This is a genomic window from Aeromonas sp. R5-4 (assembly GCF_040908215.1).
Lineage (GTDB): Bacteria > Pseudomonadota > Gammaproteobacteria > Enterobacterales > Aeromonadaceae > Aeromonas > Aeromonas veronii.
On record NZ_JBFODG010000033.1, the window covers coordinates 114,521 to 227,860 of the forward strand.

Sequence of the window (113,340 nt, forward strand, 5' to 3'; positions counted from 1 at the left end):
TGGGTCTGAGTGTGTTTGAAGGTGAACTGACGGGTCAGGCTTACTTGGGAACGGCTCTTGAGAGTAGAGCGCTTGGGGCGGAACAGGACATCCTTGAAACCGAGCTTCAAGTCTTCTTCGATACGCATTACAAATTCCTTATTGAGCCTTGTTGAAAGTCACTTTTGCAGTGGCAAATTTTCGGCAGGCGCAAAAAAACCGGTGGTTTTCAGGCCCTCCGGTTTACAACAGTGTAGGCAAAAATCCCTTCAGAACAAGACTGATAATTTGTAAATCCTTGTGGTAGCCTTTGGCGTCACAACCTGAGGTTAACCACCAGTTTCATCCAGCACCGTTCGGTGCCTTGCTCTCCTACGATATTCCCGCCCGCTTGGGCCGCCGTTCGGCCACTCTTTGTCGTCTCTCTCCTGACCCGCCAGATATTATCCAAGTAGCTGAAATAAATCGGATTGACCCACAATGGGACTGTGGTAGATCTGGGCGCAGGATTGACAAGGCAGGGCAGTAAAATGGGCAAGATGATGGTGGGGATCACCCTGATGCTGGCACTGTGTGGCAGTGCGCTGGCAGAGACCCCGACCAGCTATGGCTGGATCGAGAAGGGGCTTATTTTGCCTACCGGCGTGGCGGTGAAGATGAAACTCGACACCGGTGCGCTCACCTCTTCCCTCGATGCACGCGCCATCACCAGATTCAAACGGGATGGCAAGCCCTGGGTGCGCTTCATGCTGGTGGTGACCGATGCCGACAGCGGCAAGCTGGTCAAACAGCAGTTCGAGCGGCGGGTCGAGCGCAGCGTGACGGTGCGCGGGGCGGGCGGCATGGAGCAGCGGCCAACGGTGACCATGTCCATCTGTCTGGGGGACAAGGTGTATGAGGAGTGGTTCACCCTGCGGGATCGCAGCAAGATGATCTATCCGGTGCTGCTGGGCAGACGTCTGCTGGCGGAGCTGGGCCCGGTGGATTCCAGTCGAACCTTTACCGTGCAGCCCGCCTGCCGTTAGGGGCAATTTCGGCGTGAATCTAAAAAACGCCGTTTCACAGCTAAATCCCCGCCCCTCTGCCAGAGGTAGCATCTCCACCATACCCTGAAGCGTGCGAGCTCGTTCGCCAGCAAGGGCTTGAGCGTGGAGTGCATCATAGTGAAACCCTATCAACAAATCGTATCTGAATGGCTATTGCTCGCGGGCGAACAGCAGGGCGTCGCCTTGAGTCTGGGCAGCGATGGCCACTGCCGTGTGCCATTCGGTCTGGATGGCGAGTGCCTGGTCGAAGTGCCCGATAACGATGATCTGCAGGCATGCTACCTCTATATCCCCTTGCTGCGTCTGCCTGACGATGCGGTCGGTCAGTTGCAGCTGACCCGCTCGGCCCTTGAGCTGAACATGTTTGGTTTGACCACGGGGGGAAGCCAGATCAGTCTGGACAGTCGCAGCAACCATCTGGTGCTGACCTTTTCCTCTCTTATCGAAATGCTCGATAAAACTCTGTTTATGCAGACCTTGGGCGAATTTCTTGATCTCGGCGTCACCTTGCAGACGCAATTGCAGGCGTTGAACGCCCAGCAGGAGACAGCTGCCATTCCCTCCCCGTTATCTGGCGTCATGATCCCGTGTTGATGGATCGTCATTGGTATTAATCAGGAGTAGAAGATGTCTATTCAAAGTATTGGACAACCCCAGCGTGCTAGCGCTGTGGCCTCTCATGAGCATGGCGAGGTGCAATCCTCATCTCGCCAGCACTCGGTTCATCACAATCTGGCCTCTCACTATACCAGTCTCGGCTTCGGCTCCCGGGTTCAGCCGGGCAAGGTCTTGAATACCTCGCTCAAGTGGTTGACCCTCAGTGCCCCGGCTCGCAAGATTGGCATCGCCATCCAGGGCGGCCATGATTCCCATGCCCAGAGTGCCAAGGGCAAGGCCCGTTACTGGACGGGCGCCATCATCAAAGGGCTGGCCAATATCACCGGTGGTGTCAGCAGCGTGGCCAGCGGTGCGGTGACGGCCGGGGTGGCCGGGGTGAAAAACCTTGGCGAGTCAGCGGCGCGTCTGGTGGCCTCCTCCTCTCTGGGGTTGGCGGGTAGCGTGATGAAGGGGGCCTCCCATCTGCCGCTCGGTATGTCAGAGCGGTTGCAACAAGGCTCACAGCAGGCCTTGAGTGCCGCCAAGGGGATCATCAAACCGGCCTTCGTGGCGAAGGCGCAGCAGGAACCGCTGACTGCCGAGGGGGCGAGAGCGGTGATGGATGCGGCCCAGCTGGCGCGGGTCAGCTGCTCCAGCAGTTATCGGGAGATGCCGGCAGGCTACAGTCACGCCACGCTGGCAGATATTCCCCCTTCGATATTGGCCCGCCGTGAAGATGGTTCCGGTGGCACCGGGAGTGCCCTGACACTTCATGTCACCCCGGGCAAGAACGAGAATGACCCCTTTATCCTGACAGGTGATGCCTGGTCTGCGCTCAAGGTCGCCGTTTACAAGCGTGGCGATACCATGGTGCTCTCGTTCGTGGGTACTCAACCTGCCAAACGTCCCGGCACCCTGAAGAGCGATGCTGGCGCGGCCCTAGGCATCAAGGACAGCGCGTTTCAAGATGCCGACCGGCTGGTCAAGGCCTTTGCCCAGCAGTATGGCGGCAAGGTCGAGGTGCTGGGCCACTCGCTGGGGGGGGGGCTGGCGCAATATGCCGGCATCAAGCACGGGCTCAAGGTCACGGCGTTCAACAGCATGGGGCTGCATGTCGGATTGCGGGATCGCCTCGCTCACAAGCTGGACGATGCCAATGTAACCCACGTCAACACCAGCGGGGATCCGCTGAGCCAGAAGGTGGAGCACGGTGTGTTCGGGCTGGATGCCTCTTCCCAGGTGGGCAAGCGTTATGTGATTGAACACTCTGGCGGGCATCGCATGGAGGCGGTGACGGCAGGTCTGGATGCGCTGCTTGCCTGATCTGCCGGTGATGGCGCGGCGACAAGTCGCGTAGCGTTAGCGTGCTAACTATCCATGAACAACGCCTCCCTTGGGAGGCGTTGTCATTTTCGGATCAGGGCTGGGAGTGGGTGTGGGTCGGTAGCCAGACGCTCACCTCCAGCCCCCCTTCCGGTCGGTTGTGGACATCGAGGTCGGCGCCGTGCAGCTGGGCGATGCGCGAAACAATGGCCATGCCGAGACCCACGCCATCCCCCTGCTGGGGATTGACCCGAAAGAAGCGTTCATACAGCCGGGGCAAGGCGTTGGCGGGAATGCCGGGGCCATTGTCGCTCACATCTACCCTCACCCGGTTGCCCTCTCGCAGTACCCGCACCCTGATCTCGCCCTCCGGCTGGGTATAGCGCAGCGCATTGTCGATCAGGTTGCTGAACAGCAGTTCGAGCAGGGTGGCCTGCCCCATCACCAGTTGCGGCACTTCACATTCCAGCGACAGCTGCTGATCCTTCTTGAGCGCGATGGGAGCCAGCGTTGCCAGGGTGCCTTGCAGCAGGTGGCCTACCTCCAGCTCGGTTAGTACCAGTCCCTGTTGGTTGTCGATACGGGCCTGGGTCAGCAGTTGGCGGATCAGCCGATCGCTGCGGTCGAGGGCCTGCAGCATCTTGTGCAGGGATTGCTGGCGGCTCACTTCATCTTCGGCCGCAAGGGTATTTTCACTGTGGATCCGCAGCACCGCCAGCGGGGTGCGCAGCTCGTGGGCCGCCTCGTTGGTGAACTGCTTCTCCCGCTCTATGGTCTCCGCCAGCGCCTGCATTAGCCGGTTGATCTCGTTGGTGAGGGGGGTCAGCTCCTGAGCGCTTATCTTGAGGCTGAGTGGGCTCAGGTTGGCGGGGTGACGTTCGCTGATGGCCTGGGCCAGCTGACGCAGGGGGGCCAGCCCGCGGGTGATGAGCCACCAGAGCAGGGCCAGCAGGAAGGGCAGGGTGATCAGCAGCGGCAGCATGGTGAGGGTGGCCATCTTGCTGGCCAGTTCGCTGCGCTCGTCGTCCCGCTCGGCTACCACCAGCCAGGTCTGCTCCTGCTGGTTGTAGAGAGTGAAGGTGCGCCACTGGTGATTATCTTTTTCGACCGTGTCAAAGCCGATGGCCAGGGTGACCAGCGGCTGCTCCGGGGCGCTGGGGGCGCGCAGCAGCAAGCCGCCCTTTTCATCGAGCAGCTGGAAGTAGAGATTGCGTTCGAACTCGTGGCCGTAGGGGGTGATCTCCCGATCTTCGCCGGTCAGGTTGAGGCTGGGGTCTTTTTGCCACTCATCGGGATTTTGCGCTTCCCACTCCTGATAGACGGTGCCGTTGGCGGGCAGTTGCCCCTGCTGGGCCATATAGCGAGCCAGCAGCTGGTTGGTGATGCGGGCCGACTGGGCGAGGCGGGCATCAAACAGCTCCTCCATTTCGTGGCTCGCCTCCATGTAGCCGATAAAGGCGCTGATGGTAAGGCTCAGGCTCACCAGCGTCAGGATACCGGTGAGCAGAAAGCGGCGAATGGAGCGGGGACGTTTCATCGTGCGGGTGTCCGGCTTGGCTGTTCGAGCTGGGGAATGATGTAGCCGACCCCGCGAATATTGCGGATGAGGTCGCTGTAGAACTTCTTGCGCAGATGGTGGATATGCACCTCTACCGCGTTGCTCTCGGCCCCTTCATCCCAGCCGTAGAGGCTCTGTTGCAGCTGATCCTTGCTCAGCACCCGGCCGCTCTGGCTGATCAGCTCCTGCAGCAACTTGTATTCGTGGGGGGTGAGTTTGACCGCCTCCCCCTGATAGGTGACCTGCTGGGATTCGGGATAGATAAGGATATCGCCATACTCCAGCACCGCCTGAGCCTGCCCCTTGCTGCGGCGAACGAGGGCGCGCAGGCGGGCGTTGAGCTCCTGCAGGGCGAAGGGCTTGACCATGTAGTCGTCGGAGCCGGCATCGAGGCCGACCACCCGATCGTCCAGCGCATCGCGGGCGGTGAGGATCAGCACCGGCAACTGGTGTCCTTCACGCCGCAACTTGCGCAGCAGGCTGAGGCCATCGATGTCGGGCAGGTTGAGATCGAGGATCAGGGCGGCGAACTCGTCGCTCTTGAGGGCTGCCAGAGCGGGCAACCCCTGTTGCAGCCAGTCCACCGTGTAGCCGCTATGGCGCAGTGCATCCTGCATACCATCACCCAGCATCACATCATCTTCTACCAGCAGGATCCGCATTCTTTTCTCCCTGTTTGTTGGGGGTCGCGATCTGGCTCAGCGCCAGGGCGTGCCGTGGCATAAACAACCCTGCCCACCAGTATGCAAGCTGGTGGGCAGAGTTTAAATAGTTCTTTGATCCATCAGGGTTTTATAGCTTGGCCAGCCGATCGCGGATCTCCATTCTGCGCCCTTCGTCGGCCACTTCGCGGCCCGGGCGGGCCGGGGCGGCCAGCGCCTTGTCGAGATAGGTTTTGGCCTCGGCCTTGCGACCCTGATCCAGCAGGAAGTCGCCATAGAAGAAGTTGGGGTCGATGCCATCGGGATTGATGGCCAGCGCCTGCTTGAGCAGTTGCTCCGCCTTCTCGTCATCGCCAAAGCCGACCGGCCAGCCGGGCACCTGATAGTAGAGGGAGCCCAGACTGGTGTAGGCAGAGCCGTCCAGCGCCTTGGGATCCTGCTTGAGCGCCAGCTCCAGCTTGGCTTTGGCCTCTTTCACCAGCCCCAGCGCTCCCAGCCCGCCCTTGGCGCCAGCCCAGGTGCTCTTGACGATGGCCGACCAGATCAGCAGATCGGCGCGAAAAGGCTCCTTGGCGCTGGCCGCTTCCGCCTGAGTGCTCAGGGTTTCGAGGCAGCTCTCTTTCGCCTTGCCGGTCTGTTGATACTGGCAGACGGCCCACTGTTGCTGGATGGGCGCGAGGGCATCATCCGCGGCCATACCTGCGGTGGATCCCAACAGGATGGCGATGGCACAAGAGGTAACTGATTGACGGACAACGTTCATATTAATGTTCCTTCTTGGTCGGGATCGGGCGGGACAAGTCTGGTTGTGGCGCACTGTTGGCGCTGGTATCAGTCGTCCTTGGCTGAAGATGACGGGCATAACGTTTGATAATTGGCAGCTGTCTGGCCAGCGCTTTGTCGACGATGCCGGGCAGCAGGGCATTGAGCCGCACGAACAGTTTTTCCGGCCAGCCGAGCCAGCTGCGGCGGGTTTCGTTGCACAGGGCGATGACCGCCTCTTCCGCTACTTCCTGCGGGCTGTCGGTCTGGGTGCCAAGCGCTGCATTCATCTCGTAGGCAGCCTCAGAATTGAGTTTGGTGCGGGTGGCGCGGGGGGCGAAGTGCAGCACCTTGATGCCGCTGCCCTCCAGTTCCCGCCCCAGCGCTTCGCTAAAGCCGCGCATGGCAAATTTGCTGGCGCAGTAGACGCTGTAACCGGGGTAGCCGATGCTGCCCAGGCTCGAACCCATGTTCATGATGATCCCCGGTTTGCGCATGGTTGGCAGCAGGGTGCGGGTGAGCTGGATCGGCGCCTCGATATTGAGCAGCAACTGGCGCTCTACCTGCTCCGCACTCTGATCTTCCAGCCAAGCAAACTGGTTGCAACCGGCGTTGTTGATCAGAATATCGATCCCGTGCTCCAGCGCCGGGTGTTGCAACAGTTTGGCCCGCTCCTGGGCAGAGCCGAGGTCGGCGAGCACCACCTGATGGCGCTCGGGATAAGGCAGTGACTTGCACAGTCGCTCCAGCGCCGGGCCGCGACGTCCGTGCAGCAGCAGGTGGGCCCCCTGGGCCGCCAGCTCCTGTGCCAGCGCCTCACCTATGCCACCGCTGGCGCCGGTGAGCAGCACGAGTTTCCCTTCAAGCTTCATGGTGTGGGTTCCCTTTTTGCTGTCTGCTGCCGATTTACACAGTGGCGGTGAGGTTGTAGAGCATCTCGCCATAGAGGCGGTAGACCACCTTGGCCCCGTGGATGATGGCGGCCTGATCTGCCGGGCTCTCGACCTGATCCATCAGGGATTCGAAGAACTTGAGGTGCTCCTGATCCAGAGTACCGTGGGAGCTCAGGTAGCTCATCGCTTGTGGAGGCAGTCCGAGGCCGCTCTTCAGCTGGTCGGCGACGGTGAGGGCGATGGCCACGCTGGTGCCTTCCAGTACCTGTACCATGCCGAAGAAGCCCATGGGGTTGCCGCGCTGGATCTGGTCGTAGAGGAAGGCCACCATCAGCTCGATGGGCAGCCCCGGCTGGCCGTGGCGCACCGCCTCGGCATCGCCGCCACAGGCGCGGATATCATTGAGGATCCACTCCTGATGGCCATACTCCTCGTCGATGTACTCGGCAAGGGCACCGCGTACCCACTCGTACTCCTGACCCAGCTTGCCGCCGGTTGCCATCAAGAGCGGAACCGTCTGGCGCACGTGGTAGTAAGCCTGCGCCAGAAAGGCGAGATAGGTGTCACGGCTGATGTCGCCACGGCGACAGGCTTCGATGATAGGGGCGTTGAACAGATGCTCGCGCTCACTGGCAGTAGCTTGTTGCAGAGTCTGGTAGAAGCTCATGAGGATTCTCCTGTAAGGCATTGGCTAATTTGCTGGGAAAAGTGTTGGTAAATCTCGTTGCGGCGGGGGCGCCCGTTGGCGGTCAGCAGTCCGGGATGTTGATCCAGCGCGACCGGCAACCAGTGGTGCAGCCGGGCATAATCGGGCAGCCGCTGGTTCAGACCTGCGATCTGGCGTGGCAGATCCGCTTCTTTGCCCGGCAGGGGCTGGATCAGCGCCACGTTGGCGGGCTGACCATCGCCAAAGACCACGATGCGGGCGATGGCGGGGCAGAGCTGGGCCTCGGCTTCCACCCACTCCGGTGAGAAGTTGCGGCCAAAGGCGGTGATCTGGACATTCTTCTTGCGCCCGGTGATATGGAGGTAGCCCTCATCATCCAGATGACCCAGATCGCCGGTGGCGATCTGCTCCGGCTTGTGCTCATCGTCTCCCAGATACCCCAGCATGGCACTGCCGCTCACCATAATTTCGCCGTCGCTGGCGATGGTGACCTGACAGTGGGGCAGGGGGCGGCCTACGCTGCCGGGCTTGTCAGCATCCGGGCTGTTGAGCGCCACCACGGAGCCGCACTCCGAGAGGCCATATCCCTCATACACCGGCAGGCCGAGCTGGCGGGCATGTTTGATCAGGTCGGGGGCTACCTTGCCGCCACCGACGGCAATAAAGCGCAGGCTCTTGAGCTGTTGGGCCAGCGTCGGGGTGCTGGTGCAGAGCGCCAGCAGCAGGCGCAGCAGTTCGGGCACCAGCACCAGACTGTGGGTCGGCCAGCGCAGCAGGGCTTCCCCCAGCATGGCTGGATTGAGCGAACTGGATCCGGTGAAACCGAGCTCCCCGAGGGACGGAATGCGGCTGCAGGCGCCGGTCAGCAGCGGCACATAGAGGCCGGTGATGTTCTCAAGCAGGGTCGCCAGCGGTAGCAGGGTGAGGTGTTTTTCCACCTTGGCTGGCGCGACTCGCTCGGCCAGCGCATGGCTCACCGCCATCATCTGGGTCAGTGACAGGCAGACACCCTTGGGCTGGCCCGTGGTACCGGAGGTGTAGGTGATCTTGGCGGTGCCCTTGGGCAGCGCCAGTCGATTGGCCGGGGTATGGCGCCAGAGCGGCAGCTCGCCGGTGATCAGCGAGAGCTGCTCGGCGGCATGCCACCCCTGATGATATGGGCCGACCAATGCATCGGCACCGCTGCTCTCCAGTAGCCACTCTTGCTGCTCAAGGCTGAAAAAGTGGGGCACCGGTATGACCACGATCCCGGCTTTGGTGCAGGCCAGATCCAGCAGCGCCCAGGGCAGGCCGTTGTCAAGTTGCAGGGCCAGACGGCTGATGTCGAGCTGTTGCAGCTGGCTGGCCAGACGCTGGATCTGTTGCCACAGGGTCTGGTAATCGAGGCGCTGCTGGCTGCTCAGCAGCGCTGGGGATTGCGGATCCTCGTGGGCATGTTTGGCGATGGCGTCGAACAGGCTCATTGGGCGCACCTTTTTTGATGGGTCTGGTTATCACTGCACTTGCCTGCATCCTCAAACAGGGTCGGCATGGGGGCTAGCAGATTGAGCAGCAGGCTGCGCTGGGCCAGCACCTCGCGCCCCTGATTGATGTCGCCCACCATCACCTTGGGTTGGCAGCGGTAGTACTCACCCCAGGCGTCGGCGTCGGCCCCCACCTGATGGGCCTGGGCGGGGGCCAGCTCCACCGGATTGAGTTGCAGGCGGGCAAAGCTGTTGCGCAGCTTGGCAGTGCCGGTAAAGACCACGTAGTCGAGGGCGTTTTCACACAGCAGACGACACAGGGCTGCGAACATCAGTCGGGCATTGCCCGGTTCGCTGCAGGCCAGATTGCCCACTTCGATAATGCGGTTGCGTGCCGGATAGACCCCGAGGCGGGTGTTGATGGCGGCCTCGATGGGTTGCTCCAGATACTGTTCCAGATAGAGAGGCCCCTCACTGGCATGATTGAGACCACAGGCACCGACCAGCGTCCCGTCTGCCCGATAGAGCCCCAGCAGACAGGGGAGGAAATGGGGGATGCGGGCGTTGAACTCGAAGGTGTAGGCGGCCTGGATATAGGTTTGCAGCGCCATGACCTGCTGCGGGGACTTGGCTAGCCGCAATCGGTAGGGGGCCTGGATCTCGATGGTCATGGGTGACTCCTTCTCTTGCGATGGTTTGAGAGTAAAAGGGCAAACTTAAGAAACCCTTAAGGAGCAAAAAAAGTTGTCAGCGAGGCAGCGGGCAGGCAATCTGCGCCGCTGTTATCCAACAGGAAGCCCCCAAGAGGAACCGCCATGTCATCCACCGTCAGCTGCCCCCTGTGTGCCAGCCATCGCAGTTATCCCCTGCCGGTGGCGGGCAAGCGCTATCATCGCTGCCTCGCGTGCGAGCTGGTCTGGCTGGATGAGGCGGATCATCTGGATGAGGCTGCGGAGAAGGCGGTCTATGACGGTCATGACAATCGGGTGGATGATCCCCGTTATCGCAGCTTTCTGATGCGGGCATTTGGTGAGGTACTAGCGCGAGTGCCGCTACCTGCCAGTGGCCTCGATTTTGGCTGTGGCCCGGGGCCGGCGCTGGTGGCGATGGGGCGTGAGGCGGGTTACGACATGGTTGGATATGACAAGTTCTATGCCGACTTTCCCGAGTTGCTGACGCGTCAGTATGACTTCATCACCAGTACCGAGGTGATCGAGCATATCGCCGAGCCGCGCACGGTGCTGGCGCAGTTGTGGGATTGCCTCAAGCCCGGTGGCATACTGGTGCTGCAAACCCAGCGGGTGCTCGGTGACGAGCGGTTTAAAAACTGGCGCTATCGCCACGACCCGACCCACATTGTCTTCTTTGCCGAGGCATCGTTTCAGGTGTTGGCCGCTCGCTGGCAGGCCGAACTCAGTTTCCCCTACGCCGATGTGGCGGTATTGCAGAAAGGCACGCCCTGAGGCGTGCCTTCGTCTGTTACTCGTCGGATTCTTGCCCGGCGCTACTCCTTGTAGCCCTTGTCCTGCCACTGGTAGTACATCAGGGCAGATTTGACGCCGATTGACTTGAACGGCTCTGGTGGCAGCCACATCGGCAGACTCTGCTCGGCGTGGTTGAACCAGGGATGCTCCTTGCCTTGATAGAGGCTGGCCACGATGTCGCCAAACAGGAAGGAGAGGTTGATGCCGTGGCCGTTGTAGCCGAGGGCGTAGTAGATGTTCTTGTGATCCCCCATTACCCCCACTGCTTCGGTGCTGTCGCCGGTCATGCCGAGTACCCCGTCCCATACCTGTTCAAACTTGATCCCCTTGAGGGCCGGATAGAGGGTCACCAGCTCGGTCATCATCATCTCGCTGACCCGGTTAAGATCGCCTTTGTAGTTGAGGCCGTCGTTGAAGACGTACTCGGCATTGCCGCCACCGATGACGATGCGGTTATCCGGGGTCAATACCAGATGGAACAGGATGTTGCGGGTGTCGTAGTAGGGCACCCGACTCTGCCACTGGATGGCGGCCAGCTGCTTTTTGCTGAGCTGCTCGGTGACGGCGCTCTGGGCGTGTACCGGAAAGACCCGCCCGCTGAAGTAGCCAAGTTTTGAGGTATAGCCGTTGGTCGCCAGCACTATGCTGTCGGCGGTCACCTTGTACTTGTCGGCTACATTCAGCTCGATCTGCTTGCCCTCCTTGATACCCAGCACCGGGCTCTGCTCGTAGATGGTAACGCCCGACTGCTCCACCGCCTTGCGCAGGGCATTGACCAGCTTCATGGCGTGTACCTGACCGCCATTGGGGTCGTAGACCGCCCCCACGTAGCGGTCGGTGCCCAGTTTCTCTTCGGTGGTATCGGCGTTCCAGTACTGGAGCGGGATGCCGAGGCGATTGGCGGTTTTCACATAGTCGCGGTACTCGGCGATATCCTCCTCATCGAGGATCGCCTCCACATAGCCATTGAGCTTGAGGTCGGCCTCGACGCCGGTTGAGGCCACCAGCGCCTGCAGCTTGCGCATGCTGGCGACGGTGAGATCGTAGTGGCGCTTGCTCGCTTCCCCCTCTTCGTAGAGATCCATTACCTCGGAGCCCGGCAGCACCATGCCGCCATTGCGGCCCGAGGCGCCGCTGCCCACCTGCTTGGCTTCGTAGATGGCGATCTTGAGCGACGGGTTAGCCTTGGCCAGATGCCAGGCACTGGAGAGGCCGCTGTAGCCGCCACCTATGATGGCGATATCCACCTTCATGTCTTGCGCCAGCGGGGCACTCTCCTCTGCCGGTTTCTCCTTGAACCAGTAGCTGGTGTTGGGCTCAAAGTCGCTCATCTTGGGGCCGCAGGCGGCGAGGAAAAAACAGCTGATGCACATGGTCAACGCTCGTTGGTAAAGGGGGGTCGGATTCATCTTCTACTCCGGTTACAGATACAAAATGTCAAATCAGTTCATCGGGTTGGGCGGTGTTGACCCGGCGGCCTATGTCTCGCAGCCGGGCCAGCTGATCGGCAAGACCAGGCCCCTCATCCAGGCTGGTGACAAAGTTCCAGAGGTAGGTCATCACAGCATAGACATGGCCTGCCGAGACCTGGGGCTGGGCCATCAGCATGGTGATGGCCAGCAGGAACAGCAGGGAGGCGCTGATGCCGACCGCCAGAAAAGCGAGCGCCTCCCGATCCGAAATCCTGATGCGCAGCCAGGCCAGCGCGCGGTAGTGGCGGGCGAGGCTGGCTGACTGGGCATGAGTGACCAGCTTGACCTCGTGTTCCAGCCGATCGTTGAGCCGCTCGTGCAGCAGCTGGTTCTTGCGCGAAAAGCCGGGCAGTAGCAGGCCGAACAGCAGCAATACCCCCATGCAGGCGATGCCGACCCAGAACTCGATCACCATCAGCATCACGGCCGCCCCGACGATGGAGATCAGGCTGGTGGCCAGGATCGGGATATGTTTCTCGAAGAAGTCGACAAACTCCCGCGCCAGGGTAACCCGCGCCACTATGGTGGATTGCCCCTCCTGCTGCTGGCGCTGGGTCAGGATCACCGGCACCGCCAGTGCCGCATAGATATGGGTAAAGGTACGGGTATCTACCGCCCGGCGCAGGGCGCCGATCAGCCAGAACAGCTGCACGATCAGAGCGTAGCTTGAAGCCTGCCACCACTGGCCCTTGACGATGGCGTCGATGGCAAAGCCGGCGAACAGGGGATAGACCACCAGCAGGATGTTTTCGAGGGCCACCAGCGAGAAGGTGCCCGCCAGCTTGAGGGGATTGGCCCGCGCAATCGCCCCCAGCGAACGACCGGCCGAGTGTGGCAACGGCGTGGCCTGCTCGTCGCAACTGGCTGCCGAAGTGGTTGGTGTTGTCATGGGTTATCTCCTAAGATGTCGGAAACGCTAAGTTTGAGCGAGTGCTCAAAGTTTGTTTGAGCGACTGCTCAAAGTCAAGCAGTTCGATTGATATCGCAGGAGGTCAGATGGCACGCCCATCAGCAGAACAGCGCAAAGAGATGATCATCGAGGCCGTACTGGCCCTGTTTCGAGAGAAGGGGATGGCGGCATCGTCAACCCGTGATATTGCCGAGCGCACCGGTCTGGCGCGCAGTCACGTCTACCACTACTTCAAGGATTGGAAGGAGCTCTGCCTCTGCGCCGTGGAGCGTTTCACCAGTCAGGAGATCGCCGAGCAGCGGGAGTGGTTGCTGCCGCTACCCGCCCGCGAAGCGTTGCCGCTGTTTGTGCGGGACAACCTGCCGACCAGTCAGGATGCCTCCTGGGCCATCTATCTCGATGCCTGGAACGAGTCACTGCGCGACCCTGTGTTTGCCGAGAGCTACCGCAAAATCATTCTGGCGTGGCGCGAGGTGTTGGAGCTGATCCTGCAAAAGGGGATCGACAGCGGCGAGTTTGTGGCGGGCGATGCCCGGCGACTGGCGCGTCAGATCACCTCCCTCATCAACGGCTATGCCGATGACCTGATTCTGGAGCCGACCCCCGAGACGGTCGAGGCTACTTATCAAGAGATCATGCTGGTGGTCAATCAGCTGGTCTTGCCCCCGGCCCATTCATAGCGTCGCTGGCACACAGGAAGGGGAGGCATACCAGCGTGGTGCCTCCCCCGGTTTTGTTGGCTATCCGCCGGGCGCGCGATGGCCAGATAACAGGGAGCGGTTGTTGATGTCGATTACCCATTTGTCACTGCAAGATGCCCGTCATCTGCAACTGGCGGCGCAGGGGCTGCTTGCCCCCCGTCGCAGCAAGGCGATCCCGGCCGATCTGCTGGCCACCATTCGCCGCATGGCGCTGCTGCAGATCGATACCATCTCGGTGGTAGCGCGCAGCCCCTATCTGGTGCTCTTTAGCCGCCTTGGCCAGTACGAACCGCGTTGGCTGGAGCAACTGCTGGCTGACGGCGAGATCTTCGAATATTGGGCCCATGAGGCCTGCTTTGTGCCCCGCGAGGATTACCGGTTGTTGCGCCACCGGATGCTCGACCCCGCCGCCATGGGCTGGAAGTTTTCGGCCAACTGGCTCGCTACCCATCAGCAGGAGATCGGTCAGCTGATCGAGCGTATTCGTCAGCACGGCCCGGTGCGGGCGGCTGACTTTGAACGCACAACCGGCAAGGGCAATGGCTGGTGGGACTGGAAACCGGAGAAGCGCCATCTGGAGGTGTTGTTTACCACCGGTCAGCTGATGGTACGGGAGCGGCGCAACTTTCAGCGAGTCTATGATCTCGCCGAGCGGGTTATCCCCGAGTGGAGCGACCAGCGGGATCTGCCAAGCGTCGAGCAGGCGCAGCGGGATATGGTGCGCGCCAGCTGCCGGGCGCTGGGGCTGGTCAAAACCGGCTGGGTGGCGGACTACTATCGGCTGCGGCGCGGCAAATATGACGCCCTGCTCCATCAGTTGGCGGACGAGGGTGAGCTGTTGCCGGTACGGGTGGAGGGATGGCAGCACGGCGCTTTTGTGCACGTATCTCTGGCCGATGAGCTGGCAAGGGCACAGGCGGGCACCCTCAAGGCGACCCATACCACCGCCTTGTCGCCGTTCGATCCGCTGGTATGGGAGCGCAAGCGGGCCAGTGAACTGTTCAATTTTGACTATCGCATCGAGTGCTACACCCCGGCCCCCAAGCGTCAATACGGCTACTTCGTGTTGCCCTTGCTTCATCGCGGCAAGCTGGTGGGCAGGATGGATGCCAAGGCTCATCGTCAGCAGGGGATCTTCGAGATCAAGAGCCTCTATCTGGAGGCCGGGGTGAGAGTGACCCGCACGCTTGCACAGGATCTGGCGAAAGCCCTGCAAAAGCTGGCTGACTGGCACCAGACACCGCAGCTCCGTTATGGTGCCATTCCGGCCAATTTGCTGACGTTGTGGCATGACAGCGCCCCTGCAAAGTGAGCAAAATCCCTTCTGGGCTAAGCTGCAAGAGGGATAAACAGTTCGGGAGCGGGAGATGAGACGAGCAGGAACATGGTGGGCGGGATTGGCGATGGCCATCTTGTCCACCGCGCTATGGGGGCAAGAGCCACCAGTGAAGATCTGTCTGGGGGAGGGCAACGAGTGGGCCCCCTTTACCTACTGGGAGCGCAAGGACGGTGTGCCCGATACCAGCCGCCTGACCGGTTCGGCGACGACGCTGGTGCTCGATGCCCTGCAACAGAGCGGGCTCTCGCACCAGATCCGCTATCTGCCCTGGGCGCGGGTGCAGCAGGAGCTGGCGGATTATCGCCAGAATGGCCTGTGCGAGCTGACCTGGGATGCCAGCTACAAGCCGGAGCGTGCCGAGTTTGCCTTCTACAGCGTTCCCCTCTATTACACCCACCTCGGTTTCTTCTATCTCAAGCGCCGCTACCCCGAACCGCCGGATCTGCAGACGGTCAATCGTTCCCGGGTGTGCGGGGTGATTGGCTACAACTACACACCCTACGGGCTTGCGCAGGAGCCACGCCGGGTCAAGCAGTTGCAGCAGGCGCTCGATATGCTGGAGCGGGATCGCTGCGACTTTCTGCCAAGCGAAATCGAACCTCTGGTGGCAGGCATCAGCCTTGGCATCTACCGCAGCGAGAGCGGGTTGCTCAATCTCGCCCTGCCCAGTCGCAAGGGATTCTATCTGCTGGTGAGCAAGGGCTCCCCCCGCGGCCACCAGCTGGTGAACATCCTCAATCAGTCGCTGGTGGCATTTCAGGAAGGGGGGCATACGGATGAGGTGATGCGCCGCTTCTTGCCGCCAATGGAGTAATAGCGAAGGGGGGCTGTCATTCTGGGGAGCAGATAAACAGAGGGCCAGCCGGTGCAAACCGGCTGGCCCTTTTTTACGTGAGAGGCTGTCAGGCCGCCAGACGGGTCAGTACCTTCACCAGCAGCTCGATGCGCGGGGCAATGCTGGCCAGATCCAGATACTCCTCGTCACTGTGGAAACCGGCACCGATAGGGCCCAGACCATCCAGAGTGGGGATGCCGAGGGCGGCGGTCAGGTTGGCATCAGAGCCGCCCCCCACCTCCTGCCAGCTGATCGGCAGCCCCAGTTCGGCGCCACACTCCTCCACCAGTTGCATCAGTGCCTGGGTGCCCTCGGACGGCACCATGGCCGGTTTGTGGGCCTCGCGGGTCAGCTGGATGGTGACGCCGTCCAGATGCGGCCGCTCGGCCAGGGTCAGCAGATGATCGTTGATCTGGTGGTACTCCTGATTGTCCCAGAAGCGGACGTCTACCACGGCGCTGGCATGTGCCGGCACTATGTTGGCGCCATTGCCCCCCTCGACAATGCCGATGTTGAGGGTGGTGCCGCTATCGAAGTTGGTCAGGGCGTTGATGGCCAGGATCCAGTGGCCCAACTCGGTGATGGCGCTGCGCCCCTTCTGCGGTTCGTTGCCCGCGTGGGCTGCCTTGCCGGTGAAGTCGATGCGATAACGGGCCATCCCCTTGCGCGCCTTGACCAGCGAGCCATCGGCGCGGGCCGCTTCGGCCACCAGCACCTGTTTTGCCTGTTTGGCCACCGTTGCCAGCCAGTCACTGGAGTGGAGGGAACCAATCTCCTCGTCCGGGTTCATGCAGACGCAGATGCTCAGGCGATCGCGCACCTCGCGGGGCAGTTCACGCAGGGCATAGACGATGTTGAGCAGGCCGGATTTCATGTCGGAGACACCGGGGCCGTAAGCGCGCTCACCATCTACGCTCATCGGGCGGGCGGCGGCGGTGCCGAGGGGAAAGACGGTATCCATATGGCCGATCAGCATTACATCGATCTGCGTCGCATCAGGCTGGTTGCGGATCTCCAGTCCCACACCGGCTGCGCCACAGTCGACCCGCTTGATCTGCCAGCCGCCCATCGCCTCATATTTGGCCGCCATCAGGTCGGCCACTGCCGCAATGCCCGGTTGGTGCAGGGATCCGCAATCCAGATTGATCAGCGGGGCCAGTTCGGTCAGGTATTGATCCAGAGAAAAAGTCATTGTTTGTTCCACTATCAGGTTCGGGTCAGAGAAGGATGTTCATCACCAGCATGGCGCCGAAGGCGTTGAGTACCGAGATGGCGACCATGATGGGGATATAACGCCCTTCGGTGCCGATACAGCCGAGGATGCGGCCCATGTACTGTACCTGGGAGCCCATCAGGTAGATGGCTGGCGCCAGAATGGCGATGTGGGTGCCGTTGAGGATCCCCTGATCGAACAGGGTGATGACCACACCGACTGCACCGCCCATCGACATCCAGGCGCCGATCAGCACGGCTGCCGCCTCACCGGGCAACCCGAAGATGGCCATGACGGGGGAGAAGATGGCGCCCATGGCATCCAGCGCGCCGGTGATCTGCAGCGCCTTGATGATGACGAAGGCCATCAGTACGTTGGGTACGGTGGAGGTGGTGGCGATGACCCAGCCCTTCTTGGCCCCTTCGACGAAGATATCGGTGACGATGGGTTTCTTGATGTTGGCCTGGCTCATTTGGCTTGCTCCTGAGTGTTGAGGGTCTGCTGGGTGTTGTTATCGGTCTGCTTGCCTTCGCTCATATTGAGGTAGACCCGGAACAGGTTGGCCCCGACAAATTTGAAGGCGAACATCACGATGACAGCCAGACCGATGGAGGAGCTGACCGCCGGGCTGCCATCTGCCAGCGTCAGGGTGAACAGCACGGCGCCGGAGGAGAAGAAGTTGACTATGGTGGCACCAGCGGAGAACTGGAACATGGTGAACACATCGGTTTCACGCTTGGTGATGAGCCCTTCATCCTTGAGCTGACGAGTCATGGCGGCACCGGCATCGGTACTCTGCAGGGAGGCGATCAGCGCCAGACCGGTATTACCGGGGATCCCCATCAGCGGACGCAGCAGCGGGGTCAGCAACTTGCGGGCCGCTTCCAGCGCGCCGTAGTGTTCCAGCACATTGATCATACCGAGGGCAAACATCACGGTGGGGATCAGGGTCAGGGCAAACAAAAAGCCATCGCGAGCGCCGTTGCCCCCCTTGCCGCGCATGTCGGTCATGGCGGTCTTGATGCCGTCACCATTCTCGCTGACGCTCTGGACCATGGTACCGAACGAACCGTTCAGCGTGGTGAAATCGAATACCCCGTACCACTCGCCGGATTGCAACAGTCCGGAGAAGAAGACCACGGCGAAGGCCAGTGCCAGGTAACTGCCTATGCTCACCGAGCGTGTTTTGTCTGTCATTAGCTAGCTCCATATGAATAATTATTTAATCTGAATAATTATAATTGATATGGATGTCACTAAATTGATGGTGGTCAAAATGGTTTGCTACAAATGACGAATGTATTGGGGTTATGTGACTGTGATCGCCATATGATTGGACGATAATCTGGTTTTTATCGAATTCTTTGAGTGAATAAAAAGCAGGGGCGGGATAGCGGGGCAAAAAAAAACCGGGCACAAGGCCCGGTTTGGTCAATCAGTCAGATGTGATTACTGGAGTACCAGCACCATCAGCAGGCCGACGGTAATGGCAGATACCAGGAAGGCAAAGCCATAGAACACATAGTGGTGCAGCTTGGTGGTGTGGATCCCCAGATCGTGCAGACCGTGGTAGATACGGTGCATACCGTGCCAGACTGGCAGGGCGATGATCACCAGCAGGATGCAGGCACCCCACCAGGAGCTGGCGAACGCGTGCACGCGGTCATAGCTCATGGTTTCCACGTCCATGATGCCCATGGGCACCAGCAGACCGGTGATGAGGACAATGACCGGCAGCAGCATGGCAACGACCATGCCACCCGCACCAAACAGACCCCAGTAAATTGGTTCGTCAGAACGTCTCATTGTTTTCTCCTCAGGCCACGATGATCAGGACAAGTAGGGACACCACCGCCAGCGCCACATACTGGGCGAGAACGATCGGCTTCTCCGGTACCAGGTCTTCACCACGGAAGATACGCATGGCTTTCGGCGCCAGGGCGAACCAGGTTTTGGCATGGAACAGGCACGCCGCCAGAGCGACGACATGGAACAGGATGGCGATCGGGCTTTGCAGGGATTCCAGCCAGCCGTTGAACGCTTCCTGACCCTGAACCAGGCGCATCAGGCCCCACATCAGCACAACGGCGTAGATGGAGACGAAGATACTGGTGCCTTCACGGATCATGTAACCGGTGTAGAAGGCGTTCTTCAGCCACCAGTCTTTCTTCATTTCGCGGACGTAAGGTTTACGTTTGCTATCAGTGTTGTTCATGGTCTCAATCCTGCTCTCAATCTGGCTTGAACATGGCGATCATGTAGTCCTTGGCGCTTTCGACCTTGCCAAGCTGGATGGCCGCCGCCGGATCGACGCCCTTCGGGCACACTTCGGAGCAGTAGCCCACGAAGGTACAGCCCCAGACGCCTTCGTCCTGGCTGATGATGCGCATACGCTCTTTGGCGCCGGCATCACGGTTGTCGACGTTGTAGCGATAGGCCAGAGCCAGTGCCGCCGGACCGGTGAACTTCTTGTTGATGCCGTACTGTGGGCAGGCCGCGTAGCAGAGACCACAGTTGATGCACTGGGAGAACTGCTTGTACTGCGCCATCTGGGCCGGAGTCTGGATGTACTCGCCATCACACAGGCTGCGCGGCTCGCTCGGGATGATGTACGGCTTGATGCTCTCCAGCTTCTCGATGAAGTCGGACATGTCGACCACCAGATCGCGCTCGATCGGGAAGTTATTGAGCGGCTCGACGGTCATCTTGCCCGGCAGGTAGTCGCGCAGGAACGCCTTGCAACCCAGCTTGGGCACACCGTTGACCATCATGCCGCAGGAGCCGCAGATCGCCATCCGGCAGGACCAGCGGAAGCTCAGGGTAGAGTCCAGGTGATCCTTGATGTACTGCAGGGCGTCCAGCAGAGACATCTCTCTCTGGTATGGCACCTGGAAGGTTTGCATCCAGGGCTCGTTATCCTGTTCCGGACGGTAGCGCAGGATCTCAATTTCAATCATCTCAGCCATTCTTCTTAGCCTCGTCTTGTTTCTCACCCTCGGAGCCGTACACGCGTTTTGCCGGCTGGGACTTAGTGATCTTCACATCGGAGTAATCGATGGAGGGCGTTTCGCCATTTTGGTAGAACGAGAGCGTGTGCTTGAGGAAGTTCACGTCATCACGCTCTTCGTAACCATCCAGACGCTGGTGGGAACCGCGGGACTCTTTACGATTGATGGCGGAGTGCGCCATGGCTTCAGCCACGTCCAGCATGTAGCCCAGTTCGATGGCGTACAGCAGGTCGGTGTTGAAGACAGAGGACTTGTCGTTGATCTTGACCTTTTTGTAACGGGCTTTCAGCTCGTTGATCTTGTCGATGGTGCCCTGCATCAGCTCTTCGGTACGGTAGATACCGACACCGGCTTCCATGGACATGCCCAGTTCGTTGCGGATATCGGCCGGGTTTTCGGTACCGTCTACGTCCATCAGGGAGAGGTGCTGCTTGATGAGCGCCTCGGCCTTGGCGGCCAGCGCTTCGGTATTGCCATGCTTCTGAGTCTTGGCAAATTCACCTGCCTGCTCACCGGCCAGCTTGCCGAATACCACGATCTCGGACAGGGAGTTGGAACCCAGACGGTTGGCACCGTGCAGACCGACGGAGGCACATTCGCCCGCGGCGTAGAGGCCGGGCAGACGGGTGGCACACTTGTTGTCAGTCTCGATACCACCCATGGTGTAGTGGGCAGTCGGACGTACCGGGATAGGCTCTTTGGCCGGATCCACGTTGACGTAGGCTTTGGCCAGTTCGCAGATGAACGGCAGACGCTCTTTCAGGTACTTCTCGCCAAGGTGACGCAGGTCGAGGTGAACCACATCGCCCATCGGGCCCTGAATGACGCGGCCTTTCTGCTGCTCTTGCCAGAATGCCTGGGAAACGCGGTCGCGCGGACCCAGTTCCATGTATTTGCTCTTCGGCTGGCCAATCGGAGTTTCCGGGCCCAAGCCGTAGTCTTGCAGGTAGCGGTAGCCATCCTTGTTGAGCAGGACGCCACCCTCACCACGACAACCTTCGGTCATCAGGATGCCGGTGCCCGGCAGACCGGTCGGGTGATACTGGACGAACTCCATATCACGCAGCGGTACGCCGTGACGGTAGGCCAGTGCCATGCCGTCGCCGGTGACGATGCCACCGTTGGTGTTGTAGCGATAGACACGGCCAGCACCGCCGGTTGCCACGATCACGGATTTGGCCTGGATGAAGCGGGTGATACCGTTCTGGATGTCGAAGGTCAGTACGCCCTGGACACGGCCGTCGTCCACGATCAGATCAAGGCAGAAATGCTCGTCGAAGCGCTTGATGCTCGGGTATTTGACGGAGGTCTGGAACAGGGTGTGCAGAATATGGAAACCGGACTTGTCTGCGGCGAACCAGGTACGCGGAACCTTCATGCCACCAAACGGACGCACGTTGGCTTTACCATCCGGCTTGCGGCTCCAGGGGCAACCCCAGTGCTCCAGCTGGATCATCTCTTTGGTCGCGTTGTTGACGAAGTATTCCACTACGTCCTGCTCGCACAGCCAGTCACCACCGGAGACGGTGTCGTTGAAGTGGTTTTCGAGGGAGTCGTCATCACGGACGACACCGGCGGCGCCGCCTTCGGCAGCAACCGTGTGGCTGCGCATCGGGTAAACCTTGGAAATCAGGGCGATGTCCAGGTCTGGCTGTGATTCGGCTATAGCGATAGCGGCGCGTAAGCCGGTACCGCCAGCACCGATGATGGCCACATCGGTCTTGATAATATCCACATCTGCCTCCTTAGGGATAGATTTGCTGGGCACGATTTTGCTCTATGAAAAAAATTCAGGCTTGATGCAAGTCAAACTGCTAGGTTTTATTCCCTTTTTATTGGTTATTTTTCTATAAAACACCCAAATCCCTGGATGAAAATGTCGTTATTATCGTCATTTTTTGGTGTTACTGAGCAGTTGAACACCTAGCTACGAGTACTTTAACTTCTGGATTGTACGTAGTTTTCTTTCAATAAAATGCGAATCACCTCTCTTTTTAGGTACTCGCAAAAAAAATTTTAAGTTTTTTATTGTGATTTTTTAATGAGAATTATTGGCATTTATCTATTCGGATAGAAATAGGTAATCCGAAATGCTGCGGTGACCACGGCGGTGATCTGATAATTCCAGACGAATTACAAGGATTTCAAGGCGGGTTATTTGGCGGGTAATGTGAGATTACTCACTGAAAATTAAGCGCTATTTAGAAAAATAAAAGGGGCCTGTACGGCCCCTTTTGCTCATGCTCAAATGCGGAACATGCCGACCTGATTGCTCAGTTCACCCGAAATATTTTTAAGTTGTTCAGAGAGATGGCGTGAGCTGTCTGCATCCACTGCCAGTTCGTCCGAGACATCTTTCACCGCCTGAATGTTACGGCTTACCTCGTCGGTGACGGCCCGCTGCTCTTCAGCCGCGCTGGAGATCTGGGTCGCCATGTCGGAGATCTGGTTGATCGAGGTGGTGATCTGCTCCAGCGCGTGGGTGGCGTTGTTGGCGTCATCCACGCTGTTCTGGGCCAGCAGCTGGCCTTCGTGCATGGTGCTGACCGCCCCCTGGGTATTGCGTTGCAGGGTTTCGATCATATTGCGGATTTCAACGGTGGAGCTGTGGGTACGCTGTGACAAGACGCGCACCTCGTCGGCTACCACCGCAAAGCCGCGACCCTGTTCACCGGCACGGGCCGCTTCGATGGCGGCGTTGAGTGCCAGCAGGTTGGTCTGCTCGGCGATGCCCTGAATGGTGGAGAGGATAGTGTTGATCTCCTGAGCGTTTTTCTCCAGTTCCTGAATTATGTTGGAGGCCTGTTCCACCTGGGTGGCCAGATCGGTGATGGAGCGCTGGTTGCGGGCGATCACCTGCTTGCCATGCTCGCAACTGCTGGAGGAGCTGCGGGCCGCTTCGGCGGTCTGCTCGGCGTTGCTGGCAACCTCGACCGCGGTGGCCGACATCTCGTGTACCGCAGTGGCGATCTGGGAGATCTCGTTTTGCTGGCGTGCCAGCCCCTGATTGGCCTTCTCCGCCATGCTGTGAGAGGACTTGGCCTGCTGGTTGAGCTGGCCGGAGGAGTTGGAGATATCCTGCACCATCACATGGATCCGCTCGATGAAGGTGTTGACGTGTTTGGCAACCGCGCCTACTTCATCCTCACGTTCAATCTTGATGCGGCGGGTCAGATCGCCGTTGCCACGGGAGAGATCGGCAATCGCTTCGCCCAGGGTTTTCAGAGGGGCCAGCGAGCTGTTGATGGCGACATAGGAGAAGCCTGCCACGATCAGTATGGTGATAAGCCCCTGAATGAGGGAGGAGGTAACCATGCGGCGTACCGACTGGTAGGCGATCTCTTCATCCACCATCATGCCGTAATACCAGTTGGTATTGGGAATGGCATTAAAGTCGTAGACCTCTTTCTTGCCGCTGATCACCAGCTCGTTGATCATGCCGTCATGGGCGACCTGATTGATGTAGGCGGCAGTCAGCTCCGGTGCCAGAGCGGTAGCGGATTTCAGGCTCAGGGAGGCATCGGGGTGCGCGATGATGGTGCCATTGCTGTCCACCAGCATGGCGTAGGTGCCCTCGGTGGTGACAGCCAGAATGTCCGAGATCAGTGAGCTGATGGAGACGTCACCGGCGATGACCCCCTGGGTATTGCCACGCTGGAACGGCTCGGCAATGGTGACAATCAGCTGGCCGGTGGAGATGTCGGCATAAGGGGAGGTGATGGTCATCTTGCCAGCAGCCATTGCGTCTTTGTACCAGGGGCGTTGACGGGGGTCATAACCGGCGGGCAAGTCGGTTGGTTTGCTCTGGATCATTTTGCCGTCTGCGGTACCGGCATAGACCAGGTCGAAGCCACCGGCATTCATGGACTGGGCCAGATGACTGATGGGCTCATCTTCTTTGGCGAATGCTTCCTTGGTGGTGCTGACCATGCTGATCCGGGCGTCGACCCAGCGGGAGATCCCCTTGACGTTGGCCATGGAGCTTTCGTCGATGATGTTCCAGACCAGTCGCTGGGTCTCGCTGCGCAGTTGCGAGGTGTTGTACCAGACCTGCAGGCCGGTGATCACCAGAATGATGACCCCGATAGCCAGAACAAGCTTGTTTTTAATGGATAAGTTCATAGTTACATCCTTGATGAGCGTCAGTCTGAAGTGTGTGGCATCTGATTATTGTTATAGCCTTGTTACTATCGGCCGTAGTCGAACTTTTTTTACCCCGGTCAACAAATTAAAGTTAGTGCCTAAATGGGGGCTTATCCATACGCGTATCGTCCCATCATGGTGAGATAAAGCGATCCGGTCGATTGGTGAAGATTCCATCGACCCCCATGCTAGAGAGCGTTTCATAATCTTCTGGATAATCAACGGTATAAACCAGAACTTTGAGCCCCCGGCGATGTGCATCATCGACCAGCGCGGTGTCGATAAAATCAACATCGCAATTGATGGACCAGGCTCCCAGCTTGTCGGCAACCTGCGCCAGGTTGAGCGGCAGGTTGGCGGTCAGGGCACCGAGCCGGATATCGGGCCGCAAGGCGGCAAATCGGGCCAGCTCCGGGTGATGGAAGGAGGAGACCACCCACTGGCCGGGAGTAAAGCCCAGCTCGGCTTCTGCCCGTCGGGTCAGGGCTGCCACCGCATCGGCGGTATGAGCCCCCTTGAGCTCGATGTGCAACTCGCAGCGTCCGGCTATGATCTCCATCACCTGCCACAGGGTCGGGATCACCTCTCCTTCACCGGCATCAAGCTGCTCCAGATAGGAGCGCGATTGCTCGGTCAGTACCCCCTTGCCATTGGTGCAGCGCTCCAGCCGCCGGTCGTGGAAGACCCACAACTCGCCATCGGCCGCCTGCACGTCGATCTCGATGGCTGATGCTCCCAGCTCCAGCGCTTTGGCCATCGCCTTGAGAGTGTTTTCGGGGGCCAGACCGCTGGCGCCACGATGGGCAATAATCTGCATGTTCTGCTCCTTTTACCTCGCGGATCAGCCGCGGCTCAGGTGAATGTCGATCTGTTGATGGGGCAGAGTAAGTCCCTGCTGCTGCATCTTCTCCAGCACCAGCGAGTGAACCTCGTGAGTGATGGGCATCCGGTGATCCATGTTGTTGACGTAGAGGCGGATCTCGTAGATCAGTGCCGAGTCGGTGAATTCGATCAGGAAGACCTCTGGCGTCGGCGTCTCCAATACCAGGGTCGATGCCTGGATGGACTCTTCCAGAATGCGCTGCACCAGTTTCGGATCCCGGGTCAGGCCGATCCGGATCCGCAGTTTGACCCGGGTGATGGCATCGGAGAGCGACCAGTTGATGAACTGCTCGGTGATGAAGGCCTTATTAGGCACGATGATCTCCTTGCGATCCCAATCCACTATGGTGGTGGCCCGGGTCTTGATCTTGGTGACGGTGCCGGTGAGATCGCGGATGGTGACGGTGTCACCGAGCCGGATCGGCTTCTCAAACAGGATGATGAGGCCGGAGACAAAGTTGGCGAAGATCTCCTGCAGACCGAAACCCAACCCCACCGAGAGGGCGGCGACCAGCCACTGGGTCTTCGACCAGTCGATGCCGAGCATGGAGAAGCCGGTGAGGGCGCCGATCAGGATCACCAGATACTTGCTGGTGGTGGTGAGAGCAAAGCCGGTACCCGGGGAGAGGCTGAGGTGCTGCAACAGGGTCAGCTCCATCAGCCCCGGCAGGTTGCGGGCTGTCACCACGGTCAGAATGAAGACGAAGGCGGTCAGCATCAGATCCTGCAAGGTGATGGCCGAGAGCTGCTCGATGCCGCCAATCTTGCTGCTCACCTGCCACACCTCGATATTGCTGAGGAAGCTGAAGGCGGAGTTGAGATCCGACCATTGCACCACCACCAGCATGGTGAAGCCCAGCATCAGCAGGGTGCGCACCAGCCCCAGCGACTGTGCGCTGATGGTATCGAGATCCAGCTCAGTCTCTTCCACCACGTCCGGGGTCTCGGAGCTGAGCTCGTCATGCCCCTCTTCCCGGCCGCGCTGGGCCAGGATCTCGGCCCGCTTGCTCTTGGCGCGCTCGAAGGCGAGGCGGCGGCGCTGGATCAGCATCCAGCGTCTGGCCAGATAGTAGACCAGCAGGCAACCCAGCCCCATCAGCAGGCTAAGCTCCAGCTGGCGCAGCAGGGTGCGCGAGGTATAGAAGTAGCCAAACAGGGCGCCAATCACCGCCAGCAGCGGCGCCAGCATCAGGCTGTTCCAGATGAAGTGGTGCAGCAGATGGGGCTTGGTCATGTCGGTCTGGCCCCAGGTGAGTGGCAGCCGCTCCCGGTTGAGGCGGGCAAAGAAGAGCAGCAGCCAGAGTGCACCGATCATGAAGGCCATCCGGCCGAGGGAGTCGTAGAAGGCGTGTTCCTGATAGCTGTTGGCCATCCCCTGCACGAAGAAACTCGGGATCAGCACCAGCAGCAGGGTGCGAAACTGCCCCCATACCTTTTGCACCTGTTCCCGGGGCCAGCGGAAGTGGTGGATCAAAATCCCCCGCTCCAGCGTCAGGTGGCGGGCCATCACCAGTGCCAGCAGCAGAAACCAGATCTCGCCAAGACCGCGTGCTACCGCCACCGCAAACGGGTATTGCCAGGCCCCTTCGAGCAGGCCGCGCACCATCAGCACCATGGCGGGCAAGGGGAGGGCGGCAAGCAGGGAGCGCAGCAGCAAGCGGCTGGTGAGGCTGAATTTGTCCTGGGTCACCTTGCCGATCCGCGGCGCAATATGGTCGCAATAGAGGCTCAGATGACGGGCCAGCTTGAACCAGCTCCAGGCCAGCACCAGCAGACCAATACCGGCCAGCGTGAGGCTCAGCGGGCTGTTCTCGGCGATGGCGTAGGGCAGTTGCAGCCAGTTGTCCGGGTTGAAGGCCAGGGTCAGCGCGGCAGGAATGCCGAGCATGACTTGTGGGGTAAAGGGGCGCACATCCGGCATCCAGAACAGGTGGCTTGCGCTGATCTCACGGATCTCGTCGATCTTGCTGTTCTGGCGGCTGTAGAGCAGCTTGAGACGAGTCTGCTCCTGAATGAGGGTGTCGGAGGCGTCGTTGAGCCGGGTCAGCAGCTGGCGCCGGGCCTTGAGCAGATTGTCGAGCACCGCTTGCTGTGGCCGATCCAGCGTTACCTCCTCTTCGGCCATCAACTTGTCGCGCAGCTGGCGGGTATCCTTGAGCCCATCCTGCTCGCTCTCGTACTGGTACTTGGCCATGCGGGCGCTGACGATGGCGGACTCCAGCTTGTCGAGGGGGAACTGGGGGGGCAGATCGGAGAGTTTGCTGCGCAGGTTCTCGCCGTAGGCATTACTGATCTGCAGCCACTCCAGCTGTTCGCGTACCGAGTTGACCAGCTCATTCAGTTCAAACAGATTCTTGTCGACGCTGCGCTGCTCGTCCTGCACCCGCTCAATCTGATCTTCCAGTGTGCCGAGCTGGATGGAGAGCGCCTGATTCTGCTGTTGCTGCTCCAGCAGCAGCGGCATGTCGGTGGTGAGTTGTTTGCGCAGCCGCTCGCTCTCCTCCAGCGCCTGCTCGGTCTTCTCCCGCCGCAGCTGGTTCTGCTGGGTCAGCAGGCTGGCTTGCCACTCATCCTCGTCGGCGATGGCCAGATTGAGCTCCTGCAGTTTCAGCTTGCCGAGATCGTTGCGCTGCTGGGCCGAAAGCTGCTCCAGCTCCAGCATCTGGATCCGGTCGGAGAGGCTCTGCTCCTTCATTCTGGTCAGCAGCAGCTGTGCCTCCTGCTGGCGATCCGATTCGCTGCTGAAGCTCAGTCGCTCCAGCTGGCTGCGGGTCAGTTGCAGCTGTTTGCGCAGATCATCCACCCGCAGGTGATACTCCTGCCCGGTGCTCTCCAGCTGGTTGAGGCTGTCCATCACCCCCTGCCGCTCCTTGCGCAGGTTGAGCTGGCGGTTGCTGCTCAGGCCAATGGCCTGGCGCAGCGCCTCCTCCTTGAGGCTCGCCAGCGGCGGGCGAGTGGCGGGCTGATAGTTGTGCAGGCTCTCCTTGAGGCGCGCCGACTCCTTGGGGTAATCGATAAGGATCTGCTGATAGGCTTTACTCTGCTCCCGGTAGCGCTCGGCCTCTCTGGCAAATTGCAGCGCCTGCTGGTAGCTCTCCCGCAGCTTCTGGTTTTCCGGGGTATCGCTCTTGGGCACGCTCTGCAACAGGGATTCGGCCTGGGCAATGGCATCGTCGGCGCGCACGGTTGGCGGCAACAAGAGAAGGGAGAGCAGCAAGAGGGTGAGCAGGCGTTGCAACATGAGGCTCGTTTCCGTTCAGAAGAGGTGGCCCTAGCCTAAAACAGGGCAGGGAGGCGGGTAAAGCAGTCTATATTAATGATTCATAACACAAATGACAGGAAGTCGTGCTGCTGTTTCGCTATGATCCCGGCCGCTTTCTCTCCACCGAGTCGAATATGTCAGCTGTTGATCTGGGCACAGCCCCGCTATCTCGCCTTTTCTGGCGTTACGTAACCCCGACCGTGGCGGCCATGCTGATCACCGGCATCTATGTCACCATCGATGGCATCTTCGTTGGCCATGTGCTGGGTCAGGATGGGATGGCCGGTCTGATGCTGGCTTATCCCATCTGCGCCGTGCTCTATGCGGTGGGGGCGCTGATCGGCATGGGGGCCTCGTCGCTGGTCTCCTTCTATCTGGGGCAGGGCAACTCGGCCAAAGCCCGCCATATCGTCGGCAATGCGCTGATGATGGTGTTGCTGGCCTCGGCACTGCTCAGTTTTATCGGGATCCGTTATGGCGAGCCCATGCTGGCCTGGATGGGGGCGGAGGGGGAGATCTTCACCGCTGGGCTCTCCTACCTGCAGGCCTACGCCTGGCTCGGCGTCTTTGCGGTGCTGTCGATGGCGTTCAGCTCGCTGCTGCGCAACGATGGCCGCCCCGGGTTTGTCACTATCATCATGGTGGTCGGGGGCCTTCTCAACGTGCTGCTCGACTATTTGCTGATGGTGGTGTTTCCGTTCGGACTTGCCGGGGTGGCGACGGCCACTATGCTTTCCCAGGCGGTGACGGGCCTCGCCTGCCTGTGGCACTTCTTCACGCCGCGCAGCCAACTGCGGATAAGCTGGGACACCTTGCGTCCCGATCTGCGGCTGATGGGCGAGACGGTGCGCCTCGGGGTCTCCAGTTTTCTGATGTACCTCTATCTCTCTGTGGTGTTGGCACTGCACAACAAGGCGTTGCTGGCGGTGGGTACTTCGCTGCATGTGGCGGCCTACGGGGTGATCAGTTACACCGAGGCCTTCTTCTATCTGGTGTTTGAGGGGATCGCCATGGGTATCCAGCCCATCGCCAGCTTTAACGCGGGCGCCGGTCACTGGCGGCGGGTGCTGCGGATCCGCAATCTGGCACTCGGAGTGACGTTGGGGATCGCCCTATCCGCGATGATCCCGCTCTATCTGTGGCCGGAGGCGGCGGTCTATCTGTTTGCCGGCGATAACGCCACCTTGCTGCCGGTGGCGAGCCTCGGGATCTGGCTCTACTTCTGGGGGTTGCCGATGGAGGGCTTGCTGCTGGTGGGGGCCACCTACTTCCAGGCCATCAATCGGGCCCGCATCGCCTCCCTGCTCACCGGTGGCAAGCTGGTGCTGATCGGCGGTTTCTTGTGGGGATTCTCGACCCTGTGGGGCGTGCCCGGGGTCTGGCTGGCATTGCCAACGTGCAGCTCATTGCTGGTATTGGTGATGTGGCGGGCGATGCGTCGGGAGTCCGGCGCCCACGCGCTGGCCGGATAGGTAATCAGGTTCGACGTGCAGATAGCAGACAGGCAGCCATGGGCTGCCTGTTTTGTTAGAGGATGTTTTGTTAAAGGGCTCTGCCGATTCAGGGCTTGAAGGCGCCGATAAAGATGGCGGGATCGACCCGGGTGTCGTTGAGGCTGACGTTCCAGTGCATATGGGGGCCGGTAGCGCGGCCGGTAGAACCGACTCGCCCGACGATGCCGCCACGCGGCAGGCTCTGGCCGAGCTTCACATCGATCTTCGACATGTGGCAGAACATGCTGATGAGCCCCTGACCGTGGTCGACAAAGACGGTATTGCCGTTGAAGAAGTAGTTGCCGATCAGGATCACCTTGCCTGCGGCGGGGGACTTGATCGGGGTGCGGGCGCCCACTGCGAAGTCGAGGCCGGAGTGGGGATTGCGCTCCTCGCCATTGAAGAAACGACGCAGGCCAAACGGGCTGGAGAGGGGGCCGTTGACCGGCTTGTCGAACATCAGGTTGCTCGGCTGGTTGGGGCTGAAGGTCTGGTAAGCCCGGGTCTGCTCCGCCAGCTCGCGGTTGATACGGGTCATATCCTCGGCGAGCGGATTGACCTGACGGCTGTTCTTGAGCTTGATGTGCTGTTCGCGGTAGTGCTTGGGGGTCACGGTGAAGCCGAGAGTACGGCCATCACCTGTGCTCAGTTGCTGGGCGCCGGGCGTGCTTTTCAGAGAGATGCCGACGATGGCGATCCACTGGTTGTCTTCGCGCACTACCAGCACGGGTTTGTCATGAAAGCGGGCCGTGGGGGTAGTGGGTGACGTGCCAAGAGGGATCACCGCAACGCCACCCGGCACCGGATGGTTGAGCAGGCGACTGATAAAACCCTCGGCCAGGGCCGACTGGCTGGCCAGTAACAACAACAGACAACACACAACTCTCATGACGATACCACTCGATGTTAAAACGCCCGGGATGGCGGGATGACAACCCCCTGTCCGGCATTCGCCGATCACTAAAGGGTGATCACGACATGCTGGCCACGACAGGCGCGGCTGGGGAAGGGGGCAGATTGTGCCTCGTTATAGTCGGGGCAGCCAGAGGCGAGGCATGACTGACGCCCCTTTTGTGCATAGCTGCGTCAGGTTTTATGTCGTGGTCGGGCCGCTTCGCCATTGAGTCGCCCCCGCCCTGGCTCTAGAATCGGCTTCCGGCACTGATGCTACCGACACTCCGAGGAGACGATATGAACGGATTACCCCCTTTGCGCACCACTCCGGCCCGGTACACGACAGGTCGTGGCTGGCTCTGGGTTCGCAGCGGGTTCGATATCTTCAACAAGGGGATGGGGATCAGCGTGGCCATGGTGCTGGTCTGGTTTATGGTGGGCATGCTGCTGGAGCAACTGCCGGCGGGTGGCCTTATCTCCCAGCTGCTCTACATGGTGTGGGGCGCGGGTTGGGTGGCGGTCGCCGCTCGGGGTTATCGGGGGGAGCCGCTGCAGTTCGCCGATCTCTTCGCCGGTTTTCGCCACAAGTTGACCCCGCTGATGCTAGGCGGTCTGCTGGTGTTGCTGCTGTTCAGCCTGGTTGGCCTCGTCTGTCTCGGTCTGCTCTCCATGTGGGGGCTGCTCCCGCTGTTGACGCAGGATCCCGAGAGCATGGTGGTCTCAGCCAGCCAGTTGCAACAACTGCTGCTGGTATTGCTGGTGGGGATGCTGCTTATCATTCCCGTGCTGATGGGGGTCACCTTTGCTCCGGCGCTGATCTACCACCACGATATCGGCATCATCCAGGCGGTACGGCTGAGCTTCTTCGGCTGCTGGCGCAATATTTTTCCCTTCTTCTGGTGGGGGATGCTCTCAGCCATTTTGTTGCTGTTTGGCGCTGTGCTGTTGCTGGTAGGTCTGCTGGTGGTGATCCCGGCGCTCAACTACTCCATCTATGTGGCTTATCGGGATATTTTCCTGGACGAGAGTGCGCAGCCAGAATCGCCGCACTCAGAACCATTCGGATTTGAAGCCTGATCAAGGGATCAGAGTGAAGAAGGGGCCCGCAGCGGCCCCTTCTTCATGGTCGGGTTTGAGGTGTGCTCACTCCTGCCAGATGGGATCCGCCGCCATGCGGGCCAGCAGAAAATCGAGGAAGCTGCGCAACAGTGGCGACATCTGTTTGCGGGTGGCATACACCCCGTAGACCCCGAGGCGCTTGGGTTGCCAGTCGGTCAGCAGGGGCACCAGTTCCCCGCGCTCCAGATAGGGTTGTGCCGAGTAGCGGGGTTGCAGGCTGATCCCGGTACCTTCCAGCGTTGCTTCCAGCAGCAGGTTGGAGATATTGGCGCTCAGGTTACCGCTGACCGGCACTGACTCGGGACCGTCCGGTCCATTGAACTCCCACAGGCTCTTGCCGAAGTAGGTGTAGGTGAGGCAGTTGTGCAGCGCCAAATCCTGCACCTTGTGTGGCATCGGATGACGGGCCAGATAGGCCGGGCTGGCACAGACTACCGAGTGGCAGGTGCCGAGACGGCGTGCCACCAGATTGGGGTCGAGGTCGTTGGTGATGCGCACCGCCAGATCGATCCGCTCCTCCACCAGATTAACGGTTCTGTCGAGCAGCAGAATATCGATGGCCGTTCCCGGGTATTGCGCCAGATAGTCGTTGGCAGCTCCGACCAGCAAGGCTTCTGACAGGGAGTAGCTGCTGGTGATCCGCAGTTGTCCCTTGGGGGCGTCATCGCCCTTCACGGCGATCTGCTCCATCTCTTCGCCGAGTGCCAGCATGGCGCAGGCCCGGTTCAGCGCCTCCTCTCCCGGCCCTGTCAGACTCAGACGACGGGTAGTACGGTGCAGCAGGCGGGCGCCCATCCAGCTCTCCAGCTCGGCCAGATAGCGCGACACCATGGCGCGTGACATATCCAGTTTCTCTCCGGCGCCGCTCAGGCTCCCTTGTTCGACTACGCTGACAAAGACCCGCAATGCGGTCAGTCGATCCATGTATGGCTCTCTATATGTTCGATATGTGCAACAGTGATGCGCTTTTTATGCTGTATTTGCACCTTAAGTGATCCAATACACTGTGTCCATCAAATGAACCCCCGAATACTTAATGAGGAATAGATGATGAACAACACCCTGATCCGCAACCTGACTCTGGCTACCACCCTGTTGAGTGGCGCCGTACTGGCCGCCCCCCTGAGCGTGACCGTCTACAACCCTGGCGAGAAGGCGATCTTCCCGGTCTCCTCCTCACTGGTGACCGGTGACAAAGAGGCCATCCTGATCGATGCCCAGTTTGACGTGCAGAATGGCCAGGCGCTGGTCGACATGATCAAGAAGAGTGGCAAGAAGCTGACCACTGTCTATATCAGTGCCGGTGATCCCGACTTCTACTTCGGTCTTGAGCCGGTCATGGCGGCGTTCCCGGATGTCAAAGTGCTGGCCGACCAGCATGTGGTTGACCATATCAACCAGACCAAGGATGCCAAGCTGAGCTACTGGAGCCCGATCCTCGGCAAGGGGGCACCGAAGAGCCTGACCGTGCCGCAAGTGATGACCGCAAGCCACCTGACGCTGGATGGCGAGAAGATTGAAATCAAAGAGATGAATACCCCGAATGCCTACCTCTGGGCCCCTTCCATCAAGACTGCTTTTGGTGGTGTGCCGGTTTACCACGGGGTGCATGTCTGGATGGCGGACAGCCAGACTAAGGCGGCTCGCAGCAACTGGGTCAAGGCGCTGGATAACCTGCTGGCCCTGAAACCCGAGCGCGTGGTACCGGGCCACTTCCTGGGCACGGCTCCCAAAGGCACTGCCGCTGTGACCTTTACCCGTGACTATGTAGAGCGTTTCGAACAGGAGCTGGCCAAGGCGAAAAACTCCGGTGAGCTGATTGAGGCTCTGAAGAAAGCCTATCCGGCACTGCCGGTTGACGATGGTCTGGCCATCGGTGCCAAGGTCAATACCGGCGAGATGAAGTGGTAAGCCACTGAGCCTGCTTTCCCTGTGTTTTTTACCGGGCCTAAGGGCCCGGTTTTTTATCCGAGATTGAAGTGAGAATGAAGATGAGCGAACAACAAACCACCCTCCATTATGTCTATGACCCGCTCTGTGGCTGGTGCTACGGTGCCGCCCCCCTGTTGCAGGCGGCAGCCACCATGGCCGGACTCAAGATCGAGCTGCATGCGGGCGGTCTCTGGATGGGTAGTCGCCGTCAGCCGATGGGCGAGGCATTGCGTGATTATGTGCGCCCCCATGATCAGCGGATCGAAGCGCTGACCGGCCAGCATTTTGGCGAGCGCTACTTTAACGAACTGCTGCTGCGGGAAGGGTGTCTGCTGGACTCCGAGCCGCCGATCCGTGCGGTTTTGGCCGTCACTGCGTTGGGGGGCGATGGGCTGGTCATGTTGCACCGGATCCAGCAATCCCACTATCGGGACGGGATCTGGATTGGTGAGCCAGCGTTTCTCGCCACGCTGGCGGCAGAGCAGGGGATTGCAGCCGAGGCATTCCAGCAAGCTTATCTGCAGGCCCCCTTGCTGCAACATCTGGCAGATAGCCAGGGCTGGATGAAACGGCTGGGCGGTCAGGGTTATCCTACTTTGGGTATAGCGCGAGGGGGAAAACTCGAAAGGATAGAGGTCAACCAGTATCTGGGGGAGCCGGAGTTGCTGATCCCACGACTGTTGCGTGCAATAGAGTAAACCGTTAATAGTCTGCGGTAGTTAAAGTGCCCCTCTCAGCGTGTCGATAGCGATATATGGTGTTTATGCAAACTACAAAAGCACAGCTCTACGGCTATGCTCAATTACAAAAACATGAACCCATAGCTCCTATCAAAACCGACATTAAACGATGACACGCAGTTAAGGATGAATCTATGCTCCAGAATATGTCCATAGGCCAGAAGTTGAGTACTGGCTTTGCAGTGCTGGCACTGTGCGTATGCCTGCTTGCCGGGTATGGCGTCTCACGACTGTCGTATCTCAATCAACAAAACACTGTATTGGCAGAGAATCTTATCCCTTCTGTTCGCTATGCAAGTCAGATGCATATCGCACTGCTTGATGCTCGGCGTTTCCAATTATCTATGGTGATTGCGATGGCCCACAACGACAGCGCGGATATTGAACGAACTCAACAAGGTGTGATGGAGGCCAAGATCCGGTTCGATAAAGCTGCGGCTGACTATGGTGGCTTGAATTTTAATGCGGCTGATGAAGAGCAAACTTTTAACGCGTTGAGAACTGCAGGGGATGCCTATTTTGCAGCCCATGATCCGTTATATCAGGCAGTAAAACAGGGTAGCGACAAGATAAGAGATATTCTGCAAGGGAATATCAGAACCACGCTGGAACAAGCCACAAAGTTAACCGTGGATTTACGAGAGATTAATGAACGCATTGGCAAGGAGTTGGATGCTCAAGGGGAGGAGGCATACACCAGCTCCAAATTCCTCAGTATCTTGACTGGCACCGCGACCCTTATCTTTGTGATGTTGATTGCATGGTATTTGAGTCAACAAATCAAAAGACCCGTTAATCGTTTACTCGAAGTTGTTGGTAGTGTCGCCGCTGGTGACTTGACCCATGGTTTGGAGTTGAAGGCGTTCAATCAGGATGAATTAGGACAACTGGCGAAAGGGTTTGCGCAGATGCAAGAAAATTTGCGCAAACTGGTTGGGGAGGTATCCGGTTCTGTTGTACAGATGAGCTCTGCGGTAGAAGAGATCAGTGCCGTAGCAAGGCAGTCGGCAGACAATATGAACTCCCAGCAACATGAGCTGAATCAGCTGGCAACGGCGATGAACGAGATGCAGGCTACGGTGCAGGAGGTCTCTCGCAACACCAGCGATGCGGCCAGTGCTGCCACCTCGGCCAGTGAGACGGCCGAACTTGGTGCGCAAACGGTGAATGACTCCATTCAACGTATTGAACGGGTCGCCGGTGCCATTGAGAGTACTGCGGTGGTGATCCGCCAACTGGGCGATGACAGCCGCAATATCGGCATGGTGCTGGAGGTGATCCGCGGTATTGCCGAACAGACCAACCTGCTGGCATTGAATGCGGCGATTGAAGCGGCCCGTGCCGGTGAGCAAGGACGGGGGTTTGCTGTGGTGGCGGATGAGGTGCGTACTCTGGCCAAGCGCACTCAGGACTCCACCTCCCAGATCAATACCATCATTGCCGAGTTGCAGCAGCGTGCCGAACAGGCGGGCAGTACCATGCAACAGAGTCAGGAGCTGATGAACACCACGGTTGCTACCGCGCGGGAAGCGGGCGAGTCTATCTCCCAGATCAGTGGCTCGGTCAGCAGCATCTCCCACATGAACATCCAGATTGCAACGGCCACGGAAGAGCAGGGCGCGGTGAGCGAGGAGCTCAACCGTAACGTGGTCAATATCAGTCATGCTTCCGAAGAGGTGGCCGCCGGTGCCACCCAGATGGCTCAGGCGTGCAACGAGCTGAACCATCTGGCTACCCAGTTGCAAGATATGGTGCGCCGTTTCAGGGTGTAATCCCTCGGCGAGTCAAACAGCCCGATTACCGCAAGGTGATCGGGCTTTTCTGTTTTGGAGGGGCAGCCAGAGAGGCTCACTGCAAGTGGATGACTTGTCCCGCCGGACGATATTGTGCATGCTGATGGCCCATTTTCCAGGCAGGACTCTTGCTGTATGAATCTTCGCGATCTCGAATATCTGGTGGCGCTGGATGAGGAAAAACATTTTCGCAAAGCTGCTGAACGCTGCTTTGTCAGTCAACCCACCCTGAGCGGCCAGCTGCGCAAGCTGGAAGATGAACTCGGGGTCATTCTGATCGAACGTACCTCGCGCAAGGTGCTGTTTACTCCGGCTGGCGATGCCATGGCCCATCAGGCGCGTCGGGTGCTCAAGGAGGTGCGCGAGCTCAAGAGCATCGGTCAGCACTTCTCCGAACCGATGTCAGGGGAGATCCATATCGGTTTTATTCCGACCGTGGGCCCCTACCTGTTGCCCCGCATTATCCAGACCCTGCGTGAGCGTTTTCCCCAGCTGGAGTTCTACCTCTACGAGGAGCAGACCCAAACCCTGCTCAAACGGCTGGAAGAGGGGGAGCTGGATTGTGTCATTCTGGCCGAGATGCCGGGGATGGAGGGGTTTGGTTCAATCCAGCTCTACCACGAGCCGATGTGGCTGGCGGTGCCTTGCCATCACCCCGAAGCACAGGCCAGACAGGTACCGCTTGGCAATCTCAAGGGCAAGAAATTGCTGATGCTGGCTGATGGCCACTGTTTGCGGGATCAGGCGATGGGATTCTGTTTCGCTGGCGGGATAGGTGAGGATCAACGCTTCAAGGGGACCAGTCTCGAGACGCTGCGTAACATGGTGGCCGCCGGTAGTGGCATGACTTTGGTGCCAAAGTTGGCCGTACCTGCCGATCATGATGAGGGAGGGGTGAGCTATCGACCTGTGGTTGACCCTGTGCCGGGGCGTACCATCTCGCTGCTCTATCGCCACTACTCGGTGCGTCGCCCCTGTTTCAACGAGCTGGCCGCCTCGATCGCCACGCTGATGACCAAGCAGTTGGCCCAATAAAAAAACCGGCAGCCAAGGCTGCCGGTTTTGCTTCTGCCGCGAGAGCAGCTTAGAAGATATCGTCGGTTGAGACAGGCCCTTCTACATCGGGGTTGTCACCACCGTAGACCTGATTGCCATCCGAGCTCGGTGCTGCGTAGCGGGTCGGCTCGGTCCCTTCCTTGAAGTATTCGTCGGTTCCGCCACTGGTTGCCAGCAGGCCGGTTTCGCTATCAATCTTCACCGTCATGATCCCCTCGGGAACCGGCATCTTGTGCTCAGGCAGCTTTTTGAGGGCGACTTTCATGAAGTCGATCCAGATAGGCTGCGCGGCGCCACCGCCAAACTCGGCACGGCCAAGGCCACGCTGGTGGTTGTCAAAACCGATCCAGGAAGTAGCAACGATCTCCGGGGTGTAGCCGGAGAACCAGGCATCCCGCGATTCGTTGGTGGTACCGGTTTTACCGGAGATGTCGTGACGTTTCAGGTCGCGGGCTGCACGCCAGCCGGTACCACGCCAGCCGTTGCCACCCCAGATGGCTGTGCTCAGGGTGTCGGTGATCAGGAATGCGCTCTGGGCACTGATGGTATGAGGTGCGATGGTTGGCGCGAGAGGGGTCTGTGTGCCATCTTGTGCGGCTCCAACAACAGTTGTCTGCGGCAGTGTGCTCTGCTCGGGTGCTGCCTGCTGTTCGCAGGTGGTGCAAGCAATAGCAGGGTTGGCCTGATAGAGGGTGTTCTCCAGACTGTCGGTCACTTTGTCGATGAAGTATGGGGTCACCAGGAAGCCACCGTTGGCCAGAACCGAGTAACCACGCACTACCTCGAGGGGGGTGAATTCGGCAGCACCCAGCGCCAGCGACTCATGGGGAGAGATGAAGTCGCGGGGGAAGCCAAAGCGGGTTAAACCGTCGATATAGGTATCCAGACCGATGGCGCGCATCAGTCGAACCGACATCACATTCTTGGACTTGGCCAGTCCCAGACGCAGCGGAGTGGGACCATCATAAACGGCCGGGGAGTTCTTGGGCTGCCACATGGGCCCTTTTGACGGATCCCACTGGTTGATCGGCGCATCGTTGATGAGCGACGCCAGGGTATAGCCATGCTCCAGCGCGGTCGCATAGAGGAAAGGCTTGATATTGGAACCGATCTGGCGACGCGCCTGATCGACCCGGTTGAATTTGGAGAGTTCGAAGCTGAAACCACCGACCAGTGCTTCCAGTGCCCCATTTTTCGGGTTCATGGCAACCAGCGCGGCGTTGACGTCCGGGATTTGGGCCAGCAGCAACTCTTCGCCCTCTTCCCGCACCCAGATCTGGGCGCCGACTTTCAGCACATCGCGCGCCGATTTCGGGGCATAGCTCTGACGGTCGTCGGTAATAAAGGAGCGAGCCCATTTGATGCCATTCCAGCCGAGCTCTGCTTCCTTGCCATTCTTCAGTACCAGCGTGGCGCTGCGATCACCAAGCTTGGTCACGACTGCCGCCATCAGCGGGTCGTAAGTGGGCTGTTTGCCAAGGTGAGCGACGATCTGCTCGTAATCCCAGGCTGTCTCGCCAGCCTTCCACAACTGAGCCGTCGGGCCGCGATAGCCGTGGCGCATATCATAGGCAAAAACGCCATCCAGTAGCGCCTGTCTGGCTGCCCGTTGACGTTCGGCAGAGACGGTAGTGTAGACGTGCAGGCCCATGGTGTAGGCATCTTCACCGAACTGCTCGACCATCTTCTGGCGCACCATTTCCCCCAGATAGGGGGCGTGCAGGGTCACTTCGGCGCCGTGAAAACGGGCCTTGATCGGCATCTTGGACGCTTCGTCAAACTGGGCCTGGGTGATCTTGCCAGTTTCCAGCATCCGGCCCAGCACCACGTTGCGGCGCGCAAAGGCGCGCTCGGGGGAGCGGATGGGGTTGAGCATGGAGGGAGCTTTCGGCAGACCGGCAATGATGGCGATCTCGTCCAGTCCCAGATCCTTGACCTCTTTACCAAAGTAAACCTGTGCCGCAGCACCAATCCCGAAGGAGCGATAACCGAGGGGGATCTTGTTGAGGTAGAGTTCGAGGATCTCATCTTTTGAGAGATTCTGCTCGATCCGCCAGGCCAGGAAGACCTCCTTGATCTTGCGGATGATGGTCTTCTCATTGCTCAGGAAGAAGTTGCGGGCAACCTGCTGGGTGATGGTACTGGCACCCTGACGGGCATGGCCGGAAACAGCCCAGACAGATGCGGCTCGAATGATACCTATCGGGTCAATGCCCGGGTGCTCATAGAAACGTGCATCTTCGGTCGCCAGTACGGCATCGATCATGGGTTGCGGAATTTCGTCCAGACGCAGCGGAATGCGACGAATTTCGCCATATTGGGCGATCAACTCTCCATCCCGGCTGTAAACCCGCATCGGGGTTGCCAGCTTGACGTCACGCAGTGCGGTGACATCGGGCAGTTGGGGTTTGATATAGAAGTAGATACCGATGAGGCTGGCAACACCCAGCACTGCACCCAGCATCATGACAATAAACAGGCGAACGAGCCATTTCAGCATGGAAGAACTACCAATCGTCTTAAAATTAGCCAACGGGCGCAGAGTATAGCCCTTTTGCCATCGGGAATTCGAGGTTTTCCTGTGGCGAGCCACCCACCTCAAAAGGATGCGAGAGGTTAGCACTACGGGGAGCAATAACCAAGGAGGGCCACTTGCCATGAAGAAAGCGAGATGGGTCACTTTTCGGCATAAACTTTATGACATTGATAGTTAGAGCATTTAGGATGAGTGAAGCACTCCTCTGATCGGGTGTCCTACACTCTGTTCAGGAATAAAACCAAATAACGCATGGATGTGTATATGTTTGGGCTTTTTAACAAGGGATCCCTCCTCCCTCTGGTGGGCATTGATTTTGGCAGCCAGACCATCAAGGCCGTTACCCTCAGTGGCCGACCCGGCAAGCTTCATCTCGAATCTGTCGCCGATATTGCCACCCCGAAAGGGACGCTGGTTGACTATCAATTGCAGGATATCGAGCGCGTCAGCCAATCTCTCAAGACCCTCAAGCGTCTTATTCCAACTCACAGCGACTATGCCGCCACTGCGGTGACCGGTTCCAACGTGATTACCAAGGTGATCCAGATTGATGCCCGCCTCAGCGACAAGGAGCTGGAGAATCAGGTGCAGCTGGAGGCCGAGCAGATCATTCCCTTCCCTCTCGATGAAGTGAGTCTCGATTTTGAGGTGCTGAGCACCAACAACAGTGAAGATCGTCAAGATGTGCTGCTGAGCGCAGCCCGCACCGAGAGTGTCAACGGTCGGGTCAGCGCCCTTGCCGAAGCCGGTATTGCCGTCAAAGTGGTGGATGTGGGCGCCCATGCGCTGGGCCGTGCCGTGGTGGCCTGTCTGCCCGAATTGCAGGAGAGTGAACGGCCGATCGGGGTGATAGATATCGGTGCCAGTGCCATGACCTTTGCGGCGCTGGTCAAGGGAGAGGTGATCTACTCCCGCTTGCAAAACTTCGGCGGCGATCAGTACAGCCAGGCGCTCTCCTCCTTTTATGGCATGACGCTGGATGAGGCTGAGCAGGCTAAAACCAAAGGGACCTTGCCTGTTGACCATGAGCTGGATGTGCTGATGCCCCACATCAACTCGCTGTTGCAGCAAGTGCGGCGCAATATCCAGCTGTTTTGCAGTTCATCCGGTTATCGCGACATCGCAAAACTGGTGCTGACGGGGGGAGGCAGTCTGCTACCCGGTTTGTTGGTACAGGTAAAAGAAGAGGTCAATTGCGAGGTGTTGCACCCGGATCTGTTCGCCCTGTTTGGCAAGCCGAAAGGGGAGGCCGAGCTGGTACATGGTGCTAAATATATGACGGCATTCGGGTTGGCTCTGAGGAGTTTCACACCATGTCAAATATAAACCTTCTGCCCTGGCGTGAAGCCCGTGCCCAGCGCCAAAAGAAACAGTTTGGGGCTTTGCTTGGGATTTTTGTGCTGGCCACGGTCGCGCTGGGATTTTTTGCCAACTGGCTGGTTGATCGCCAGATCGTCGCCCAGCAGCAGCGCAACCAGAGGCTGGTTCAGGAGATGACTATTCTGGATGCCCAACTGGGGGAGATCCGTCTGCTCAAAGAGCGTCGCAAGGAACTGATCGATCGGATGCAGCTCATCGAGCAGTTGCAGATGCGACGCAATGTGCCCGTCCGCCTCTTCAATCAGCTGCCTTCACTGGTGCCCAACGGGGTTTACCTCAACACCCTCTCGATGCAGAACAATATTATTGATGTTAATGGCAAGACCGAAGCCTATGGCCGGGTGGCCAGCATGATGCGGCGGATTGATGGTTCCGGTTGGTTGGGTCAGGCAAAGATAAGCACTATTTTTGCGGCTGATGTTGCGCCAGTGTCATTGAGCCAGTTTTCCATGATGTTCCTGATCGCCAACAATGCTGCGGCTGCAGGGAATGTGGCCAAGGAGCAACAATGAATCTTCAGCAACTCAACGAGCTGGATATCAATGACATAGCAAGCTGGCCAAAATGGGCAAAAGGGGTCTTCATCTTTTTCTGCTGCGTGTTGACCGGTGGCGCCATCTACTACTACGTGATTGCCAACTCACTGACCAGTTTGACTCAGGAAGCGGGGAAAGAGACCGAACTGAAAGCCCAGTTTGAAAGCAAGGCGATGCTGGCTGCCAACCTGGGGGCATACAAGGCGCAAATGGTTCAGCTTGAGCAACTGGTCGATACCCAGCTCAAGCAGTTGCCCAATACCCATGAGGTCGCCGGTCTGCTGGACGATATCAGCTTTATTGCTACCGACAACGGCTTGAAATTGAACCGGATCAACTGGGAATCCGAGGTAAAGCACGAGTTTTCAACCGAGCTACCAATGCGTATCGAAGTCGTGGGCACTTACCATGAAATTGGCAAGTTTACCGCTGACATGGCCGCTTTGCCCCGTATCGTCATCCTTGACTCCTTCACTCTGGGTCAGAGCAAGGATGAAGGGGAGCTGATTTCGATGTCGATGCTGGCCAAGACCTACAAGTACAACGGTAAAACAGTGGAGCCGAAACAATGAGACGCATCTGCTGGTTATTGCCTGCCCTCTTGCTGGCGGCCTGTGGTGGTCAGGAGGACATGGATAGCTATGTCGCCCAGACCAAAGCAAGGCCACCCATACCTATCGAGCCCTTGCCCGAGCTGAAGCCTTTTGCCCCTATGCACTACCAGCAACGCGAGTTGCGCAGCCCCTTCATGGTTCCCCAGCCTGAGGCGACGGTCGGAAGTACAAGTACTGCCAAGGCCCAGCCGGATTGTGCACAGACCCTGATGGATCGTGAGAAAGAGGTGCTGGAAAATTATTCGCTGGCCAGTCTGTCGATGCATGGTTCTTTGGGCAAGGCAGGCCAGTTGTGGGCCTTGATCAGCACCCCGGATGGCAAATCGATGCGGGTCGGACTCAACCAGTATATGGGGCTTGATCAGGGCCGGGTCATCAAGATCACTGACACTGCCGTGGATTTGCTGGAAACCATTCCGGACGGGAAGGGGTGCTGGGTAACAAGAGAAACCCAGTTGGCAATGGCCAATGTGCAAGAAAAACAATAATCAGGGACGAACAGCAATGAGAACAACAATAGAGAGTGTATCCAAAGTGGCTTTGCTGTTTTGCGCCAGCGCCCTCAGTCAGGCGTGGGCAGTGGCAACCCTGCAGGAGATCAAGGTCAATCCGCTGCTTGCCGATCAATTGCTGGTGGAGCTCAGTTTCAGTGAGCCGGTCACGGGCTTTACAGATCGTCTCTCTTACCAACCCAATCAGCTGTTGTTGCATGTTCCCGGTGCGGTAGGGGCGCTGAAAGTGAACCCGCTGCCGATCCAGCGCCTAGGGGTTGATAATATCAAGGTTGAGGGTAAGGGCGCAGGTCTGGATATCAAGATCGCACTCGATCAGCTTGCTCCCTATCAGGTGCAGCAACAGGGGAACAAATTACTGGTGTCATTGGGCGAGGGTGCCTCTTCCGGGCTCATCAATGGTGAGAGCGCGCTGATTGCACCCGCAACCTCGGCGACTCCTGTGCCAGCGCCCTCTGCGATGGTGGCCACACCCTCTCCTTCGGCACTGCTCAACCCTCAGGTCGTCGCCCGGTCGATGCCTGTTGCACCCGTGACAACGCCGGTAGCCACACAGCCTGCCAGCAAGCCGGTGCTTAACAACTATCAGAGCAGTGGGGGCGGCGCCTATTTCAACTCGGTTACCGGTGTGGATTTTCGTCGTGGCAAAGATGGCCAGGGGGAGTTTCTGGTCACGCTGGATAACAGCTCGGCCGCCGTCGATGTGAGCAGCCGCGGCCAGACCGTACTGGCCAAGTTTCATGGTACTCGGGTGCCGGATGGTTTGCTTAATCTGATCAATGTGCAGGATTTTGCAACGCCGGTCTCTCAGGTTGAAGTCTCCCGGCAGGGCAGTGATACCCTGTTTGAATTGTCGATCAATGGTCAGTTTGATTACCGTTACGATCAGGCAGACAAGCTCTTCATTATCGAGGTGAAAAAGCGGACGACGGCCACGGCATCCAAGCAGTATCAGGGAAAGCCCATCTCATTGAACTTTCAGGATATTCCAGTCCGTACCGTATTGCAGCTTATTGCCGATTTCAACAACCTTAACTTGGTAACCACAGATTCGGTATCAGGCAATATTACCCTGCGTCTGGATGGGGTGCCGTGGGAGCAGGCGCTCGACATTATTTTGAAGGTGCGGGGTCTGGATAAGCGGTTGGATAACAACATCTTGCTGGTAGCGCCTGCAGAAGAGATCGCAACACGCGAGAAGCAACAGCTGGAGAGCCGAAATCAGGTTGCCGATTTGGCTCCGCTCTATACCGAATATCTGCAGATAAACTATGCCAAGGCCTCGGAAGTGGCTGCCCTGCTCTCTTCCGAAAGTACCAAGTTGCTGTCACCCCGTGGTGCGGTCAGCGTGGACGAGCGAACCAACGTGCTGGTGGTCAAGGATACCGCCGATGTCATCAGCAGCATCAAACGGATGCTCGATATTCTCGATATTCCGGTCAAGCAGGTGGTTATCGAGGCGCGGATGGTGACCATTGATGACGGTTTTGATGAAGCGCTCGGGGTGCGGTGGGGGGTGACCAAGAATGATGGTCATGGCAACAGTACGTCCGGCTCCATCGAGGGGAATGATGGCTCTGGTAACAACAATGGTGGTTCGACAATTACCAGACCGACAGCAGACGATCGGTTGAACGTCAATCTGCCGGTGACCAATGCGGCCGGTACTTTGGCCTTCCAGGTTGCCCGTTTGGCTGATGGCACCTTGCTGGATCTCGAGTTGTCGGCGCTGGAAAAAGAGAGCAAAGCCGAGATTATCGCCAGTCCGCGCGTGACCACGGCGAACCAGAAACCGGCGCTGATCGAGCAGGGTACCGAGATCCCCTATGTGGAGTCCTCTTCCAGTGGTGCTACCTCGGTTACCTTCAAGAAGGCGGTATTGAGCCTGAAGGTTACCCCGCAGATCACCCCTGACAATCGGGTGATTCTCGACCTGACCGTGACCCAGGATACCAAGGGTGAAACGGTACCGACCGGTACCGGTGATGCGGTTTCCATCAACGCCCAGTCCATCACCACTCAGGTGCTGGTGAACAATGGCGAGACCTTGGTGTTGGGCGGCATTTATCAGCAGACCATCAAGAGCGATGTGACCAAGGTGCCGCTGCTGGGTGATATTCCCGGATTGGGGGCCCTGTTCCGCAAGACCACCAGCGAGAACAAAAAGCGGGAGTTGCTGATTTTCGTGACGCCCAAGATAGTCACCGACGCCTTCTGAATGCTTTACATGTGAGGGTAAAACACATATAACCTTACGCCCCAATGAGGCTGGGGCGTAAGGGCTGCGGTTGCCAGTCCCGATATCTATTGAGATAATCCCCCTCCTGATCCATCGCAAGATAAGGTTCATAGGTACCCCGATCCAGTATTCATCGGGGTCGTACAGTTTGTAATTACTAACGAAAAGACATGGCTGAGAAACGCAATATTTTCCTGATAGGTCCCATGGGTGCGGGCAAGAGCACCATAGGTAGACATCTGGCAGAACAACTGCATATGGAGTTTTTCGACTCAGATCATGAGATTGAGCGCCGCAGTGGTGCTGATATCGGCTGGGTGTTCGATGTTGAAGGCGAAGAAGGTTTCCGGATTCGCGAAGAGAAGGTGATCGGCGAATTGTCAGAGCAGCAGGGTATCGTGCTGGCGACGGGTGGCGGTGCCATCAAGAGTCGCGAAACCCGCAACAAGTTGTCTGCTCGCGGCATCGTGGTCTACCTCGAAACCACTATCGAAAAGCAGCTGGCGCGCACACAGCGAGACAAACGCCGCCCTCTGCTACAGACCGAAGAACCGGCACGCGAAGTGCTGGAACGTCTGGCACAAGAGCGCAATGCCCTGTATGAAGAGGTTGCCGACTTTGTTGTGCACACCGATGACCAGAGCGCAAAAATCGTTGCCAATCAAATTGTAAAGCTGATCGGTATGTAATCTAGAGGACGTCCATGGAACGGTTGAAGGTCGAACTGGGTGAACGCAGCTATCCCATCGAGATAGCTGCCGGGTTGTTGCAGCGCCCCGAGGCGCTGGTATCGACCATCAAGGGCAAGCGGGTGATGATAGTGACCAACACGGTCGTTGCTCCGCTTTATCTTGAACGGGTAACCGCTCTGCTGTCGGGTTTTCAGGTTGAACACCTGATCCTGCCTGACGGCGAGGCGTACAAGAACCTGGCGACCTTTGAGCAGATCATGTCTGCTCTGCTTGAAACCAACCATGGGCGCGATACGACACTGATCGCTCTGGGGGGCGGCGTGATCGGGGATGTGGTGGGCTTTGCGGCAGCAAGCTATCAACGTGGCATTCCTTTTATCCAGATCCCGACCACTCTGCTCTCCCAGGTTGACTCCTCTGTTGGCGGTAAAACCGCTGTCAACCACCCCCTCGGAAAGAACATGATTGGGGCTTTTTATCAGCCCAAACAAGTTGTTATCGATACCGAATGTCTGAGTACCTTGCCAGCCCGCGAATTTGCCGCAGGGATGGCCGAGGTGATCAAGTACGGCATCATTTGGGATGCTGATTTCTTCAGCTGGCTGGAGCAGAACATGGTGCGTCTGCAACAGCTGGAACCTGCCGCGCTGGCCTACGCCATCAAACGTTGCTGCGAGATCAAAGCCGATGTGGTCGGTCAGGATGAGACCGAGCACGGCGTCCGTGCGCTGCTCAATCTGGGCCACACCTTTGGTCATGCCATCGAGGCCGAGCAGGGGTATGGCAACTGGCTGCATGGTGAAGCAGTATCCGCCGGCACCATGCTGGCAGCCTGGACTGCGCAGGCCCGTGGCGATATGAGCGAAGCGGACGTTGCGCGAGTGCGCGCTCTGCTGCTGGCCGCTAATTTGCCCATTCATGCGCCTGCCGAGATGGATTTCGCCGCCTTTATTCGCCATATGCGCCGTGACAAGAAGGTGCTGGAAGGCAAGCTGCGTCTGGTGTTGCCGGTTGGCATCGGCCATGCGCAGGTGGTGGGGGATGTGTCCGATGCCGAGTTGCTGGCGGTGATCGAGTCTGGTCGTGACGAATAAACTGCTAAAACTTCCTTCCCAGCGGCAGCTGGTTGACCGGCTGCTGCATCTGATTGAATTCAATCACCCTTTCATTTTTCTCTCCGGTAAACCCGGTTGTGGTCGCGGTACCCTGTGCGAATCCCTGCTCGGCGTGTTGCCGGAAAAAGTGCGGGTGGTAAGCCTGATTGGTACGTCTGCCATGAAGATGGTGGATGTGCGCCAGCTGTTGCTGCCACAGGTGGTGGCACGCCCGCTGTTTAATCCACAGGATGCGCTAGCGGAGAGCTTCTTTCGCATGCTGGAGGGGAGCAAGCCAGCCACCCTGTTGCTGCTGATAGAGCGGGCCGACCAGTTGCCAGCCGAATTGCTGGGAGAGTTGTGGGCGATCATCCGTCATAACGATACTCTGGCGGCGCCCCATCAGCTGGCCATTATCGTCTCGGGCAGTGACGTCTGGTGTCGTACGCAACGGCCGCAGCTCAAAGGGCGTGCCATGCCAGCCCTTGAGCTGGAAGTGCCGCCACTGAGCCCGCCCGAGCAGCGCATCTTCTTGTATGAAAAAGCCAAAGAGCTCAAGATCCCGGCGACCCTCTTGCCCAAGCCGCAAGTGGAGGAGATCCTGAAAACGGCGAACGGACATCCGTCCACCATCATGCAGTTACTGGAGGATATCATGACCGACAGAAGGCCCAAGAAGCGTCAGGCGGAGTTGCCTGTCAAGAAGATTGCCACCGCTATCGCGCTGGTCGCTGGCGGCCTGCTGGCGCTGAGCTACCTGCTGCCTGCGCTGTTTGACAATGAAAGCAAACCGGCACTGCAGGATCTTTCGCAGAACACGGCATTGCCGATCCCGGTAGCGGGAGGCGATCCCCTCACCGCTGGCGGTTCGAATACCGATGCCGCTGCACAAGGCGCGCAAAACAGCGATGCAGCCAGCAATCCAAACGGGGTTGTGAAAGATTGGCAGCCGGAGGCGAAAGTGCTGCCCAAATCGGTGGAGAGCGAAACCGTGACCACCGAATCAACCAATTATGAAGGGCGTCGGGTAGTGATCTCTGACGAGGTCGTGCAAAAGCTGATGACCGAACCCAAGGTGAGCGGCGCACTGCCTACTGACGTGGTGGACGAGCTGACCGGCAAGAACCCGAGTGGCACAGCCCCCAGTGGTGCAGTCGCAACCACGGCGCCAGCCAGTACCGCCAAGGCACTGAATCCGGCGACAACCACAACGCCTGCGGCCACCACCAAAACCGCCAGCAACGAGCCGGTTGCCGCGCCTGCACCCAAGGTGGCCCTGACACCGGTCGCCACCTTGAACAAGAAGCCGCGTAACCACTACAGCGTTCAGCTGATGGGGGCGAGCAACACCAAGGCGGTGGATCAGTTTGTCGCCGAGCATGGTCTGGCGGGCAAGGTATGGGTCTATCAGACCAAATTCCGTGGTAGCCCCTGGTATGTGGTGCTGCAAGGGGATTATGCCGGTCTGACCCAGGCCAAGAGTGCCATTCGCAAGCTTCCGCCAGCCTTGCTGAAAGGCCAGCCCTGGCCCAAGTCGTTTGCACAGGTACAAAAAGAGCTGAAGCAATAGCCTTGATACCGGATAAGGGGGTAGAATCGTCCCCCTTTTTGGGTCTTGCCTTCTTACACACCGGATTTCCATGAAAAAAACACGCGCTTTTTTAAAATGGGCCGGGGGAAAATACTCCCTGGTTGAAGAGATTGCCGAGCGCCTGCCGGCCGGGCGTGTGTTGCTGGAGCCCTTCGTCGGGGCCGGGTCTGTGTTTCTCAACACCGACTACGACGCGTATGTGCTCAACGACATCAATCCGGATCTGATCTGCCTGTACAACCACCTCAAGCTGACGCCGGACAGTTTCATTGCCGAGGCGCGCAAGCTGTTTGTGGCAGAGCACAACCACAAGGCGGCCTATTATCGGCTGCGTACCCAGTTCAATCAGACCGAGACCACCTTCGAGCGGGCACTCTTGTTCCTGTTTCTCAACCGTCACGGTTTCAACGGACTGTGCCGCTACAACAAGAAGGGCGGCTTCAACGTGCCGTTCGGTTCCTACAAGAAACCCTATTTCCCGGAAAAAGAGCTGTGGACCTTTGCCGAAAAGGCACAGAAGGCGACCTTTATCTGCGAGAGCTACGCCGATGCCATTAAGCGTGCCGAAGAGGATTGGGTTATCTACTGTGATCCACCCTATGCGCCGCTCTCCACTACGGCGAGCTTCACCACCTATGCCTCCGGTGGGTTTACCCTGGATGATCAGGCGATCCTGGCGCGACTGGCCCGTCACACAGCCGCTCATAAAGGGGTGCCGGTGCTGATCAGTAACCACGATATCGAGCTGACTCGTGAGCTTTATCGCGGTGCCCGCCTCGACGAGATCTTGGTCAAGCGCACCATCAGCCGCAACGGCGGCACCCGCAACAAGGTGGCCGAATTGCTGGCACTCTATCCGCCCGGAATCGAACCTGAGCAGGGCTACTATCCCAGCGACAGTGAACTGCTGCCACTGGCGTAACAGACCATGCGGCGCCCAGGGCGCCGTTTTTTATGGGCGAGTCCGCGCCCGTGCCGATGTCCTATAACCCGGGTGGCTGGGGGAGGGGAGGCGATTGCCCCATTTACCCCGCATTCGAGTCGTTTTCGCCCGCCTTTTACGTTAAAATTGCGCCGCTTTTTCTCCCTGGCTGCCAATGGATGATGCTGATGAAAGACTTTCTGATTGCCCCCTCGATCCTCTCTGCCGATTTTGCCCGTCTGGGTGACGATGTAGCCAAGGTACTGGCTGCCGGTGCCGACGTGGTTCACTTCGACGTGATGGACAACCACTATGTCCCCAACCTGACCATTGGCCCCATGGTCTGTCAGGCGCTGCGTGACTACGGTATCGAGGCCCCCATCGACGTGCACCTGATGGTCAAGCCGGTGGATCGCATCATTCCCGATTTTGCCAAGGCGGGTGCTTCCCTCATCACCTTCCATCCGGAAGCGTCCGATCACGTTGATCGCTCTTTGGGCCTCATCAAGGAGATGGGCTGCCAGGCGGGTCTGGTGCTGAATCCTGCTACCTCGCTCTCCTGCCTCGAGTATGTGATGGACAAGCTGGACGTGATCCTGCTGATGTCGGTCAACCCGGGCTTCGGTGGCCAGAGTTTCATCCCCGGCACCCTCGACAAGCTGCGTCAGGTGCGTCGTCTGATCGACGAGAGTGGCCGCGATATCCGTCTCGAGATCGATGGTGGGGTGAAGGTCGACAACATTCGCGAGATCGCCGAAGCGGGCGCCGACATGTTTGTCGCCGGCTCTGCCATTTTCAGCCAGCCTGACTACAAGGCGGTGATCGACAAGATGCGTGCGGAGCTGGCTCATGTCACACGCTGAGCGCGAATTTGATTTGGTGCTGTTCGATCTGGATGGCACCCTGATTGACAGCGCCGCCCAGCTGGCGCTGGCGGTCAATCTGACTCTGGCTGATCTGGGTCTGGAACAAGCTGATGAAGCGGTTATCCGTACCTGGGTCGGCAATGGTGCCGACAAGCTGATCCAGCGGGCGCTCGCCTATCGCGAGGCCGATCCCGAGCTGTTTGCCAAGGCCAGACCGATCTTTTTCCAGCACTACAACGCCTGCCTGCTGCAAGGGCTGGCGATGTATGACGGGGTGGCCCAGAGTCTGCGTCGCTTGCAAAGCCTGGGCTACAAGCAGGCAATCGTCACCAACAAGCCGAGCGACTTCGTGGCCCCTATCCTCGATGCCCTTGGCATCAGCGATTGCTTCGCGCTCTGGCTCGGCGGCAACTGCGTACCGGTCAAGAAGCCGAGTCCGGAGCCCTTGCTGCACGCCTGCCAGGAGCTGGGAGTGAGTCCGGCTCGTACCCTGATGGTGGGTGACTCCGAAAATGATGTGCTGGCTGCCAAGGCTGCCGGCATGAAGGTGGTGGGTCTTACATACGGCTACAACTATGGCCGCCCCATCGCCGACTCCCATCCAGACTGGGTATTCGAGCAGTTTGCCCAGCTCGATGCACTTTTGGTCTAATAGCGCAGCTGGGCTGGCTGAATAACAAGGATTAATACTCTCATGACTAAACCAATCGTATTGAGCGGAGCGCAACCCTCCGGTCAACTGACCATCGGCAACTACATGGGGGCCCTGCGTCAGTGGGTCAACATGCAGGATGAGTTCGACTGCCTCTACTGCATAGTCGACCTGCACGCCATCACCACTCGTCAGGACCCGGCTGCCCTGCGCAAGGCTTGTCTGGATGCGGCCGCCCTCTATCTGGCGGTCGGTATCGATCCCAAGAAGAGCACCGTCTTCATCCAGTCTCACGTGCCGCAGCACGCCGAGCTGGGCTGGATCCTCAACTGCTATACCCAGATGGGTGAGCTGTCGCGCATGACCCAGTTCAAGGACAAGTCCGCCCGTTTCGAGAACAACGTCAACGTCGGCCTGTTCGGTTATCCGGTGCTGATGGCCGCTGATATTCTGCTCTATCAGGCCAATCAGGTCCCGGTCGGCAACGACCAGAAGCAGCATCTGGAGCTGACCCGCGACATCTGCACCCGTTTCAACAACCTCTATGGTGAGGTGTTCACCATGCCGGAGCCCTTCATTCCGACTGAAGGGGCGCGGGTGATGAGCCTGCAGGATCCGACCAAGAAAATGTCCAAGTCGGATGACAACGAAGCCAACTTCATCGGCCTGCTGGAAGATCCCAAGCAGATCGTCAAGAAGATCAAGCGTGCGGTGACCGACTCCGACGAGCCGGCGGTGGTGCGTTTCGACCCGGAAAACAAACCGGGTGTCTCCAACCTGCTGACCCTGATGTCCGGTGTGACGGGTCGCTCCATCCCCGAGCTGGAGCAGCACTTCGAAGGCAAGATGTACGGTCACCTCAAGACCGAAACCGCCGAAGCCGTGGTTGCGCTGCTGGAACCAATCCAGGCCCGTTTCCACGAGTTGCGTCAGGATGAGGCCCATCTGATCGCGATTCTGGCAGAAGGCGCACAAAAGGCGCGCGAAAGAGCTGAAAAAACCCTGACCAGCGTATATGATGTAGTCGGCTTCGTTCCTCGAGCCTGACATACTGGGAAGGTGTAGTAGAAGAGAGCTGGGTATTTGCCTGGCTTTCTTTATTTTCTGCCCGGCTATTTTGTTTAATTTCTTTATTTCAACCTGGGTAATATCCCCAAGAGAAAGCATGCCTGTTCAACCAACTATTTCTGCTGAAGAGCTGAGTGACAAAGGTCACTGGCTACGTAAATTTCGCAAGGCGAAAAACCTCAATACCCTGCAGTTGATGGTCTCCAATGCCATCGACAAGCACCATAAAACCCCTGCCGTTGCTGCCGCCATCTATCTGGCCGAGTGTCAGCGTGAACGGGAAATGGAACAGGGTCGTTATCTCGATCGTTAATTCTCTGCTGTTGGTTATCTCATGCTGTTGTTGATCGATAACTACGACTCTTTTACCTGGAACCTGGTGCAATATTTCGGCGCCCTGGGACAAGAGGTTGTGGTCAAGCGCAATGATGAACTGACGCTTGATGCCATAGCGCAGCTCTCCCCCCGTTTTCTGGTGATCTCTCCCGGTCCCTGTACGCCCAATGAGGCGGGGATCTCTCTCGATGCCATCAGCCACTTCGCTGGCAAGCTGCCCATTCTCGGCGTCTGTCTCGGTCATCAGTCGCTGGCGCAGGCCTTCGGCGCCCGCGTAGTGCGTGCCCGTCAGGTAATGCACGGCAAAACCTCGCTTATCCGCCATCGCAATGAGGGGGTGTTCAAGGGGCTCAATAACCCGCTGCGGGTGACCCGTTACCACTCGCTGGTGGTGGAGCGTGACACGCTGCCCGACTGCTTCGACATCACCGCCTGGAGCGAGCATGCCGATGGCTCGTTTGACGAGATCATGGGGCTGCGCCACAAGACGCTCCCTGTCGAGGGTGTTCAGTTCCATCCGGAGAGCATTTTGAGCGAGCAGGGCCATCAGCTGCTGGCCAACTTTCTGGCGCGTTCATAAAAAGTTGTGATCGCCTTCTCAAGTTCGAGAGAAGGCAAAAAAAATTTCCCTGACACTTTATTCACCCCCTCTCCTGCCCAAATTATCTCTTGCCAAGCCCCCCTGAGTCGTTATGCAATGCGGTTGCCTAAAATCTCAAGAGCAATCGAACATTGTTCCTTATAGGCCGTCTTGTTACAGACTTTTTACTTTATTTCTGTGATAATCCCGTCACGTTTACACGGATTTAACTTTTGGGCGGTGGATTATTCTGTCGCTGAATCGAAGGAGAGCTATATGTCAGAGTTGTTGGCAGTGACACGTGAAGTGTTTGATGAAGTGATGGTTCCCAACTATGCGCCCGCCAAGATCATCCCGGTGCGTGGTGAAGGGTCACGTGTCTGGGATCAGGAAGGGCGCGAGTATGTCGACTTCGCCGGTGGCATCGCCGTCAACGGTTTGGGTCACTGTCATCCCAAGCTGGTCGAGGCCCTGAAAACCCAGGGCGAGAAGCTGTGGCACCTCTCCAACGTCATGACCAACGAGCCGGCCCTGCGTCTGGCCAAGAAGCTGGTCGCCGCCACCTTCGCCGACAAGGTCTACTTCTGCAACTCCGGCGCCGAAGCGAACGAAGCCGCTCTCAAGCTGGCTCGCCGCTACGCCATCGAGAAGTTTGGCGAGCAGAAGACCCAGATCATCGCCTTCAATCAGGGTTTCCACGGTCGTACCTTCTTTACCGTCAGCGTCGGTGGCCAGGCAGCCTACTCCGATGGCTTCGGTCCCAAGCCCGGTGACATTACCCATGTTCCCTACAACGATCTGGCGGCGCTGGCCGAAGTGATCTCCGACAACACCTGCGCCGTGGTGATGGAGCCGCTGCAAGGGGAGGGGGGCATCATTCGTCCTACCGACGAGTTTGCCAAAGGGGTACGCGAGCTGTGTGACAAACACAATGCCCTGCTGGTGTATGACGAAGTGCAGTCCGGCGTCGGCCGGACCGGTGATCTCTATGCCTATATGGGTCTGGGCGTCACGCCGGACATCCTCACCAGCGCCAAGGCTCTAGGGGGCGGTTTCCCCATCGGCGCCATGCTGACCACCAACGAAATCGCTTCTTACCTGAAAGTGGGCACTCACGGCTCTACCTACGGCGGCAACCCGCTGGCCTGTGCGGTGGCCGAGGCGGTGATCGACGTGATCAATACTCCGGAGGTGCTGGCTGGCATCAGGCAACGCGAACAGCTGTTCCGCGAGGGGCTCGAGGCAATCAACGCCAAATACCACTGCTTTAGCGAGATCCGCGGCAAGGGTCTGCTGCTGGGCGCGGCCCTGAGCGATGCCTACAAGGGGCGTTCCCGCGACTTCCTGCTGGCCTCCATCGATCAGGGGCTGATGGCACTGGTGGCTGGTACCAACGTGGTTCGTTTTGCCCCTTCACTGGTGATCCCGGAAGCGGATATCAAGGAAGGGTTGGCCCGCTTCGAGAAGGCGGTTGCCCAGGTGGTTAACGCCTGATTCCAAATTGAGGTGGGGAGCTCTCCCGGCAGGAGCCGGGACCCCACCTGTCGTCAATGAAAGGGAGTTGTCATTTATGTTGGTTATCCGTCCCATCGAGCAAAAAGATTTTGCCGGGCTCAAGACCTGCGCCATCGAGTCCGGCACCGGCATGACCTCGTTGCCCGTCAACGATGAGCTGCTGCAGCGCAAGATTGACGCCTCTACCCAGACTTTTTCCGACAAGCCCGCCGGCAAGGGGGACTGCCTCTACTTCTTCGTGGCCGAGGATCTGGAGACCGGCGAGATGGTGGGCACCTGTGCCATCGATGCCGCGGTTGGCCTCTCCCAGCCGTTTTACAACTACCACATCGGCAAGGTGGTGCACTCTTCTCCCAAGCTCGGCATCTACAACGTCGTTGAAACCCTGACCCTCTCCAACGACTACACCGGCAACTCCGAGCTCTGCACCCTGTTCTTGCGCGAATGTGCCCGCGAGGGGCTCAACGGCCGCCTGCTCTCCAAGCACCGCTTTCTGTTTATGGCCGAGCACCCCGAGCTGTTTGACGAGACCGTCTTCGCCGAGATGCGCGGTGTTTCCGACGCCAACGGTCACAGCCCCTTCTACGAGTGGCTGCAAACCCACTTCTTCTCGATGGATTTTCCTACCGTCGACTATCTCACCGGCATCGGCAAGAAGCGTTTTATCGCCGAATTGATGCCCAAGTACCCCATCTACGTCAATTTGCTGAGCAAAGAGGCGCGGGCCGTCATTGGCCAGACCCACGAGAAGACCCGTCCCGCCATCAAGATGCTGCAGGACGAGGGCTTCGTGAACCGTGGCTACGTCGATATTTTCGATGCAGGCCCCACTGTCGAGTGTGACGTGAAGAATATCCGCAGCGTGCGCCGCAGCAAGAAACTGCGGGTGCTGGTGGGCGAGCCCATCGGTGGCAAGACCCACCTTATCTGCAACAGCCGTTTCGAGCATTACCGCGCCTGCTACGGCAATATCCGGGTCGATCTCGACAAGCACGAAGCCATCATTCCGCCCAAGATGGCGGCGGCACTCAAGGTGCAGGATGGCGACATGGTGCGGGTGGTCGACCTCGACTGAGACAAACAGGACAAGCAAACCGATTATCAGACAGGCAGCCGAGGCTGCCTGCCAGCGACAGGGAGTGAATGGATGAGCCAGTTAGTGCAATTTTTCTATTGTCAGTGGCATCAACCGCCAGCTGAATTCTCGGGTATATGCATTAAAAGAGTGGCCAAGTCAGGGAGTAAAATATAATGAGCCAGTTTGTACAACTGATCGACGGTCAGTGGCTTGCCGGTGAAGGCAAGCCGTTCGAGTCAACCGATCCGGCCAAGAACGAGGTGATCTGGCAGGGGGTTGCCGCCAGTGCGGCGCAGGTGGATGACGCCGTCAAGGCCGCCCGTGCCGCCTTCTACCACTGGGCGGACATGAGCCTTGAGGATCGCCTGACCATAGTGCGTCGTTATGCCGACCTGCTCGGCGAGCAGAAAGAGGCGCTGGCCCTGACTATCGCCCGCGAAACAGGCAAACCGCTGTGGGAGACCCGTACCGAAGTAGCCGCCATGCAGGGCAAGATTGCCATCTCCATCCGGGCGCACGACGAGCGTACCGGCACCGTTGAAAATGCCATGCCGGGCGCCAAGGCGTTTGTCCGTCACAAGCCCCACGGTGTGGTGGCGGTGTTCGGCCCCTACAACTTCCCGGGCCATCTGCCCAACGGCCATATCGTCCCGGCGCTGATTGCGGGTAACGCCGTGGTGTTCAAACCCTCCGAGCTGACCCCCATGGTGGCCGAGGCCATGGTCAAGGTGTGGCAGCAGGCCGGATTGCCCAAGGGGGTGCTCAATCTGGTGCAAGGGGAGGTCGAGACCGGCAAGGCGCTGGCTGGCAACCCCGATATCGACGGCCTCTTCTTCACCGGCTCCTCCCGCACCGGCCATTTCCTTCATCAGCAGTTTGCCGGTCAGCCGGGCAAAATTCTGGCCCTCGAGATGGGCGGCAACAACCCGCTGATCGTGAAAGATGTGAGCGACATCGACGGCGCCGTGCATGCCATCATCCAGTCGGCGTTCATCACTTCCGGTCAGCGCTGCACCTGCTCCCGCCGTCTGTTTGTCGAGCGCGGCGAGCGGGGCGATGCCCTGGTCAAGCGACTGGTCGAGGTAGTCAGCCAGATCAAGGTCGGCCTCTATGACGCCGCCGAACAGCCGTTCATGGGCTCGATGATAAGCGAGAAGGCTGCGATTGGCATGGTCGAAGCGCAAGCCAACCTGCAGCGCCTCGGTGGCGAGAGCCTGCTTACCCTCAAGCACCTGGAAGCGGGCACCGGCTTTGTCTCCCCGGGCATTATCGACGTGACCTCAGTGAGCGAGCTGCCGGACGAAGAGTACTTCGGCCCGCTGCTGCAACTCATTCGCTATGACGATTTCGATGCCGCCATCGATCAGGGCAATGCTACCCGTTATGGTCTCTCGGCCGGTCTGCTGGGTGACAAGGAGGCGGACTGGAATCACTTCTTCAAGCGGATCCGCGCCGGTATCGTCAACTGGAACAAACCCATCACCGGCGCCTCCAGTGCCGCGCCGTTTGGTGGCATCGGCGCCTCCGGCAACCACAGAGCGAGCGCCTACTACGCTGCTGACTACTGTGCGTATCCGGTTGCCTCTGTCGAAGACAGCAAAGCCGCTATGCCGGATCAACTGTCGCCCGGCCTGCGCTTCTGATAATGACACGGGGCATCCAGCGGTGCCCCCATCTGTACCCGCAATCAAAGGAAAGAGAGATGCAAAAGGATATCGACACCCTGTTTAGCCATCTGTGGGACAACTACATCAAGGTGACCCCGAGCGCCCTCAAGGTGCACACCCTGCTGGGTGGCGGCGAGCCCATCGTCAACGATCACGTGGCGTTTCGTACCTACAACCTGCCCAAGCTGGGGCTGGAGAAGCTGGCGGCCCACTTTCTGGCGCTCGGTTACGAGCAGAAGGGCGAGTACGTTTTCAAGGCCAAGAAGCTCTACGCCAAGCACTTCGAGCATCAGGATCCGGACGCTCCCAAGGTGTTTATCAGCGAGCTGAAGGTGGAAGAGCTCTCTTCGGCTGCCCAGGCTATCATCCACAAGCTGGCCGATCAGGTGCCCGATCATCTGACCGATACCCCGGCATTTCTCTACACCGGCGCCCCCTGGCAGGTCTCCTATGCCGATTATCAGATTCTGCTGGCGGAGAGCGAGTATGCAGCCTGGATGGCAGCTTGGGGCTATCGTGCCAACCACTTCACGGTCAATATCAACAAGTTGAAGGATTTCGACACCATCCATCAGGTCAATGCTGCGCTCAAGACGGCGGGTTTCGTGCTCAACAGCGTGGGTGGCGAGGTGAAAGGGGACCCGCAGGTGATGCTGGAGCAATCCTCCACCATGGCCGACAAAGCCGAGGTGCCGTTCAGCGATGGGGTGCGTACCATCCCGAGCTGCTTCTACGAGTTTGCCCTGCGCTATCCGCAGGCCGATGGCGTGCTCTATCCGGGCTTTGTCGAGGCCTCGGCGGACAAGATCTTCGAATCGACGAATGCCATGTAACGGGAGCCACCCTGTTTCAGTCACAACGCCTCCTTTGTGGAGGCGTTTTGTTTGGCGCAGAGTGACGGTATCGGGTGTTGTCTGAGGCTGCGTGGGGGGGGATTTGGACGGCGCCCAACCGGTAATGGTTTGTTGATAAAAATGTGAAATAGATCACTTGAGACGACACAGATTGACGCTGGCGACGGAGCAAAAAGGAGTAGAATGGCGCTTTATTTTTGTGGGGCCAATCGATGCCTAACTATCACTTTTTCAAGCAGGGTCAGGCGCTTACCTATCTAGATGCCAATGCACCCAGCTATAGCGATGAGCGTCGTCAACTGGTCGAACAGGGATTTGCCGCCATCGCCGCCCCCACCTTTGCAGATACTCCGGCCGAAGCTCTTGAGCTGCTTCGCACTCATCAGGCACTACAGGATGAGGCCAACGCCAACGCCCTTTGTCTGACGGTTGCCACTATTCCGGCGGCGATCGCAACTCTGTCCGGGCACTGACGCTACTGCCATGCTCACGTGAATAAAAAATGGTGCCACTGTGATGGCACCATCTTATCGGTTTGCCTGCTTGCCCCTGAGCCATTTAGCGCTGGTGCAGGTCACCTTCGATAACCAGCACGGTATCCATCCCTGCCGCCTTGCCAGCCTCAAGCCCGATCCGGGTATCTTCAAACACCAGACAGTTGGCCGGATTAGCGCCGAGCAGCTCGGCCACCCGCAAAAAGGTGTCGGGATGCGGCTTGTGGTTGGTGACATCATCGGCGCTCACCACCACCGAGATATAGGCATCGAGTCCGGTGCTTTTGAGGATGGAGTCCGCCTGATTGCGCGGTGAGCCGGTGCCAATCCCCATCTTCACCTTGCCGTGATAGTGCCTGACCAGCTCCCACATCTTGGGAAAGACGCTGACCTTGTCGATATGTTCCATATAGAGGGCAATCTTGCGACGCGTAAAAGCCTCGACATCCACCGTCAGCCCCTGCTGCTCGGCCAGCATGGCGATGATCTTGCGGGTGGGAATGCCGCCGTACTGATAGAGCTGATCCCGCTCGAAGGGGATGCCGAACTCGGCGCAGGTGAGCTCCCACGCATCCAGATGGAGGGGCATGGAATCTACCAAAGTGCCATCCATATCGAAAATCAGGGCATCGTAGTGATCAAACCCGTACTGCTCACGCTCGCTCATGGGGGCTCCTCGAATCAAATAGAGCAGGCTAGCAGAAACGGTCGGCACTTTGTGGGATCGGCTTCATGGTTGGGCAGATTGTGGCCGCCGTTTTTTCTATCTCTTGCTGATTTGTGAGACAATAATCCGTTCATTGCCGGATACTTTGGCATATCAGATCTGCGAGTCCGCTTATGACCTCGAAAATATCCCCCAAAACCATTTTCTCCAGTGTGGCGCTGGTGATCGCGCTCGGTTCACTGGAAAAGAGCATCGTCACCACCCCGCTGCCCATGATTGGCGCCGAGCTGCATGCCGGTGCCGCCCTCACCTGGGTGGTCACCGCCTACCTGCTGGCGGCTACCGCCGTGCTGCCTCTCTATGGCAAGCTGAGCGATCTGTTTGGCCGGGTGCGGATGCTCAATATCGGCATCGGCCTGTTTCTGGCGGGCTCGGTGGCCTGCGCGCTCTCCCTGGATCTGCCGACCCTGTTGGCTGCGCGGGTGCTGCAAGGGCTGGGGGGTGGCGGTCTGATTGCCCTCGCGTTTACCGTGATTGCCGACACCATTCCGCCGCGGGAGGTGGGCAAGTATCAGGGCTACATCTCGGCGGTCTATGCGGTCTCCAGCATCGCCGGCCCCTTGCTCGGCGGCTATTTCACCGAGCAACTCAGCTGGCGCTGGATCTTCTGGATCAATCTGCCGCTCGGGGCTCTGGCGGTCTTTCTTATCAACCGCAACCTCAAGCAGCTCAACGTGCGTCGCCACAGTCGCTTCGACTGGAAGGGGGCGGGTCTGCTGATTACCGTCACTACGCTCACCCTGTTGCTGCTCTCGCCGGAGGCGGCGCTGCCTGCCATCTGGCTCTCGGCGGCGCTGGGCGTTGCGCTGCTGCTGCTCATTCTGATTGAGCGGCGCGCCCACGATCCCATTCTGCCTGCCCATCTGGCCCGGTTGCCCGGCTATCTGGTGAGCGTGCTGCTGGTGATGCTCTCCCAGCTGCTGATGTTTGCCGTGCTGGTCTATCTGCCGTTGCAGATGCAGTGGCAGAAGGGGATGAGCGCCAGCGAGAGCGGCGCCATCATGGTGATCTTCATGATTTGCATCACTGCCGGCGCCTTTGTCGGCGGCAAGCTGATTGGCCGTACCGGTCACTACAAGAGCTTTGTTGCGGTGGGCTTTGGCCTCGCGGCGGTGGCGCTGTGGCAGATCCACTTCGATGCCTGGGTCAAGCTGGCCCTCGGGTTTGCCGGTATTGGTCTGGGTCTGGTGCTGCCCGCCCTCTCGGTGGTGGTACAGAATGCCCTGCCACGGGAAGATCGCGGCATCGGCATGTCGCTGTTCAACTTCGGGCGGGAGCTTGGCGGTGCCGTCGGCGTGGCTATCTGCTCCATGCTATTCCACTTGCGCCTGCCAGCTGGCAGCGGTGGCGATCTGAGCCGGCTTGCGCCCGATCTGCTGGCCCGAGGCTTCAGCGCAACCTATATCGGCATGGCACTGATCGCCACGCTGGCGCTACTCATCACACTGCTCGCTCTTAAACGCCACGAGCTGGCCTCCATCAGCGCCTGATTTGGCCTGCGCCGATATTGGCTCACCATAGCTAGCATCAGGGCTCCCCGCGGGGAGCCCTGATTGTTATTTGGCGAATAGCGTGGCTGTTGCCATCAAGCCATGCGCGGGTTACTCCTGCGCCGGACTCTCCTTGCCTGCCAGCTGGCTCAGCCAGGCGAAGCGGCGATTGGCCTCCTGCTCCGCCTCTTCATAGAGCTGGCTGGCCACCTCCGGCAGCTGGCGTTCCAGCCGCTGGAAGCGGGGCTCATGGCGCAAGGTCTCGGCCAGCGAGGCATTGGGGGCCCGCGAGTCGAGCGCCAGCGGCAGTTTGCCCTCGTCAGCGCGGCGCGGATCGAAGCGGTAGAGGGGCCAGAAGCCGGTGGCGGTCAGCTGCTTCATCTGTTCGTGGCTCTCGGCCATGTCGTAGCCATGCTCCTCGCAGGGGCTGTAGGCGATGATGAGCGACGGCCCCGGATAGGCTTCAGCCTCCTGAATCGCCTTCACAGTCTGGTTCATCTGGGCGCCGAGGGAGATCTGCGCCACATAGACGTGACCATACATCATCACGCTGGCCCCGAGATCCTTGCGTGCCTTGCGCTTGCCCTGCTCGCCAAACTTGGTAATGGCACCGAGTGGCGTCGCCTTCGACTGTTGGCCGCCGGTGTTGGAGTAGCACTGGGTATCGAGCACCAGCACATTGATGTTCTCCCCCAGACTCAGCACATGGTCGAGCCCGCCAAAGCCGATGTCGTAGGCCCAGCCATCGCCGCCGATGAGCCAGACCGATTTTTCCACCAGATAGTCCGCATCGCGGGCCAGCTCTTGGGCTGCCGGGGTCTGGCTCTCCTGCAGCAGCGCTCGCAACTGCTGGATATGGGCCCGCTGCTCGGAAACCGGCAGAGTGGCATCGCCGAGCGCCTCGCGCAGCGCAGCCGGTATGGTGTCGCCCAGGCTCGCCAGCAGACGGCGTACCCGCTCCCTGTGCTGATCGACGGTGAGACGGAAGCCCAGTCCGAACTCGGCGTTGTCTTCAAACAGCGAGTTGGCCCAGGCCGGCCCGCGCCCCTCTGCGTTGGTGGTGTAGGGGGTGGTAGGCAGGTTGCCGCCATAAATCGACGAGCAACCGGTGGCGTTGGCAATCAGCAGCCGATCGCCGTAGAGCTGGGTCAGCAGCTTGATGTAGGGGGTCTCGCCACAGCCGGAGCAGGCGCCCGAGTATTCAAACAGCGGCGAGATGAGCTGGGAGGTGCGGATGTCGATGCGCTCCAGCTGCTCGGCGCTGCGCTCTGGCAGGTCGAGGAAGAAATCGTAGTTGGCCTTCTGCTCGTCGAGGTGATCGAGGCGTGAAGCCATATTGATCGCCTTGCGGTCCGGGTTGCTGCGATCCTTGGCCGGGCACACCTCGACGCAGAGGTTGCAGCCGGTGCAATCCTCCGGCGCCACCTGCAGCACATACTGCTGGCCGCGCATGTCACGGGATTTCACATCCAGCGCATCCAGGGTAGCTGGAGCAGCGGCCAGCGCATCCGGTTCTACCACCTTGGCGCGAATGGCCGAGTGGGGACAGGCGGCGACGCAGTAGTTGCACTGGGTACAGAGCTCCGCTTCCCAGATGGGGATCTCCTTGGCGATGTTGCGCTTCTCCCAGCGGGTGGTGCCGACCGGCCAGGTACCATCCGGCGGGAAGGCGGAGACCGGCAGGCTGTCACCCAGTCCCGCCAGCATGGCGGCGGTGACGGTCTGGACAAACTCGGGGGCCTTGGCGGAAACCACCGGCGGGCGGGGGCTGCTGGCAGGATCCAGCTCGCCAAGTGGCACCCAGGTCAGTGCGGCGCAGGTTGCCTCCAGTGCCATCCAGTTGCGCTCGACCAGTGTCTGCCCCTTGCTGCCATAGCTGGTGGTGATGGCCTGCTTCAGCAGGCTGGTCGCCTCTGCGGGGGGAATGATGGCGCTGAGCTGGAAGAAGGCCATCTGCATCACGGTATTGATGCGGTTGCCGAGCTGGCAATCGCGGGCAATTTTGGCGGCGTTGATGATGTAGAAGCGCGCCTCTTTCTCGCGCAGGGCGTGCTGCACCTCGCTGGGGAGGCGCTGCCAGATCTCCGCTTCGCTGTAGGGGGTGTTGAGCAGGAAGATTCCACCCGCTTTCAAGCGCTCCGCCATCCGGTACTTGTCGACAAACTGCCACTGATGGCAGCCGATAAAGTCGGCCTCTTCCACCAGATAGGCCGATTGCAGCGGCCGCTCGCCCACCCGCAGGTGAGAGACGGTGAGGCCGCCCGCCTTTTTGGAGTCGTAGACGAAATAGCCCTGCGGATAGAGGCCGGTGTGGTTGCCGAGGATCTTGATGCTGTTCTTGGCAGCCGAGACGGTGCCATCGCTGCCAAGGCCGTAGAAGAGCGCCTCCAGCTTGTGTTGCTGGCCGTGAATGAGGCTTTGCGAATCCAGCGCGGGCAGCGGTAGCGAGAGACCTGTGATGTCATCGAAGATGCCGACGGTAAAGCGCGGGCGCGGGTTCTCTTGCGCCAGTTCGGCAAACACCGCCAGCGCGCAGGCGGGGCCGAACTCTTTGGAGGAGAGGCCATAGCGACCGCCGATCACCCGCGGCAGGCTTGCCCGTTCACCCCGGATGACCGCTTCGGCCAGCGCCGTCATCACATCGAGATAGAGGGGCTCGGCCTGTGCGCCCGGCTCCTTGGTGCGATCCAGCACGGCGATGGCGCGGGCACTCTCCGGAATCTCGGCCAGCAGGTGCCCGGCCGAGAAGGGGCGGAACAGCCGCACCTTCACCAGCCCCACCTTCTCCCCTTGGGAAAGCAGGCGCTCGATCACCTCCTCACAGGTGCCGATGGCCGAGCCCATCAGCACCACAATCCGCTCCGCCTGCGGGTGGCCGACATATTCAAACGGCCGGTAGTGGCGGCCGGTCTGCTCGCCAAAAGCCTGCATCGCCTCGTTCACATGGCCATAGGCGGCGTCATACCAGGGGTTGCTCGCCTCCCGGCACTGGAAGTAGGTGTCCGGGTTGGCGGCGGTGCCGCGAATGACCGGTTTGTCGGGGGTGAGCGCCCGGTCGCGATGGGCGCGGATGGCATCTGCGGGCAGCAGGGCGCGCAGGGTGTCGTCAGCGAGCGGCGCTATCTTGGCGATCTCGTGAGAGGTACGAAAGCCGTCGAAGAAGTGGATAAAGGGGAGGCGGCTGTTGAGGCTCGCTATCTGGGAGATCAGGGCAAAGTCCTGCGCCTCCTGCACATTGCTGGCACAGAGCATGGCGCAGCCGGTCTGGCGCACCGCCATCACGTCCGAGTGATCGCCAAAGATCGATAGCGCATGGGTCGCCACGGTGCGTGCCGCCACATGCAGCACGAAGGGGATGAGCTGACCCGCTAGCTTGTAGAGGTTGGGGATCATCAGCAGCAAACCCTGCGACGAGGTAAACGAGGTCGCCAGCGCGCCGGTCTGCAGGGCGCCGTGGACGGCGGCGATGGCCCCCCCTTCCGATTGCATCTCGACAACCCGGGGCACATCCCCCCACAGGTTCTTGCCCCGTTCGCTCGACCAGGCCGACGACTGCTCAGCCATGGCCGAGCTGGGGGTGATGGGGTAGATGGCGATGACTTCGCTGGTGCGGTACGCCACCGAGGCGACTGCGTTATTCCCGTCTGTGGTGATCATCTGTTTTCCACTTTGCTATGCCAGTTTGAAGGCCGATAGTTGCATCGGCAATGGATAGGTCGCTGGCATAGTAAGAGGGGCAATAAGAGCGTATCAAACGAGATAAATAATCAATTAATAAGTCAGTAATAGTGGTTAATTTAATCCCGTTGCGTGGGAGCGTGATTTTCTGCTGGTAGCCAACGTGGGGCGATTGACGGGCCATTGGTATGGCCCGTCAGCACGGGGTTAACCCTGATCCACTTGCAGCCAGATGGCGCACTGATAAGGGGCGAAGAGTGGCAGTGGTTCGCTTGGGTAATTGGCCAGCAGCAACCGCATCTTGTTTGTCACCTTGTCGAAGTGGGGCATCGGCAAGGGGTTCGCCGTGAGATTGGCGAGCAGCAGCAGGGTGCGCCGCTCTCCGCTGGCCGGATCCTGCCAGTGGCGGCGATAGCTGATGCGCTCGGGATCATCCCCATCCAGCAGCTCGAAATTGCCGTGGCGAATGACCGGGTGAGCCTTGCGCAGGGCGATGAGCTGGCGATAGCAGTGAAACGGCGAGTCGGGGCGGGCCAGCTGCTCGTCAGCATTTATCTCGACGTGGTTGGCATTGATGGCAATCCAGGGCGTGGTGGTGCTGAAACCGGCGTGGGGGCCAGCGTCCCACTGCATCGGGGTGCGGGCATTGTCGCGGCTGATGGCATCGAGCCGCCGACTCAGCTCGGCAGGATCCAGCCCTGACTGGCTGGCGCGGTAGTTGATTGCCTCCACATCGCGCAGCTCGTCCGGCTGCCAGTGGCGGTTGGTCATGGCCAGCTCCTCCCCCTGATAGATGAAGGGAGTGCCCTGCATCAGGTGCAACACCATGGCCCACAGCCTGGCGCTGGTTTCACGCCACTCAGGCCTGTCATCGCCAAAGCGGGAGACGGCGCGAGGCAGGTCGTGGTTGCCGAGAAACAGGCTGTTCCAGCCACGGCCGTGCAGCCCTTGCTGGTGGCGGGCCATGGCTCGTTTGAAGGCGAGGGGATCAAAGCGGGATGACCACTTGTCACTGCCGAGCCCCAGATGCTCGAAGTTGAACACCATGCTGAACTCGCTGCCATCCGTGCTGGAGTAGCGTTGCATATGAGCGAGATCGGCCCCCCAGGTCTCCCCCACCGTGATGATCCCCTTGCCGCCGAAGCTGGCAGTATTGAGCTCGCGAATATAGTCGTGCAGGTGCGGGCCGTTGCTCATGGCCAGTCGGTCCCACTCTTTGCTCACCATATCGATCACATCGAAGCGAAACCCCTTGATCCCTTTGCCCAGCCAGAAGTTGATCACCTCTGCCATTTCGGCACGCACCGCCGGGTTGTCCCAGTCCAGATCGGCCTGACTGGGATCGAAGTTGTGCAGGTAGTAGCGATCAAGCGTTGGCACATACTGCCAGCCGCTGCCGCCAAAAATCGAGGTAATGGGGTGAGCATCGACAAAGGCTTGATCGCGAAATACGTAGTACTCCTGATAGCGCGAGTCGCCGGCCAGTGCCTTCATAAACCACTCGTGCTCGGTGGAGGTGTGGTTGGCGACGATATCCATCATGATGCCGATGCCGTGGGCGGCCGCTTCGGCTATCAGCTGCTCCATCTCGGTCAGGGTGCCGAAGGCGGGGTCGATGGCACGGTAGTCCGCCACGTCGTAGCCGTTGTCCCGCTTGGGGGAGCGATAGATGGGGGTGAGCCAGAGCATATCGACCCCCAGGGTGGCCAGATAGTCGAGGCGCTGACGGATACCGTTGATATCGCCCATGCCATCGCCATCGCTGTCCTGAAAACTCATGGGGTAGATCTGGTAGATGACGCAGCTATCGAGGTCGATATCGGGCGTGTGAAGGGAGTGCGTATTCATCAGCTTGGCCGGTTGGGGGAGAAGATTTTCTATCTTACGCAGATGAACGGGTACTCGACAGGGCAGGGGAAACCTTGAAAAGGGTTCCATAGTTGGCTGATTTCCAAAAGTGCGGGAAGGGTCACAAAGGTGCCATCCTGGGCCACGGCTGTGGTCGGGATGACACTGCACTTAGCACTGATACTCTGCAGGAATACAGGTTATTGAGCGGCCTTGGCCTGCTCGCTGCGCTGCTCCTGCTGGCGTTCGGTCTGGGCTTCCAGCTCCTTGCCGAGGAAGTAGTTCAGGAAGGTGCGGATCACCGCGATGATGGCGAGACGGATCAGCTCCTCCTTGCTTGGCGCGACCGTGGTTGCCAGGATGTCGGCGGCGAGCTGGAACTCCAGCGCCAAGATGAGCCAACTGCCGAAACAGAGGCGAATGCGCGGAAAGCCCGGTTCGTGATCCTCCATCCGTGCCGCCAGCCAAAGGGTCTTGCCAAGCCCTATTACAACACAGGCGATGGAGATGATCTCCAGCAGCAGCTGGAACAGCTCGACCCCGTGCATCACCCCCTCTTTCAGGCTCGCTATCTCAAACACTCGGGTCACCTCCCTGATTCAAAAGAGCACACTATTAACATATCGCTCGGCAAAGGCCAAATTGAAGCCACTTAAGGCTTGTGGGTGAAATGAGCTGATGATCTAACGTTGGGCTCCACTTGACCACTTTTTGTATGCACAGCACAATCCTTGCTCTTTCATGTAGTTAAAAGGTGAAGAGGCATTTTCATGACGCAGATGCAGAACCCAGCCATTGGCATTGATCTGGGGACAACCAACAGCGCGATCGCAGTATGGCGTGAGGGCCAGGCTCAACTCATACCCAATGCCCATGGCGAGGATCTGACGCCATCGATTGTCAGCATTGGTGAGGACAACACCCTGCTGGTGGGTCAGGCTGCTGCTACCCGCCTGCTGACGGACCCTGCCAATACAGCGTCTCACTTCAAGCGTTTTCTGGGCAGTGAGCGGCGTTATCGACTGGGCAAGGAGCAGTACACACCGACCGAGCTCTGTGCATTGGTACTGGGGAGCCTGAAGTCGGATGCCGAGGCGTGGCTCGGCCACCCTGTGAGCGAGGTGGTTATCTCGGTGCCAGCCTACTTTGGCGATCAGCAGCGCAAGCAGGTGCGACTGGCGGCCGAGTTGGCTGGGCTTGATGCGGTGCGCCTTATCAACGAGCCGACGGCAGCCGCCATGGCTTACAGCCTGCATGAGCAGTACAGCCGCCGTTTTCTGGTGTTTGATTTGGGCGGGGGGACCTTCGATGTGACCGTGGTGGAGTATCAGGATGGCATCATGGAGGTGCGAGCCTCGGCGGGAGACAATCGGCTCGGTGGCGAGGACTTTACCCAAGATTTGGTCGATGCGGTGCTTAGCAGGCTCAACACCGATCGCGGTGAACTGACGCTCTCCCAACTCGGGCAAGTTTATTTGTCCTGCGAGCGGGCTAAACGTCATCGCAGTGGTAGCGGCCTTGATGTCGAGCTTGGTGCAGAGTGGAACCGGAAATTCAGTTTCTCCGAAAGCGAGCTGACCGAGACCTGGCGCGATACCCTCACCCGGTTACGTAAACCCTTGAGTCAGGCGCTCTCCGATGCGCGCCTGCGTCCCGACGAGGTTGATGAGCTGATCTTTGTCGGTGGAGCGAGCCGCCAGAGCGAGGTACAACAAATGGCGGTGCGTCTGCTTGGTCGCTTTGGCCGCCACGAGCTGGATCCGGATCGGGTGGTCGCCATGGGAGCTGCTATCCAAGCTGCCTGCCGTTTGCGTGACAGTGTGGTTGAAGAACTCATCATGACAGACGTTTGTCCTTTCACGCTGGGCATCGCTGTCAGCCAGGGTGACCAGCACGGCATCTTTAGTCCCATCCTCGAGCGCAATACAGTTGTACCAGCTTCACGAGTGGAGCGTTACCGCAGTGGTCACGAACAACAGAGTGCTGTGTGCATCAGCATCTATCAGGGGGAGCGCTTCTGGGTGCGCGACAACCTGCATGTGGACGATCTCGAGATCCCGTTGCCGACCGGCAAGGGCATTCAGGAAGTGGATGTGCGTTTCAGTTATGACATCAACGGCATGCTGGAGGTGGACGTTACCCTGGTGAATTCGGGTGAGCAGTTCCAGAAGGTAATAGACAGAAGTCCGACTGGCGTGACCGAAGAGGGTAAGCACGAGAGTCGAGAGCGTCTGGCCCGTCTCAAGCAACATCCGCGCGATGCGTTGCCCAATCTGACCCTGAGCGAGCGATTACAGCAACTCTATGAAGAGAGCATCGGTGACGAGCGGCGTCAGATAGAGCAGTGGCTGCTGCAATTTGAACGGGTCCTGGCTGGCCAGGACCCGCAGCTGATCCGCTCATTTCGAGAAGAGATGAACGCTCTGCTCAAGCAGTTGCACTAGTCGAGAATGTCGCTCAGCGACATGCGGCCCTGTTTGTAGAACTCCCTGGGCCAGCCACGGCGCAGTGCGCCCGGCCTTAGCTGACTGCTCATGACTAGGTGGCCGAGCCACAGGGGGACCGCCAGCCAGGCGCTATTGATGTAGAAGGCGATGGCTAGCCAGATCAGACTCCAGACCAGATAGTTTCGACTGGTGCGCGTACGTGTCTGGGCCCGGCAGATATGCCACATCAGATAGAGGTTCATGAACAGCATCGCTGCCATATCCAGACCGAGGGAATAATATTCCACCCAGTTGGATGAGCCGGAGGCGAGGACTTCGCGCAGGGATGGTTCCAGTGGAAAGGCGAAGTAGGGCAGGATGGCGGACAGTATGCTGACGAACATCAGCTGTGAACCGCTTTGTAGCCTGAAACGCTTTTTGGCGTGTGCCCTGTCATGTTCAAGCTGGGCGTTGAGCTTGTCCTCCAGATAGCTCTGAACTAGAGATCGCACCTCCTGCTGGGCTGGCGTGAGGCCATCCTGTTGCTTGTAAAGCGGGTCTAGTTGACGGGCCTGAAAGCCATTTCTGCCAAAATCATGAGCCAGCATGGCCAGGGCATAACAAACGGGATAGACAAACTTGGCTGCCGCTTCGTTTGGGCGGTGTTTCTCAAGTTCTTCCAGCGTGGTGATATTGTCAGGGTCCTGTTGCAGGTAAGCGTAAATCAGTGACTCTTCGGCATAGTAGACTTCCAATGCTAATCCCTGTGCCTGGCGCAGTTTTTCGAGCCGTTCGCGCAGTGGCGTCAAAATATAGCCATAGGACTCGTTGCTTGCCTTGTGGCTGAGCAGCAGGTTCCACAGCACTATGGTGCAGGCCAGATCCGGTTCGTTATCCAGTCGTCGATCGATCAGGGCTGCCAGTGCGGGTAGTTCGTTCAAGCGGGCTCGTTCGAGAAGCGCTTCGTCGCTGACATCAGAGCGTTTAAGGAGTTCGGTTTGGTTGCGCAGTTCCAGCGACAACACGTACTGCTGCGGCCAGCGGGCGCAGGCGTCCATGATGGCAGCTTGGTATAGGGTGGGTTGGGCACAGAGACGCAGGAGGGTGGAGAGCGGTGTGTCCTCCTGACTGGTTGGCAGTGAGCCCACCGACTGGCGAATGGCGTCGAGATGCTGTTTCGGCGTCCAGGGTCTGGCATAGTAGAACTGCGCCCAGCGGAAACAGCCGGGCCAGCTCTCGCCATGCCAGGCATCACCGAGCGCCGTATCGCTGTAGAAGCGTTGATGAGAGAGACGGGCGCCTAGGTGCATCCCCAGCATCATCCGCTCATCCCATCCTTCATTGCTTGCGCGCTGGGCGATTGCTTTGAACCAGGAGTCAGGCAGCAGCGGATAGCGGCGCAGGCAATCGAGCCACTGCTCCGGCGTGGCGCAGGCAATCTGCTCGGCACTGGGGGGCGCGATACTCAGCCAGTCATCGTTGCCATAGCGGGTAAGCAGTGCATCAAGCAGGGGCAGTGCTGGCCGCTCGGCCAGTTTGCGGCGAGCGTGGCGTTGCAGCAAGTGTGCGAGGTACCGCCAGCCACCCTCGGCCTCGGTCAGCTCGGGCTGTGTCAGTGCCGCTTCCAGTGCCTGCCAGGTGCCGTATTCGCTGTGCCACCATAGGCGGGCCAGGGCACCACGTGTGCCGGGTAGCGCGTTCAGCGCCAGGGCGGTGAGCGGCATATTGTCAAACCCCAGCATCTGGTCGTGCAGCCACTCTTCCAGCGGGTCCGGTTGCTGCCAGGGCAGCGTCAGCCACTGGGGTTCCCAATAAGCGCTGCGCGAGGTGGGCCACTTCTGGGCGGTGGCGAATGCCTGCAGCCAGCGGGACAGATCCTGATCGCTGTCTAGATGCCACTGGATAAGGTGATTGGCGAGCAGCGCCTCGTATTCCCGCTCTTCCAGTGCCTCGGCGACCTGCATCACCAGCTGTTCCTTGCCGCAGCGCAGGCTGGCGTCGGAGAGCAGGTGCCAGTCATCTTCACTGAGGTGATCCTGCTCCAGCAGAGCAAGTGTGAGCGCAAGACGGTGGGTGGGATCACCGTCAGTACCGGCGGCATGGAGCGCGCGCAACTGCAACCGGAGCAGGTCAGGGTGGTCACCGACGATGGGGAGGGCTGAGTGATAGATGAGCCCTAATACGCTGTTGCGATCACCAACCTCGAGCGATAGCAGCAGTGGCTGATAGAAGGCCAACACGGCGCGTTGACGGGCATGGTCTAGGGTGGCAAGCCACTCCAGAGGGGCTGCCAGCGGCGCCTGACGCCACCAGTCGAGAAATTCCCCCTTCTTTTGCATGTCGCCGGTAAGACGCAGTAGTGACGCCCAGTCGAGCGCTTGCCAGAGACGCTCGATCACCGGTGCTGGCAACCATTGCCATTGAAAGATGTGTTGCAGCACTTCGTCCGACAGCCGGCTCTGCTGAACCAGCGAAAGTGACTGCAGTGATGTCTGCCACTTATCCCATTCGGTCATTACAAATCGCCGGCTGGCATCGCCAAGCAGTTCAAGCAGAGCGGTCAGTTCAGCGGCGTCGGCCGGACGAACCAGCTCGGTCTGTGGCTCAGAGTCATCACTCATGGCTGGACGCGGCTGGCTGGCCTCTTCATAAGCCTCGCGCAGCAGGCGGAAGCCTTCGGGATCGTCTTCCGGGTGGCAGTCACGCAATTTGATATGATAGGCGCGCTTGATGGCGGCCAGATCGTTGGTCTCTTGAAGACCGAGACGTTGCCAGATATCCATGTTTTATTCCTGCGGATCGCTGTTGAAGAGGTCAATGAGGCTTTGGGGTTGTTCTATGTCGGGTAGGGGGACCTCGTACCAGCTTTGTCCGTGGATTGGGTTCTCCTTATCCCTGAGCGCATCGGCCAGCATGGTCCTCATATCCCTTGCAATCCAGCCGTGTAGCAGAGCCTGGGCGGCTTGATCCGGCTCCCCCTCTTCATGACTGAATTCCCATAGGCAGCGGCCGGCATACCAGGCATGAGTGTACTGTTCCCAAGAGCCATAACGTCGGCGGGCTTGATGGGCTAGGTGGTTGTGGATAAAGCCGAACTCCTCCTCGCTGACCCAGCCAAAGCGAAGTCCCTCCCGGGTGAGGTACGAGGCGCGCCCATAGTCCCATGCCTGCACACCATGGGGGCCGATATAGGGGGCGGTACGAGCCACGAAGTCGAGTGAGGCGCGGTGACGCGGCGAGATTGCGCGCTCTCGCATGGTTTGCCACTGGCTCGGTTGCAGGCAGTGAAAGGCGCCGTATTCCTCGAGCATGAGATGCCCGTGGCAGTCGCCAAAGGCCAGCTGACGAACCTGCCGGTGCAAGTCGAGGCGATTCTCGATGCCCCAATCCTCTGCGAGTGTATCCGGTTCTTCGAGCCCCTCTCGCAGGGAGGTAGGCTTGAGGTATTCCCGCCACTCGGTCTGGAAGGCGATCTGTGGGGAGGTTAAAGTCAGCCACCATCGTTCGTGTGGGGCAAGATTGGTACTATCTAACATGGGGCTCACCAAGGGTGCATTTGAGTCAGCTGGCAACTATAAAGGCGTGCGGAAATGGATGCAATTGATCCTCTGTTACTGGTTACGCAACCAGTCGGAGAGTTGTTCAATGAGCTGACGCGCAGCGGGGCTGACTCCGGCCAGTTGGAAGAAGCCGTGTATAACACCCAGTTGCCGCTGACAGGTAGCCGTGACACCGGCTTGCAGCAGTTTGCGATAGAGGGCTTCCCCTTCATCGCGCAGCGGATCATATTCCGCCGTTACGATATGGGTCGGTGGTAATCCTGACAGGTCGGAATAGTGGAGCGGGCTGGCTTCGGGGTGAGTGACGGGTAGCTCGCCCAGATAGGCGTGAAAACCGCTTAACAGCATGTCGCGGGTGATGAGGTAGTCATCCCCTAGCTGCCGATAGCTGTCACTGTCGCCCGCAGCATCGAGCATCGGATAGATGAGCAGTTGGGCGGCAGGCAAGGGGGCGCCTCGCTCCTTGAGTCGCAAGGTGGTGATCAGGGCTAGGTGGCCGCCAGCACTGTCGCCCGCAAGGGCAATCCTTGCCGGCTCGCCATGCCATTTCTCCACATCGGCCATGATGGCGAGCGTGGCTGCCAGAGCGTCGTCGTGTGCTGCAGGATAGGTATGTTCAGGGGCAAGGCGGGTATGTACCGCAAACACCAGTGCCTCGGCGCGATTGCACAGCATCCGCATCTGGCGGTCATGGGTGTCGAACTCGCCGCTGACAAAACAGCCGCCATGAAAGTAGATCAGGGCCGGACGGCTTGTACTTGAGGTTGGCGCTGGTTGATAGAGGCGAACGGAATAATGGCCGTTTTGCCACTCTTCGACAGCGCCAACCTCTTCCCGTTCACCACCCAATACGGCTGAAGCAAGATAGCCTTCACGCCGCTCCTGCCAGCTCAGGCTGCTCGCCTTGGGGCGGCCTGCGGCAATGAACTCTGCCACCATGGCCGCAATGGCCAGTTCAAGTTGTGTACCCATAACGCACCAACAACTGTATATAAAAACAGTTATTTTGCGCTTTTAGCCAGAGAGCGCAACCGGCGTTAGCTGAGGCAGCTCACAAAATCAGGCTTCAAGCAGCTGGAATTCAATCACATAGAGCGGCGGCAGATCGGGGTAGATATCGCGGATCACCTGTTTGAGCTCGGGGAGGGTCATGTTCTCCTGACGGGCGTGCTCGTCATTCAGTTCATCGAAGGCGACCGCCTTGACCGAGAGCACCTCGATGGTGCCAAAGGGCTGGTGTTCCGGGTTGGTGAACAGCGCCAGACGTTGGCCGGGCTGCCAGTTGGCCTCGCTCTCGTCGCGGATGGTGATGGTCTTGCGGCCCGCCTGAATGTCGGCAACGAAGCGGCTGAAGAAGGTGAATTCGGGATAGGGATGGGCAGACATGGTGACTCCTGACTGGGTGAATCGAAATGGGATGAATGGAAATCAAAGGTCGAGATAGGCGCGCAGCCTGGTCAGATCGGCGATAACGGGGCCGTCGCTGCCGTCGGCAACTATGCCCTGTTCGACCAGCTCCTTGAGGGCGCGGCGGTAAACCCGCTCTGTGGTGCCGAAGCGCGCCGCCTCGTGGGCCCGCTTGCGTGACCCCAGCATGGGGGTGCGCTGGCGTTCTCGCCACAACTCATAGGCGATGTTGTAGGCGATGGGGTGGAGCAGTCGGCTGGTGGTGATCTCCAGCGTATCGAGATAGTCGCTGGCAAGCGCCGCGGCGAAGCAGAGGGTCAGCTCGGGCTCGGTCAGCAGGCGCTGGGCCAGCTTGTCGGCACAGATGACCCGGGCGTCCAGTTCGGTCTCGGCCACCACGTTCCACTGCACCGGGGTGGCGCTGAAGAACTCCATTTCGCCGAAGATCTGGCTGTGACACTCAATCTCGCCGAGCTGGAAGATGCGGCCCGAGTGGACGGCGCTATTGAGGGAGACCCGCCCTGCGCCCACCAGATAGAGTTGCTCGCTCAGCTCTCCCTGGCGCATGATCAATTCGCCCGGCAGGTAGCGGCGCAGAAACAGGGTGCAGGCGTCGAGCGCCGCGGCAAAGCGGGGTTCAAGCTGCTGGAGTTCGGCGTGAAAACGGCCGAGGGGGTAGGGCTGTTGCTGCATGACTTGCCTGTCGCACCGGATGACGAGGGCCATGAGGCTAGCAAGAGTGCGGGCCGGATACCAGCCCGCACGGTAGCGGATGTGCCGCAGTTAACGGTTTGCGCTTTATTGCACCAGAGCGTGGAGGGCGGCGGCGATGGCTTGCTGCTCACCGGCCATCATCGCCTGTTCGGCGCTGGCGTAATCCGCCACCCCTTGTTGCACATCCTGCTCGAACAGCACCACGTTGCAGAGCACGGCGGCGACCCGTACCTTGCGCAGGCGACCCACCGTCAGCAGGGAGGCGGTCTCCATGTCTGCGCCGAGCACGCCACGGGCATGCCAGTAGCGGCACACCTCCTGCTCGTCATCTCGATAGAAGCTGTCGTGGGAGCGTACCAGCCCGTGCCAATGAGGCTGGCTGCTAGTGGCCACATGGTTGAGCAGGGCCGCTTGCAGCCAGATATCGGCGCAGGCGGGGTACTCGGCGGGCAGATAGGCCTGCGAGGCCCCCTCATTGCGTACCGCCCCTTCTACCACGATAAGGTCGCCGAGCCCGATGTCGTGCTGCAAGGCACCGGCGGAGCCGACCCGTATAAGCGATGTGGCACCGGCTTGCACCAGCTCCTCAAGCGCTATGATGGCCGACGCGCCACCGATACCGGTGCTGCAGACCGTGATGGGCAGCCCCTGATAGGATCCGTTGATGAGGCGAAACTCCCGATTTTGTCCCAGCACTTCACACTGTTCAAGCTGGCTGGCGATGCGGTCGACCCGGGCCGGGTCGCCGCACAATATCACCCGCTCGGCAATCTGGTCGGGGCGGCACTGAAGATGGGGTAACAGAGTCATGGCTTACAGACCTTGTGGCTGGCGCTTGGCGGCAATCACCCAGAGGCGGGTGCCGTTGGCGGCGATAAACAGCAGGATCAGGTACTCCAGCGACATGGCGTAGACGCCCTGCGCGGCATAGACACCGATGCTGATGATGTTGATGATGACCCAGAGGATCCAGTTCTCCACGTATTTGCGGGTCATCAGGATCTGGGCGACCACCGAGAGCACCGTCATGCTGGCATCCCAGAACGGGAAGGCATCGGGGGAGGGCTCGGGGGTGGCAAGGTTGGCACCCAACAGGTTGAGCAGGGAGACCGAGGTGCGCGCCAGAGTGGCGAAGACCGGGTCGATATAGCGGGTCAGCAGGGCGATGGCCAGCACGCTCACGGCGGCGGTCACCATCAGTTTGGATTTGCTGAGCCAGCGGATCTGCAGGGTATCCCCCTGATCGTTGGCCGGGCGGGTCCAGGCGTACCAGCCGTAGACGTTGGCGCAGAAGAAGAACAGCTGCAGCATCAAAAGTCCGTAGAGCTGGATCTGGAAGAAGATGATGGCAAACAGGCTGACGTTGATCAGGCCAAACAGGTAGTTGATGGTTTTCTCCTGACTGGCGAACCAGATACAGGCCAGACCAAACAGGGTGCCGATGGCCTCAATCCATGACATGGCATAGCCGCCACCCAGCGGGATGGTCACCAGCGTGTTATTGATGCTGAACAGCTCGAATATGCTCATTTTCTGATCCTTGGGCATGAGGGTTAGTATGCGAGGGCGCCATTCTAAGGGGTGAGGGGGAGGAGGGGCAGGACTTTTGTCCGCCCCGTACTTGGCCCATATCAAAGAAATCGCCGCTGCTGCCCGGTTATTCCAGCAGTGATGAGTTATGGGGCCCCGGCGGGCCGGACTTTATTGATATGTAGCAAGATGATAGCGCCATAGCTGTGGTCTGATAGAGTCCACTCTCCGGGAGGAGAATCACGTGATAAAAGGAGGTTGCATTGAATTCCGAGCTTGTCTGGGTGCTCTGTCTGCTGGCTGGCGCCATCTATCTCTTTATGACCAACAAGATGCGGATGGATGTGGTCGCCCTGTTGATCATTATCCTCTTTGTGCTGAGCGGCACCCTCACCCTGCCGGAGGCGCTGGCGGGCTTTAGCGATCCCAACGTCATTCTGATTGCCGCCCTGTTTGTGGTGGGTGAGGGGCTGGTGCGCACCGGCATCGCCTATCAGGTGGGGGATGCATTGGTGAAGGTGGCGGGCAGCAGCGAGACCAAGCTGCTGGTGTTGCTGATGGTAGCGGTGGCGAGTCTGGGGGCTGTGATGAGCAGCACCGGGGTGGTGGCCATCTTTATCCCGGTGGTGCTGAGTGTGGCGAATCGAATGGGGATCCCGGCCGGTCGCCTGATGATGCCCCTCGGTTTTGCCGGGCTGATCAGCGGCATGATGACGCTGGTGGCTACGCCCCCCAACATGGTGGTCAACAGCGAGCTGATGCGCCACGGCATACATGGTTTCGGGTTCTTCGATTTCACCCCCATGGGCGTGCTGATCCTGGGGCTGGGCATCCTCTACATGCTGCTGGTGCGTGGCTCCTTGGTGGGTGAAGGGGAAGAGGGCAAGGGCAAGCAGACCGGGCGCCGTACCCTGCGCGATCTGATCCGAGACTACCGATTGGCCGGTCGGGCCCGTCGTCTGGCGCTGCGGCCGGACTCCCCGCTGATTGGCCACACCCTGGATGAGCTGCAACTACGCGCCCGTTATGGTGCCCACGTCATCGGGGTGGAGCGCTGGCGCAAGTTCCGCCGGGTGATGGTGCCGGTGTCGGGGATCAGTGAATTCCAGGCCAAGGATGTGCTGCTGATCGACATGTCAGACCCCGAGGTGGATGTGCGGGCGTTTTGCACCGAGGCGCGGCTCGAACCCATGATCCTGCGCGGGGAGTACTTCTCCGATCAGGCGCGGGAGGTAGGGATGGCCGAGGTGTCGCTGATCCCAGAGTCCAAGCTGCTGGGTAAAAGCGTGCGTGAGGTGACCTTCCGCTCCAGCTATGGCCTGAGCGTGGTGGGGCTGCGCCGCGACGGTGAGGCACTGGCAGGCAAGCTGGTGGATGAGCCGCTGCAGATGGGCGACACCCTGCTGGTGGTAGGGAATTGGAGCCACATCAGACAGTTGCAGACCCATAGCCGCGACTTTCTGCTGATGGGGCTGCCCGCCGAAGTGGACGAGATGGCCCCCGCCCGCAGCCAGGCCATTCATGCCCTCTTCTGTCTTGGAGTGATGATCCTGCTGATGGTGACCGATCCGGTGCCCAACGTGATTGCCGCGCTGATCGCCTGCCTGCTGATGGGCAAGTTTCGCTGCATCGATATGGAGAGTGCCTACAAGTCGATCCACTGGCCGACCCTGATCCTCATCGTCGGCATGCTCCCCTTCGCGCTGGCGCTGCAAAAAACCGGCGGGGTGGATCTGATCGTCGGTGGCCTGATCAATGCGGTGGGGGAGATGGGGCCGCGGGTCATGCTGGCCAGCCTGTTTGCCCTCTGCGCGGTGATCGGGCTCTTTATCTCCAACACCGCGACAGCTGTGCTGATGGCGCCCATTGCACTGGGCACGGCCCAGCAGATGGGTGTCTCGCCCTATCCGTTTGCCATGACTATTGCCATCGCCGCCTCGGCTGCCTTTATGACGCCGGTCTCGTCACCGGTGAATACTCTGGTGCTGGGGCCGGGCAACTACAAGTTTGCCGATTTTATCCGTATCGGGGTGCCATTCACCCTGCTGGTGATGGCGGTCAGCGTGGTAGCTATCCCCTGGTTCTTCCCGTTCTGATAACCGGGATGATGAATGTGTGCACCAGCGGCCTGCGGGCCGCTTTTTTATGGCCGGGAGACAAGAGTGGCAAGGCGTGCTCGGAATCAGTGAAGAGTGCTATAGAAGGGAATTAACGTGGAGATGGGTTAATAGAGGTGCGAGATAAAAACTGGGGAGAGGCAAATTTCAGATACAAAAAAACCAGCGTGAGCTGGTCTGTTTGGTACTGCTATTAATGGTGCGGAAGGAGAGACTCGAACTCTCACGCCTAGGGCGCCAGAACCTAAATCTGGTGCGTCTACCAATTTCGCCACTTCCGCAATATTAATGGTGGCTATGACGGGATTCGAACCTGTGACCCCCGCATTATGAGTGCGATGCTCTAACCAACTGAGCTACATAGCCGTTTGTTATCGACCACTGATGTGGAAGAGAACAGAAAAATGGCTGGGGTACTAGGATTCGAACCTAGGGATGGCGAGATCAAAACCCGCTGCCTTACCGCTTGGCGATACCCCAACAGAAATAATGGTGGCTATGACGGGATTCGAACCTGTGACCCCCGCATTATGAGTGCGATGCTCTAACCAACTGAGCTACATAGCCGTTTGTTATCGACCACTGATGTGGAAGAGAACATAAAAATGGCTGGGGTACTAGGATTCGAACCTAGGGATGGCGAGATCAAAACCCGCTGCCTTACCGCTTGGCGATACCCCAACAGTGATGCATGACAGAAACTATCAAACATCTTTCAAAAATGGCTGGGGTACTAGGATTCGAACCTAGGGATGGCGAGATCAAAACCCGCTGCCTTACCGCTTGGCGATACCCCAACAGCGTTCCTCAACAGTCGCGAGACTGGCAAAGAACTTTTAAAAATGGCTGGGGTACTAGGATTCGAACCTAGGGATGGCGAGATCAAAACCCGCTGCCTTACCGCTTGGCGATACCCCAACTAGAGATGGTGGCTATGACGGGATTCGAACCTGTGACCCCCGCATTATGAGTGCGATGCTCTAACCAACTGAGCTACATAGCCAACCTTGCTTCCGGTGAGTCGTTACCTCGTCACCGTGCGGGCCGAATTATGCGTATCTGGCTCTGGGGCGTCAACCCTTTTTTTGCCAGAAAAACGCAATTTGAGTGCGTTTGACCAGTTATTGGTCTCTGTTGCGCAAAAGCCCAACAATCTGGTTTTTTTTAAGACATTGCCATTATTGCTTGGGCAATGGCAGATAAAAAACAGGCCAGCAAATGCTGGCCTGTCATGGGATTAGACGTTGAACAGGAAGTTCATGATATCGCCATCTTTGACGATGTAATCTTTCCCTTCAGCGCGCATCTTGCCCGCTTCCTTGGCGCCTTGCTCACCCTTGTAGTTGATAAAGTCTTCAAAGGCGATGGTTTGGGCGCGAATAAAGCCTTTTTCAAAGTCAGTGTGGATCTTGCCAGCCGCTTGCGGGGCAGTGGCACCGACCGGAATAGTCCAGGCGCGTACCTCTTTCACACCGGCGGTGAAGTAGGTCTGCAGGTTGAGCAGCTGGTAGCCGGAGCGGATAACGCGGTTCAGGCCCGGCTCTTCGATGCCAAGGTCAGCCATGAACTCGGCGCGATCTTCATCGTCCAGTTCGGCGATGTCGGCTTCGATGGCGCAGCAGACCACGACCACGACAGCGTTCTCGGCGGCGGCGATTTCACGCACCTTGTCCAGATAGGGGTTGTTCTCGAAGCCATCTTCCGCCACGTTGGCGATATACATGGTGGGTTTCAGGGTCAGGAAGTTGAGGTGGCTCACGGCGGCCAGCTCTTCTTTATCCAGTTTCATGCCGCGGATCATCTGGCCGTTTTCCAGCGCAACCTTGATCTTCTCAAGCACTTCCACTTCCAGCTTGGCATCCTTGTCGCCGCCTTTGGCGCGCTTGGACTGACGGTGAATGGCGCGCTCGCAGGCGTCCAGATCCGACAGGGCCAGCTCGGTGTTGATCACTTCGATATCGTCAGCGGGAGAGACCTTGCCGGCAACGTGAATGATGTTCTCGTCATCGAAGCAGCGCACAACGTGGCCGATCGCTTCGGTTTCACGGATGTTGGCCAGGAACTGGTTACCCAGACCTTCACCCTTGGAGGCACCGGCAACCAGACCGGCGATGTCGACGAATTCCATGGTGGTCGGCACAACACGCTGCGGATTGATGATGGCAGCCAGCTGATCGAGGCGGGGATCCGGCATCGGCACCACACCTGTGTTCGGCTCGATGGTGCAGAACGGGAAGTTGGCGGCTTCGATACCGGCCTTGGTCAGCGCGTTGAACAGGGTGGATTTGCCTACATTGGGCAGGCCCACGATACCGCATTTAAAACCCATGGATTGTTACCTTACTTGATGGATGCTGTTGGGGGTCGCCCGCAGGCGGCCCATGTCATGCTTGTTCTGGTCGTTGCTCATGTACCGGCACAATGCCCGTACAGGGTCAAACCGACCTAACCCTTTTCAGCCTTGAAGCTGTGCAAGCGATTCATGGCCTTGGTCATATCTTGTTTGAACAGGATGTCGGTGGCGCGCAGGGATTCGTCCAGCGCGGCGTCGATCAGGTTCTGTTCACTGCTGGGAGCCTTGGTCAGGACGAAGCCAGCCACCTGCTCTTTGCTGCCGGGATGGCCGATCCCGAGACGCAGCCGGAAGAAGTTATTGTTGTTGCCCAGCTTGGCGATGATGTCCTTGAGACCGTTATGGCCACCGTGACCACCACCCTGCTTGAACTTGGCGATGCCCGGCGGCAGATCCAGTTCGTCATGGGCCACCAGCATCGCTTCCGGCTCAATCTGATAAAAACGCGCCAGTGCGGCCACCGCCTTGCCAGAGAGGTTCATATAGGTGTTCGGGATGAGCAGCCGCACATCCTGCCCCTCGACCAGGATGCGAGCAGTATGGCCGAAGAACTTGGGTTCTTCACGCAGGCTGACATTGTGCCAGCGGGCCAGTTGCTCCACATACCAGGCGCCCGCGTTGTGGCGGGTCTTGGCATATTCCGGGCCGGGGTTGCCCAGTCCGACGATCAGTTTGATTTCGCTTGTCACGCTTGATGTCTTCACTCGCAGCTGCCGTGGGCACACTACCCAGGGCAATAGGACGCAATATTCTAGCCGCCGAGTGGCGATCACTCAACCAATGCGCATGTTATGGCGGGATTTGCAGCATTATTGCGGTCAATGGGTGGCTAACGGTGGGCAAACGGGCCTCTTGCAAGAGGCCCGTTTCAGTTTACCGATGGATTGTGCTCGGTTGACTACCGTCGTTATTTGGTACGCAGCAGGGTGACGGTCTCTTCATCCAGTGCGGTCAGGGTGGGACGGGCATCGCGCACATACTCCACGAAAGACGCTGCATCGGTGCCACAATCCACGCCGCTGGCCTTGCAATCGAGGGCCTGGTCCGGGGCATAGACGGCGCTCAGCAGTTCGCCATTTTGTGCCACTTTCAACACCGGGAAGGCGGTCAACTTGCCATTGACGCTGGCGATATCGACCCGCTCGCTCTTCTGACGCTGGGCATTGGCCAGTGTTTGCCAGCCATCGTTGCCGTTGGCGCTGTAGGCGTTCATCACCACCCGATAGTGCTGGCTATCCACCAGATCTTGCCACTCGCCGCTTGCGGTCTTGTGCTGCAATTGAGTCAGGGTGCCCGCTTTGCCTGCGTCGGTCTCCTGGAAGGTGTAACGCAGGTGACCGCCATAGGGGAACTTGCCGGCATGGGCGCTGGCGGGCAGGGTGGCGGTGATGGTCTCGGTCAGCAGGGCGCGCACCTCGGCACCGGTCAGGGTCAGCACCGAGAGCTGGTTCTTGAATGGCAGCAGGGTGAGGGAGCTGTCCCCCTCGCGCCATTCGCCAGCGGGTAGGTCGGCGCGCACGCCGCCCACCGCCACCAGAGCGAAGTCGACCGGGCCGCCGGTCAGGGCTTGCACTGCTGGGGTATTGGCCCAGTAGAACTCCCCTTCGGCAACCAGCGGCGCTACATCTGAGCCGTGGCTGTCGCTGCCGTTGTCGCCGGGGCGACGGGCATTTTGCAGCTGCTCGGGGATGGTACCGATCACCGGGCCGTAGGCTTTCTCCAGCGCCGGTTTGTAGTGGCTGTCGATGATGCCGCGCAGACGCGGATCTTCATCCACGGTCACCAGATTGGGCTGGCTGTCGACAAACTGGCTTGCCTCTTTGCTGCGGGCGTCGTCGAGCGCTTGCTTGCGCGCCGCATCGGCGAAGAAGTCGCGGCTGGCCAGCAGGCTATTGTGGCCCTGGCAGTCGGTCACCTGACCCTGGCTGTCAAAGGTCACCTGTGCCAGACCGATGGCCTGGGCGTAGGAGCCTGCCTGCACCACGCAGGTTTTGCCGATGCCATCCGGATTGGTCACCAGCTTGGCGTAATCGCCGGTCTTGCCCCAGCCGATATTGCGAAAATCGCCGAGCAGGCTGTGGGAGTGGCCGCCGACGATGGCATCGAGGCCGTTTACCTTGGCGGCCAGCGCCAGATCCCGCTCGTTGCCGATGTGGGTCAGCGCCACGATCTGGTGGATCCCCTTGGCTTGCAGCATGTCGACCGTGGCCTGAGCCGAGGCGACCTCCTTGCCAAAGCGCAGCTTGCCGACGTTGGGGGCGATATTGCCCATGTCTTCCAGCACCAGACCGATGACGGCGACCAGCTGTTTGCCTTGCGGCAGGTTGTCGAGATCGGTGACCGGACTCTTCTGGTTGCCGTCAAAGGCATAGACCACGAAGGGCTTGAGGTTGTCAGCCTTGCTAAGGGCCGGATCGGCTTTGGTGTCGAGGTTGGCGGCCAGCACCGGGAAGTTGACCCCCTCGATGAAGCGGGCCAGCTTCTGGTTATCCAGATCGAACTCGTGGTTGCCCAGCGCCATGGCATCGAGGCCGAACTGGCTCAGCAACTCGGCGTTGGCCATCCCCTCGTTGAGTTTGAAGTAGCCACTGCCCTGCCAGGCATCGCCGCCGTGCAGCAGCAGCAAGGGTTGGTTCTTGGCCAGCGCATCGGCCTGATAGGCTTTCGCCATGGTCAGCAGGCGCGGATAACCGCCAAAGCGGGTATAGAGGGTGTCCGTCTCCCCCTGCTGGGCAAAGATCTGCCCTTTGATCTCGGCATTGACCGGATCAAACTGGGAGTGGGTGTCGTTCATGTGAGCCAGGGTCAGCACAAAGGGCGGATTCTCTTTGGCGGGCTGACAGGCGAACAGGGCGGAGGTAAGGGTCGCGAGCAGGAGGGGACGCAAGCAATTCATGGGTAAATCCTTAAGCCTGCCGGGGGCAGGGTCGTACCAGATAGCAGAAAGTTGGAAAGAGAAGGTCCAGAAAGACGAAAACCGCCTGATGGCGGTTTTCGTTATTGCTGAATCTATCAATGCTCAAACATGGCAGAGATGGACTCTTCGTTGCTGATGCGACGAATGGCTTCGGCCAGTACAGTTGACAGCGTCAGCTGCTTGACCTTGCCGACCGCTTTCATCTCCGCAGTGAGCGGGATGGAGTCGGTGATGATCAGTTCATCGATCACGGAGTTCTTGATGTTCTCGACGGCGGAACCGGAGAAGACCGGGTGGGTAGCGTAAGCGAATACACGCTTGGCACCGCGCTCTTTCAGGGCCTCTGCGGCTTTGCACAGGGTGCCGCCGGTGTCGATCATGTCATCAACGATGATGCAGTCGCGGCCGGCAACGTCACCGATCAGGTGCATGACCTGGGAGACGTTCGGGCGGGGACGGCGCTTGTCGATGATGGCGATGTCGGTGTCATCCAGCAGCTTGGCGATGGCGCGGGCACGCACGACGCCACCGATGTCCGGGGAGACAACGACAGGAGACTCGAGGTTCTTGGACTTCATGTCTTCCAGCAGCACCGGGCTACCGAACACGTTGTCTACCGGAACGTCGAAGAAACCTTGAATTTGCTCGGCATGCAGGTCAACGGTCAGCACGCGATCCACACCGACGCTGGAGAGGAAGTCAGCGACAACCTTGGCGGTGATGGGTACACGGGCGGAGCGGACGCGGCGGTCCTGACGGGCATAACCAAAGTAGGGGATAACGGCAGTGATACGGCCAGCTGAAGCACGACGCAGAGCATCCACCATGACGATCAATTCCATCAAATTGTCGTTGGTCGGGGCACAGGTGGATTGAATGATGAAGATATCGCCACCACGTACATTCTCATTGATCTGTACGCTGATCTCGCCGTCGCTAAAGCGACCTACGGCAGCATTGCCGAGTTTGATAAACAGGCGATCTGCGATCTTCTGGGCTAGTTCCGGCGTTGCGTTACCAGCAAACAGCTTCATGTCAGGCACGGTTTGAAACCTCGGGGTTGCATCCAGTATGTGGGGGGAGTCTGAAATCAGACCCTATCGTTTTGGGGCAAACGATTTATCAAGATAACGTACAAGGTGTCTGCTGCCCAATGATTGTGATGATACCGGTAACCCGAATCCGTGGCCGAGTGCAAAACCGGCCACGTTAATCATCATCAATACCGTTCGGTAAAATTGGCTGGGGTACTAGGATTCGAACCTAGGAATGGCGAGATCAAAACCCGCTGCCTTACCGCTTGGCGATACCCCAATCATTTGAACTGTTGCAATGTGGAGAAGAGAGGTGATATGTTCTCGCCCTTGGCGACAAACCCATCAAGTCCCTTCGGCACGCAGGCCAACACTTCCCGAGCAGTCACTTCGTCTTCAAATTGAGCAAAGACGCAGGCTCCTGTGCCCGTCATTCTTGACGGCGCGTATTCTAGCAACCAGCCGAGCGCATTGGCAACCTCGGGGTGGCGCTTTTTCACCAGTGATTCGCAATCGTTTTTCCACTCGCCTTCCAGCAAGTTGTCCAGCGCCATTTTCGGCGTGGCTCTCGGCAGGTCCGGATCCTGGAATACGGCCGCGGTCGCTACATGGCAATCGGGCTTGAGTACCAGATACCAGGCACCGGGCAGTTCGACCGGTTGTAGCCTCTCGCCCACCCCTTCGGCAAAGGCTGCCTTGCCACGGACAAACACCGGCACATCGGCCCCCAGCTGGACGCCGAGCGCTGCCAGTTCATCTTCACTCAAACCCGCTTGCCAGAGGTGGTTAAGCGCTACCAGCGTGGTCGCTGCATCGGACGAACCGCCGCCAATGCCGCCCCCCATGGGCAGCACTTTCTCCAGCCGGATATGGGCACCTTGCGGGCTCGGCAGGGTTGCTTGCAGCAGCCGTGCCGCCCGAATAATCAGATTCTGCTCATCCGGCACCCCGGGAATGGCCGGGCTCAGGGTGAGTGTGTCGCTATTTGGTATCACCTCAAACTCGAGCCAGTCGCTGTGGTTGAGGAAGATAAACAGGGTCTGCAGCTCGTGATAGCCATCGGGACGACGGCCATTGACGTGTAGAAACAGGTTGAGTTTGGCCGGTGCCGGCCAGCGTGTGGAAGCCATTAACGTGCAAGAGTCCATTGGTTGATCTGAAGCTTGAGGCGGCTGTTCTGGCCGGTCATGGTCAGCTGGTGCGGCAGGCGGTAGCCATCCTGATCCCGATAATCGCCATAGACGATCTGCCACTGGCCGTTGCGCACGCTGGCCAGACTGCTGTCGGGGTTGAGTTCAAACTCCGCCTGACCCGGCAGCCCCTTGATCCACTCTGGCAATCCAGCAACCGGAATATTCCAGCCGGTCAGTTGATAGATGAGTGCTTCGGCATCCTGGCTCTGGTGGCGATTGCCGTCGCTGTCGAGCAGGGTGATCTCCCCCTTGCTGCGGGAGAGCTCCAGAATGCTGGTGCCGATCAGGCTGGTGAGGTTGAGGCGATAATCCTCCCCATCTTGCTGCCAGTTGAGACGGGCGCTGCCCTTTTGCAGTGGCGTGATGATGGCCATCTTGCCGGATAGCTGCCAATGGGTCAGTTGCTCGAGGCGGGCCCGCTCCTGGTTCCAGTTCACCTGGTCACGCTGGGGCTGGGTGGTGGCACAACCGGCCAGCAACAGCAGGCAGGTGAGGGTAAAAATACGTAGCAGCAAGAGACGGCTCCAGAGAGAGGAATTTGCCACAGTATACGGGGCGGCCGTATTGCTTTTAAAGACTTACCCTTTCTCGTACAATTGGCAGCCTTTGCACCCAGCGTATGAAATGATCGTCGCCCACTCATGAGTTTGCTTGCCCTCGGAATCAACCACAACACCGCCAGTGTCGCCTTGCGGGAACGGGTCGCCTTTGGCCCGGACTGCATCGATCGCGCCTTGCGTGAGCTGGTGAGCCAACCTGGTGTCAGCGAGGCGGTGATCGTCTCCACCTGCAACCGGACCGAACTCTATTGCAATCTGGAGGAGGCGCGGCAGGAGCAAGTGCTGCGCTGGCTGCAGCAGTTCCACGGGCTGGACGCGGCCGAACTGGTCACTGCCATCTATCAGCATCACGATGAAGAAGCGGTGCGCCACCTGATGCGGGTGGCGTGCGGGCTCGACTCGCTGGTGTTGGGGGAGCCGCAGATCCTGGGGCAGATCAAGCAATCCTACGCTCACGCCCAGCAGGCGGAGTCGGTGAAGGGGGCGCTGGAGCGGCTGTTCCAGAAATCCTTCTCGGTGGCGAAAAGAGTGCGTACCGATACCGAGATTGGTGCCAGTGCAGTGTCGGTGGCGTTTGCTGCCGTCAGTCTGGGTCGGCGGATCTTCTCCGATCTCTCCCAGACCAAGGTGCTGCTGGTCGGGGCGGGGGAGACCATTGAACTGGTGGCCCGTCATCTGCGCGAGCAGAACGTCACCAAGATGATGGTGGCTAACCGCACCCTGCAGCGTGCCCAGACCTTGGCAGCCGAATTCGGTGCCCAGGTGATGACGCTCGAAGAGATCCCCGACTATCTGCACGAGGCGGATATTGTCATCAGTTCGACCGCCAGCCCATTGCCCATCATCGGCAAGGGGATGGTGGAGCGCGCGCTGAAGGCCCGCCGCTTCAAACCCATGTTTCTGGTGGATATTGCCGTGCCGCGCGACATCGAAGCCGAAGTCGATGAGCTCTCCGATGCCTATCTCTACACGGTGGATGATTTGCAGGGGATCATCGAGCAGAACCTCGAAACCCGTAAACGGGCTGCCGCACAGGCGGAAGTGATCGTGCAGGAGGAGCGTGACGAGTTTATGGGCTGGTATCGCGGCCAGAGCTCGGTCGACCTCATTCGCGATTATCGCCATCAGTCCCAGCAAGTGGCTGATGAAGAGCTGCAACGGGCCCTGCTGGCATTGGCGCAGGGCGAGAGTGCCGAACAGGCGCTCAAGGCGATGGCCCATCGCCTCACCAACAAATTGATCCACGCGCCGACCCAGGCGTTGCGCCAGGCTGCCTCCCAGGGGGATCAGAGCGAGCTCTCCCGCTTGCGGCAGGCGCTGGGGTTGTCACAAGAGCCATAATTTTCGGGCAACCTGCCGGTTGTCTCGTCCTCCATTGAGAATGCAAGAGTTATGAATCCGTCACTGATCAGAAAGCTGGAAGGCCTCATCGAGCGCCACGAAGAAGTACAGGCCATGCTCGGCGAGCCGGATGTGGTCTCGGATCAGGATCGCTACCGCGCCCTGACCCGCGAATATGCCCAGCTGGAAGATATCGTTCACGCCTTCCAGCGTTACCGTCAGGCTCAGGATGATCTGGAGACCACCCAGATGATGCTGGAAGAGGACGATGCCGACCTGCGCGAGATGGCGCAGGAGGAGCTGCCGCTCGCCAAGGCCAATCTGGAGGCGCTGGAGCAGGAGCTGCAACTGATGTTGCTGCCCAAGGATCCCAAGGATGACAACAACTGCTATTTGGAGATCCGCGCCGGTGCCGGTGGCGACGAAGCGGCCATCTTTGCCGGTGACCTGTTCCGCATGTATTCACGGTTTGCCGAGCGTCAGGGCTGGCGCGTCTCCATCGTCAGCTGCAACGACGGTGAATACGGTGGCTACAAGGAGGTCATCGCCAAGATCGACGGCGAGCGCGTCTATGGCCGCCTCAAGTTTGAATCCGGTGGTCACCGGGTACAACGGGTGCCGGAGACCGAATCTCAGGGCCGCGTGCACACCTCCGCCTGTACCGTCGCCGTGTTGCCGGAAGTGCCGGAAGCCGAGCAGATCGAGATCAACCCTTCCGATCTGAAGATCGACACCTTCCGCGCCTCCGGTGCCGGTGGTCAGCACGTCAACAAGACCGACTCGGCCATCCGCATCACCCACCTGCCGACCGGTCTGGTGGTGGAGTGTCAGGACGAGCGCTCCCAGCACAAGAACCGCGCCAAGGCGATGTCGGTGCTCTCCGCCCGCCTGCAAGCGGCCGAGGATGAGCGCCACCGCGCCGCCGAGCAGAGCACCCGCCGCAATCTGGTGGGCTCCGGCGATCGCTCCGAGCGCATCCGTACCTACAACTACCCGCAGGGCCGCCTCTCCGAGCACCGCATCAACCTGACCCTCTATCGCCTCTCCGAAATTTTGGAAGGGGATCTAGACTGCGTTATCACTCCGCTGGTGCAGGAGTATCAGGCCGATCAGCTCGCCTCGCTGGCCGAGAACAACTGATGCAAATGGTGATCCGGCAAGCTCGCATTAAGTGTTCTGCCCATAAGGTGGAGTGGCACTGATGCAGATCCAGCAGGCCCGCGCCCATATCATGACTGTGTTGGCTGAGGGGGAGTCCCCCCGCGCCGATGCCGATGTACTGCTCTGTCATCTGCTCGGGTGTCGTCGCAGCTATCTGATGACCTGGCCTGAGCGTGAGCTGGATGCCGCCCAGCAGGCCACCCTGCAGGGGTGGCTGGCTCGTCGTCTCAACGGCGAACCCATCGCCCATCTGGTGGGCGAGCGGGAGTTCTGGTCGCTGCCCCTCAAGGTGAGCCCGGCGACCCTGATCCCGCGCCCCGATACCGAGGTGCTGGTCGAGCAGGCGCTGACCAGAATCCCGCAGGGGCCGTGCGCCGTGCTGGATCTCGGCACCGGCACCGGCGCTATCGCGCTGGCGCTCAAGTCCGAGCGGCCCGAAATCGATGTGTGGGCGGTGGATCGGATGGCCGATGCCGCGGCGCTGGCCCGCGAGAACAGCGCCGCGCTGGGGTTACCCATCGAGGTGCGCGACGGCAGCTGGTTCGAGCCCCTTGGCGAGCCGGATCGCGACAATACGCCACGTTTTGCGGTGATTGTCTCCAATCCCCCCTATATTGATGGCGCCGATCCCCATCTCGAGCAGGGTGATGTGCGCTTTGAACCCCGCTCGGCGCTGGTTGCCGATGACGCCGGTCTGGCCGATATCCGCCACATCGTGGCCCATGCCCCCGCTTATCTGTTGCCTGACGGCTGGTTGCTGCTGGAGCATGGCTGGGATCAGGGGGAGGCGGTGCGTCAGTTGCTGCGCGATGGCGGCTACCGCGAGGTAGCCACGGTGCGCGATTACGGGGATAACGACAGGGTGACGCTGGGCCTCTGCCCGCTGCGCTGACGGTTCCTCACTGTTACACGGCGGGTTGCCTGTGCGCCCCCATGCAAGGATTGAATATGGTTTTTGTGCTCAAACACCTGCACCTCACCCTGATTGCCGGGGCCGTGCTGATGTTTATGCTCCGCTTCTACTGGGTACAGACCGCCACTGGCCGTGCCTATAGCGCGCCGGTGATGAAGGTCAGCGGCTGGCTCAACGGTCTGGTGGTGCTCTCCGGCGTATTGCTCTGCATGGTGCTGGATCTCAACCCGCTCAATAACGGAACGCCCTGGCTCAGCGAGAAGCTGATGGCCATTCTGGTGCTGGTATTTCTGGCGGCGATGGCGCTGCGGCTGGCCAAAAGCAATCTGGTACGCTGGTGCTCCTTTCTGGGGGCGCTCGGCTGGATCTACTTTATTGCCAAGTTGGCAGTGCTCAAACAGACGAGTGTGTTCGGCTAAGGCATGAAGAGAATGTTACACATAGACGAATGGACCGATTTCGAAGCCCACGACATCACCGAGCTGGCGTTGTCAGTCAGCGACGAGATTTATGGCTCGGTCGAGGAGGGGATCCGCGAGTTGAACCTGCTGGACGAGTGGCTGGACGAGCAGATTGAAGAGGGCACCTGCGACGAGGTGCGCCAGCAGTTGCTGCAAGGCTTCTACCACAGCCTCGGTTTTCATGGCGATTGGCAGGATTATTTCTCTGCCAACAACTGTGACCTCAATCAGGTGCTGGTTCAGCGCAAGGGGATCCCGGTCAGCCTCGGCATTCTCATCATTCAGCTGGGGCGCAAGCTCGGGCTCGATGTAGAGGGGATCTGCTTCCCCGGCCACTTCCTGGTGAGCTTTGCCGGTGGCGAGGGGGAGGTCTATGTCGATCCCTTTACCGGCGATGAGCTGAGCCTGGCCCGCATCGAGCTGCTGCTGCGCGGCGCGTTGGGGGACTTGGCGACCCTGACCCCCGACTACCTGCAACCCTCCGGCCAGTGGGAGATCATCGAACGGCTGCTCAATGTCAGCAAGGGTGCCCTGCTGCGGGAAGACCGCATGCCCGAGGCGCTGCGTTGCAGCGAGCTGTTGCTGCGGATGAAGCCTGGCGATCCGCTGGAGACGCGGGATCGCGGCTTTATCTACGAGCAGCTCGATTGCCCGCGCCAGGCCGCCGACGATTTTGAATATTTTATTGAACAATGCCCGGACGATCCGGTGGCCGATGTGCTGAAAGTGCAGCTGGCCGCGCTGGATCTGAGCCCCAAGCCCCTCCATTAAGGGCGGCTTGAAACTGAAACAGAAGAATATCAAGGCCGCTGCGTCCGGTCGCAACGGAGTAACTTGGCTTCAGGCCCTTTTATTAAGGATGTCTTGGAGTTGAAACAGAAGAATATCAAGGCCGCAGCGCTCGGCTGCAACGGAGTAACTTGGCTTCAGGCCCCTTCATTAAGGAAGTCTTAGATGGAACAGAAGAATATCAAGATCAACCAGATCGACGTTGCCAATGACAAACCCTTCGTGCTGTTTGGTGGCATGAACGTGCTGGAATCCCGCGACATGGCGATGGCAGTGTGCGAGAAGTACGTGGAAGTGACCAGCAAGCTGGGCATCCCGTTTGTCTTCAAGGCGAGCTGGGACAAGGCCAACCGCTCCTCCATCCACTCCTACCGCGGTCCGGGTCTGGAAGAGGGGATGAAGATTTTCCAGGAGCTGAAAGCGACCTTCGGCATGCCGGTCATCTCCGATCTGCATGAACCCCATCAGGCCAAGCCGGTCGCCGAGGTGGTTGACGTTATCCAGCTGCCCGCTTTCCTGGCACGCCAGACCGATCTGGTGGAAGCCATGGCCCGCACCGGCAACGTTATCAACATCAAGAAGCCACAGTTCCTCAGCCCAAGTCAGATGAAGAACATCACCGACAAGTTCGAGGAGTGCGGCAACGATCAGCTGATCCTCTGCGAGCGCGGTGCCAATTTCGGCTACGACAACCTGGTGGTGGACATGCTGGGTCTGGGGGTGATGAAGAAGAGCACCGGTGGCTATCCGGTGATCTTTGACGTGACCCACTCCCTGCAGTGCCGTGATCCGCTGGGTGCCGCCTCCGGTGGCCGTCGCGAGCAGGTGACCGAGCTGGCGCGCGCCGGCATGGCGGTCGGTCTGGCCGGTCTCTTTATCGAATCCCACCCGGATCCGAAAATTGCCCGCTGCGATGGCCCGAGCGCTCTGCCGCTGGAGAAGCTGGAAGGCTTCCTCAAACAGATGAAGGCCATCGATGACCTGATCAAGGGCTTCGAACCCCTCGATACTTCGGCCTGATCCCGACGCTGTCATGCCTGATGAAAATGCCCCGCAATGCGGGGTATTTTTATATCTGCCATATTTAGTTGAAGACTCAAATTAATCTGTGAGCAAACAATTGTTGGTTGCCGTGGTGTTAATGGTGTTAATTTTGTTGTGTTATTAATGTCTCTTAATTGTTTTTTATTACATGTAAAGTGGTCCCCGTAGTAATGCAGAAACAGCATGGATCGGGTGAGGTACGCAGATATCTCGTCCGGCTATCTGCATGTTTATTGCTGCCATAACAATGTGCAATTAAATTAACAGGACGTTAATAATGCGAAAGAAACTATTTAGCAGCCTCTATTTTCAGGTATTGCTCGCGATTACCCTCGGGGTATTTCTGGGGCATGTCTATCCGGAACTGGGCGCCGATATGAAGCCCCTCGGTGATGGCTTCGTCAAATTGATCAAGATGATCATCGCCCCCGTTATTTTCTGTACCGTGGTTACCGGCATTGCCGGGATGGAGAGTATGAAGGCGGTCGGCAAGACCGGCGCCATTGCTCTGCTCTACTTCGAGGTGGTCAGCACTATCGCCTTGATCATCGGGCTGTGTGTGGTCAACCTGCTGCAACCGGGTGCCGGTATGAACGTCGATCCGGCTGCGCTGGATGCCAGCGCTATCTCCGCCTATGCGGAGCAGGCCAAGTCCCAGGGCATTATTGCCTTTTTGCTGGATATTATTCCGGGCAGTGTGATCGGTGCCTTTGCCAGCGGTAATATCTTGCAGGTGTTACTGTTTGCGGTGCTGTTCGGCTTCTCCCTGCATCATATCGGTGAAAAGGGACAGATTATTTTCGGCGTCATCGACAGTTTCTCCAAAGTCATATTTGGCATTATCAATATGATAATGAGACTGGCGCCGGTCGGTGCATTCGGGGCAATGGCATTTACCATCGGCAAATATGGAGTAGGTTCACTGGTACAGCTGGGCCAGCTTATTGCCTGCTTCTATCTCACCTGCCTCTTCTTTATCTTCATTGTGCTGGGCAGCATCGCTAAAGCCTCAGGTTTTAGCATCCTGCGTTTCATCTCCTACATTCGTGAGGAGTTGCTGATCGTGCTGGGGACCTCCTCTTCCGAGTCGGTACTGCCGCGGATGCTGGACAAGATGGAGAAGCTGGGTTGCCAGAAATCGGTGGTGGGGCTGGTCATTCCGACCGGGTACTCCTTTAACCTGGATGGCACCTCCATCTATCTGACCATGGCGGCGATTTTTATCGCCCAGGCTACCAATACGCCGCTGGATCTGTTCCAACAGATCACCCTGCTGGTGGTACTGCTGATCTCCTCGAAAGGGGCGGCGGGGGTAACTGGTAGTGGCTTTATCGTGCTGGCGGCGACTATTTCGGCGGTGGGCCATCTGCCACTGGCTGGTTTGGCGCTGATCCTGGGGATCGACCGTTTTATGTCCGAAGCGCGGGCGTTGACCAACCTGATCGGTAACGGGGTTGCCACCGTGGTGGTCGCCAAATACTGCAAGCAGCTGGACGAGAAGAAAATGGATGCAGTGCTCGGCGGCAAGGTCGGGCAACTGGAAGCGGACAGGGCGTAAGCGCTGTTTCCCCCGCATGGCCGCGTTGGCTGGTGCGGGGGCAATAAAAAAACGGCCAATCGGCCGTTTTTTTGTGCTGATACCGCAAGTATCAGCTTTTCACTGCAGGGCGCTGATTACAGGCTCTGGGTGAAAGTACGGGTAACCACGTCACGCTGCTGTTCCGGGGTCAGGGCGTTGAAACGCACTGCGTAGCCAGATACACGGATGGTCAGCTGCGGGTACTTCTCCGGGTTTTCGATAGCATCTTCCAGAGTTTCGCGACGCAGCACGTTGACGTTCAGGTGCTGGCCACCTTCAACAGCAGGCTCAGCCTGAACCGGCAGTTCGCGGTATTCGAACTGACCCAGGTCAGCCAGTTGCACTTCTTGATCGGCAGCGAAAGCATCGCCTTTGACGCAGATGCAGCGAGCTTGTTGCTTCTCTTCGTCCAGCAGCCAGAAAGAGTTCAGCAGAGCGGTGTTGGCGGCCTGGGTGATTTGAATGCCTTTGATCATGGTATGACTCCTCAATGGGAACGCGAATCCAACTGTAAGGAAATTACCCTGATGTATTTAAGCTACCGTCGATGGCGATGACTTAAAGGGCCCTTGCCTTACACCTTTTCTTTGATGGGGTCATATATACCACGGTGGTAATATTACCAAAATTGATCTAGATCAAGAAAATCCGACAAAGCGCCATTTAAATGGGATTAAATTCTTGAGTTGAATCAAAAATAGGTCATTTTTCTGATTTTGTAAGATATCCAAATTATGCATCTTTTAACTCGTTAATCTAGTAATTTAACTACATCTTTTCGGCTTTTTTTCTGAGGTTAATTGAGGGGTTGGCTACACTCAGCAAAAAAAAGCGAGGAGAGTGCTGGGTGAATAATGGGTGGCGAAAGTGGGCATGGCTGGCCCTGTTCTGTTGCTGGGCAAGCAGTGTTGCGGTACGGGCCGAGACGGTGCGTATTGCTGTGGGCGAGTGGCCACCTTATATCAGTGAGGCGCTGCCCAATCAGGGCTTTCTCTGTGAGGTGGTGCGTCAGGCCTTTGCCGAAGAGGGGCTCGATGTCAGCTTTCACTTCTATTCCTGGGCCGAGGCTTACCGACTGACTCTGGAGGGGCGCTATGTGGTCACCATGCCCTGGTTTCGCTCCCGTGAGCGGGAGCAGCTTTTCTATCTCTCCGCCTCGCTCGGCCATTTCACCACTCGCCTGATGACGCTGACCGGTACGCCCGCGGTCAATCTGGGTGAGCTGAAACACGAGCCGGTCGGGGTGACCCGTGGCTATTTCTATGGCGATGGTTTTGCCGCCCGCCAAGCCGGGCTCACCCTCGAGTGGTCAGATTCCGATGAGCAGAGCATGGGCAAGCTGCTTGACGGGCGGATCCACTATCTGGTGATGGATGAGCAGGTGGCACAGACTCTGTTCCAGCAGGCGCTCGTTCGTCATCCCCAATCGCTGTCACTGACCGGTGCCGCTGACCCCATCTGGTCGCAACCGGGATACCTGCTGATGCGCAAGGCAGATCCCGAGGCGCGCCGTCTGATGCTGCTGTTCAATACCGGCCTGCGCAAGCTGGAGCGCTCAGGGCGCCTAGCCAGGCTCTGGAAAGCGTGAGCCACGGTTGCGTCTTGCGGGCTGGCCCCCTATCCTGAGCCCTTCGCCGTATCAAGTGAGGAGGCCGGGGTGCTGACCTGGAGTGATGTGATTGGCTCTGAGAAAGAGCAGGACTATTTCAAGAGTACGCTGGCAACTGTCAGAGCCGAGCGGGAAGCGGGCAAGGTGATCTATCCGCCAGCCACCGATGTGTTCAATGCCTTCAAGCTGACCGAGCTGGATCAGGTCAAGGTGGTGATCCTGGGGCAGGATCCCTACCATGGCCCCAATCAGGCGCACGGTCTCTGCTTCTCCGTGCTGCCCGGCGTGCGTACGCCCCCCTCACTGGTCAACATCTATAAAGAGATGCAGCGTGACCTGCCAGGTTTCGTCACACCCAATCACGGCTTTCTCGAATCCTGGGCCAAACAAGGTGTCTTGCTGCTCAACACTGTGCTGACGGTGCAGGCTGGTCAGGCCCATTCCCACGCCCATCTGGGATGGGAGACCTTTACCGATCGGGTCATCGAGCAGATCAATGCCAGTTGTCAGGGTGTGGTGTTCCTGCTGTGGGGTGCCCACGCCCAGAAGAAGGGACGTTTCATCGACCGCCAGCGCCACTATGTGCTGACCGCGCCGCACCCGAGCCCACTCTCTGCCCACCGCGGTTTCATCGGTTGCGGTCACTTTAGCGAGACCAATCGCTTGCTGGAACAACAGGGCAAGAGTCCGATAGAGTGGAAATCTGTCTGCATCCCACTTGATTGAGTGCAAAGTTCGGGCGACAAATGACCGTATACTCAGGGACATAAGATTAATTCAGAGCCAAGGAGTGCCCATGTTATCCAGTCTGCACAAGGACCATCTCAACATCGCCCGACTTTTGGAGCTGCTCAAGCACAAGCTGGCAGCCATTCGTGCCGAAGAGCCCATCAGCTATTTTCTGGTGCGCGATGTCATCGACTACCTGCGGGAGGTCTCTGACAAGTACCATCATCCCAAGGAAGATCTCATCTATGACTACTACCTGAAATATCGGGTGGTGGAAGGAGAGGTCGCCAACCGGCTGCAGGAGGAGCACGTCAAGCTGCTGGAGGCCGGGGCCGATCTCAAGGAGATGGTGGAGATGATCCTGATGGATGCGGTGATCCCCCTCGATCAGTTCACTACCAAGCTGGAGCGCTTCGTGGAATTGCAAGAGGCACACATGAACTATGAAGAGGGGGTGATCTTCCCCCATCTGCGTGACTCCCTGACCGAGGATGACTGGCGTCATCTGGAGCAAAACTGGCAGAACCGCGCCATTGGCGACCCCCTGTTCGGGGCTGAGGTGAGCCAGCACTTCCAGGCACTGGCCAAACGCCTCTCTCTGCCGCTCACGACCGGCTAAGACGAGCCCGTACCTGCCGTGTGGCGGGTATTGTGTGAGTGCAACTTGAGTGAAAACAGAAAGGCCTCCATCCGGAGGCCTTTTGCATGGTGGAGCAAGCTTACGCCTGTGGTTTCAGGAAGTTGCGATAGAGCATATAGAGGTGGGCCGAGCTCCAGCTGAAGTTGCTTGCCCCCTGCATGGCGCCGGTCTCCGGATTGTAGTTTTCGCGGATGGGGCCGCTGCCCGCCAAGCCCTCTGCGTTGTTGAATAGCTTGTTGACCAGAGCCTCGGCATCGCTGCGGTAGCCGTAGTTCTCCAGCCCCTTCACCCCGAAGTAGAACTGATCGAGCCATACCCGGCCGCGCCAGTAGATATTGGGGTCGTAGGCCGGGTTGGTCAGCGCGGCTGTGCCCAGCGGGATCTTTGTGTTGAACTCCTGGGCGTTGAGCATCACCTCACGCACCCGCGCCGCTTTCTCCTTGTCTGCGACCTCTGCCCAGAGCGGGCTCCACCCTTCCGGACCACGGCCGCGAGCAGTCAGCAATTTGCCGACGCAGCCGTTGCCGTCAGCAACATCCCCCTGAGCAATCTGACGATCGTAATAGAAGCCTGACGCCTCATCGAACATGCAGCTGTTGATGTAACCAGCCAGCTGGGCCGCGCCATCGCGGTAGCGGCTCGCGTCGTCCGGCTTGCCAAGCAGGTCGGCCATGTCTGCCAGAATGCGTTTCTCTTTGGCGAGGAAGGCGTTGAGCTCCACTGACTCCTGATCGATGGAGAAACCGATCAAATCGCCATTGTCCTGATGGTTTTCAAAGAAGGCGACGTTCCAGTCCTGACGTGCCTTGGCCAAATCTCCGCCATAGGTCTTGTCGGCATAGCGTTGCAGCTGGCCCGGTTCGATAAAGCCGAAGCGGGCGGCGTTGTCCATGCCTGACTCCCAACCGGCGCCGTGCTGGGCACCGATATCCATGTCGCTGTACCCGCCCACGTTCAACACCTGTTGATAGAGCGGCATACCGGCGCAGGCATACCAGCCATCCCCCTCACTGGTACAGCTGGAGAGATCCAGCCCGGCGGGAATACCGTTGGAGTACTGCACTTTGAAGGTGATATTGCCGTACTCGTCATTGTGCTCCACATGCTTGGTGGCGCCATATTCGATGATGCCGTTGCGGTTGTTGTCCCGCGCGCGGTACCACCAGTCGTGGTAGGCCTGCAGCTTGGGATACATCTCGGCGATAAAGGCCTTGTCCTTGGTGGCGCTGTAGATTTCCCAGATGGCCCAGGCGGAGAGGGGCGGCTTGGTGTCGCGCTCGTTCCAGTTGCCGCCATCGCCACCGCGATCCGCCAGCTTGTTGTAGAAGACAGCGTCGATCACCATGCCCGCATCCTGTGGTCGCACCGGATCATCCGGCTGTACCTGATAGTCATACATGGCGCGCACGTTGTTCTTGGCTACCTCAGGGTTGAAGTGCGCCATGGCATAGGCGTGCTTCCAGCTGTCCCAGGCCCAGACGCCGTCGAACCAGCGTGCTGTATTGGAGGGGGTTACCCCGTCGTGGAGGATGGCGCCAGCCGGGGAGCGCCAGTTGCCGTTGAGGGTCTCCATCGCCTTGACGGCGATGCGGCGCTCCGACTCGGGGATCCCCTGATTGGAGAGACCCTTGGCAAGGTAGCCCTCCCAGCGGCGGATGGAGTCGGCAAAATAGCTGGCCGGGTTGGCCAGCAGTGCCTGACGGCTCTGTTGATGGCGGCTGGCGTCATCTGCGGAGTGGAGATAGCTCTGCAGGGTGTAGATATCCTCGCTCCCCTTGGCGGCCAGGGTAATGCTGGCATCACTTTGGTAGCCCAGTGTCTTCTGGTCGAGGGTGGTGCGACTTGGCAGGGTGCGGTCGATGCGATAGCGGGCGCTGCCGCTCTGCATGATGTTCCAGGTGCTGCGCAGTTTGCCGAACTGGAATTCGATTCCTTTGTCGCTCTCGCTGATGGTGCGAGTCCAGCCTGGATATTTGCTGGCAATCGTATCCTTGGCATCCCATTGATTGAGCAACTCGCCCTGCCAGTTGAGGTTGAGGGTGAGCGGTGCATCGGTCTGATTGATGAGTCGGGTGCGGATAAGAGCGGTGCGGGCATCGCCATAACGCAGCTCCAGCTCCAGCGTGAAGGGCTCAAACTCGAAGCGTTGCACCAGCGCACCGGGAATGGCGTACACCTCCTGCTTGCGGGCGCTGGTGAGCGGGAACGGGCGGCCGCTCGCATCGCTCAGGGTGAGCTTGTCCAGCTCGCTGGCAAAGAAGAGGCTGTACTCCTCCGAGATGACCATGGGGCCGGTAAAGCCCCCCCACTCCTTGTCGCTGGCAGGCAGCAGGAAACCGTGCCAGGCCCCCAGATCGAGCAGCGGGTTGTATTTGAGGTTGGAGTAGCTGTCAAAGTCGCGGAATTGGGTCGGTGTTCCCCGACGGTCGATCACGTCCTTGTACTGGATGGCCTGCTCCGGTTTGGCGACTGTGCTGCTCTCTGTCTGGTTATCGTTGCAGGCAGTCAGTCCGAACAGGGCGGTGCCGAGGGCTACCGAGAGTAAAGTTTTACGAAACATCGCTCGCTCCAATTCCGTTTATGTAGGTTAAAAGGAAGATTTTTTACGCTTATTTTTAGTGAAAAGGTGTTCGGTAGCCATTGTATGGCAAGGGAAAAGGGAGCGCTGGCGCGAGATCACACTCTGAAGAGGTGGCAATGTGAGCGGGATCACCGGGTTACATCAGGTTACACAGAGTTGGTTTTAAGTAATGTTTTACTTGTTGTTGCTCGCCAATCTGGCAGGGCAGGTGTGCAGGTATTGGTGGGGCGTCAGGCCGAACTCCTGTTTAAAGCGGGCGGCAAAGCGGCTGGGGGAGTCATAACCGCAGGCGAGGGCGACCTCCAGCGGGGTCAGGCCCTGTTGCAACAGGTTGAGGGCGTGGCTCATGCGCACCTGAGCCAGCAACTGGCGAAAGCTGCGACCTTCGGCGGCCAGCTTGCGCACCATGGAGGCGCGGCTCATGGAGAAGTGGGGGGCCACCGCCTCCAGGGTGTGGTCGATGCCGGGTTCCACCGCCAGGTAGCGTGCCAGCCGCTCTGCGAGGGTCATGGTGCTGGCGGGAAAGAGCAACCCGAGGGCGTTGGCGGCCCGCAGCTCGGCATAGAAGCCGCGCAGCAGTTCGGCCTGGGTCGCCTCGCTCAGTCCCCGTTCGGCCATGGTGCTGATGAGCTCAAAGCAGAAGGCGAGCCCGGGGGTGACCTTGACGGCAGGTTCCTCCAGATCGGCGTGGGAAGGGGCTGACTCGGCCAGCCATTCTGGTGGCGGCGGAGTGAGCAGCGTGATGGCGTGGGAGCGAAACTTGCCCTGCTCCGGCTGATTGACGAAGGTGAGCTGGTGGCCTGCCGGGATCAGCAGCCACCGCTCCCTGTCAAACGACAGACGTCGCTCGCGCCACCATAGTTGCTTGCTCCCCTGGGTGACCCATATAAGGGTCGGGGCATAGATGAGCACCCGGTGCAGGGGCTGCTGGCGGATCCCGAGATAGTGGCTCTGTTGCAGCAGGGGAGTGCTCATCCGGTTGGCTCCTAGGGGGTGACGAAGGTGGCGGTCAGGGTGGCTTTGCCGAGCGCCATGCTGTTGAGCATGTAGCCTACCATAGCCGGCGGGGTATCAGCCTTTACCTCGAGATCATGGGGCAGGGCCCAGGCGGTGAACTGATAGCGGTGCATGCCGTGACCAGCGGGCGGGCAGGGGCCGCCATAACCCTGGCTGCCAAAGTCGGTGCGGATCTCCAATCCCTGCTTGAGCTTGCCGGAGGCATTGCTGGCCAGTTCGCTCTGGGTGGCAGGCAGGTTAACCACCAGCCAGTGCCACCAACCGCTGCCGGTGGGGGCATCTGGGTCATAGGCGGTGATGGCAACACTCTTGGTGCCTGCCGGCAGATCCTGCCAACTCAGCTGGGGCGAGTGGTTGTCGCCGCTGCAGCCAAAGCCGTTGAAGCTGAACTGTTTGTCCATCAGCTGGCCTTCGTGAATGTCCGTGCTCTTTAGGGTCATGGCAAAGGCTGGCATGGCCGTCAGGCAGAGCAGTGGCAACAGGGCACTCTGTTTGAGCAATTTCATCGGGTGACTCCTCGTGTGGTAACGGGTTCACTTTAGCGAGAGCAGGGCAGAATAATATTGCAGAACGGCTCAATGTGAGGTCGATTGTTGAGTTAATTGAGCCTTTGGGTGGTTTTTATGGCGATAAGGTAAATAGCAGCCATAAAAAAACCGGCATCAGGGATGCCGGTTTTTTGTTTGACGATAAGAGGTGCGGCTTAGCGCAGGATCATCTCGTCACGGCCCGGGCCGACGGAAACCATCGGAACCGGTACGCCGAGCAGCTCTTCGATACGCAGCACGTACTGCTGGGCAGCGCGCGGCAGCTCTTCAAAGGTGCGGCAGCCGGTGATGTCTTCGCTCCAGCTTTCCATCTGCTCGTAAACCGGCTTCAGGGCAGCGGTTTGCGGCCAAATCGGGTTCTCGGTGTGGGCACCTTCGTAGGCCACGCAGATCTTCAGATCCGGCAGGCCGGTCAGGCAGTCCAGCTTGGTCAGTGCCACTTCGGTGGCGGCTTGCAGCTCGACACCGTTCTTGGTGGCGACGGCATCGAAGTAACCGACATCACGGGGACGGCCAGTGGTGGCACCAAACTCGTTGGTGATCTTGCGGAACTCGTCCTGGTTCTCCATGGCGGTCAGCAGGGTGCCGGTACCGACAGAGGAGCTGAATGCCTTGGCTACAGCGATGACGCGCTCCGGGCGCAGACCCGGCAGACCGCCACCGATACCGGCGTAGGCGCCAGATACGTGGGAGGAGGTCACCCAGGGGTATTCGCCGTAGATCAGGTCACGGCCAGCGCCCAGCTGGGCTTCGAACAGCAGGGTCTTGCCTTCTGCCTGCAGCGCTTTGAGCGGCATGCTGACGTTGCAGACGGCGTCGATCCAGGGTGCAGAGACTTCCAGCAGCCAGTCGGCCATCTCTTGGGCAGTCTGGGTGAATTCGAAAGAGGGGTAGATAGCCTTCATCTGCGGCAGTTTCCAGTCCAGCATGAACTGGATGCGCTCGACCAGCACGTCCGGCTGTTTCAGCCAGCCGACCAGGATCGCTTTTTTCATGACGCGATCGCCGTAGGCAGGGGCGATGCCCTGACGGGTGGAGCCATAGGCGCCGTCACCCAGACGTTGCTCTTCCAGGGTATCTTCCAGTGCGTGCAGCGGCAGGCAGAGGGTTGCGCGGTCAGAGATGGCCAGCTTCGGAGTCACGCCGGAGGCTTTGACTTCCTCGAGCTCGACGGTCAGTTTCTCGGGGCTGATCACCATGCCCGGGCCGAGGACAACCAGGCAATCCGGGTTGAATACGCCACTCGGAACCTGGTGCAGCTTGAAGGTGCCAAGGTCGTTGACCACGGTGTGGCCAGCGTTGTTGCCGCCCTGGAAGCGAATGCTGGCGCCAGCTTGACCTGCCAGATAATCCACGATGCGGCCTTTGCCTTCATCACCCCAGTTAGCACCTACGACTACGATAGACGACATGACTCTTTCTCCTAAGACGTTAGGCGTCCATCCTAGGAGCCTGATGCGGATTAGAAAAATTAATTATCTTTATAATTCCTATAAGAGAATCATATAATTATGACCAATTAAACGGCAAACCGTCCGATTTTGCCTGGCAAGCCCCGCACATCGCGGGTTGAGGGACTCTTATGCTGGATATTCACTGGCTGCAAACTTTTGTCACTCTGGCCCGATTGCAACATTTTGGCCAGACCGCCACCGAGCTGCACATGACCCAACCCAATGTCAGCCTGCATATCAAGCGGCTGGAGCAGGCGACCCGGGTGCGGCTGATCGAGCGCAGTCCGTTTCGCCTGACGCAGGCGGGGGAGCGGCTGCTGCAAAGCGCCGAGCGCACCATTGCCGAGCTGCAGCTCTGCCAGTCCGATCTCAATGCCCTCAACCAGCTCAGCCAGGGGACGCTGGCCATCGCCGCCAGCGACATCATCTCCCGCCTGCTGCTGATCCAGCCGTTCCAGCGCTTCAAGCGGGAGTTCCCCGGCATCGACCTTACCCTGTTCAACACCACTTCGGATCAGGCGGCCGAGCTGGTCAAGGCGGGCAAGGCGGATCTGGGCTTCGTGATGGCGCAAAAGCGCAGTGAGCCACTCTTCTATACCGAGCTGCAACAGGTGACCTGGTGCGCGCTGGGTCACGGCCTTGCCCGCTGGCAGGCACGGGCGCTGGCGGGAGAGAGCGACCCCCTCGACGAGCCGACCCTGATCCTGCTCGGTCACGACACCCGCACCCGGGCGTTGATCGACCCGTCCCTGCCGCTGCTGGCCTTGCCCCCCTGCCGCATCATGGAGGTGGGCAGCGTGGACGCCCAGCTCGATTGGGCCGAGGCGGGCTTTGGTGTCGCCATCGTGCCAGACTTCTCCCTGCATCCGCGCCTCAACCTCACCGCGCCGGTCACCAGCCTGAGCGACTTTCCTGGTACCAGTCTGGGCTACGTGGTGCGCCAGAATCAGGTGTTGTCGCGGGCCATCAAGCAGTTGCTGCATTGGGTGGAGGAGGAGATCCAGAAGCCCAACCCCTATCTGACCCGGGTGATGGAGCCGTAGCGGTACAGCAAGGTGAGCAGGCCTATCGGGGTGACTGTGCCGCCATCAATTGCGTCACTATCGAACGCGCGTAAACAATCAGGGCAGCCGAGGCTGCCCTGATGCATTTGTTGGCGCTGACCATTCAGGGTTGCAGCGGTGTGGCTGCGCTGGTGGCAGGGGCGGGAGGCGTGTCGGTTTTATCCTGCTGCGGAGTTTCGCCAGTCACCGAGCTGCTGGCAGGCTGGATTGCCTGCTCTTGCGGCGCAGTGGCCGCAGAGGCGCTTTGCGGCAACTGAGTCGAAACGGCAGCCGATGGTGATGGAACCGTTGGCGCTGCGGCAGAGGGAGCCACTCTTTCCCCCTCGGAGGTCGGCGTAGCAGTGAGCTCGGGGGTGACCTCGAGCGCCTCTTCGGGCAAGGAATTAACCTCTGTGGCTTCTGTCGTCACTGCGGCACTGCTGGTGGCGGTCGCGTCAGAGGGCGCAGTCGCCCCGTCGGCGGCACCCACCTGCTCTGCCGTTGGTGCCGCCTCCGAGGCCGATGGCGCTGGTGTTAACGGCTCCGGCGTCAGTTGTTCCGCGGTTAACTGCTCGGGGGTCAGTGGCAAGGGGGCTGGCGGTTGATCCGACATCCCCGCATGGAGGGGCAGCTCGGTTTGCGCCTGCAACTGCTCGGGGGTCACCTTGCTCAGGGCGGGATGCAGCCGGCTGAACTGTTTGACCCGGGCCAGCAGGGTATCGCGCACGGTTCGGACGATGGGGTCCGGCAGGCTGGCCAGCGCCACCAGTTCGGCACTCATCCCGATGTTGTTGATGGCGGTGGTCTGCCCCGGATAGAGGTTGGCGGCGATACGGCTGCGCTGGTAGTAGGGGTATTGCTTGAGCAGCCTGTCGATCTGCTCCCCTTCGATGGGAATGAGGCGCACCTTGCAGCGGCTGATCAGATCGCCGACCGCCAGACTGGGGTGACCGGCAACCACAAACGCGGCATCCAGCGATCCATCGCACAGCCCTTCCAGCGGTTCGCTGTCCGATTTGAGCTGATAGGCAGCAAACTGCCCGGGTTGCCATCCCATGGCTGCCATCAGGGCCTGGCTGGTGATCTGCTCACCGGCGCCGTTGTTGCCCGGATAGACCCGTTTCCCTTCGATATCTGCCAGGGTGGTGATGCCGCTATTGGGGGCGGCCAGCAGGGTCAACGACTCCTGATAGAGGCGAAACAGGCTGCGCAGCTCATTGTTGGCCCCCTGCCCACTGAAGGGGCCGGTGCCGTGCAGGGCGTGGTGCAACACATCGGACTGCACCAGCGCCAGCTGTACGTCCCCCTTGTCGAGTGCCTTGAGGTTGGCCATCGAGCCACGGGTGCTCTGCACGGTGCAGCTGTCCCCATGCAGGGCATGGCCGGCATTGAGCACCCGGCAGATGGCGCCACCGGTCGGGTAGTAGACCCCATTGAGCGGGCCCGTTCCGATAGTCAGCGCCTGGCTGCCAAAGGGGAGCAGCGCAGAGAGTGCACAGAGGGGGAGCAGAAGGTGACGCAAGATCCGTAGAGACATAATTGACCGTTGACTGAGTTGACCGCTGGCTGATGACACAGGGTAAAAGGGATGGGGCTTGCCCATCCCGTTGCTGGCTGATCAGGGCTTGTTGTTGAGGATTGCCCGCTCCATCCGCGCCAGCGCGTCGGTCAGCCGTGCCCTGGTGCAGCCGAAGTTGAGCCGCACGAACTGACCGTCGCCAAACTGGGTGCCGGGGGAGAGACCAACGCCGGCCTGCTCGAAGAAGGCGATGGGATCAGCAAGGCCAAGGGCGCTCACATCAATCCAGGCCAGATACGTCGCCTGATGGTTGGCCAGCTTGACGCCGGGCCAGCGGGCAACCGCCTGCTGGATCAGGGCCAGATTGGCTGCCAGATAGTCGAGTTGCTCGGTCAGCCACTGTTCGCCACCCTCATAGGCCGCTTCGGCGGCGACAAAGCCCAGCAGGTTGACGTCGGCGCTGATGCCGCGCATCGCCTGTTGCAGCCTGAAGCGCAGACGGGCGTTGGGGATAATGGCGAAGGAGCAGCAGAGACCGGCGATATTGAAGGTCTTGCTCGGGGCCATCATCACCGCGCAGCGCTCGGCTGCTTGTGCACTGATGGCGCCGTAGGGAATGTGGCGGGCGTTTTTATCCAGCAGCAGATCGCAGTGGATTTCATCGGAGCAGATCACCAGATTGTGGCGCGCAGCGATGGCATCGATGGCCAGCAGCTCGTCACGGGTGAAGATGGTGCCGCCCGGGTTGTGGGGGTTGCAGAGCAGCAGCAGATCTGCGGCGGGAGCCTGACGCTCCAGCTCTTCAAGATCCAGCACCCAGCGACCCGCTTCTTCAATCATCGGCACGGTGAGCAGGGGGCGATCATTGAAGCCCGGTGCCTGCAGGAAGGGGTAGTAGACCGGCTTGGGAGTGATGATACCGCGGCCATGCTGGCTCCACGCCTTGCAGGCGAGGTTAAGCCCCGGCACCACGCCGGGCAGGAACACCAGCCATTCGGGCTCGATGGTCCAGCCATAGCGGGTCGCCATCCGTTCGATAATGAGTTCGATCAGGCGCGGCGAGGGGCGTGAATAGCCGAAAATGCCGTGGGCGACCCGTTTGGTCAACGCCTCAATCACGGACGGGGGGGAGACAAAGTCGGTATCGGCAACCCACATGGGCAGCACATCCTGACCCTTGTACTTGTCCCATTTCAGGCTCATGGTGCCACTGCGGTCTACTTCCTGATCAAAATCAAACATGCGAACTCCTTGTGCTGGCAGGATGGGCTTTCACTCTACGGGGTCGCGGCCTCCCTCGCAAGGCGCACACCTGCTTATGCCATCCTTGAGCCCGCTCTTGATAGTGACATAAGATAGGCGCCGAATTTTCATACGGCTGCCGCCCGTTAGCCCGTATCGTCCTTCCAATCAGTGGTAACCCTATGAGCTTGTCGATAGCGGCGGTCAAACGCCCGGACCCCGTCTCTCTTTCATTTCTTGCCGTGACCTTTATGACCGGCGTCGCGGTGGCACTGCAGGTGCCTACCTTAAGTCTGTTTCTGGCCGAAGAGGTGCAGGTGCGCCCCTTTCTGGTCGGGCTCTTCTACACCATCAACGCTGTGGTGGGCATTCTGGTCAGCCAGTGGCTGGGCCATCGCTCCGACAACAAGGGGGATCGCAAGCGACTGATCCTGCGCTGCTGCTTTGCCGGGGTGGCGCTCTCCTTGCTGTTTGCCTGGAACCGCAACTACTGGTTGCTGGCGAGTCTGGGGGTGATGCTGGCGGCGCTGGCGGCCACTGCCAGCCCCCAGTTGTTTGCGCTGGCGCGGGAATACTCCGACAGCCGCAACCGACGGGCGGACATGTTCAGCTCGGTGATGCGGGCCCAGTTTTCGCTGGCCTGGGTCATAGGCCCGCCCATCGCCTTCGCGCTGGCCATCGGCTACGGTTTCGAGTTGATGTACCTGGCCTCGGCACTGGCCTACCTGCTCTGCGCCCTGGTGGTGTGGCGCTGGTTGCCCTCGCTGCCACTGCCCAAGCTGGCTGAAGAGAGCGAGCGGGTCAGCTGCTGGCGGGATCCGGCGGTGCGGGCACTCTTTATCGCCTCCACCCTGATGTGGACCTGCAACAGCATGTACCTCATCAATATGCCGCTCTACATCACTCGCGAGCTCGGGATGGATGAGAAGCTTGCCGGTATCCTGATGGGCACGGCAGCGGCGCTGGAGATCCCCTTCATGCTGCTGGCGGGTTACTACACGGCGCGCTTTGGCAAGCGCCCCATGATGTTGCTGGCGGTGCTGGCTGGCGCGGCCTTTTACACAGGTCTGGTGACCCTCACCGACCAATACGCCCTGATCGCCTTGCAGCTGTTCAACGCCATCTTCATCGGTATCGTGGCGGGGATCGGCATGTCTTACTTTCAGGATCTGATGCCGGGGCGGGCCGGGGTGGCGACTACCCTGTTTGCCAACAGCATCCGCACCGGCTCCATCATGGCTGGGGCCATCGCCGGTGTGGTGGCGGAGGTGTGGAGTTTCCACGGGGTCTTTATGGTGGCGCTGGGATTGGCACTGGTGGCACTGGCCGCCAGCTGGCGGGTGCCCAACGTCTGACGGGGGGGCTGGCTGTTATTTGTCGTGTTGGGGCTGGGTGTGCGGAAGCGGCGCTGATTCGCCCTGATATTCGTTGCGCAGGCAGCGCAGCAGCAGCTCGGTCGCAGGACCGAGAGATTCGGGGGAGAGGGTCAGCAGGTAGGTGTAGAGGTGGCGCTCGTTGCCGCTCTCCAGATCCAGCTGTATGAGTGAACCTTCCGCCAGCTCCCGCTCTACCAGATGGCGCGGCAGCCAGGCATAGCCGAGGCCGAGGCGCAGCATGGCGAGCACTTCGTGGTAGTGGGTCGCCTTCCAGCCGGTGTCATCTGCATCGTTCCAGTCCACCGAGCGGTGAATGGGGGGATGAAGGCTGATCTGGTTGTGGCTGGTCAATACATCGCTGCGGATGGGCCCCTCCTCTTGCGCCAGCGGATGGCTGGCGGCGCAGAGGGGCAGCAGGCACACCTCGTCCAGCAGCAGACCGGTGCGATCGCCGGGCAGGTGCTCGGAGAGCATCAGATCCCCCGGTTGCAGGGCGTTGAAGTGGCAGTGAATGCGTTCGTGCAGGTTGACTCGGCAACCCCGGCTGCGGGGATAGAAGCTGGCCAGCGCCCGATAGAGGCGATCCCTTGGTTGCAGCGCCGAGACATAGAGGTTGATCTGCGGCTCCCACTGCCGCTCCAGGTTGTTGGCCAGATTCTCCAGCTCCTCCACCTGCTGGCTCAACTGACGGGCCCGCTTGAGGAAGATCTCGCCCGCCGGCGTAAGCACCGCCTTGCGGCCGCGCACCTCCAGCAAGGGCACCCCCAGACTCTGCTGCAACTTTGCAACCGCATGATTGAGGGAGGACTGGCTCTTGTTCAGCGCCTCGGCCGCCTGGGCGTAGCCGCCGCAGTCGACCACCGCCTGAAAGATCCGCCATTGCTCAAACGTGCTCTTGGGACGAAACATAGTTCAACCTGATTGGAGATAGGATGGTCAGTGGTTCGAACAGGGAGCCTGTGCCCCCTATTCAATTTAACCCCTGCCGCACAACACTCTGGGTATTTTATTGATTTATTTGGGCTGAGCCGCCTGTTTATTTTGGCTGAGCCACAAAGGTCTGGCCGGTTTTGCCGCGGCTGTCCGACCCCATCAGGTAGAGGTAGAGCGGCATCAGGTCGGCCGGAGTCTTGAGGTTCATGGGATCTTCCGCCGGGAAGGCGCTGGCGCGCATCTTGGTACGGGTGCCGCCCGGATTGAGGGTATTGACCCGCACACCTGTGTTCTCAAGCTCGTCGGCCAGCACTTCCATCATCCCCTCGATGGCAAATTTGGAGATGGCATAGGTGCCCCAGTAGGCGCGCCCCTTGCGTCCCACACTGGAGGAGGTGTAGACGATGGAGGCATCGCCCTGCGCCTTGGCTGTCTGGCGCAGCAGCGGCAGCAGCGCCTGGGTCAGCAGGAATTCCGATTTGACGTTGACCTGCATCACCTCGTCCCACTCCTTCTCCTGAATATGTTCAAACGGAGAGAGGGTGCCAAGCAGGCCGGCGTTGAACAGCACGCCGTCGAGGCGGCCAAACTGCTGGGCGAAGGTTTCGGCCATGCCGCGGTAGTGGGCGGCGGTGGCACCTTTCAGATCCACCGGCACGATGGCGGGCAGCGGGTAACCGGCGGCTTCAATCTGGTCATACACGGCTTCGAGTTTGGCGCTGGTGCGGCCGAGCAGGATCACGGTGGCGCCGTGGGCAGCGTAGGTGAGGGCGGCTTCGCGGCCGATCCCGTCGCCGGCACCGGTGACCAGAATGACTTTATCCTTTAGCAGATCGCGGGGTGCCTGATAATCGAGCATGACAACTCCTGTTAACAAATTCCGGCCATAAGTGCATGGCAATCGGCGCCAAGTGTACTGATCCGCGCGCCTGTTTGACCAGCCAGCGGCAAGAAAAATGTGAAGAAAATAGAGAGGTTGTGATGCTCGGGTTGGTTTTTCCGGGCTCTGGCTGCGATTTTTTGCGCGCCTCCATCAAACTCCCTAGAATGTGACGAAAACCGATCCATTCTGGAGTCCATCGTGACATTTCTGACCGAATATGGCCTGTTTCTGGCCAAGACAGTGACCTTCCTGCTGGCCATCGGCGCCATCATCCTGATGATTGTGAGCACTCGCCAGCCGAAAGCGCGCAAGGGTGAGCTGGTGGTGACCGATCTCTCGAGCGAGCTGGAGCAGGGGCAATTTGCCCTCAAGAGCGCGCTCGCCAGCAAGGCCGAGCGCAAGGTGATGGAAAAGCAGCAAAAAGAGGAGCAGAAGAAGCGTGCCAAGGCGGGGGATGAGCGCAGTCGCCTGTTCGTGCTCGATTTCAACGGCAGCATGGATGCCAAAGAGGTGGCCTCCCTGCGCGAGGAGGTGAGCGCGGTGATTGGCGTCGCCCAGCCCGGCGACGAGGTGCTGCTGCGGCTCGAATCCGGTGGCGGCGTGGTGCATGGCTATGGTTTGGCCGCTTCCCAGTTGCAGCGACTGCGCGATCGTGACATCAAGCTCACCGTGGCTATCGATAAGGTGGCGGCGAGCGGTGGCTACATGATGGCCTGTGTGGCAGACAAGATCCTGGCTGCCCCCTTTGCCATCGTCGGCTCCATCGGGGTGATCGCCCAGATGCCGAACTTCAACAAGTTGTTGAAAAAGCATGATATCGAATTCGAGATGCACACCGCCGGTCAGTACAAGCGCACCATCACCATGTTTGGCGAGAACGACGATCTGGGGCGCGAGAAGTTTCGCGAGGAGCTGGCGGCGATCCACGAGCGCTTCAAGGCCTTTGTGGCCGAACACCGCCCGCAACTCGATATCGATCAGGTCACGACCGGTGAACACTGGCTGGCGAGTCAGGCCAAGGGGCTGGGGCTGGTGGATACCCTCTGCACTAGCGATGACTATCTGCTGGCGCAGGCCAGCCACCACAAGGTGATCGGCATCAGCTATCGCAAGCCAAAAAGCCTGACCCAGAAGTTGGGGCAGCAGGGCGCGCAGGCGCTCGAGGCAGGACTTGGGCGGCTGTGGCAGCAAAGCCCCTGGCGCTAAGCTTGGCCCTCTGGCGCTAGCCGGAGGGACATCCCGTGATAAAAAGGCCAGCCGATGCCCATCGGCTGGCCTTTTTGCATCCAGTTGCACCTTGTCGGTGAGCGAGGGTTGTTTCTATTGAGGCCCCCTGTTACAACTGAATGCTTTCCCCGTTTATGACAGGATCTTGTGGTAAGAGCTGCGGGGCATGGAGCATAGCGATGGCATGGAGCACCTTCAGGCAATTTACCCCGCTGGTCTGGATCGTCATTCTGGGTACCTTCATGGTGCGTACCAGCTACTACATGGTGTGGCCCTTCCTCTCCATTCTGCTCTATCGGGAGTATGACCTTTCGGCCACCTTCATTGGCCTGTTACTGGGTGGCTCGATGGCCCTCTCTACCCTGGTCAGTTTTTACGGTGGCTGGCTCTCTGATCGCTTCGGGCGGCGCAGCATACTGCTGGCCGGTTGTCTGGTGGCGATGCTCTGTTTCGGCCTGCTCGGTTTCTCCCATGCGGTGTTCTGGCTCGGGGTCGGGGTGATGGGCAGCGGCCTCTCGTCGGGGCTCATCGATGCCCCCGGTAAGGCGTTGATGGCCGACAGTCTGGCCTCGGCCAAGGCGAGGGAGCTGGCACTGCACCTGCGCTATTTTCTGCTCAACCTGGGGGCGGCGTTGGGGCCTCTGCTCGGGGTGACCCTCGGGATCAACGCCCAGCAGGAGACCTTCCTGTTTCTGGTGGTAAGCTATTTGCTGCTGGCGCTGGCCTTTGGCTGGGGATTTCGCCGGGCTGGCAGCACAGGCAAGCCGGGAGCTGCTGGCCCTGGACTGCGGGATGCTATCAAGGTGTTGCTGGCGGATCGCGCCTTCCTGCTGCTGGTGATGGCCAATCTCCTGATGGTGCTGGTCTACTCCCAGTTTCACTCGCCGCTGGTGCAGTACCTGACCCGGGCTGGTATGCCGCAGGTGGCCGAGCTGGTTGCTCTGCTGGTGGCGACCAATGCCCTGACCGTGGTGCTGCTGCAATTTCCGCTGCTGCGGTTGTTGTCACGCTGGCCGGTGCGGGTACGGCTTCATATCGGCATGGCGCTCTTTCTGGCGGCCCAGCTGCTCTTCGCGCTGGGGGACCCGATGGTGCGCAGCCACTGGTTTGGCGCCGTGCTGTTGCTCAGCATCGGCGAGACCATCCTCTTCCCCCTGCTCAACGTGCTGATCGACCAGATGGCCCCCACTCACCTCAAGGGAAGCTATTTTGGCGCCAGTGCACTGGCCGGGTTGGGAGGGGCCGCTGGCGCCCTGCTGGGAGGCTGGATCCTCGAGCAGTGGAGTGGTCAGTTGCTCTATGTGCTGATGGCGCTGCTTTGTGTAGCGATTTTTGCGCTTTATGAGTGGGGGGCCAGAGTACAGCGTCCCGCTGTGGCCACGTCTGTGGTTGAGCGTAGCTGACCCGGTTAATGCGGGGATCTGTGATGCTGAATGTTCAGTGCGTGCTACCCGGCGTCTTCTCTTTGAGCGCCTTCTTGGCTGCGTACATCCTCTCGTCGGCGAGCCGGATCAGGTTTAGCCCATCGTCGTAGTGCTCCGGTCCGGTCTGCACTATGCCGATACTGAGGGTGAGATCGCCCAGCTGCTCCTTGACGGTGTTGACCAATCGTTTGAGATAGATATCCCGCGCCTGACTCTCGTTGCAGTTGGGCAGGATCAGGCAGAACTCATCTCCGCCATAACGAAAGCAGCTGTCTTCGGCGCGAAAGACCTGACGGATGCAGTTGCCGACGATGCGCAGGATCTCGTCTCCGCGCTGGTGACCTTCGGTATCGTTGATTTGCTTGAAGTTGTCGATATCGAGATAGGCGATGGCCATGGGTTCGGCACGGCGCTGACAGGTGCGCAGGCTCAGCAGCAACAGCTCGTTGAGGTGGCGAACGTTGAGCAATCCGGTCAGGGCATCGGTGCGGTTCAGCTCCTCCAGTTGTTTGGTACGCTCGCGAACTTTCTGCTCCAGACTCTTGGCATAGTTCTCCGACTTCTCTCTGGATGACTCTATTTCCGACACCAGACTGCGAATGTAGGTTTCGAAGACCAGAGTGATGTCGAACAGAAAGAGTTTGTCCAGGGCGGCCAGCATGACGAGGCGCTCCGGTTCATCGCGGATCTGCTCGAACATATCCTCGATCAGCAGGGCTTTGAGGGTGTTGATGGCGGCCAGATAGAGCTTGGGTTCGACCCCGATCCGCTTGTGAACCAGCCCGATCCGAAGCCGGTTGTTGACGTACTCCAAATCGTAATGGCCGCTGAAGAGATCGAGCACATAGCGCCGTTGCGCGGTGCGCAACCGTATGAGGGTATCGGCATCCCCGATCAACAGGGCGATTTCGGTGATGGCCGTCTGCTGCTGGTAGAAGCGATCTACCAGGGCGTCGATCCGTGGTTCTATCTTGCTGCAATAACTTGCCAGCCGCGCCACATCCTGTTCATTGAGCAGCAATAACTCCTTGCGATGGGCAATTTCAAAGTCGGTGATCCTCATCTGCTCAAGCAGGGTCTGTTCGGTCGGATTCATCGTCGTCCTCGGTTTATTACTGGGCGTTACGCTGTCCGTGAGGTGGGACAAACAAGCTGGCGTGGCAATTGATAGTGTAGTCAGTGAGGCTGGGGCGCGCGCAATGCCCCCGCGTGGCGGGGGCTATGGAGGGTCAGGTGAAGGCTAAAGGGGCAAGAGATCCGGAGGGGGAGATCAGAAGGTCAGCACCTTGTCGGCAGCCAGGGTCCATTGGGCCAGCATCGGCAGGGTGCCGACCTCAATGCCCTCGATCAGCGGCAGGGCTGTGATGCCACGGGCATCGGTGCAGGTCTTGCACAGGCGAATGGTGACGCCCTGGGCCAGCAGGATCTCCAGCATCTGGCGCAGGTTGTATCCCTCGGCCGGTGCCTGACCGGCCAGCGCCGCGCTCACCGCATCGGACATCAGGAACAGCTTCAGGCTGGCACCACCCTGTTCGTTGAGGGCGATAGCGAGACGCAGGGCGTTGAACAGGGATTCGCTGCCATAGGGGGCACCGTTGGCAATGACCACAATTTGTTGATTCATAACAGACTCCCGATTGGAAAGAGCGCCATTGTAGAACCAACAGGGTGGCAATTGCGTGATGTTGCACAACTTCTGTCGCACCTTTTTCCCGCTTGCTTGACCCTGTCGCCGATCGAGGTTTTTATGGTCAGCTCGCAAACAAGACCGGATGAATCGAGATGTGGAAAGTATTGGGAGCCGGCTTGCTGCTATTGGCG

Annotated in this window: 101 protein-coding genes and 9 tRNA genes (2 of these 110 only partly in view); 50 read left to right on the plus strand and 60 right to left on the minus strand. The window is 59.4% G+C overall.

Annotation, left to right across the window (positions count from 1 at the left end; all coding sequences use genetic code 11):
* Window positions 1–128, minus strand: partial view of a GMP reductase gene (locus AB5Y83_RS17730; protein WP_005348017.1) — the 5' portion only. 916 nt of this gene lie to the left of the window's left edge; the window shows 128 of its 1,044 coding nt (coding positions 1–128); it begins with the start codon at window positions 126–128; the stop codon falls past the left edge of the window.
* 381 nt (window positions 129–509) lie between these two features.
* Between AB5Y83_RS17730 and AB5Y83_RS17735 the strand changes: the two genes are divergently transcribed.
* The 3 genes from AB5Y83_RS17735 (at window position 510) to AB5Y83_RS17745 (ending at window position 2,945) form a co-directional block, all read left to right on the plus strand.
* Entirely contained in the window at window positions 510–1,004 is a 495-nt protein-coding gene (locus tag AB5Y83_RS17735; RefSeq protein WP_139477357.1) for a RimK/LysX family protein, read from the plus strand.
* 138 nt (window positions 1,005–1,142) lie between these two features.
* Window positions 1,143–1,619 (plus strand): CesT family type III secretion system chaperone, encoded by a 477-nt coding sequence (locus tag AB5Y83_RS17740; protein WP_234880433.1) that lies wholly within the window; start codon window positions 1,143–1,145, stop codon window positions 1,617–1,619.
* Between the two features lie 33 nt (window positions 1,620–1,652).
* Window positions 1,653–2,945, plus strand: coding sequence for a phospholipase (locus AB5Y83_RS17745; protein WP_042061108.1), 1,293 nt, complete (start codon window positions 1,653–1,655; stop codon window positions 2,943–2,945).
* A gap of 94 nt (window positions 2,946–3,039) precedes the next feature.
* Here AB5Y83_RS17745 and AB5Y83_RS17750 read toward each other — a convergent pair whose 3' ends face one another.
* From AB5Y83_RS17750 to AB5Y83_RS17780, 7 genes are all read right to left on the minus strand, one after another.
* Window positions 3,040–4,482 carry an ATP-binding protein gene (locus AB5Y83_RS17750; RefSeq protein WP_368175666.1) on the minus strand — a complete coding sequence of 481 codons (1,443 nt, stop codon included), beginning with the start codon at window positions 4,480–4,482 and terminating at the stop codon, window positions 3,040–3,042.
* Window positions 4,479–5,165 carry a response regulator gene (locus AB5Y83_RS17755; RefSeq protein ID WP_005335091.1) on the minus strand — a complete coding sequence of 229 codons (687 nt, stop codon included), beginning with the start codon at window positions 5,163–5,165 and terminating at the stop codon, window positions 4,479–4,481. Before AB5Y83_RS17755 ends, AB5Y83_RS17750 begins: the two co-directional genes overlap by 4 nt.
* 130 nt (window positions 5,166–5,295) lie before the next feature.
* The gene (locus AB5Y83_RS17760) at window positions 5,296–5,928 is read right to left on the minus strand and encodes a tetratricopeptide repeat protein (RefSeq protein WP_368175667.1); all 633 of its coding nucleotides are present in this window, start codon (window positions 5,926–5,928) and stop codon (window positions 5,296–5,298) included.
* 1 nt (window position 5,929) lies between these two features.
* Window positions 5,930–6,799, minus strand: coding sequence for an SDR family oxidoreductase (locus AB5Y83_RS17765; RefSeq protein ID WP_368175668.1), 870 nt, complete (start codon window positions 6,797–6,799; stop codon window positions 5,930–5,932).
* 34 nt (window positions 6,800–6,833) lie between these two features.
* Window positions 6,834–7,487 (minus strand): TenA family transcriptional regulator, encoded by a 654-nt coding sequence (locus AB5Y83_RS17770; RefSeq protein ID WP_139424633.1) that lies wholly within the window; start codon window positions 7,485–7,487, stop codon window positions 6,834–6,836.
* Window positions 7,484–8,950 carry an AMP-dependent synthetase/ligase gene (locus tag AB5Y83_RS17775; RefSeq protein WP_368175669.1) on the minus strand — a complete coding sequence of 489 codons (1,467 nt, stop codon included), beginning with the start codon at window positions 8,948–8,950 and terminating at the stop codon, window positions 7,484–7,486. The genes AB5Y83_RS17770 and AB5Y83_RS17775 overlap by 4 nt, the downstream gene beginning before the upstream one ends.
* Window positions 8,947–9,621: a thermostable hemolysin gene (locus AB5Y83_RS17780; protein WP_368175670.1), complete on the minus strand. Its 675-nt coding sequence runs from the start codon at window positions 9,619–9,621 to the stop codon at window positions 8,947–8,949. The genes AB5Y83_RS17775 and AB5Y83_RS17780 overlap by 4 nt, the downstream gene beginning before the upstream one ends.
* Before the next feature lie 144 nt (window positions 9,622–9,765).
* Between AB5Y83_RS17780 and AB5Y83_RS17785 the strand changes: the two genes are divergently transcribed.
* Window positions 9,766–10,413, plus strand: coding sequence for a class I SAM-dependent methyltransferase (locus tag AB5Y83_RS17785; protein WP_368175671.1), 648 nt, complete (start codon window positions 9,766–9,768; stop codon window positions 10,411–10,413).
* 41 nt (window positions 10,414–10,454) lie between these two features.
* Here the strand turns inward: AB5Y83_RS17785 and AB5Y83_RS17790 are convergent, their stop codons facing one another.
* Both AB5Y83_RS17790 and AB5Y83_RS17795 read right to left on the minus strand, forming a co-directional pair.
* On the minus strand, window positions 10,455–11,843 hold the full coding sequence (locus tag AB5Y83_RS17790; RefSeq protein WP_368175672.1) for an NAD(P)/FAD-dependent oxidoreductase: 1,389 nt from the start codon (window positions 11,841–11,843) through the stop codon (window positions 10,455–10,457).
* Window positions 11,844–11,871: 28 nt separating this feature from the next.
* Complete coding sequence (locus AB5Y83_RS17795; protein ID WP_368175673.1) at window positions 11,872–12,795, minus strand: ABC transporter six-transmembrane domain-containing protein; 924 nt, start codon at window positions 12,793–12,795, stop codon at window positions 11,872–11,874.
* A 107-nt stretch (window positions 12,796–12,902) separates the two neighbouring features.
* Between AB5Y83_RS17795 and AB5Y83_RS17800 the strand changes: the two genes are divergently transcribed.
* From AB5Y83_RS17800 to AB5Y83_RS17810, 3 genes are all read left to right on the plus strand, one after another.
* Window positions 12,903–13,496 (plus strand): TetR/AcrR family transcriptional regulator, encoded by a 594-nt coding sequence (locus tag AB5Y83_RS17800; protein ID WP_064339608.1) that lies wholly within the window; start codon window positions 12,903–12,905, stop codon window positions 13,494–13,496.
* A 106-nt stretch (window positions 13,497–13,602) separates the two neighbouring features.
* Window positions 13,603–14,829: a winged helix-turn-helix domain-containing protein gene (locus AB5Y83_RS17805; RefSeq protein ID WP_368175674.1), complete on the plus strand. Its 1,227-nt coding sequence runs from the start codon at window positions 13,603–13,605 to the stop codon at window positions 14,827–14,829.
* 91 nt (window positions 14,830–14,920) lie between these two features.
* Complete coding sequence (locus tag AB5Y83_RS17810) at window positions 14,921–15,670, plus strand: substrate-binding periplasmic protein (protein ID WP_368175729.1); 750 nt, start codon at window positions 14,921–14,923, stop codon at window positions 15,668–15,670.
* 88 nt (window positions 15,671–15,758) lie between these two features.
* Here AB5Y83_RS17810 and AB5Y83_RS17815 read toward each other — a convergent pair whose 3' ends face one another.
* From AB5Y83_RS17815 to mscM, 10 genes are all read right to left on the minus strand, one after another.
* Window positions 15,759–16,883 (minus strand): M20 family metallopeptidase, encoded by a 1,125-nt coding sequence (locus AB5Y83_RS17815; protein WP_236360744.1) that lies wholly within the window; start codon window positions 16,881–16,883, stop codon window positions 15,759–15,761.
* Between the two features lie 25 nt (window positions 16,884–16,908).
* Entirely contained in the window at window positions 16,909–17,376 is a 468-nt protein-coding gene (locus tag AB5Y83_RS17820) for a YjiG family protein (RefSeq protein WP_005335063.1), read from the minus strand.
* Window positions 17,373–18,101, minus strand: a complete 729-nt coding sequence (locus tag AB5Y83_RS17825; protein WP_005335061.1) for a nucleoside recognition domain-containing protein — start codon at window positions 18,099–18,101, stop codon at window positions 17,373–17,375. The genes AB5Y83_RS17820 and AB5Y83_RS17825 overlap by 4 nt, the downstream gene beginning before the upstream one ends.
* 252 nt (window positions 18,102–18,353) lie before the next feature.
* Entirely contained in the window at window positions 18,354–18,710 is a 357-nt protein-coding gene (frdD, locus tag AB5Y83_RS17830) for a fumarate reductase subunit FrdD (RefSeq protein WP_040066869.1), read from the minus strand.
* 10 nt (window positions 18,711–18,720) lie between these two features.
* Complete coding sequence (locus AB5Y83_RS17835) at window positions 18,721–19,119, minus strand: hypothetical protein (RefSeq protein WP_005335058.1); 399 nt, start codon at window positions 19,117–19,119, stop codon at window positions 18,721–18,723.
* Between the two features lie 16 nt (window positions 19,120–19,135).
* The gene (locus tag AB5Y83_RS17840) at window positions 19,136–19,870 is read right to left on the minus strand and encodes a succinate dehydrogenase/fumarate reductase iron-sulfur subunit (protein WP_005335057.1); all 735 of its coding nucleotides are present in this window, start codon (window positions 19,868–19,870) and stop codon (window positions 19,136–19,138) included.
* Complete coding sequence (frdA, locus tag AB5Y83_RS17845; protein WP_005362288.1) at window positions 19,863–21,647, minus strand: fumarate reductase (quinol) flavoprotein subunit; 1,785 nt, start codon at window positions 21,645–21,647, stop codon at window positions 19,863–19,865. The genes AB5Y83_RS17840 and frdA overlap by 8 nt, the downstream gene beginning before the upstream one ends.
* Window positions 21,648–22,156: 509 nt before the next feature.
* A complete protein-coding gene (locus AB5Y83_RS17850) occupies window positions 22,157–24,034 on the minus strand; it encodes a methyl-accepting chemotaxis protein (RefSeq protein ID WP_040066871.1) in 1,878 nt (625 codons plus the stop codon).
* 154 nt (window positions 24,035–24,188) lie between these two features.
* Window positions 24,189–24,872, minus strand: a complete 684-nt coding sequence (locus tag AB5Y83_RS17855) for a glycerophosphodiester phosphodiesterase (protein ID WP_368175675.1) — start codon at window positions 24,870–24,872, stop codon at window positions 24,189–24,191.
* 24 nt (window positions 24,873–24,896) lie between these two features.
* Window positions 24,897–28,178, minus strand: coding sequence for a miniconductance mechanosensitive channel MscM (gene mscM, locus AB5Y83_RS17860; RefSeq protein WP_368175676.1), 3,282 nt, complete (start codon window positions 28,176–28,178; stop codon window positions 24,897–24,899).
* 155 nt (window positions 28,179–28,333) lie between these two features.
* Between mscM and AB5Y83_RS17865 the strand changes: the two genes are divergently transcribed.
* Window positions 28,334–29,671: an MATE family efflux transporter gene (locus tag AB5Y83_RS17865; protein ID WP_236294526.1), complete on the plus strand. Its 1,338-nt coding sequence runs from the start codon at window positions 28,334–28,336 to the stop codon at window positions 29,669–29,671.
* 88 nt (window positions 29,672–29,759) lie between these two features.
* On the opposite strand, the gene AB5Y83_RS17870 is transcribed toward AB5Y83_RS17865, so the two are convergent.
* Window positions 29,760–30,581 carry a peptidoglycan DD-metalloendopeptidase family protein gene (locus AB5Y83_RS17870; protein WP_368175677.1) on the minus strand — a complete coding sequence of 274 codons (822 nt, stop codon included), beginning with the start codon at window positions 30,579–30,581 and terminating at the stop codon, window positions 29,760–29,762.
* A 302-nt stretch (window positions 30,582–30,883) separates the two neighbouring features.
* Here AB5Y83_RS17870 and AB5Y83_RS17875 point away from each other — a divergent pair, with 302 nt between their 5' ends.
* On the plus strand, window positions 30,884–31,663 hold the full coding sequence (locus AB5Y83_RS17875; protein ID WP_368175678.1) for a BPSS1780 family membrane protein: 780 nt from the start codon (window positions 30,884–30,886) through the stop codon (window positions 31,661–31,663).
* A gap of 66 nt (window positions 31,664–31,729) precedes the next feature.
* Here the strand turns inward: AB5Y83_RS17875 and AB5Y83_RS17880 are convergent, their stop codons facing one another.
* Window positions 31,730–32,629 carry a LysR family transcriptional regulator gene (locus AB5Y83_RS17880; RefSeq protein ID WP_368175679.1) on the minus strand — a complete coding sequence of 300 codons (900 nt, stop codon included), beginning with the start codon at window positions 32,627–32,629 and terminating at the stop codon, window positions 31,730–31,732.
* Between the two features lie 126 nt (window positions 32,630–32,755).
* Between AB5Y83_RS17880 and AB5Y83_RS17885 the strand changes: the two genes are divergently transcribed.
* The 4 genes from AB5Y83_RS17885 (at window position 32,756) to oxyR (ending at window position 37,205) form a co-directional block, all read left to right on the plus strand.
* Window positions 32,756–33,616, plus strand: coding sequence for a Vmh family MBL fold metallo-hydrolase (locus AB5Y83_RS17885; RefSeq protein WP_042054609.1), 861 nt, complete (start codon window positions 32,756–32,758; stop codon window positions 33,614–33,616).
* A gap of 74 nt (window positions 33,617–33,690) precedes the next feature.
* Window positions 33,691–34,335 carry a DsbA family protein gene (locus AB5Y83_RS17890; RefSeq protein ID WP_368175680.1) on the plus strand — a complete coding sequence of 215 codons (645 nt, stop codon included), beginning with the start codon at window positions 33,691–33,693 and terminating at the stop codon, window positions 34,333–34,335.
* A 176-nt stretch (window positions 34,336–34,511) separates the two neighbouring features.
* Window positions 34,512–36,149, plus strand: coding sequence for a methyl-accepting chemotaxis protein (locus AB5Y83_RS17895; RefSeq protein WP_107683590.1), 1,638 nt, complete (start codon window positions 34,512–34,514; stop codon window positions 36,147–36,149).
* 156 nt (window positions 36,150–36,305) lie between these two features.
* Window positions 36,306–37,205 (plus strand): DNA-binding transcriptional regulator OxyR, encoded by a 900-nt coding sequence (gene oxyR / locus AB5Y83_RS17900; RefSeq protein ID WP_021229787.1) that lies wholly within the window; start codon window positions 36,306–36,308, stop codon window positions 37,203–37,205.
* A 49-nt stretch (window positions 37,206–37,254) separates the two neighbouring features.
* Here the strand turns inward: oxyR and AB5Y83_RS17905 are convergent, their stop codons facing one another.
* Window positions 37,255–39,726: a penicillin-binding protein 1A gene (locus AB5Y83_RS17905; RefSeq protein ID WP_021229788.1), complete on the minus strand. Its 2,472-nt coding sequence runs from the start codon at window positions 39,724–39,726 to the stop codon at window positions 37,255–37,257.
* A 300-nt stretch (window positions 39,727–40,026) separates the two neighbouring features.
* On the opposite strand from AB5Y83_RS17905, the gene tapM reads away from it, so the two are divergent.
* The 19 genes from tapM to AB5Y83_RS18000 all read left to right on the plus strand — a co-directional run bounded on the left by tapM (window position 40,027) and on the right by AB5Y83_RS18000 (window position 58,431).
* Window positions 40,027–41,088 (plus strand): PilM family type IVa pilus assembly protein TapM, encoded by a 1,062-nt coding sequence (gene tapM / locus AB5Y83_RS17910; RefSeq protein ID WP_005335023.1) that lies wholly within the window; start codon window positions 40,027–40,029, stop codon window positions 41,086–41,088.
* A complete protein-coding gene (tapN, locus tag AB5Y83_RS17915; protein WP_005353997.1) occupies window positions 41,076–41,654 on the plus strand; it encodes a PilN family type IV pilus biogenesis protein TapN in 579 nt (192 codons plus the stop codon). Before tapM ends, tapN begins: the two co-directional genes overlap by 13 nt.
* Window positions 41,651–42,250, plus strand: coding sequence for a PilO family type IV pilus biogenesis protein TapO (tapO, locus tag AB5Y83_RS17920; RefSeq protein ID WP_005362262.1), 600 nt, complete (start codon window positions 41,651–41,653; stop codon window positions 42,248–42,250). Before tapN ends, tapO begins: the two co-directional genes overlap by 4 nt.
* The gene (locus tag AB5Y83_RS17925; RefSeq protein ID WP_005335020.1) at window positions 42,247–42,780 is read left to right on the plus strand and encodes a pilus assembly protein PilP; all 534 of its coding nucleotides are present in this window, start codon (window positions 42,247–42,249) and stop codon (window positions 42,778–42,780) included. The genes tapO and AB5Y83_RS17925 overlap by 4 nt, the downstream gene beginning before the upstream one ends.
* Before the next feature lie 16 nt (window positions 42,781–42,796).
* Complete coding sequence (pilQ, locus tag AB5Y83_RS17930; RefSeq protein WP_368175681.1) at window positions 42,797–45,022, plus strand: type IV pilus secretin PilQ; 2,226 nt, start codon at window positions 42,797–42,799, stop codon at window positions 45,020–45,022.
* A 191-nt stretch (window positions 45,023–45,213) separates the two neighbouring features.
* Complete coding sequence (gene aroK, locus AB5Y83_RS17935; RefSeq protein WP_005335014.1) at window positions 45,214–45,732, plus strand: shikimate kinase AroK; 519 nt, start codon at window positions 45,214–45,216, stop codon at window positions 45,730–45,732.
* Between the two features lie 14 nt (window positions 45,733–45,746).
* Window positions 45,747–46,829, plus strand: coding sequence for a 3-dehydroquinate synthase (gene aroB / locus AB5Y83_RS17940; protein WP_021229792.1), 1,083 nt, complete (start codon window positions 45,747–45,749; stop codon window positions 46,827–46,829).
* Window positions 46,819–48,399 (plus strand): SPOR domain-containing protein, encoded by a 1,581-nt coding sequence (locus tag AB5Y83_RS17945; RefSeq protein WP_368175682.1) that lies wholly within the window; start codon window positions 46,819–46,821, stop codon window positions 48,397–48,399. Before aroB ends, AB5Y83_RS17945 begins: the two co-directional genes overlap by 11 nt.
* A gap of 70 nt (window positions 48,400–48,469) precedes the next feature.
* On the plus strand, window positions 48,470–49,342 hold the full coding sequence (locus AB5Y83_RS17950; RefSeq protein ID WP_120415596.1) for a Dam family site-specific DNA-(adenine-N6)-methyltransferase: 873 nt from the start codon (window positions 48,470–48,472) through the stop codon (window positions 49,340–49,342).
* Between the two features lie 188 nt (window positions 49,343–49,530).
* Window positions 49,531–50,205: a ribulose-phosphate 3-epimerase gene (gene rpe / locus AB5Y83_RS17955; protein ID WP_005335006.1), complete on the plus strand. Its 675-nt coding sequence runs from the start codon at window positions 49,531–49,533 to the stop codon at window positions 50,203–50,205.
* Complete coding sequence (locus AB5Y83_RS17960) at window positions 50,192–50,860, plus strand: phosphoglycolate phosphatase (RefSeq protein ID WP_216950311.1); 669 nt, start codon at window positions 50,192–50,194, stop codon at window positions 50,858–50,860. Before rpe ends, AB5Y83_RS17960 begins: the two co-directional genes overlap by 14 nt.
* A gap of 42 nt (window positions 50,861–50,902) precedes the next feature.
* Complete coding sequence (gene trpS / locus AB5Y83_RS17965) at window positions 50,903–51,907, plus strand: tryptophan--tRNA ligase (protein WP_005362251.1); 1,005 nt, start codon at window positions 50,903–50,905, stop codon at window positions 51,905–51,907.
* Window positions 51,908–52,025: 118 nt separating this feature from the next.
* A complete protein-coding gene (locus AB5Y83_RS17970; RefSeq protein ID WP_005334997.1) occupies window positions 52,026–52,241 on the plus strand; it encodes a hypothetical protein in 216 nt (71 codons plus the stop codon).
* A 21-nt stretch (window positions 52,242–52,262) separates the two neighbouring features.
* On the plus strand, window positions 52,263–52,844 hold the full coding sequence (locus AB5Y83_RS17975; RefSeq protein ID WP_075114953.1) for an aminodeoxychorismate synthase component II: 582 nt from the start codon (window positions 52,263–52,265) through the stop codon (window positions 52,842–52,844).
* Window positions 52,845–53,120: 276 nt separating this feature from the next.
* A complete protein-coding gene (locus AB5Y83_RS17980; RefSeq protein ID WP_368175683.1) occupies window positions 53,121–54,338 on the plus strand; it encodes an aspartate aminotransferase family protein in 1,218 nt (405 codons plus the stop codon).
* 76 nt (window positions 54,339–54,414) lie between these two features.
* Window positions 54,415–55,434: an arginine N-succinyltransferase gene (gene astA / locus AB5Y83_RS17985; RefSeq protein ID WP_005334994.1), complete on the plus strand. Its 1,020-nt coding sequence runs from the start codon at window positions 54,415–54,417 to the stop codon at window positions 55,432–55,434.
* Between the two features lie 176 nt (window positions 55,435–55,610).
* Window positions 55,611–57,080, plus strand: coding sequence for a succinylglutamate-semialdehyde dehydrogenase (astD, locus tag AB5Y83_RS17990; protein WP_139746516.1), 1,470 nt, complete (start codon window positions 55,611–55,613; stop codon window positions 57,078–57,080).
* A gap of 59 nt (window positions 57,081–57,139) precedes the next feature.
* Window positions 57,140–57,937 carry a DUF1338 domain-containing protein gene (locus tag AB5Y83_RS17995; protein ID WP_139746517.1) on the plus strand — a complete coding sequence of 266 codons (798 nt, stop codon included), beginning with the start codon at window positions 57,140–57,142 and terminating at the stop codon, window positions 57,935–57,937.
* Between the two features lie 233 nt (window positions 57,938–58,170).
* Window positions 58,171–58,431, plus strand: coding sequence for a hypothetical protein (locus AB5Y83_RS18000; protein WP_005353961.1), 261 nt, complete (start codon window positions 58,171–58,173; stop codon window positions 58,429–58,431).
* A gap of 85 nt (window positions 58,432–58,516) precedes the next feature.
* Here AB5Y83_RS18000 and AB5Y83_RS18005 read toward each other — a convergent pair whose 3' ends face one another.
* Window positions 58,517–59,119, minus strand: a complete 603-nt coding sequence (locus AB5Y83_RS18005) for an HAD family phosphatase (protein WP_005334990.1) — start codon at window positions 59,117–59,119, stop codon at window positions 58,517–58,519.
* A gap of 173 nt (window positions 59,120–59,292) precedes the next feature.
* On the opposite strand from AB5Y83_RS18005, the gene AB5Y83_RS18010 reads away from it, so the two are divergent.
* Entirely contained in the window at window positions 59,293–60,669 is a 1,377-nt protein-coding gene (locus tag AB5Y83_RS18010; protein WP_368175684.1) for an MDR family MFS transporter, read from the plus strand.
* Between the two features lie 111 nt (window positions 60,670–60,780).
* Here AB5Y83_RS18010 and nifJ read toward each other — a convergent pair whose 3' ends face one another.
* The 3 genes from nifJ to AB5Y83_RS18025 all read right to left on the minus strand — a co-directional run bounded on the left by nifJ (window position 60,781) and on the right by AB5Y83_RS18025 (window position 66,776).
* Window positions 60,781–64,326: a pyruvate:ferredoxin (flavodoxin) oxidoreductase gene (nifJ, locus tag AB5Y83_RS18015; RefSeq protein ID WP_368175685.1), complete on the minus strand. Its 3,546-nt coding sequence runs from the start codon at window positions 64,324–64,326 to the stop codon at window positions 60,781–60,783.
* Window positions 64,327–64,554: 228 nt separating this feature from the next.
* Window positions 64,555–66,195 (minus strand): alpha-glucosidase, encoded by a 1,641-nt coding sequence (locus AB5Y83_RS18020; protein ID WP_368175686.1) that lies wholly within the window; start codon window positions 66,193–66,195, stop codon window positions 64,555–64,557.
* A 200-nt stretch (window positions 66,196–66,395) separates the two neighbouring features.
* On the minus strand, window positions 66,396–66,776 hold the full coding sequence (locus AB5Y83_RS18025) for a DUF1622 domain-containing protein (protein WP_368175687.1): 381 nt from the start codon (window positions 66,774–66,776) through the stop codon (window positions 66,396–66,398).
* A gap of 189 nt (window positions 66,777–66,965) precedes the next feature.
* Here AB5Y83_RS18025 and AB5Y83_RS18030 point away from each other — a divergent pair, with 189 nt between their 5' ends.
* Window positions 66,966–68,639, plus strand: a complete 1,674-nt coding sequence (locus tag AB5Y83_RS18030; protein ID WP_368175688.1) for an Hsp70 family protein — start codon at window positions 66,966–66,968, stop codon at window positions 68,637–68,639.
* On the opposite strand, the gene AB5Y83_RS18035 is transcribed toward AB5Y83_RS18030, so the two are convergent.
* The 7 genes from AB5Y83_RS18035 to pnuC all read right to left on the minus strand — a co-directional run bounded on the left by AB5Y83_RS18035 (window position 68,636) and on the right by pnuC (window position 75,832).
* A complete protein-coding gene (locus tag AB5Y83_RS18035) occupies window positions 68,636–71,404 on the minus strand; it encodes a J domain-containing protein (protein WP_236396677.1) in 2,769 nt (922 codons plus the stop codon). The genes AB5Y83_RS18030 and AB5Y83_RS18035 overlap by 4 nt on opposite strands.
* A 3-nt stretch (window positions 71,405–71,407) precedes the next feature.
* Window positions 71,408–72,157, minus strand: a complete 750-nt coding sequence (locus AB5Y83_RS18040; protein WP_368175689.1) for a DUF1266 domain-containing protein — start codon at window positions 72,155–72,157, stop codon at window positions 71,408–71,410.
* Between the two features lie 75 nt (window positions 72,158–72,232).
* The gene (locus AB5Y83_RS18045) at window positions 72,233–73,153 is read right to left on the minus strand and encodes an alpha/beta hydrolase (RefSeq protein WP_368175690.1); all 921 of its coding nucleotides are present in this window, start codon (window positions 73,151–73,153) and stop codon (window positions 72,233–72,235) included.
* Between the two features lie 87 nt (window positions 73,154–73,240).
* On the minus strand, window positions 73,241–73,567 hold the full coding sequence (yqfB, locus tag AB5Y83_RS18050; protein ID WP_368175691.1) for a N(4)-acetylcytidine aminohydrolase: 327 nt from the start codon (window positions 73,565–73,567) through the stop codon (window positions 73,241–73,243).
* Between the two features lie 42 nt (window positions 73,568–73,609).
* Window positions 73,610–74,281 (minus strand): Crp/Fnr family transcriptional regulator, encoded by a 672-nt coding sequence (locus AB5Y83_RS18055; protein ID WP_368175692.1) that lies wholly within the window; start codon window positions 74,279–74,281, stop codon window positions 73,610–73,612.
* Window positions 74,282–74,386: 105 nt separating this feature from the next.
* Window positions 74,387–75,112, minus strand: a complete 726-nt coding sequence (locus AB5Y83_RS18060; RefSeq protein WP_368175693.1) for a nucleoside phosphorylase — start codon at window positions 75,110–75,112, stop codon at window positions 74,387–74,389.
* A gap of 3 nt (window positions 75,113–75,115) precedes the next feature.
* Window positions 75,116–75,832: a nicotinamide riboside transporter PnuC gene (gene pnuC, locus AB5Y83_RS18065; RefSeq protein WP_368175694.1), complete on the minus strand. Its 717-nt coding sequence runs from the start codon at window positions 75,830–75,832 to the stop codon at window positions 75,116–75,118.
* A gap of 263 nt (window positions 75,833–76,095) precedes the next feature.
* Between pnuC and AB5Y83_RS18070 the strand changes: the two genes are divergently transcribed.
* A complete protein-coding gene (locus AB5Y83_RS18070; protein WP_368175695.1) occupies window positions 76,096–77,928 on the plus strand; it encodes an SLC13 family permease in 1,833 nt (610 codons plus the stop codon).
* A gap of 218 nt (window positions 77,929–78,146) precedes the next feature.
* Here AB5Y83_RS18070 and AB5Y83_RS18075 read toward each other — a convergent pair.
* The 15 genes from AB5Y83_RS18075 to lolB form a co-directional block, all read right to left on the minus strand.
* Window positions 78,147–78,230, minus strand: a tRNA-Leu gene (locus tag AB5Y83_RS18075).
* A gap of 8 nt (window positions 78,231–78,238) precedes the next feature.
* A tRNA-Met gene (locus tag AB5Y83_RS18080) sits at window positions 78,239–78,315 on the minus strand.
* A 39-nt stretch (window positions 78,316–78,354) separates the two neighbouring features.
* A tRNA-Gln gene (locus AB5Y83_RS18085) sits at window positions 78,355–78,429 on the minus strand.
* A 10-nt stretch (window positions 78,430–78,439) separates the two neighbouring features.
* Window positions 78,440–78,516 (minus strand) — tRNA-Met (locus AB5Y83_RS18090).
* 39 nt (window positions 78,517–78,555) lie between these two features.
* Window positions 78,556–78,630 (minus strand) — tRNA-Gln (locus tag AB5Y83_RS18095).
* A gap of 41 nt (window positions 78,631–78,671) precedes the next feature.
* Window positions 78,672–78,746 (minus strand) — tRNA-Gln (locus AB5Y83_RS18100).
* Window positions 78,747–78,792: 46 nt separating this feature from the next.
* A tRNA-Gln gene (locus AB5Y83_RS18105) sits at window positions 78,793–78,867 on the minus strand.
* 8 nt (window positions 78,868–78,875) lie between these two features.
* Window positions 78,876–78,952: transfer RNA gene (locus AB5Y83_RS18110), tRNA-Met, on the minus strand.
* A gap of 234 nt (window positions 78,953–79,186) precedes the next feature.
* Entirely contained in the window at window positions 79,187–80,278 is a 1,092-nt protein-coding gene (ychF, locus tag AB5Y83_RS18115) for a redox-regulated ATPase YchF (protein ID WP_005353921.1), read from the minus strand.
* Window positions 80,279–80,394: 116 nt separating this feature from the next.
* Window positions 80,395–80,991, minus strand: a complete 597-nt coding sequence (gene pth, locus AB5Y83_RS18120) for an aminoacyl-tRNA hydrolase (RefSeq protein WP_368175696.1) — start codon at window positions 80,989–80,991, stop codon at window positions 80,395–80,397.
* Between the two features lie 218 nt (window positions 80,992–81,209).
* A complete protein-coding gene (locus AB5Y83_RS18125) occupies window positions 81,210–83,198 on the minus strand; it encodes a bifunctional UDP-sugar hydrolase/5'-nucleotidase (protein ID WP_368175697.1) in 1,989 nt (662 codons plus the stop codon).
* A 116-nt stretch (window positions 83,199–83,314) separates the two neighbouring features.
* A complete protein-coding gene (locus AB5Y83_RS18130) occupies window positions 83,315–84,262 on the minus strand; it encodes a ribose-phosphate pyrophosphokinase (protein ID WP_005343846.1) in 948 nt (315 codons plus the stop codon).
* A gap of 196 nt (window positions 84,263–84,458) precedes the next feature.
* A tRNA-Gln gene (locus AB5Y83_RS18135) sits at window positions 84,459–84,533 on the minus strand.
* Window position 84,534: 1 nt separating this feature from the next.
* Window positions 84,535–85,383 carry a 4-(cytidine 5'-diphospho)-2-C-methyl-D-erythritol kinase gene (gene ispE, locus AB5Y83_RS18140; RefSeq protein ID WP_368175698.1) on the minus strand — a complete coding sequence of 283 codons (849 nt, stop codon included), beginning with the start codon at window positions 85,381–85,383 and terminating at the stop codon, window positions 84,535–84,537.
* Window positions 85,383–85,961 (minus strand): lipoprotein insertase outer membrane protein LolB, encoded by a 579-nt coding sequence (gene lolB / locus AB5Y83_RS18145; protein WP_368175699.1) that lies wholly within the window; start codon window positions 85,959–85,961, stop codon window positions 85,383–85,385. The genes ispE and lolB overlap by 1 nt, the downstream gene beginning before the upstream one ends.
* 126 nt (window positions 85,962–86,087) lie before the next feature.
* Between lolB and hemA the strand changes: the two genes are divergently transcribed.
* The 7 genes from hemA to AB5Y83_RS18180 all read left to right on the plus strand — a co-directional run bounded on the left by hemA (window position 86,088) and on the right by AB5Y83_RS18180 (window position 93,273).
* On the plus strand, window positions 86,088–87,347 hold the full coding sequence (hemA, locus tag AB5Y83_RS18150) for a glutamyl-tRNA reductase (RefSeq protein WP_139476479.1): 1,260 nt from the start codon (window positions 86,088–86,090) through the stop codon (window positions 87,345–87,347).
* Between the two features lie 51 nt (window positions 87,348–87,398).
* Window positions 87,399–88,487 (plus strand): peptide chain release factor 1, encoded by a 1,089-nt coding sequence (gene prfA / locus AB5Y83_RS18155; protein ID WP_005353897.1) that lies wholly within the window; start codon window positions 87,399–87,401, stop codon window positions 88,485–88,487.
* A gap of 61 nt (window positions 88,488–88,548) precedes the next feature.
* On the plus strand, window positions 88,549–89,400 hold the full coding sequence (gene prmC / locus AB5Y83_RS18160; protein WP_368175700.1) for a peptide chain release factor N(5)-glutamine methyltransferase: 852 nt from the start codon (window positions 88,549–88,551) through the stop codon (window positions 89,398–89,400).
* Window positions 89,401–89,456: 56 nt separating this feature from the next.
* Window positions 89,457–89,840, plus strand: coding sequence for a SirB2 family protein (locus AB5Y83_RS18165; RefSeq protein ID WP_005334939.1), 384 nt, complete (start codon window positions 89,457–89,459; stop codon window positions 89,838–89,840).
* A gap of 12 nt (window positions 89,841–89,852) precedes the next feature.
* Complete coding sequence (locus AB5Y83_RS18170) at window positions 89,853–90,653, plus strand: SirB1 family protein (RefSeq protein ID WP_005362204.1); 801 nt, start codon at window positions 89,853–89,855, stop codon at window positions 90,651–90,653.
* 183 nt (window positions 90,654–90,836) lie between these two features.
* The gene (gene kdsA, locus AB5Y83_RS18175; protein ID WP_005334937.1) at window positions 90,837–91,691 is read left to right on the plus strand and encodes a 3-deoxy-8-phosphooctulonate synthase; all 855 of its coding nucleotides are present in this window, start codon (window positions 90,837–90,839) and stop codon (window positions 91,689–91,691) included.
* 301 nt (window positions 91,692–91,992) lie between these two features.
* Window positions 91,993–93,273: a dicarboxylate/amino acid:cation symporter gene (locus AB5Y83_RS18180; protein ID WP_058059198.1), complete on the plus strand. Its 1,281-nt coding sequence runs from the start codon at window positions 91,993–91,995 to the stop codon at window positions 93,271–93,273.
* Window positions 93,274–93,389: 116 nt separating this feature from the next.
* Here the strand turns inward: AB5Y83_RS18180 and grcA are convergent, their stop codons facing one another.
* Complete coding sequence (grcA, locus tag AB5Y83_RS18185) at window positions 93,390–93,770, minus strand: autonomous glycyl radical cofactor GrcA (RefSeq protein ID WP_005334936.1); 381 nt, start codon at window positions 93,768–93,770, stop codon at window positions 93,390–93,392.
* 371 nt (window positions 93,771–94,141) lie between these two features.
* Between grcA and AB5Y83_RS18190 the strand changes: the two genes are divergently transcribed.
* From AB5Y83_RS18190 to AB5Y83_RS18200, 3 genes are all read left to right on the plus strand, one after another.
* Window positions 94,142–94,882, plus strand: a complete 741-nt coding sequence (locus tag AB5Y83_RS18190; RefSeq protein ID WP_058055670.1) for an ABC transporter substrate-binding protein — start codon at window positions 94,142–94,144, stop codon at window positions 94,880–94,882.
* A 69-nt stretch (window positions 94,883–94,951) separates the two neighbouring features.
* Complete coding sequence (ung, locus tag AB5Y83_RS18195) at window positions 94,952–95,629, plus strand: uracil-DNA glycosylase (RefSeq protein WP_005353881.1); 678 nt, start codon at window positions 94,952–94,954, stop codon at window positions 95,627–95,629.
* 70 nt (window positions 95,630–95,699) lie between these two features.
* A complete protein-coding gene (locus AB5Y83_RS18200) occupies window positions 95,700–96,251 on the plus strand; it encodes a hemerythrin domain-containing protein (RefSeq protein ID WP_005353878.1) in 552 nt (183 codons plus the stop codon).
* 100 nt (window positions 96,252–96,351) lie between these two features.
* On the opposite strand, the gene ygjK is transcribed toward AB5Y83_RS18200, so the two are convergent.
* The 4 genes from ygjK to AB5Y83_RS18220 form a co-directional block, all read right to left on the minus strand.
* Window positions 96,352–98,832, minus strand: a complete 2,481-nt coding sequence (gene ygjK / locus AB5Y83_RS18205) for an alpha-glucosidase (protein ID WP_368175701.1) — start codon at window positions 98,830–98,832, stop codon at window positions 96,352–96,354.
* A gap of 195 nt (window positions 98,833–99,027) precedes the next feature.
* Window positions 99,028–99,828 carry a helix-turn-helix transcriptional regulator gene (locus AB5Y83_RS18210; protein ID WP_368175702.1) on the minus strand — a complete coding sequence of 267 codons (801 nt, stop codon included), beginning with the start codon at window positions 99,826–99,828 and terminating at the stop codon, window positions 99,028–99,030.
* 11 nt (window positions 99,829–99,839) lie between these two features.
* Window positions 99,840–100,376: a YbhB/YbcL family Raf kinase inhibitor-like protein gene (locus AB5Y83_RS18215; protein ID WP_005353872.1), complete on the minus strand. Its 537-nt coding sequence runs from the start codon at window positions 100,374–100,376 to the stop codon at window positions 99,840–99,842.
* 197 nt (window positions 100,377–100,573) lie between these two features.
* Window positions 100,574–101,830: an adenylosuccinate synthetase gene (locus tag AB5Y83_RS18220; RefSeq protein WP_005347796.1), complete on the minus strand. Its 1,257-nt coding sequence runs from the start codon at window positions 101,828–101,830 to the stop codon at window positions 100,574–100,576.
* 170 nt (window positions 101,831–102,000) lie between these two features.
* Here AB5Y83_RS18220 and AB5Y83_RS18225 point away from each other — a divergent pair, with 170 nt between their 5' ends.
* A complete protein-coding gene (locus tag AB5Y83_RS18225; RefSeq protein WP_139433563.1) occupies window positions 102,001–102,915 on the plus strand; it encodes a LysR family transcriptional regulator in 915 nt (304 codons plus the stop codon).
* Window positions 102,916–103,039: 124 nt separating this feature from the next.
* Here AB5Y83_RS18225 and AB5Y83_RS18230 read toward each other — a convergent pair whose 3' ends face one another.
* Window positions 103,040–104,452, minus strand: a complete 1,413-nt coding sequence (locus AB5Y83_RS18230) for a TAXI family TRAP transporter solute-binding subunit (RefSeq protein WP_368175703.1) — start codon at window positions 104,450–104,452, stop codon at window positions 103,040–103,042.
* Between the two features lie 81 nt (window positions 104,453–104,533).
* A complete protein-coding gene (locus AB5Y83_RS18235; protein WP_368175704.1) occupies window positions 104,534–105,676 on the minus strand; it encodes a MalY/PatB family protein in 1,143 nt (380 codons plus the stop codon).
* 182 nt (window positions 105,677–105,858) lie between these two features.
* On the opposite strand from AB5Y83_RS18235, the gene AB5Y83_RS18240 reads away from it, so the two are divergent.
* Window positions 105,859–107,031 carry an MFS transporter gene (locus AB5Y83_RS18240; protein ID WP_227342146.1) on the plus strand — a complete coding sequence of 391 codons (1,173 nt, stop codon included), beginning with the start codon at window positions 105,859–105,861 and terminating at the stop codon, window positions 107,029–107,031.
* Window positions 107,032–107,046: 15 nt separating this feature from the next.
* Here AB5Y83_RS18240 and AB5Y83_RS18245 read toward each other — a convergent pair whose 3' ends face one another.
* Window positions 107,047–107,961: a LysR family transcriptional regulator gene (locus tag AB5Y83_RS18245; RefSeq protein WP_179902313.1), complete on the minus strand. Its 915-nt coding sequence runs from the start codon at window positions 107,959–107,961 to the stop codon at window positions 107,047–107,049.
* A 127-nt stretch (window positions 107,962–108,088) separates the two neighbouring features.
* Window positions 108,089–108,844 (minus strand): YciK family oxidoreductase, encoded by a 756-nt coding sequence (locus AB5Y83_RS18250; RefSeq protein ID WP_005334909.1) that lies wholly within the window; start codon window positions 108,842–108,844, stop codon window positions 108,089–108,091.
* A gap of 222 nt (window positions 108,845–109,066) precedes the next feature.
* On the opposite strand from AB5Y83_RS18250, the gene sohB reads away from it, so the two are divergent.
* Together sohB and AB5Y83_RS18260 are read left to right on the plus strand one after the other, a co-directional pair.
* Window positions 109,067–110,074, plus strand: coding sequence for a protease SohB (gene sohB / locus AB5Y83_RS18255; RefSeq protein WP_005347779.1), 1,008 nt, complete (start codon window positions 109,067–109,069; stop codon window positions 110,072–110,074).
* A 200-nt stretch (window positions 110,075–110,274) separates the two neighbouring features.
* The gene (locus AB5Y83_RS18260; RefSeq protein WP_368175705.1) at window positions 110,275–111,498 is read left to right on the plus strand and encodes an MFS transporter; all 1,224 of its coding nucleotides are present in this window, start codon (window positions 110,275–110,277) and stop codon (window positions 111,496–111,498) included.
* 34 nt (window positions 111,499–111,532) lie between these two features.
* Here the strand turns inward: AB5Y83_RS18260 and AB5Y83_RS18265 are convergent, their stop codons facing one another.
* Together AB5Y83_RS18265 and AB5Y83_RS18270 are read right to left on the minus strand one after the other, a co-directional pair.
* Complete coding sequence (locus tag AB5Y83_RS18265) at window positions 111,533–112,615, minus strand: diguanylate cyclase (RefSeq protein WP_043822377.1); 1,083 nt, start codon at window positions 112,613–112,615, stop codon at window positions 111,533–111,535.
* A gap of 174 nt (window positions 112,616–112,789) precedes the next feature.
* A complete protein-coding gene (locus AB5Y83_RS18270) occupies window positions 112,790–113,143 on the minus strand; it encodes a DsrE/DsrF/TusD sulfur relay family protein (RefSeq protein ID WP_005334901.1) in 354 nt (117 codons plus the stop codon).
* A gap of 158 nt (window positions 113,144–113,301) precedes the next feature.
* On the opposite strand from AB5Y83_RS18270, the gene AB5Y83_RS18275 reads away from it, so the two are divergent.
* A protein-coding gene (locus AB5Y83_RS18275) for a DUF1090 domain-containing protein (protein ID WP_005334898.1) crosses the window boundary here: on the plus strand, window positions 113,302–113,340 show its 5' end (the start). It continues 354 nt past the right edge of the window; 39 of the gene's 393 nt are visible here — the first part of the coding sequence; the start codon lies at window positions 113,302–113,304; its stop codon lies off the right edge, out of view.

Excerpts from the sequence above, each read along its gene's own strand:
- AB5Y83_RS17735 (WP_139477357.1), top strand. The coding sequence starts at position 510 with ATGGGCAAGATGATGGTGGGGATCACCCTGATGCTGGCACTGTGTGGC.
- AB5Y83_RS17745 (WP_042061108.1), top strand. The coding sequence starts at position 1,653 with ATGTCTATTCAAAGTATTGGACAACCCCAGCGTGCTAGCGCTGTGGCC.
- AB5Y83_RS17750 (WP_368175666.1), bottom strand. The coding sequence starts at position 4,482 with ATGAAACGTCCCCGCTCCATTCGCCGCTTTCTGCTCACCGGTATCCTG.
- AB5Y83_RS17755 (WP_005335091.1), bottom strand. The coding sequence starts at position 5,165 with ATGCGGATCCTGCTGGTAGAAGATGATGTGATGCTGGGTGATGGTATG.
- AB5Y83_RS17760 (WP_368175667.1), bottom strand. The coding sequence starts at position 5,928 with ATGAACGTTGTCCGTCAATCAGTTACCTCTTGTGCCATCGCCATCCTG.
- AB5Y83_RS17765 (WP_368175668.1), bottom strand. The coding sequence starts at position 6,799 with ATGAAGCTTGAAGGGAAACTCGTGCTGCTCACCGGCGCCAGCGGTGGC.
- AB5Y83_RS17770 (WP_139424633.1), bottom strand. The coding sequence starts at position 7,487 with ATGAGCTTCTACCAGACTCTGCAACAAGCTACTGCCAGTGAGCGCGAG.
- AB5Y83_RS17775 (WP_368175669.1), bottom strand. The coding sequence starts at position 8,950 with ATGAGCCTGTTCGACGCCATCGCCAAACATGCCCACGAGGATCCGCAA.
- AB5Y83_RS17780 (WP_368175670.1), bottom strand. The coding sequence starts at position 9,621 with ATGACCATCGAGATCCAGGCCCCCTACCGATTGCGGCTAGCCAAGTCC.
- AB5Y83_RS17785 (WP_368175671.1), top strand. The coding sequence starts at position 9,766 with ATGTCATCCACCGTCAGCTGCCCCCTGTGTGCCAGCCATCGCAGTTAT.
- AB5Y83_RS17790 (WP_368175672.1), bottom strand. The coding sequence starts at position 11,843 with ATGAATCCGACCCCCCTTTACCAACGAGCGTTGACCATGTGCATCAGC.
- AB5Y83_RS17795 (WP_368175673.1), bottom strand. The coding sequence starts at position 12,795 with ATGACAACACCAACCACTTCGGCAGCCAGTTGCGACGAGCAGGCCACG.
- AB5Y83_RS17800 (WP_064339608.1), top strand. The coding sequence starts at position 12,903 with ATGGCACGCCCATCAGCAGAACAGCGCAAAGAGATGATCATCGAGGCC.
- AB5Y83_RS17805 (WP_368175674.1), top strand. The coding sequence starts at position 13,603 with ATGTCGATTACCCATTTGTCACTGCAAGATGCCCGTCATCTGCAACTG.
- AB5Y83_RS17810 (WP_368175729.1), top strand. The coding sequence starts at position 14,921 with ATGGCCATCTTGTCCACCGCGCTATGGGGGCAAGAGCCACCAGTGAAG.
- AB5Y83_RS17815 (WP_236360744.1), bottom strand. The coding sequence starts at position 16,883 with ATGACTTTTTCTCTGGATCAATACCTGACCGAACTGGCCCCGCTGATC.
- AB5Y83_RS17820 (WP_005335063.1), bottom strand. The coding sequence starts at position 17,376 with ATGAGCCAGGCCAACATCAAGAAACCCATCGTCACCGATATCTTCGTC.
- AB5Y83_RS17825 (WP_005335061.1), bottom strand. The coding sequence starts at position 18,101 with ATGACAGACAAAACACGCTCGGTGAGCATAGGCAGTTACCTGGCACTG.
- frdD (WP_040066869.1), bottom strand. The coding sequence starts at position 18,710 with ATGAGACGTTCTGACGAACCAATTTACTGGGGTCTGTTTGGTGCGGGT.
- AB5Y83_RS17835 (WP_005335058.1), bottom strand. The coding sequence starts at position 19,119 with ATGAACAACACTGATAGCAAACGTAAACCTTACGTCCGCGAAATGAAG.
- AB5Y83_RS17840 (WP_005335057.1), bottom strand. The coding sequence starts at position 19,870 with ATGGCTGAGATGATTGAAATTGAGATCCTGCGCTACCGTCCGGAACAG.
- AB5Y83_RS17850 (WP_040066871.1), bottom strand. The coding sequence starts at position 24,034 with ATGAACTTATCCATTAAAAACAAGCTTGTTCTGGCTATCGGGGTCATC.
- AB5Y83_RS17855 (WP_368175675.1), bottom strand. The coding sequence starts at position 24,872 with ATGCAGATTATTGCCCATCGTGGCGCCAGCGGTCTGGCCCCCGAAAAC.
- mscM (WP_368175676.1), bottom strand. The coding sequence starts at position 28,178 with ATGTTGCAACGCCTGCTCACCCTCTTGCTGCTCTCCCTTCTCTTGTTG.
- AB5Y83_RS17865 (WP_236294526.1), top strand. The coding sequence starts at position 28,334 with ATGTCAGCTGTTGATCTGGGCACAGCCCCGCTATCTCGCCTTTTCTGG.
- AB5Y83_RS17870 (WP_368175677.1), bottom strand. The coding sequence starts at position 30,581 with ATGAGAGTTGTGTGTTGTCTGTTGTTGTTACTGGCCAGCCAGTCGGCC.
- AB5Y83_RS17875 (WP_368175678.1), top strand. The coding sequence starts at position 30,884 with ATGAACGGATTACCCCCTTTGCGCACCACTCCGGCCCGGTACACGACA.
- AB5Y83_RS17880 (WP_368175679.1), bottom strand. The coding sequence starts at position 32,629 with ATGGATCGACTGACCGCATTGCGGGTCTTTGTCAGCGTAGTCGAACAA.
- AB5Y83_RS17885 (WP_042054609.1), top strand. The coding sequence starts at position 32,756 with ATGAACAACACCCTGATCCGCAACCTGACTCTGGCTACCACCCTGTTG.
- AB5Y83_RS17890 (WP_368175680.1), top strand. The coding sequence starts at position 33,691 with ATGAAGATGAGCGAACAACAAACCACCCTCCATTATGTCTATGACCCG.
- AB5Y83_RS17895 (WP_107683590.1), top strand. The coding sequence starts at position 34,512 with ATGCTCCAGAATATGTCCATAGGCCAGAAGTTGAGTACTGGCTTTGCA.
- oxyR (WP_021229787.1), top strand. The coding sequence starts at position 36,306 with ATGAATCTTCGCGATCTCGAATATCTGGTGGCGCTGGATGAGGAAAAA.
- AB5Y83_RS17905 (WP_021229788.1), bottom strand. The coding sequence starts at position 39,726 with ATGCTGAAATGGCTCGTTCGCCTGTTTATTGTCATGATGCTGGGTGCA.
- tapM (WP_005335023.1), top strand. The coding sequence starts at position 40,027 with ATGTTTGGGCTTTTTAACAAGGGATCCCTCCTCCCTCTGGTGGGCATT.
- tapN (WP_005353997.1), top strand. The coding sequence starts at position 41,076 with ATGTCAAATATAAACCTTCTGCCCTGGCGTGAAGCCCGTGCCCAGCGC.
- tapO (WP_005362262.1), top strand. The coding sequence starts at position 41,651 with ATGAATCTTCAGCAACTCAACGAGCTGGATATCAATGACATAGCAAGC.
- AB5Y83_RS17925 (WP_005335020.1), top strand. The coding sequence starts at position 42,247 with ATGAGACGCATCTGCTGGTTATTGCCTGCCCTCTTGCTGGCGGCCTGT.
- pilQ (WP_368175681.1), top strand. The coding sequence starts at position 42,797 with ATGAGAACAACAATAGAGAGTGTATCCAAAGTGGCTTTGCTGTTTTGC.
- aroK (WP_005335014.1), top strand. The coding sequence starts at position 45,214 with ATGGCTGAGAAACGCAATATTTTCCTGATAGGTCCCATGGGTGCGGGC.
- aroB (WP_021229792.1), top strand. The coding sequence starts at position 45,747 with ATGGAACGGTTGAAGGTCGAACTGGGTGAACGCAGCTATCCCATCGAG.
- AB5Y83_RS17950 (WP_120415596.1), top strand. The coding sequence starts at position 48,470 with ATGAAAAAAACACGCGCTTTTTTAAAATGGGCCGGGGGAAAATACTCC.
- rpe (WP_005335006.1), top strand. The coding sequence starts at position 49,531 with ATGAAAGACTTTCTGATTGCCCCCTCGATCCTCTCTGCCGATTTTGCC.
- AB5Y83_RS17960 (WP_216950311.1), top strand. The coding sequence starts at position 50,192 with ATGTCACACGCTGAGCGCGAATTTGATTTGGTGCTGTTCGATCTGGAT.
- trpS (WP_005362251.1), top strand. The coding sequence starts at position 50,903 with ATGACTAAACCAATCGTATTGAGCGGAGCGCAACCCTCCGGTCAACTG.
- AB5Y83_RS17970 (WP_005334997.1), top strand. The coding sequence starts at position 52,026 with ATGCCTGTTCAACCAACTATTTCTGCTGAAGAGCTGAGTGACAAAGGT.
- AB5Y83_RS17975 (WP_075114953.1), top strand. The coding sequence starts at position 52,263 with ATGCTGTTGTTGATCGATAACTACGACTCTTTTACCTGGAACCTGGTG.
- AB5Y83_RS17980 (WP_368175683.1), top strand. The coding sequence starts at position 53,121 with ATGTCAGAGTTGTTGGCAGTGACACGTGAAGTGTTTGATGAAGTGATG.
- astA (WP_005334994.1), top strand. The coding sequence starts at position 54,415 with ATGTTGGTTATCCGTCCCATCGAGCAAAAAGATTTTGCCGGGCTCAAG.
- astD (WP_139746516.1), top strand. The coding sequence starts at position 55,611 with ATGAGCCAGTTTGTACAACTGATCGACGGTCAGTGGCTTGCCGGTGAA.
- AB5Y83_RS17995 (WP_139746517.1), top strand. The coding sequence starts at position 57,140 with ATGCAAAAGGATATCGACACCCTGTTTAGCCATCTGTGGGACAACTAC.
- AB5Y83_RS18000 (WP_005353961.1), top strand. The coding sequence starts at position 58,171 with ATGCCTAACTATCACTTTTTCAAGCAGGGTCAGGCGCTTACCTATCTA.
- AB5Y83_RS18005 (WP_005334990.1), bottom strand. The coding sequence starts at position 59,119 with ATGAGCGAGCGTGAGCAGTACGGGTTTGATCACTACGATGCCCTGATT.
- AB5Y83_RS18010 (WP_368175684.1), top strand. The coding sequence starts at position 59,293 with ATGACCTCGAAAATATCCCCCAAAACCATTTTCTCCAGTGTGGCGCTG.
- nifJ (WP_368175685.1), bottom strand. The coding sequence starts at position 64,326 with ATGATCACCACAGACGGGAATAACGCAGTCGCCTCGGTGGCGTACCGC.
- AB5Y83_RS18020 (WP_368175686.1), bottom strand. The coding sequence starts at position 66,195 with ATGAATACGCACTCCCTTCACACGCCCGATATCGACCTCGATAGCTGC.
- AB5Y83_RS18030 (WP_368175688.1), top strand. The coding sequence starts at position 66,966 with ATGACGCAGATGCAGAACCCAGCCATTGGCATTGATCTGGGGACAACC.
- AB5Y83_RS18035 (WP_236396677.1), bottom strand. The coding sequence starts at position 71,404 with ATGGATATCTGGCAACGTCTCGGTCTTCAAGAGACCAACGATCTGGCC.
- AB5Y83_RS18040 (WP_368175689.1), bottom strand. The coding sequence starts at position 72,157 with ATGTTAGATAGTACCAATCTTGCCCCACACGAACGATGGTGGCTGACT.
- AB5Y83_RS18045 (WP_368175690.1), bottom strand. The coding sequence starts at position 73,153 with ATGGGTACACAACTTGAACTGGCCATTGCGGCCATGGTGGCAGAGTTC.
- yqfB (WP_368175691.1), bottom strand. The coding sequence starts at position 73,567 with ATGTCTGCCCATCCCTATCCCGAATTCACCTTCTTCAGCCGCTTCGTT.
- AB5Y83_RS18055 (WP_368175692.1), bottom strand. The coding sequence starts at position 74,281 with ATGCAGCAACAGCCCTACCCCCTCGGCCGTTTTCACGCCGAACTCCAG.
- AB5Y83_RS18060 (WP_368175693.1), bottom strand. The coding sequence starts at position 75,112 with ATGACTCTGTTACCCCATCTTCAGTGCCGCCCCGACCAGATTGCCGAG.
- pnuC (WP_368175694.1), bottom strand. The coding sequence starts at position 75,832 with ATGAGCATATTCGAGCTGTTCAGCATCAATAACACGCTGGTGACCATC.
- ychF (WP_005353921.1), bottom strand. The coding sequence starts at position 80,278 with ATGGGTTTTAAATGCGGTATCGTGGGCCTGCCCAATGTAGGCAAATCC.
- AB5Y83_RS18125 (WP_368175697.1), bottom strand. The coding sequence starts at position 83,198 with ATGAATTGCTTGCGTCCCCTCCTGCTCGCGACCCTTACCTCCGCCCTG.
- ispE (WP_368175698.1), bottom strand. The coding sequence starts at position 85,383 with ATGGCTTCCACACGCTGGCCGGCACCGGCCAAACTCAACCTGTTTCTA.
- hemA (WP_139476479.1), top strand. The coding sequence starts at position 86,088 with ATGAGTTTGCTTGCCCTCGGAATCAACCACAACACCGCCAGTGTCGCC.
- prfA (WP_005353897.1), top strand. The coding sequence starts at position 87,399 with ATGAATCCGTCACTGATCAGAAAGCTGGAAGGCCTCATCGAGCGCCAC.
- prmC (WP_368175700.1), top strand. The coding sequence starts at position 88,549 with ATGCAGATCCAGCAGGCCCGCGCCCATATCATGACTGTGTTGGCTGAG.
- AB5Y83_RS18165 (WP_005334939.1), top strand. The coding sequence starts at position 89,457 with ATGGTTTTTGTGCTCAAACACCTGCACCTCACCCTGATTGCCGGGGCC.
- AB5Y83_RS18170 (WP_005362204.1), top strand. The coding sequence starts at position 89,853 with ATGTTACACATAGACGAATGGACCGATTTCGAAGCCCACGACATCACC.
- kdsA (WP_005334937.1), top strand. The coding sequence starts at position 90,837 with ATGGAACAGAAGAATATCAAGATCAACCAGATCGACGTTGCCAATGAC.
- AB5Y83_RS18180 (WP_058059198.1), top strand. The coding sequence starts at position 91,993 with ATGCGAAAGAAACTATTTAGCAGCCTCTATTTTCAGGTATTGCTCGCG.
- grcA (WP_005334936.1), bottom strand. The coding sequence starts at position 93,770 with ATGATCAAAGGCATTCAAATCACCCAGGCCGCCAACACCGCTCTGCTG.
- AB5Y83_RS18200 (WP_005353878.1), top strand. The coding sequence starts at position 95,700 with ATGTTATCCAGTCTGCACAAGGACCATCTCAACATCGCCCGACTTTTG.
- ygjK (WP_368175701.1), bottom strand. The coding sequence starts at position 98,832 with ATGTTTCGTAAAACTTTACTCTCGGTAGCCCTCGGCACCGCCCTGTTC.
- AB5Y83_RS18210 (WP_368175702.1), bottom strand. The coding sequence starts at position 99,828 with ATGAGCACTCCCCTGCTGCAACAGAGCCACTATCTCGGGATCCGCCAG.
- AB5Y83_RS18215 (WP_005353872.1), bottom strand. The coding sequence starts at position 100,376 with ATGAAATTGCTCAAACAGAGTGCCCTGTTGCCACTGCTCTGCCTGACG.
- AB5Y83_RS18220 (WP_005347796.1), bottom strand. The coding sequence starts at position 101,830 with ATGTCGTCTATCGTAGTCGTAGGTGCTAACTGGGGTGATGAAGGCAAA.
- AB5Y83_RS18225 (WP_139433563.1), top strand. The coding sequence starts at position 102,001 with ATGCTGGATATTCACTGGCTGCAAACTTTTGTCACTCTGGCCCGATTG.
- AB5Y83_RS18230 (WP_368175703.1), bottom strand. The coding sequence starts at position 104,452 with ATGTCTCTACGGATCTTGCGTCACCTTCTGCTCCCCCTCTGTGCACTC.
- AB5Y83_RS18235 (WP_368175704.1), bottom strand. The coding sequence starts at position 105,676 with ATGTTTGATTTTGATCAGGAAGTAGACCGCAGTGGCACCATGAGCCTG.
- AB5Y83_RS18240 (WP_227342146.1), top strand. The coding sequence starts at position 105,859 with ATGAGCTTGTCGATAGCGGCGGTCAAACGCCCGGACCCCGTCTCTCTT.
- AB5Y83_RS18245 (WP_179902313.1), bottom strand. The coding sequence starts at position 107,961 with ATGTTTCGTCCCAAGAGCACGTTTGAGCAATGGCGGATCTTTCAGGCG.
- AB5Y83_RS18250 (WP_005334909.1), bottom strand. The coding sequence starts at position 108,844 with ATGCTCGATTATCAGGCACCCCGCGATCTGCTAAAGGATAAAGTCATT.
- AB5Y83_RS18260 (WP_368175705.1), top strand. The coding sequence starts at position 110,275 with ATGGCATGGAGCACCTTCAGGCAATTTACCCCGCTGGTCTGGATCGTC.
- AB5Y83_RS18265 (WP_043822377.1), bottom strand. The coding sequence starts at position 112,615 with ATGAATCCGACCGAACAGACCCTGCTTGAGCAGATGAGGATCACCGAC.
- AB5Y83_RS18270 (WP_005334901.1), bottom strand. The coding sequence starts at position 113,143 with ATGAATCAACAAATTGTGGTCATTGCCAACGGTGCCCCCTATGGCAGC.